The organism is Pantoea alfalfae, from assembly GCF_019880205.1.
In the GTDB taxonomy this organism is placed as follows: Bacteria; Pseudomonadota; Gammaproteobacteria; order Enterobacterales; family Enterobacteriaceae; genus Pantoea; species Pantoea alfalfae.
Window position 1 is genome coordinate 571,469 of the sequence record NZ_CP082292.1, and the last position, 114,755, is coordinate 686,223.

107 protein-coding genes, 1 tRNA gene, 1 other RNA gene and 1 riboswitch (2 of these 110 running past the window's edge) are annotated in these 114,755 nt (G+C 55.7%); of the genes, 59 read left to right on the forward strand and 50 right to left on the reverse strand.

Going from position 1 to position 114,755, the window contains the following annotated elements; translation table 11 throughout:
- Positions 1 to 395 carry the 3' portion of a methyl-accepting chemotaxis protein gene (locus tag K6R05_RS02770; RefSeq protein ID WP_161734838.1) on the forward strand. 1,165 nt of this gene lie to the left of the window's left edge, so the window shows 395 of its 1,560 coding nt (coding positions 1,166–1,560); its start codon lies off the left edge, out of view; the stop codon is at positions 393 to 395.
- Between the two features lie 58 nt (positions 396 to 453).
- Here K6R05_RS02770 and fbp read toward each other — a convergent pair whose 3' ends face one another.
- Complete coding sequence (gene fbp / locus K6R05_RS02775) at positions 454 to 1,461, reverse strand: class 1 fructose-bisphosphatase (protein ID WP_010256459.1); 1,008 nt, start codon at positions 1,459 to 1,461, stop codon at positions 454 to 456.
- Between the two features lie 168 nt (positions 1,462 to 1,629).
- On the opposite strand from fbp, the gene mpl reads away from it, so the two are divergent.
- Positions 1,630 to 2,982 (forward strand): UDP-N-acetylmuramate:L-alanyl-gamma-D-glutamyl-meso-diaminopimelate ligase, encoded by a 1,353-nt coding sequence (mpl, locus tag K6R05_RS02780; RefSeq protein WP_222924947.1) that lies wholly within the window; start codon positions 1,630 to 1,632, stop codon positions 2,980 to 2,982.
- 582 nt (positions 2,983 to 3,564) lie between these two features.
- On the forward strand, positions 3,565 to 4,305 hold the full coding sequence (locus K6R05_RS02785; RefSeq protein WP_135907641.1) for an oligogalacturonate-specific porin KdgM family protein: 741 nt from the start codon (positions 3,565 to 3,567) through the stop codon (positions 4,303 to 4,305).
- A gap of 38 nt (positions 4,306 to 4,343) precedes the next feature.
- Here the strand turns inward: K6R05_RS02785 and yjgA are convergent, their stop codons facing one another.
- A complete protein-coding gene (gene yjgA, locus K6R05_RS02790) occupies positions 4,344 to 4,889 on the reverse strand; it encodes a ribosome biogenesis factor YjgA (RefSeq protein ID WP_222924948.1) in 546 nt (181 codons plus the stop codon).
- Positions 4,890 to 5,004: 115 nt separating this feature from the next.
- On the opposite strand from yjgA, the gene pmbA reads away from it, so the two are divergent.
- The 11 genes from pmbA to K6R05_RS02845 all read left to right on the forward strand — a co-directional run bounded on the left by pmbA (position 5,005) and on the right by K6R05_RS02845 (position 14,689).
- Positions 5,005 to 6,345, forward strand: a complete 1,341-nt coding sequence (gene pmbA, locus K6R05_RS02795) for a metalloprotease PmbA (protein ID WP_161735387.1) — start codon at positions 5,005 to 5,007, stop codon at positions 6,343 to 6,345.
- Positions 6,346 to 6,408: 63 nt separating this feature from the next.
- Complete coding sequence (cybC, locus tag K6R05_RS02800; RefSeq protein WP_161735395.1) at positions 6,409 to 6,795, forward strand: cytochrome b562; 387 nt, start codon at positions 6,409 to 6,411, stop codon at positions 6,793 to 6,795.
- Between the two features lie 294 nt (positions 6,796 to 7,089).
- Complete coding sequence (locus tag K6R05_RS02805) at positions 7,090 to 7,425, forward strand: glycine dehydrogenase (protein WP_161735385.1); 336 nt, start codon at positions 7,090 to 7,092, stop codon at positions 7,423 to 7,425.
- A 13-nt stretch (positions 7,426 to 7,438) separates the two neighbouring features.
- Complete coding sequence (locus K6R05_RS02810; RefSeq protein ID WP_010256477.1) at positions 7,439 to 7,795, forward strand: SFCGS family glycine-rich protein; 357 nt, start codon at positions 7,439 to 7,441, stop codon at positions 7,793 to 7,795.
- 2 nt (positions 7,796 to 7,797) lie between these two features.
- On the forward strand, positions 7,798 to 8,097 hold the full coding sequence (locus K6R05_RS02815) for a DUF4312 family protein (RefSeq protein WP_013359149.1): 300 nt from the start codon (positions 7,798 to 7,800) through the stop codon (positions 8,095 to 8,097).
- 127 nt (positions 8,098 to 8,224) lie between these two features.
- Complete coding sequence (locus tag K6R05_RS02820) at positions 8,225 to 9,001, forward strand: DUF4311 domain-containing protein (RefSeq protein ID WP_161735383.1); 777 nt, start codon at positions 8,225 to 8,227, stop codon at positions 8,999 to 9,001.
- A gap of 11 nt (positions 9,002 to 9,012) precedes the next feature.
- Positions 9,013 to 9,654: a DUF4310 family protein gene (locus K6R05_RS02825; RefSeq protein ID WP_010256482.1), complete on the forward strand. Its 642-nt coding sequence runs from the start codon at positions 9,013 to 9,015 to the stop codon at positions 9,652 to 9,654.
- A gap of 44 nt (positions 9,655 to 9,698) precedes the next feature.
- Positions 9,699 to 10,829: an amidohydrolase/deacetylase family metallohydrolase gene (locus tag K6R05_RS02830; protein WP_222924949.1), complete on the forward strand. Its 1,131-nt coding sequence runs from the start codon at positions 9,699 to 9,701 to the stop codon at positions 10,827 to 10,829.
- On the forward strand, positions 10,813 to 11,934 hold the full coding sequence (locus K6R05_RS02835; protein WP_222924950.1) for a DgaE family pyridoxal phosphate-dependent ammonia lyase: 1,122 nt from the start codon (positions 10,813 to 10,815) through the stop codon (positions 11,932 to 11,934). The genes K6R05_RS02830 and K6R05_RS02835 overlap by 17 nt, the downstream gene beginning before the upstream one ends.
- Entirely contained in the window at positions 11,931 to 12,671 is a 741-nt protein-coding gene (gene dagF / locus K6R05_RS02840) for a 2-dehydro-3-deoxy-phosphogluconate aldolase (protein WP_161735378.1), read from the forward strand. The genes K6R05_RS02835 and dagF overlap by 4 nt, the downstream gene beginning before the upstream one ends.
- Positions 12,672 to 12,778: 107 nt before the next feature.
- A complete protein-coding gene (locus K6R05_RS02845) occupies positions 12,779 to 14,689 on the forward strand; it encodes a BglG family transcription antiterminator (RefSeq protein WP_161735376.1) in 1,911 nt (636 codons plus the stop codon).
- A gap of 22 nt (positions 14,690 to 14,711) precedes the next feature.
- Here K6R05_RS02845 and K6R05_RS02850 read toward each other — a convergent pair whose 3' ends face one another.
- Positions 14,712 to 15,611, reverse strand: coding sequence for a LysR family transcriptional regulator (locus K6R05_RS02850; protein WP_013359142.1), 900 nt, complete (start codon positions 15,609 to 15,611; stop codon positions 14,712 to 14,714).
- Between the two features lie 129 nt (positions 15,612 to 15,740).
- On the opposite strand from K6R05_RS02850, the gene K6R05_RS02855 reads away from it, so the two are divergent.
- Positions 15,741 to 16,445: a pirin family protein gene (locus K6R05_RS02855; RefSeq protein ID WP_161735374.1), complete on the forward strand. Its 705-nt coding sequence runs from the start codon at positions 15,741 to 15,743 to the stop codon at positions 16,443 to 16,445.
- 52 nt (positions 16,446 to 16,497) lie between these two features.
- Here the strand turns inward: K6R05_RS02855 and dolP are convergent, their stop codons facing one another.
- Genes dolP through K6R05_RS02875 form a run of 4 tightly spaced genes read right to left on the reverse strand, consistent with a single transcriptional unit; the run spans position 16,498 to position 20,067 of the window.
- Positions 16,498 to 17,070: a division/outer membrane stress-associated lipid-binding lipoprotein gene (gene dolP, locus K6R05_RS02860; RefSeq protein ID WP_161735372.1), complete on the reverse strand. Its 573-nt coding sequence runs from the start codon at positions 17,068 to 17,070 to the stop codon at positions 16,498 to 16,500.
- A gap of 14 nt (positions 17,071 to 17,084) precedes the next feature.
- A complete protein-coding gene (gene diaA / locus K6R05_RS02865) occupies positions 17,085 to 17,672 on the reverse strand; it encodes a DnaA initiator-associating protein DiaA (RefSeq protein ID WP_003855538.1) in 588 nt (195 codons plus the stop codon).
- 14 nt (positions 17,673 to 17,686) lie between these two features.
- On the reverse strand, positions 17,687 to 18,082 hold the full coding sequence (locus K6R05_RS02870) for a YraN family protein (protein ID WP_161735370.1): 396 nt from the start codon (positions 18,080 to 18,082) through the stop codon (positions 17,687 to 17,689).
- Positions 18,040 to 20,067 (reverse strand): penicillin-binding protein activator, encoded by a 2,028-nt coding sequence (locus K6R05_RS02875; protein WP_222924951.1) that lies wholly within the window; start codon positions 20,065 to 20,067, stop codon positions 18,040 to 18,042. The genes K6R05_RS02870 and K6R05_RS02875 overlap by 43 nt, the downstream gene beginning before the upstream one ends.
- Before the next feature lie 62 nt (positions 20,068 to 20,129).
- Between K6R05_RS02875 and rsmI the strand changes: the two genes are divergently transcribed.
- Both rsmI and rnpB read left to right on the forward strand, forming a co-directional pair.
- Complete coding sequence (gene rsmI, locus K6R05_RS02880) at positions 20,130 to 20,996, forward strand: 16S rRNA (cytidine(1402)-2'-O)-methyltransferase (protein ID WP_045139595.1); 867 nt, start codon at positions 20,130 to 20,132, stop codon at positions 20,994 to 20,996.
- Between the two features lie 33 nt (positions 20,997 to 21,029).
- Positions 21,030 to 21,408, forward strand: an RNA gene (gene rnpB / locus K6R05_RS02885) — RNase P RNA component class A.
- 58 nt (positions 21,409 to 21,466) lie between these two features.
- Here the strand turns inward: rnpB and K6R05_RS02890 are convergent.
- The 10 genes from K6R05_RS02890 to K6R05_RS02935 all read right to left on the reverse strand — a co-directional run bounded on the left by K6R05_RS02890 (position 21,467) and on the right by K6R05_RS02935 (position 28,233).
- Complete coding sequence (locus K6R05_RS02890; RefSeq protein ID WP_222924952.1) at positions 21,467 to 22,441, reverse strand: glutathione S-transferase family protein; 975 nt, start codon at positions 22,439 to 22,441, stop codon at positions 21,467 to 21,469.
- A 76-nt stretch (positions 22,442 to 22,517) separates the two neighbouring features.
- A complete protein-coding gene (locus K6R05_RS02895; RefSeq protein WP_222925449.1) occupies positions 22,518 to 22,931 on the reverse strand; it encodes a DoxX family protein in 414 nt (137 codons plus the stop codon).
- A gap of 201 nt (positions 22,932 to 23,132) precedes the next feature.
- A complete protein-coding gene (locus K6R05_RS02900; RefSeq protein WP_033733988.1) occupies positions 23,133 to 23,417 on the reverse strand; it encodes a YqjK-like family protein in 285 nt (94 codons plus the stop codon).
- A complete protein-coding gene (locus K6R05_RS02905) occupies positions 23,417 to 23,812 on the reverse strand; it encodes a phage holin family protein (protein WP_161735364.1) in 396 nt (131 codons plus the stop codon). Before K6R05_RS02905 ends, K6R05_RS02900 begins: the two co-directional genes overlap by 1 nt.
- A 2-nt stretch (positions 23,813 to 23,814) precedes the next feature.
- A complete protein-coding gene (locus K6R05_RS02910) occupies positions 23,815 to 24,120 on the reverse strand; it encodes an ElaB/YgaM/YqjD family protein (protein WP_089414886.1) in 306 nt (101 codons plus the stop codon).
- 35 nt (positions 24,121 to 24,155) lie between these two features.
- Positions 24,156 to 24,530, reverse strand: coding sequence for a DUF1090 domain-containing protein (locus K6R05_RS02915; RefSeq protein ID WP_161735362.1), 375 nt, complete (start codon positions 24,528 to 24,530; stop codon positions 24,156 to 24,158).
- A 190-nt stretch (positions 24,531 to 24,720) separates the two neighbouring features.
- On the reverse strand, positions 24,721 to 25,068 hold the full coding sequence (gene mzrA, locus K6R05_RS02920) for an EnvZ/OmpR regulon moderator MzrA (RefSeq protein WP_161735360.1): 348 nt from the start codon (positions 25,066 to 25,068) through the stop codon (positions 24,721 to 24,723).
- Complete coding sequence (locus K6R05_RS02925) at positions 25,068 to 25,742, reverse strand: DedA family protein (protein WP_098052313.1); 675 nt, start codon at positions 25,740 to 25,742, stop codon at positions 25,068 to 25,070. Before K6R05_RS02925 ends, mzrA begins: the two co-directional genes overlap by 1 nt.
- 323 nt (positions 25,743 to 26,065) lie before the next feature.
- Positions 26,066 to 26,842: a transcriptional regulator ExuR gene (exuR, locus tag K6R05_RS02930; protein ID WP_150013533.1), complete on the reverse strand. Its 777-nt coding sequence runs from the start codon at positions 26,840 to 26,842 to the stop codon at positions 26,066 to 26,068.
- Between the two features lie 86 nt (positions 26,843 to 26,928).
- Positions 26,929 to 28,233, reverse strand: a complete 1,305-nt coding sequence (locus tag K6R05_RS02935; protein WP_161735356.1) for an MFS transporter — start codon at positions 28,231 to 28,233, stop codon at positions 26,929 to 26,931.
- A gap of 399 nt (positions 28,234 to 28,632) precedes the next feature.
- Between K6R05_RS02935 and uxaC the strand changes: the two genes are divergently transcribed.
- From uxaC to K6R05_RS02950, 3 genes are read left to right on the forward strand one after another with little or no spacing between them, the layout of a single operon-like run.
- Positions 28,633 to 30,048 carry a glucuronate isomerase gene (gene uxaC, locus K6R05_RS02940; RefSeq protein ID WP_222924953.1) on the forward strand — a complete coding sequence of 472 codons (1,416 nt, stop codon included), beginning with the start codon at positions 28,633 to 28,635 and terminating at the stop codon, positions 30,046 to 30,048.
- 2 nt (positions 30,049 to 30,050) lie between these two features.
- Positions 30,051 to 31,499 carry a tagaturonate reductase gene (locus tag K6R05_RS02945; protein WP_161735352.1) on the forward strand — a complete coding sequence of 483 codons (1,449 nt, stop codon included), beginning with the start codon at positions 30,051 to 30,053 and terminating at the stop codon, positions 31,497 to 31,499.
- A 4-nt stretch (positions 31,500 to 31,503) separates the two neighbouring features.
- The gene (locus K6R05_RS02950; protein WP_222924954.1) at positions 31,504 to 32,994 is read left to right on the forward strand and encodes a UxaA family hydrolase; all 1,491 of its coding nucleotides are present in this window, start codon (positions 31,504 to 31,506) and stop codon (positions 32,992 to 32,994) included.
- A gap of 294 nt (positions 32,995 to 33,288) precedes the next feature.
- Here the strand turns inward: K6R05_RS02950 and sstT are convergent, their stop codons facing one another.
- From sstT to K6R05_RS02965, 3 genes are all read right to left on the reverse strand, one after another.
- Positions 33,289 to 34,521, reverse strand: coding sequence for a serine/threonine transporter SstT (sstT, locus tag K6R05_RS02955; RefSeq protein ID WP_061063447.1), 1,233 nt, complete (start codon positions 34,519 to 34,521; stop codon positions 33,289 to 33,291).
- A gap of 235 nt (positions 34,522 to 34,756) precedes the next feature.
- Positions 34,757 to 35,725, reverse strand: coding sequence for a TerC family protein (locus K6R05_RS02960; RefSeq protein WP_161735347.1), 969 nt, complete (start codon positions 35,723 to 35,725; stop codon positions 34,757 to 34,759).
- A gap of 255 nt (positions 35,726 to 35,980) precedes the next feature.
- A complete protein-coding gene (locus tag K6R05_RS02965; protein ID WP_161735345.1) occupies positions 35,981 to 36,967 on the reverse strand; it encodes a Gfo/Idh/MocA family protein in 987 nt (328 codons plus the stop codon).
- A gap of 146 nt (positions 36,968 to 37,113) precedes the next feature.
- Between K6R05_RS02965 and K6R05_RS02970 the strand changes: the two genes are divergently transcribed.
- Positions 37,114 to 38,802: a chloride channel protein gene (locus K6R05_RS02970; RefSeq protein ID WP_222924955.1), complete on the forward strand. Its 1,689-nt coding sequence runs from the start codon at positions 37,114 to 37,116 to the stop codon at positions 38,800 to 38,802.
- Here the strand turns inward: K6R05_RS02970 and K6R05_RS02975 are convergent.
- A complete protein-coding gene (locus K6R05_RS02975) occupies positions 38,799 to 39,302 on the reverse strand; it encodes a M48 metallopeptidase family protein (protein WP_222924956.1) in 504 nt (167 codons plus the stop codon). The genes K6R05_RS02970 and K6R05_RS02975 overlap by 4 nt on opposite strands.
- An 83-nt stretch (positions 39,303 to 39,385) precedes the next feature.
- Between K6R05_RS02975 and rlmG the strand changes: the two genes are divergently transcribed.
- Positions 39,386 to 40,504 carry a 23S rRNA (guanine(1835)-N(2))-methyltransferase RlmG gene (gene rlmG, locus K6R05_RS02980; RefSeq protein WP_222924957.1) on the forward strand — a complete coding sequence of 373 codons (1,119 nt, stop codon included), beginning with the start codon at positions 39,386 to 39,388 and terminating at the stop codon, positions 40,502 to 40,504.
- On the opposite strand, the gene K6R05_RS02985 is transcribed toward rlmG, so the two are convergent.
- The gene (locus K6R05_RS02985; protein WP_222924958.1) at positions 40,505 to 42,523 is read right to left on the reverse strand and encodes an NADPH-dependent 2,4-dienoyl-CoA reductase; all 2,019 of its coding nucleotides are present in this window, start codon (positions 42,521 to 42,523) and stop codon (positions 40,505 to 40,507) included.
- A 193-nt stretch (positions 42,524 to 42,716) separates the two neighbouring features.
- Entirely contained in the window at positions 42,717 to 43,424 is a 708-nt protein-coding gene (locus tag K6R05_RS02990) for a purine nucleoside phosphorylase YfiH/LACC1 family protein (RefSeq protein WP_222924959.1), read from the reverse strand.
- 106 nt (positions 43,425 to 43,530) lie between these two features.
- Between K6R05_RS02990 and K6R05_RS02995 the strand changes: the two genes are divergently transcribed.
- The 4 genes from K6R05_RS02995 to K6R05_RS03010 all read left to right on the forward strand — a co-directional run bounded on the left by K6R05_RS02995 (position 43,531) and on the right by K6R05_RS03010 (position 48,718).
- Complete coding sequence (locus K6R05_RS02995) at positions 43,531 to 44,340, forward strand: 5'-nucleotidase, lipoprotein e(P4) family (protein ID WP_222925450.1); 810 nt, start codon at positions 43,531 to 43,533, stop codon at positions 44,338 to 44,340.
- Between the two features lie 579 nt (positions 44,341 to 44,919).
- Entirely contained in the window at positions 44,920 to 45,555 is a 636-nt protein-coding gene (locus tag K6R05_RS03000) for a carbonic anhydrase (RefSeq protein ID WP_161735333.1), read from the forward strand.
- Positions 45,552 to 47,027 (forward strand): SulP family inorganic anion transporter, encoded by a 1,476-nt coding sequence (locus K6R05_RS03005; protein ID WP_161735332.1) that lies wholly within the window; start codon positions 45,552 to 45,554, stop codon positions 47,025 to 47,027. The genes K6R05_RS03000 and K6R05_RS03005 overlap by 4 nt, the downstream gene beginning before the upstream one ends.
- 269 nt (positions 47,028 to 47,296) lie before the next feature.
- On the forward strand, positions 47,297 to 48,718 hold the full coding sequence (locus K6R05_RS03010) for a GGDEF domain-containing protein (RefSeq protein WP_161735330.1): 1,422 nt from the start codon (positions 47,297 to 47,299) through the stop codon (positions 48,716 to 48,718).
- A gap of 20 nt (positions 48,719 to 48,738) precedes the next feature.
- Here the strand turns inward: K6R05_RS03010 and ddlA are convergent, their stop codons facing one another.
- Together ddlA and K6R05_RS03020 are read right to left on the reverse strand one after the other, a co-directional pair.
- Positions 48,739 to 49,836 (reverse strand): D-alanine--D-alanine ligase, encoded by a 1,098-nt coding sequence (gene ddlA / locus K6R05_RS03015; RefSeq protein WP_222924960.1) that lies wholly within the window; start codon positions 49,834 to 49,836, stop codon positions 48,739 to 48,741.
- Between the two features lie 398 nt (positions 49,837 to 50,234).
- A complete protein-coding gene (locus K6R05_RS03020) occupies positions 50,235 to 51,113 on the reverse strand; it encodes a LysR family transcriptional regulator (RefSeq protein ID WP_222924961.1) in 879 nt (292 codons plus the stop codon).
- A 238-nt stretch (positions 51,114 to 51,351) separates the two neighbouring features.
- Here K6R05_RS03020 and K6R05_RS03025 point away from each other — a divergent pair, with 238 nt between their 5' ends.
- The 7 genes from K6R05_RS03025 to K6R05_RS03055 all read left to right on the forward strand — a co-directional run bounded on the left by K6R05_RS03025 (position 51,352) and on the right by K6R05_RS03055 (position 58,804).
- Positions 51,352 to 52,578, forward strand: coding sequence for a sedoheptulose 7-phosphate cyclase (locus K6R05_RS03025; RefSeq protein ID WP_222924962.1), 1,227 nt, complete (start codon positions 51,352 to 51,354; stop codon positions 52,576 to 52,578).
- The gene (locus tag K6R05_RS03030; RefSeq protein ID WP_222924963.1) at positions 52,575 to 53,597 is read left to right on the forward strand and encodes an ROK family protein; all 1,023 of its coding nucleotides are present in this window, start codon (positions 52,575 to 52,577) and stop codon (positions 53,595 to 53,597) included. The genes K6R05_RS03025 and K6R05_RS03030 overlap by 4 nt, the downstream gene beginning before the upstream one ends.
- A complete protein-coding gene (locus tag K6R05_RS03035) occupies positions 53,594 to 54,718 on the forward strand; it encodes an alcohol dehydrogenase catalytic domain-containing protein (protein ID WP_222924964.1) in 1,125 nt (374 codons plus the stop codon). Before K6R05_RS03030 ends, K6R05_RS03035 begins: the two co-directional genes overlap by 4 nt.
- A 17-nt stretch (positions 54,719 to 54,735) precedes the next feature.
- A complete protein-coding gene (locus K6R05_RS03040; RefSeq protein WP_222924965.1) occupies positions 54,736 to 55,479 on the forward strand; it encodes an SDR family NAD(P)-dependent oxidoreductase in 744 nt (247 codons plus the stop codon).
- Positions 55,476 to 56,312 carry a sugar phosphate isomerase/epimerase family protein gene (locus K6R05_RS03045; RefSeq protein ID WP_222924966.1) on the forward strand — a complete coding sequence of 279 codons (837 nt, stop codon included), beginning with the start codon at positions 55,476 to 55,478 and terminating at the stop codon, positions 56,310 to 56,312. Before K6R05_RS03040 ends, K6R05_RS03045 begins: the two co-directional genes overlap by 4 nt.
- A gap of 159 nt (positions 56,313 to 56,471) precedes the next feature.
- Positions 56,472 to 57,650 (forward strand): MFS transporter, encoded by a 1,179-nt coding sequence (locus K6R05_RS03050; protein WP_222924967.1) that lies wholly within the window; start codon positions 56,472 to 56,474, stop codon positions 57,648 to 57,650.
- Between the two features lie 86 nt (positions 57,651 to 57,736).
- Positions 57,737 to 58,804 carry an MDR/zinc-dependent alcohol dehydrogenase-like family protein gene (locus K6R05_RS03055; protein WP_222924968.1) on the forward strand — a complete coding sequence of 356 codons (1,068 nt, stop codon included), beginning with the start codon at positions 57,737 to 57,739 and terminating at the stop codon, positions 58,802 to 58,804.
- A 549-nt stretch (positions 58,805 to 59,353) separates the two neighbouring features.
- On the opposite strand, the gene K6R05_RS03060 is transcribed toward K6R05_RS03055, so the two are convergent.
- Positions 59,354 to 59,429: transfer RNA gene (locus tag K6R05_RS03060), tRNA-Ile, on the reverse strand.
- 202 nt (positions 59,430 to 59,631) lie between these two features.
- A complete protein-coding gene (locus tag K6R05_RS03065) occupies positions 59,632 to 60,423 on the reverse strand; it encodes an SDR family NAD(P)-dependent oxidoreductase (protein WP_222924969.1) in 792 nt (263 codons plus the stop codon).
- Between the two features lie 137 nt (positions 60,424 to 60,560).
- On the opposite strand from K6R05_RS03065, the gene K6R05_RS03070 reads away from it, so the two are divergent.
- Both K6R05_RS03070 and mug read left to right on the forward strand, forming a co-directional pair.
- Positions 60,561 to 61,145, forward strand: coding sequence for a TetR/AcrR family transcriptional regulator (locus K6R05_RS03070; RefSeq protein WP_222924970.1), 585 nt, complete (start codon positions 60,561 to 60,563; stop codon positions 61,143 to 61,145).
- Positions 61,142 to 61,660 (forward strand): G/U mismatch-specific DNA glycosylase, encoded by a 519-nt coding sequence (mug, locus tag K6R05_RS03075; protein WP_161734955.1) that lies wholly within the window; start codon positions 61,142 to 61,144, stop codon positions 61,658 to 61,660. Before K6R05_RS03070 ends, mug begins: the two co-directional genes overlap by 4 nt.
- A 75-nt stretch (positions 61,661 to 61,735) precedes the next feature.
- On the opposite strand, the gene rpoD is transcribed toward mug, so the two are convergent.
- The 3 genes from rpoD to rpsU form a co-directional block, all read right to left on the reverse strand.
- Positions 61,736 to 63,577 carry an RNA polymerase sigma factor RpoD gene (rpoD, locus tag K6R05_RS03080; protein WP_013359071.1) on the reverse strand — a complete coding sequence of 614 codons (1,842 nt, stop codon included), beginning with the start codon at positions 63,575 to 63,577 and terminating at the stop codon, positions 61,736 to 61,738.
- 231 nt (positions 63,578 to 63,808) lie between these two features.
- A complete protein-coding gene (dnaG, locus tag K6R05_RS03085; RefSeq protein WP_222924971.1) occupies positions 63,809 to 65,554 on the reverse strand; it encodes a DNA primase in 1,746 nt (581 codons plus the stop codon).
- 118 nt (positions 65,555 to 65,672) lie between these two features.
- Positions 65,673 to 65,888, reverse strand: a complete 216-nt coding sequence (gene rpsU, locus K6R05_RS03090; protein WP_001144069.1) for a 30S ribosomal protein S21 — start codon at positions 65,886 to 65,888, stop codon at positions 65,673 to 65,675.
- Positions 65,889 to 66,165: 277 nt separating this feature from the next.
- Between rpsU and tsaD the strand changes: the two genes are divergently transcribed.
- Complete coding sequence (tsaD, locus tag K6R05_RS03095) at positions 66,166 to 67,179, forward strand: tRNA (adenosine(37)-N6)-threonylcarbamoyltransferase complex transferase subunit TsaD (RefSeq protein ID WP_150014796.1); 1,014 nt, start codon at positions 66,166 to 66,168, stop codon at positions 67,177 to 67,179.
- Between the two features lie 29 nt (positions 67,180 to 67,208).
- Here tsaD and plsY read toward each other — a convergent pair whose 3' ends face one another.
- Positions 67,209 to 67,814 carry a glycerol-3-phosphate 1-O-acyltransferase PlsY gene (plsY, locus tag K6R05_RS03100; protein WP_098052336.1) on the reverse strand — a complete coding sequence of 202 codons (606 nt, stop codon included), beginning with the start codon at positions 67,812 to 67,814 and terminating at the stop codon, positions 67,209 to 67,211.
- A gap of 108 nt (positions 67,815 to 67,922) precedes the next feature.
- On the opposite strand from plsY, the gene folB reads away from it, so the two are divergent.
- Positions 67,923 to 68,282 (forward strand): bifunctional dihydroneopterin aldolase/7,8-dihydroneopterin epimerase, encoded by a 360-nt coding sequence (gene folB, locus K6R05_RS03105; protein WP_013359068.1) that lies wholly within the window; start codon positions 67,923 to 67,925, stop codon positions 68,280 to 68,282.
- 191 nt (positions 68,283 to 68,473) lie between these two features.
- Entirely contained in the window at positions 68,474 to 69,292 is an 819-nt protein-coding gene (bacA, locus tag K6R05_RS03110; protein WP_003848438.1) for an undecaprenyl-diphosphate phosphatase, read from the forward strand.
- A gap of 15 nt (positions 69,293 to 69,307) precedes the next feature.
- Here the strand turns inward: bacA and K6R05_RS03115 are convergent, their stop codons facing one another.
- Positions 69,308 to 70,540: a multifunctional CCA addition/repair protein gene (locus K6R05_RS03115; protein ID WP_222924972.1), complete on the reverse strand. Its 1,233-nt coding sequence runs from the start codon at positions 70,538 to 70,540 to the stop codon at positions 69,308 to 69,310.
- A gap of 158 nt (positions 70,541 to 70,698) precedes the next feature.
- Positions 70,699 to 71,319 carry a TIGR04211 family SH3 domain-containing protein gene (locus K6R05_RS03120; protein ID WP_008925741.1) on the reverse strand — a complete coding sequence of 207 codons (621 nt, stop codon included), beginning with the start codon at positions 71,317 to 71,319 and terminating at the stop codon, positions 70,699 to 70,701.
- Positions 71,320 to 71,590: 271 nt separating this feature from the next.
- Between K6R05_RS03120 and K6R05_RS03125 the strand changes: the two genes are divergently transcribed.
- The 3 genes from K6R05_RS03125 to hldE all read left to right on the forward strand — a co-directional run bounded on the left by K6R05_RS03125 (position 71,591) and on the right by hldE (position 77,282).
- Positions 71,591 to 72,901: a CYTH domain-containing protein gene (locus tag K6R05_RS03125; RefSeq protein WP_222924973.1), complete on the forward strand. Its 1,311-nt coding sequence runs from the start codon at positions 71,591 to 71,593 to the stop codon at positions 72,899 to 72,901.
- Between the two features lie 33 nt (positions 72,902 to 72,934).
- Positions 72,935 to 75,787 carry a bifunctional [glutamate--ammonia ligase]-adenylyl-L-tyrosine phosphorylase/[glutamate--ammonia-ligase] adenylyltransferase gene (glnE, locus tag K6R05_RS03130; RefSeq protein ID WP_161734967.1) on the forward strand — a complete coding sequence of 951 codons (2,853 nt, stop codon included), beginning with the start codon at positions 72,935 to 72,937 and terminating at the stop codon, positions 75,785 to 75,787.
- A gap of 70 nt (positions 75,788 to 75,857) precedes the next feature.
- The gene (gene hldE / locus K6R05_RS03135; protein WP_161734970.1) at positions 75,858 to 77,282 is read left to right on the forward strand and encodes a bifunctional D-glycero-beta-D-manno-heptose-7-phosphate kinase/D-glycero-beta-D-manno-heptose 1-phosphate adenylyltransferase HldE; all 1,425 of its coding nucleotides are present in this window, start codon (positions 75,858 to 75,860) and stop codon (positions 77,280 to 77,282) included.
- Between the two features lie 38 nt (positions 77,283 to 77,320).
- Here hldE and ubiK read toward each other — a convergent pair whose 3' ends face one another.
- Entirely contained in the window at positions 77,321 to 77,716 is a 396-nt protein-coding gene (gene ubiK, locus K6R05_RS03140; RefSeq protein ID WP_161734973.1) for a ubiquinone biosynthesis accessory factor UbiK, read from the reverse strand.
- 171 nt (positions 77,717 to 77,887) lie between these two features.
- Positions 77,888 to 78,045, forward strand: a riboswitch (FMN riboswitch).
- Between the two features lie 110 nt (positions 78,046 to 78,155).
- On the opposite strand from ubiK, the gene ribB reads away from it, so the two are divergent.
- Complete coding sequence (gene ribB / locus K6R05_RS03145; RefSeq protein WP_222924974.1) at positions 78,156 to 78,812, forward strand: 3,4-dihydroxy-2-butanone-4-phosphate synthase; 657 nt, start codon at positions 78,156 to 78,158, stop codon at positions 78,810 to 78,812.
- 235 nt (positions 78,813 to 79,047) lie between these two features.
- Complete coding sequence (gene ygiD / locus K6R05_RS03150) at positions 79,048 to 79,833, forward strand: 4,5-DOPA-extradiol-dioxygenase (RefSeq protein ID WP_161734978.1); 786 nt, start codon at positions 79,048 to 79,050, stop codon at positions 79,831 to 79,833.
- 53 nt (positions 79,834 to 79,886) lie between these two features.
- Here ygiD and K6R05_RS03155 read toward each other — a convergent pair whose 3' ends face one another.
- The 3 genes from K6R05_RS03155 to tolC form a co-directional block, all read right to left on the reverse strand.
- A complete protein-coding gene (locus tag K6R05_RS03155; protein WP_222924975.1) occupies positions 79,887 to 81,047 on the reverse strand; it encodes a glutathionylspermidine synthase family protein in 1,161 nt (386 codons plus the stop codon).
- 7 nt (positions 81,048 to 81,054) lie between these two features.
- On the reverse strand, positions 81,055 to 81,726 hold the full coding sequence (locus K6R05_RS03160) for a DUF1190 family protein (RefSeq protein ID WP_033733914.1): 672 nt from the start codon (positions 81,724 to 81,726) through the stop codon (positions 81,055 to 81,057).
- A gap of 142 nt (positions 81,727 to 81,868) precedes the next feature.
- Positions 81,869 to 83,335 carry an outer membrane channel protein TolC gene (gene tolC / locus K6R05_RS03165; RefSeq protein WP_222924976.1) on the reverse strand — a complete coding sequence of 489 codons (1,467 nt, stop codon included), beginning with the start codon at positions 83,333 to 83,335 and terminating at the stop codon, positions 81,869 to 81,871.
- A gap of 212 nt (positions 83,336 to 83,547) precedes the next feature.
- Here tolC and nudF point away from each other — a divergent pair, with 212 nt between their 5' ends.
- The 6 genes from nudF to K6R05_RS03195 all read left to right on the forward strand — a co-directional run bounded on the left by nudF (position 83,548) and on the right by K6R05_RS03195 (position 88,998).
- Complete coding sequence (nudF, locus tag K6R05_RS03170; protein WP_161735044.1) at positions 83,548 to 84,183, forward strand: ADP-ribose diphosphatase; 636 nt, start codon at positions 83,548 to 83,550, stop codon at positions 84,181 to 84,183.
- Positions 84,180 to 84,605, forward strand: coding sequence for a DUF1249 family protein (locus K6R05_RS03175; RefSeq protein WP_061063379.1), 426 nt, complete (start codon positions 84,180 to 84,182; stop codon positions 84,603 to 84,605). Before nudF ends, K6R05_RS03175 begins: the two co-directional genes overlap by 4 nt.
- 42 nt (positions 84,606 to 84,647) lie before the next feature.
- Positions 84,648 to 85,475 (forward strand): 3',5'-cyclic-AMP phosphodiesterase, encoded by an 828-nt coding sequence (gene cpdA, locus K6R05_RS03180; protein WP_013359054.1) that lies wholly within the window; start codon positions 84,648 to 84,650, stop codon positions 85,473 to 85,475.
- Positions 85,476 to 85,478: 3 nt separating this feature from the next.
- Positions 85,479 to 86,060 carry an esterase YqiA gene (yqiA, locus tag K6R05_RS03185; protein WP_033733910.1) on the forward strand — a complete coding sequence of 194 codons (582 nt, stop codon included), beginning with the start codon at positions 85,479 to 85,481 and terminating at the stop codon, positions 86,058 to 86,060.
- Between the two features lie 49 nt (positions 86,061 to 86,109).
- Complete coding sequence (parE, locus tag K6R05_RS03190; RefSeq protein WP_033733909.1) at positions 86,110 to 88,005, forward strand: DNA topoisomerase IV subunit B; 1,896 nt, start codon at positions 86,110 to 86,112, stop codon at positions 88,003 to 88,005.
- A gap of 93 nt (positions 88,006 to 88,098) precedes the next feature.
- Positions 88,099 to 88,998 carry a LysR substrate-binding domain-containing protein gene (locus K6R05_RS03195; RefSeq protein ID WP_161734990.1) on the forward strand — a complete coding sequence of 300 codons (900 nt, stop codon included), beginning with the start codon at positions 88,099 to 88,101 and terminating at the stop codon, positions 88,996 to 88,998.
- A 378-nt stretch (positions 88,999 to 89,376) separates the two neighbouring features.
- On the opposite strand, the gene K6R05_RS03200 is transcribed toward K6R05_RS03195, so the two are convergent.
- Together K6R05_RS03200 and K6R05_RS03205 are read right to left on the reverse strand one after the other, a co-directional pair.
- Entirely contained in the window at positions 89,377 to 89,685 is a 309-nt protein-coding gene (locus tag K6R05_RS03200) for a putative quinol monooxygenase (RefSeq protein ID WP_013359050.1), read from the reverse strand.
- Between the two features lie 48 nt (positions 89,686 to 89,733).
- Positions 89,734 to 90,315 carry an NAD(P)H-dependent oxidoreductase gene (locus K6R05_RS03205; protein ID WP_222924977.1) on the reverse strand — a complete coding sequence of 194 codons (582 nt, stop codon included), beginning with the start codon at positions 90,313 to 90,315 and terminating at the stop codon, positions 89,734 to 89,736.
- Between the two features lie 114 nt (positions 90,316 to 90,429).
- Here K6R05_RS03205 and K6R05_RS03210 point away from each other — a divergent pair, with 114 nt between their 5' ends.
- From K6R05_RS03210 to ftsP, 4 genes are all read left to right on the forward strand, one after another.
- Positions 90,430 to 91,245, forward strand: coding sequence for a transporter substrate-binding domain-containing protein (locus K6R05_RS03210; protein ID WP_222925451.1), 816 nt, complete (start codon positions 90,430 to 90,432; stop codon positions 91,243 to 91,245).
- A gap of 192 nt (positions 91,246 to 91,437) precedes the next feature.
- Entirely contained in the window at positions 91,438 to 93,711 is a 2,274-nt protein-coding gene (parC, locus tag K6R05_RS03215) for a DNA topoisomerase IV subunit A (protein ID WP_161734993.1), read from the forward strand.
- Positions 93,712 to 93,756: 45 nt separating this feature from the next.
- Positions 93,757 to 94,494, forward strand: a complete 738-nt coding sequence (locus tag K6R05_RS03220) for a 1-acylglycerol-3-phosphate O-acyltransferase (protein ID WP_161734996.1) — start codon at positions 93,757 to 93,759, stop codon at positions 94,492 to 94,494.
- Positions 94,495 to 94,636: 142 nt separating this feature from the next.
- Positions 94,637 to 96,067 carry a cell division protein FtsP gene (gene ftsP / locus K6R05_RS03225; protein ID WP_222924978.1) on the forward strand — a complete coding sequence of 477 codons (1,431 nt, stop codon included), beginning with the start codon at positions 94,637 to 94,639 and terminating at the stop codon, positions 96,065 to 96,067.
- A gap of 91 nt (positions 96,068 to 96,158) precedes the next feature.
- On the opposite strand, the gene dkgA is transcribed toward ftsP, so the two are convergent.
- A complete protein-coding gene (gene dkgA / locus K6R05_RS03230; RefSeq protein WP_161735003.1) occupies positions 96,159 to 96,983 on the reverse strand; it encodes a 2,5-didehydrogluconate reductase DkgA in 825 nt (274 codons plus the stop codon).
- Positions 96,984 to 97,186: 203 nt separating this feature from the next.
- Here dkgA and K6R05_RS03235 point away from each other — a divergent pair, with 203 nt between their 5' ends.
- Positions 97,187 to 98,095, forward strand: coding sequence for an AraC family transcriptional regulator (locus K6R05_RS03235; protein ID WP_013359043.1), 909 nt, complete (start codon positions 97,187 to 97,189; stop codon positions 98,093 to 98,095).
- 30 nt (positions 98,096 to 98,125) lie between these two features.
- Here K6R05_RS03235 and K6R05_RS03240 read toward each other — a convergent pair whose 3' ends face one another.
- From K6R05_RS03240 to K6R05_RS03260, 5 genes are all read right to left on the reverse strand, one after another.
- On the reverse strand, positions 98,126 to 98,788 hold the full coding sequence (locus K6R05_RS03240) for a DedA family protein (protein ID WP_033733897.1): 663 nt from the start codon (positions 98,786 to 98,788) through the stop codon (positions 98,126 to 98,128).
- Positions 98,789 to 98,963: 175 nt separating this feature from the next.
- Entirely contained in the window at positions 98,964 to 100,154 is a 1,191-nt protein-coding gene (metC, locus tag K6R05_RS03245) for a cystathionine beta-lyase (RefSeq protein ID WP_161735006.1), read from the reverse strand.
- Between the two features lie 408 nt (positions 100,155 to 100,562).
- On the reverse strand, positions 100,563 to 101,849 hold the full coding sequence (locus K6R05_RS03250) for a TRAP transporter large permease (protein ID WP_161735008.1): 1,287 nt from the start codon (positions 101,847 to 101,849) through the stop codon (positions 100,563 to 100,565).
- 14 nt (positions 101,850 to 101,863) lie between these two features.
- On the reverse strand, positions 101,864 to 102,370 hold the full coding sequence (locus K6R05_RS03255; protein ID WP_161735011.1) for a TRAP transporter small permease: 507 nt from the start codon (positions 102,368 to 102,370) through the stop codon (positions 101,864 to 101,866).
- Positions 102,371 to 102,419: 49 nt separating this feature from the next.
- The gene (locus K6R05_RS03260; RefSeq protein ID WP_161735014.1) at positions 102,420 to 103,391 is read right to left on the reverse strand and encodes a TRAP transporter substrate-binding protein; all 972 of its coding nucleotides are present in this window, start codon (positions 103,389 to 103,391) and stop codon (positions 102,420 to 102,422) included.
- 349 nt (positions 103,392 to 103,740) lie between these two features.
- Between K6R05_RS03260 and exbB the strand changes: the two genes are divergently transcribed.
- The 3 genes from exbB to K6R05_RS03275 all read left to right on the forward strand — a co-directional run bounded on the left by exbB (position 103,741) and on the right by K6R05_RS03275 (position 106,451).
- The gene (gene exbB, locus K6R05_RS03265; RefSeq protein ID WP_222924979.1) at positions 103,741 to 104,463 is read left to right on the forward strand and encodes a tol-pal system-associated acyl-CoA thioesterase; all 723 of its coding nucleotides are present in this window, start codon (positions 103,741 to 103,743) and stop codon (positions 104,461 to 104,463) included.
- 6 nt (positions 104,464 to 104,469) lie between these two features.
- Positions 104,470 to 104,892 (forward strand): TonB system transport protein ExbD, encoded by a 423-nt coding sequence (gene exbD / locus K6R05_RS03270; RefSeq protein WP_222924980.1) that lies wholly within the window; start codon positions 104,470 to 104,472, stop codon positions 104,890 to 104,892.
- 236 nt (positions 104,893 to 105,128) lie between these two features.
- The gene (locus K6R05_RS03275; protein ID WP_161735020.1) at positions 105,129 to 106,451 is read left to right on the forward strand and encodes an MFS transporter; all 1,323 of its coding nucleotides are present in this window, start codon (positions 105,129 to 105,131) and stop codon (positions 106,449 to 106,451) included.
- Here K6R05_RS03275 and K6R05_RS03280 read toward each other — a convergent pair.
- Genes K6R05_RS03280 through K6R05_RS03300 form a run of 5 tightly spaced genes read right to left on the reverse strand, consistent with a single transcriptional unit; the run spans position 106,448 to position 111,708 of the window.
- Positions 106,448 to 107,425, reverse strand: a complete 978-nt coding sequence (locus K6R05_RS03280) for a Csu type fimbrial protein (protein ID WP_161735024.1) — start codon at positions 107,423 to 107,425, stop codon at positions 106,448 to 106,450. The genes K6R05_RS03275 and K6R05_RS03280 overlap by 4 nt on opposite strands.
- Positions 107,422 to 109,869, reverse strand: coding sequence for a fimbria/pilus outer membrane usher protein (locus K6R05_RS03285; RefSeq protein WP_222924981.1), 2,448 nt, complete (start codon positions 109,867 to 109,869; stop codon positions 107,422 to 107,424). Before K6R05_RS03285 ends, K6R05_RS03280 begins: the two co-directional genes overlap by 4 nt.
- Positions 109,870 to 109,876: 7 nt before the next feature.
- Positions 109,877 to 110,575: a fimbrial biogenesis chaperone gene (locus K6R05_RS03290; RefSeq protein WP_222924982.1), complete on the reverse strand. Its 699-nt coding sequence runs from the start codon at positions 110,573 to 110,575 to the stop codon at positions 109,877 to 109,879.
- A gap of 25 nt (positions 110,576 to 110,600) precedes the next feature.
- Positions 110,601 to 111,116, reverse strand: coding sequence for a Csu type fimbrial protein (locus K6R05_RS03295; RefSeq protein ID WP_161735038.1), 516 nt, complete (start codon positions 111,114 to 111,116; stop codon positions 110,601 to 110,603).
- Between the two features lie 22 nt (positions 111,117 to 111,138).
- Positions 111,139 to 111,708 carry a spore coat protein U domain-containing protein gene (locus K6R05_RS03300; protein WP_161735041.1) on the reverse strand — a complete coding sequence of 190 codons (570 nt, stop codon included), beginning with the start codon at positions 111,706 to 111,708 and terminating at the stop codon, positions 111,139 to 111,141.
- A 544-nt stretch (positions 111,709 to 112,252) separates the two neighbouring features.
- Here K6R05_RS03300 and K6R05_RS03305 point away from each other — a divergent pair.
- The gene (locus tag K6R05_RS03305) at positions 112,253 to 114,334 is read left to right on the forward strand and encodes a putative bifunctional diguanylate cyclase/phosphodiesterase (RefSeq protein WP_222924983.1); all 2,082 of its coding nucleotides are present in this window, start codon (positions 112,253 to 112,255) and stop codon (positions 114,332 to 114,334) included.
- Between the two features lie 144 nt (positions 114,335 to 114,478).
- On the forward strand, positions 114,479 to 114,755 hold the 5' end (the start) of the coding sequence (locus K6R05_RS03310; RefSeq protein WP_222924984.1) for a putative bifunctional diguanylate cyclase/phosphodiesterase. It continues 1,868 nt past the right edge of the window; only the first 277 of its 2,145 coding nucleotides appear in the window; its start codon is at positions 114,479 to 114,481; the stop codon falls past the right edge of the window.

Consider the following 114,755-nt stretch of genomic DNA (forward strand, 5'->3'; position numbering starts at 1 on the left):
GCGAACAGGGGCGTGGCTTTGCGGTGGTGGCGAATGAGGTGCGTACGCTGGCGCAGCGCAGTGCTAACGCGGCCAAAGAGATCCGCACGCTAATCAGTGATTCACAGTCGCGGGTCAAAGAGGGGACGGAGATGGCGACGCGCGCCGGGGAAACCATGGATGAAATTTCTGGTGAAGTGATGCGCGTAACGGCACTGATGAAAGAGATCTCGATGGCCTCCGACGAGCAGAGCCGTGGCATTGAGCAGGTCAATCTGGCGGTCACGCAGATGGATGCAACGGCGCAGCAGAATGCGGCACTGGTAGAGCAGGCCACCGCCGCGACCCAGTCGCTGGAAGCGCAGTCCGGCCAGCTTCAGGCGACGATGGCGCAGTTCAGATTGCAGACGGCGTAAAAGCAAAAAGGGCGCGAAATCGCGCCCTTTTTATATCTCTTATTAAACCACTACCTGATTAACCCTGACGGCAATCCGGGAACTCGGCCAGGAAACGCTCAACGTCGTTCACCATCGCCTCGTTACCGCAGTAGAACGGGCAGCGCTGGTGCAGCGTGACCGGTGGAATATCCAGAATACGCTTCTGACCGTCGCTGGCTTTACCGCCCGCCTGCTCGGCCAGGAAGGCCATCGGATTGCACTCATACAGCAGACGCAGCTTGCCCTGTGGGTGGCTGGCGGTGCTTGGATAGAGGTAGATACCGCCTTTCAGCAGGTTACGATGGAAATCCGCGACCAGCGATCCGATGTAACGTGAGGTATAAGGACGGTGCGTTGGCAGATCCTCTTCCTGACAGAACTTCAGATATTTCTTCACACCCTGCGGGAAACGAATGTAGTTACCTTCGTTAATGGAGTAGGTGTAACCCGTTGGTGGATAGGTCATACGTTCGTGGCTGAGGCAGAATACACCCAGAGACGGATCGTAAGTAAACGCATGCACACCTGCACCGGTGGTATAAACCATCATGGTGGAGGAGCCGTAAACCACGTAACCCGCAGCGACCTGCTTGTTGCCTGGCTGCATGAAGTCCGCTTCAACAACCGGCGTACCCGGTTCGCTGACGCGGCGGTAGATAGAGAAAATGGTGCCGACAGAAACGTTAACGTCGATGTTAGAAGAACCATCCAGTGGATCCATTAACACCACGTACTTACCGTTTTCTTCACCTTCAAAGATCACAAACTCGTCTTCTTCCTCAGAAGCGATACCGGCGACGATGCCGCGTGCTTTCAGTGCTGCCTTCAGTTTCTCGTTGGCAAACAGATCCAGTTTCATCTGCTGCTCACCCTGAATATTCTCGACGCCGCTGGCACCCAGAATATCCACTAAACCGGCTTTGTTGATGTCGCGGTGGATGATTTTGGCACCCAGCTTAATAGCGGAAATCAGCGCTGTCAGTTCACCTGTAGCGTGCGGAAAGTCATGCTGCTTCTCGACGATAAATTCGCCCAACGTTTTCATAACACATTCCCTGAATCTTCGATGGAGTGGCAGCACGCGTAACAGTCTGCCAACGGATGCGTACGCAGTTTAGCCGATTGAACTTCAAAAACCATAGTCCTAATCCGTTTCTTCCGTCTGCGAGCGGCGTTACACTGTGCGCCGAACTTTTGAGTAATGGATCACGTAATGCGCATTCACATCCTCGGGATTTGTGGCACTTTTATGGGTGGTCTGGCGGTGCTGGCTCGTTCACTGGGTCATCAGGTGACCGGGTCAGACGCCAACGTTTACCCACCTATGAGTACTCTGCTTGAACAGCAAGGTATTGAATTAACAGAAGGTTACGACGCCAGTCAGCTTGACCCGGTGCCTGATCTGGTGATTATCGGCAACGCGATGACGCGGGGTAATCCTTGCGTGGAAGCGGTGCTGGAACGCAACATTCCTTACCTCTCTGGCCCGCAGTGGCTGCACGATTTCGTGCTGCGCGATCGCTGGGTGCTGGCGGTCGCGGGAACCCACGGCAAAACCACCACAGCCGGCATGGCAGCGTGGATTCTTGAGGCCTGCGGCCTTGAGCCAGGCTTTATTATTGGTGGTGTGCCCGGAAACTTCGATGTCTCGGCAAAATTAGGAAAAAGCCCATTCTTCGTGATTGAAGCGGATGAGTATGACTGCGCGTTTTTTGATAAGCGTTCCAAGTTTGTCCATTACTCTCCCCGAACCCTGATCCTCAACAACCTTGAATTTGATCACGCCGATATCTTTGACGATCTGCGGGCGATCCAGAAGCAGTTCCACCATCTGGTGCGGATCGTGCCGGGGCAGGGCAAGATCCTGCTGCCGGAACATGATCCTAACCTCAAACAGGTGATGGCGATGGGTTGCTGGAGCGAGCAGGAGAGCATTGGCGAGCACGGGCGCTGGCAGGCGAAGAAGCTGACCAACGATGCGTCTCACTGGGAAATCTGGCTCGACGGCGAGAAAGTCGGGGAAGTGAACTGGGCGCTGGTAGGCGAACACAACATGCATAACGGTCTGATGGCGATTGCTGCCGCGCGGCATGTCGGTGTGAAGCCGGAAGATGCAGGCCAGGCGCTGAACACCTTTATCAATGCACGTCGCCGGCTGGAGCTGCGTGGCGAAGTAAATAACATCAAAGTCTATGATGACTTCGCTCACCATCCGACGGCAATTCTGGCGACGCTGGCTGCCCTGCGCAGCAAAGTGGGCGGCAGAGCACGCATCCTGGCCGTGCTGGAGCCTCGCTCCAATACCATGAAGATGGGCGTCAGCAAAAACGACCTGGCACCGTCGCTGGCGCGTGCTGATGAGGTCTTCCTGTTCCAGCCGCACCATATTCCGTGGCAGGTTTCAGATGTCGCAGAAGCGTGCATTCCGCCTGCACACTGGAGCGCGGATATCGATACCCTGGTAGAAATGGTGGCAAAAGCCGCTCAGCCAGGTGACACGATTCTGGTGATGAGCAACGGTGGGTTTGGCGGCATTCATCAGAAGCTGTTGGACAGGCTGGCCTAAAAACAGGCACCCGTTTCGGGCGTTTCAGACTGATGACAAACCCTAATCAGGTTGAATCTGGCAGCAACGCAGTTGCCCAAGGCGAAGGGAATTCGGTCAGAAGAGGAAAGCGTCCCGCGCTACGGATGACGCGGGCCGGGCGTGTCATCGATGACAGCTTTTGCGTCTTTCCGATCTGACCGCGTTCTCTTTGCAGGCTCGGTCTTACCGCTACAGGGCCGAACTTTATCAACAATCTCCGACGCCCATATCGGGCGTTTTTTTAAACGTAGTATTCCCCATAATATTATCTTCTCAACAAATACCACATATTTTTGAATTTGATCTCCTCACTCTTCCTTCAGTTGCCATATTTTCTCTATTAGTGTCTGAAACAGAAAGGCCACACCTGTCGGTTATTTTTAGCATCGTCTCTGTTGTAGCCGGGAAATAAATAATAACCAGAAGGATTCAGGTTAAAAAATAACAGGTTTTATTTATGTGGCATCTTATATTAATACGGTTTTTAAATATAAGTTAACTTTGGGTTAAATGAGTTCGGATAATTCATTGCCCTGATGACTGAGAATAAGGATGTTTTTTATGGGAAAAAGTACAACACGATCATTGGCTCTGGGCGTTACGCTGTTATGCACTTCCGCAGCAGCACTGGCAACGGCCACGGTGGATTACCGGCACGAATACCGTCTTCGCGACCGCACGCACTATGACAAGCTGGGGCTGAGTACCACGCTGCCGGATAATATGTTTCTTGGCGTCGAAACCAAATTTAAAACCGGTGGCGCCGATCCAAAAGATAAATATTATAACGACACCGTGTTAAATGTGGTGGAAGTCACCTTTCTGAAGTCCTATTACTGGGGTAACTGGACGCTGTCACCTTTTATCCAGCCGGAATTTAACTCCTCGCGCACCGAATGGAAGTTTGGTGTGGCGCCCTGGTATAAAATTAATGACCGCTGGTCTGTTGGCGGATTATATCGCCTTGAACTGACCGATTATGCCCATGACGATCAATGCCGCACCGGGGGGATTGATTATTGCGATACTGACCGGCATCGCACGGCTAACCGTTTTGATCTCTATCTGCGCAATAAAACCGATCGTCTCACCACCACCTATAAGCTGGTATATAAGCACGCGGATGCGAAACTGTTTGCTAATAAGCATGATGACTATGAACAGGAATTACAGTTCGATTATGCGCTTGGCAACGATCGCGTCTGGGTGCCTTACGTCACCTTTGGCGATATCGGACGTTCTGCGACATCGAGCGAACGCCAGTTGCGGCTGCGCACCGGTATTCTCTATATCTATCGGTAAGGGCTGCCGGGAGGCGGGCGAAACTGCCCGCCATGGCATTACTGCGCTTCGGCCAGCTCGCGCAGATACTGGAAAATCTGACGGGCAGACTTCGGCGGCTTGTTGCCCGCTTTCTCTTTCTGCGCGTTACGGATCATGCTGCGTAACTGCTGACGATCGGCATCGGGATAAAGCGCAATGACGTCGCTCATCGCCTCATCGCCTTGCTCAATCAGACGATCGCGCAGCATTTCCAGTTTGTGGAACAGCGCAACCTGCTGGTTGTGGCGATTCTTTAGTTTATCCAGCGCAATGCGGATCGGCTCCACATCAATACTGCGCAGCAGTTTACCGATCAGCTGCAGCTGACGGCGGCGACCCTCTTTCTTGATGCGCTGTGCCAGTTCGATCTCGGTGCGCAGGCGTTCATCCAGCGGGATTTTATCCAGCGAGTTTTTACCCAGATCAACCAGTTCGGCTCCCAGGCGCTTTAGCTCTTCTGCATCGCGTTTAATTTCACTCTTACTGACCCAGATAATCTCTTCATGTTCTTCTTCGTCATTATCTGGCACATCGTCGAGCCACTCATCGGGCTGTCTGGTCATTTCCGGGCTCCCAAAAAAAAGAGGCTAATCCTACCAGTTTATCGGGTGACTGCGAAATTGTTCTCTGACTCTGATAGACTCAAATCATTCACACATAAGATTAGACGGCAGGTCGATGAACGTATCTACTCAGGTTGCAGAACAGCGAAAAGTACTGGAGCAGGCCATTGCGCAGGCACTTGAACTGGCTAAAGCAAGCACTGACAGCGCGGAAGTGGCTGTCAGTAAGACCACCGGCATCGGGGTCAGCACCCGCTATGGCGAAGTGGAAAACGTTGAATTTAACAGCGACGGTGCGCTGGGCATCACCGTTTATCATCAGAATCGTAAAGGCAGTGCCTCATCGACCGACCTCAGCCCGGATGCGATCAAGCGTACCGTGCAGGCGGCGATTGATATTGCCCGCTACACCTCACCCGATCCCTTTGCCGGTCTGGCCGACGCAGAACTGCTGGCCTATGATGCGCCGGATCTGGATCTCTACCATCCGTGGGAAATTGACGCTGATCGTGCCATTGAACTGGCCGCGCAGGCGGAACAGGCGTCACTGCGGGCCGACAAGCGTATTACCAACACCGAAGGCGGTAGTTTCAACAGCCACGTCGGCATCAAAGTCTTTGGCAACAGCCACGGAATGTTGCAGAGCTACTGCTCAAGCCGCCATTCGCTCTCCAGCTGCGTTATCGCTGAGCAGGATGGCAACATGGAGCGCGACTACGCCTATACCATTGGCCGTGCATTTGAAGATTTGAAAAGCCCGGATTGGGTAGGTGCAGAGTGCGCGCGCCGTACGCTCTCCCGTCTGGCCCCGCGTAAACTTCCGACCATGAAAGCCCCGGTGATTTTTGCCGCTGAAGTGGCGACTGGCTTGTTTGGTCATCTGGTTGGTGCGATCAGCGGCAGCAGCGTTTACCGTAAATCGACTTTCCTGCTGGATTCAATGGGTCAGGAGATTCTGCCGGAGTGGCTCACTATCAGTGAACAGCCACACCTGCTGAAAGGGCTCGCCTCTACGCCGTTTGACAGTGAAGGGGTGCGGACTCAGGCGCGCGACATCATCAAAGATGGCGTATTGCAGACCTGGCTGTTGACCAGCTATTCCGCCCGTAAACTGGGTCTGACCAGCACCGGCCATGCTGGTGGTATTCATAACTGGCGCATTGCGGGTCAGGGTCACAGCTTTGACGACCTGCTGAAGCAGATGGGTACCGGGTTAGTGGTGACCGAACTGATGGGCCAGGGCGTCAGCGCCATTACCGGTGACTACTCACGCGGTGCAGCCGGTTTCTGGGTTGAGAATGGCGTAATTCAGTACCCGGTCAGCGAAGTCACTATTGCCGGCAATCTTAAAGAGATGTGGCACAACATGGTGACCATCGGTGACGATATTGAAACCCGCAGTAATATCCAGTGCGGTTCGGTGTTACTGCCTGAGATGAAGATAGCGGGACAATAAAGATGAATTCCTGAAGCAGCCTGTTGGCTGCTTTTTTTTCATCACAATAAAAAGGAAGTAATGATGCGTAAGCATGTGATTGCAATGTTGTCGGCTTCTCTGTTGTTCTCCAGCGTCAGTCTCTATGCGGCAGATCTGGAGCAGGATATGGACACGCTGAATGCGAACCTGAAAATCGTTAAGAAAACGGACAGTGCGCAGGAGATGCAGCAGGCGTTAACCAAAATGCGTGCCGCGGCGCAGGATGCCAAAAAGTCGACGCCCGATAAGCTGGAAGGTCAGCCTGCTGACAGTGCGCAGATCAAAGACTATCACGCTGGCCTGGACTCACTCATCGCACAGATTGATGTGGTCAGCACGCTGGCGAAAGCTAACAACGTGGACGGCGCAAAGCGCGAAGCCGCTAAATTTGATGACATCCGTAATACTAACCATAAGAAATTCCGCTAATCCGACCGCCGGTCAGCCCGACCGGCAGTTTTTACCATCACTTCTGCTTATTACCGCGCCGTAAACTACCGTCTGGCAGTCTGGTCGCCGCACAACATTACCGCCTGGCGAAGCTAACGCCATCATTTTGCGCATTTTGAGACGCAGATCGCACTAAGCATGCAGCCTGCGATCTGACGCACAACCTTCACTTCAATTTCCACTTGCTGCTGGAAATGTTGCCTCTCCACAGCCGGGGTGATGACCGCTAATTTATTTCTAACGCGAATTATCCGGTTTAACAGGAGTAGCAAGGTGAGCAATAACGGCGTCCCGGTGTATGAAGCGCCACCGGAGAAAGTGCAGCAGCTGGCTGACAGCGTAATGACGCAGATTGCGGCGATCTATCAGCAGCATGGCATTCAGCCCAATGCGGTCCAGCAGCAGATGCTGCAATCGCATGTCGGAGCCATGGCGTCACGCTCGCTGAGCGGCGAGCCGTTACCGGAAGTGGAAGCGGAGTTGTTTGAGGATATTCCGCCGGAAACGGTCGCGCTGGCGCAGCAGGTTGTCGACCTGTTTGGCAATCTCCCCCGCGAAGAGGCCTGGCTGCTGTCAGTGCATATTGAAGTCGCGCGATCAAACAAATAGAGAGGAACACACCATGGTAACAGTAGTGATTGGCGATCGTTTAGGTAAGGGCCAGAAAGTGGCCGCGGGCATCGAGAAAGCGGGTGGTCGCGCCGTCGTGGTGCCAGGCGTGGCCGCTGACATGAAGCTGGGTGACGTGATGAAGGCAGAGAACGCTGATTTCGGCATCTCGTTCTGCGGCAGCGGTGGCGCGGGTGCTATTACCGCGCAGAACAAATATGGCTACAAAGCAAAACATGGCATGCGTTCTGTCGACGAAGGCGTCACTGCCATCAATGAAGGTGCCACGGTGCTGGGCTTCGGCTTTATGGATAAAGAAGAGTTAGGCGAGCGGCTGGTGCAGGCCTGGAACAAGAAGCACGGCAGCTGATTATGAAAGAACACTACGTTACCCAGGTGACGGTCGAGGGCAAAGGCGACACCAAAGCGAAAGCCTTTGCCGATGCCCTGAGTCGGGTGCAGAACCAGGTCCTGCGCGCGACGCAAAAAATTCTGCTGCGCATTGAACCTCAGGATGTCCGGGTGCTGCGCGCGCAGGAGAGCGTCAGAACCGAGAAGTTTCTCTTCTTCTTTCTGGCGCGCCAGCGGAGGAGCTTCAGCGTCACGCTGGAGATCACCGTCAGCGTCACCGTTTTCGACACCGAACAGGTGACGTTCACGGCGGCATCATAAAACAGAACCTGTTCACATCAGCCCGCCGTTTGTCCGTTCCACTGCTGTTGCGATAGCGCGGCGGTCAGGCCAGGTCAATGCGGCGTCGCGGATAGGGCGGGTAAAAACGACAACAAGGTACAACAACATGTTTTTAATCATTTTGTTTAAGTCGTTGATCATTGGCGGGCTGGTCGGGGTCGGCGTCGGTGCGGGTGCTGCGCGCATGTTCCATGCGCCCACCACCCAGGGCATGGGCGCCTTTCGTACGCTGGGCGAGCTGAATTCGTGCGAGGGCGATCCGGCATCCCACTTCTCCTTTGGTCTTGGCTTCTTTTTCAATGCCTGGGCATCGTCTGTCGCAGCCGGTTCATTCACGCAGGATGTGGATCACCGCATCATTCCAAACTGGGGCGCGGCCGCTTTGATGGTGAAGAACCGTAATGTGGCGGAGACGCTGCACGATCCGAAAAAAATGGCCATCGCCTGCGGCATCATCGGCATGATCGTGGTCGCCTTCCTCAACTCCACTGCCTCTGCTGTGCCGGCTGCACTGCAGGTGACCGCGGTCAAAGTACTGGTGCCCGCCGCTAACCTGCTGGTGAATACCGTCATGCCGGTGATCTTCTGGCTGGCGGCGATTGATGCAGGCAAAAAATCAGGCTTCTGGGCCACCATTTTTGGCGGTCTGGCGCAGCTGATTATGGGCAACGCCGTGCCAGGTCTGGTGCTGGGTATCCTGATCGGTAAAGGCGTGGAAGAGAGCGGCTGGAACCGGGTCACTAAAGTGATGATGACCGCCATCGTGCTGCTGTTTGTGCTCAGCGGTTTCTTCCGTGGTTTCGACATGAAGCTGCTGCAGTCCTTCCAGCTCGGCATTCCCGGCTGGCTCGACATGATCCATAACGCAGTCAGCGGCAAATAAGAGGCGATGCGATGAACGAAAATAAAGGCTTCTGGTACGCCGACTGGTCTTTCCCAATCTTTGTTGGCCTGCTCTCCTCGGGCGTTTTTGCCGGGACCCACATGTATTACCTCTATGGCATCGGCGCGTTTAACGAAGTGGCGTTTGTTTCGATGCTGCGCGCGGGCATGGAGACCGGCGTCTACGGTGCAGTCGCCGCCTTCGGTGCCAGTTTCCTGTTTGCCCGCATCATTGAAGGTTCGCTGGTGGGCATTCTGGATATCGGCGGCGCGATCCAGACCGGCGTCGGGCTGGGTGTTCCGGCACTGCTGCTGGGGGCGGGCATCGTCTTTCCGGTGGCAAACTTCGCGGCTTCGCTGGCGACCGGCCTGGTGATCGGCGTGGCGATTGGCTACCTGATTATTCTGGCGCGTAAATTCACCATCAATCAGAGCGACTCCACCTACGGCGCAGACGTGATGATGGGTGCGGGTAATGCTTCGGGCCGCTTCCTGGGTCCGCTGATCATCCTGTCCGCTATGGCAGCCTCCATTCCGATTGGCCTGGGCTCACTGCTGGGTGCGCTGCTGTTCTACCTCTGGAACAAACCGATTACCGGCGGTGCCATCCTCGGCGCGATGATTCTGGGTGCGCTGTTCCCGATTGCTCTCTGAATCTCACCGGCAGCCCGGCAGCGGGCTGTCGTTAAGGAGAAACCATGTACGACTTGATTATCCGCGCAGCAAGACTCTGCGATGAGCAGGTGGTCGACATTGCGCTGCAGGATGGCCGCATTGCCGCTATCGGCAACGTGCAGGGCAAGGCCCGGCACGAGCGCGATCTGGCGGGCCGCTACTACGTCAGCGCTGGCTGGATAGACTCACACGTTCACTGCTATCCCAAATCACCGATTTACCATGATGAAGCGGACGCGATTGGCGTGGCGCATGGCGTCACAACGGTAGTCGATGCGGGCAGCACCGGCGCAGAACATATTGAGGATTTCTACCAGCTGACGCGTGCGGCGCAGACTCAGGTCTATGCGCTGATCAATATCGCCCGCACCGGCATCGTCACACAGAATGAGCTGGCCGATATGACGCAGATCGACGGCGAAGCGGTGCAGCAGGCCGTAGCACGACTGCCCGATTTTATTGTCGGCCTTAAGGCGCGCATCAGCAGCAGCGTGGTGGGTCAGAACGGCGTCCAGCCGCTGATAAAAGCTAAGGCAATTCAGCAGGAAAGTGGCGGTCTGCCGCTGATGGTTCACATCGGCAATAATCCACCCAATCTCGACCAGATTGCGGATCTGCTCACCACGGGCGACATCATCACGCACTGTTTTAATGGCAAACCCAACCGCATTCTGACGCCGCAGGGTGAACTCAAAGCGGCGGTAAAACATGCCATTGCACGTGGCGTAAAACTCGATGTCGGCCACGGTAGCGCCAGTTTCAGCTTTGAGGTTGCCCGCGTGGCGATTGCGCAGGGCATTCTGCCCGACACCATCAGCTCTGACATCTACTGCCGCAATCGTCTGGCCGGACCGGTTCACAACCTGGCGCATGTGATGTCGAAATTTTTCAGTGTCGGTATGACGCTGCCGCAGGTGATTGACTGCGTAACGGTCAATGCGGCGGCAGGACTTCACCTGCTGCGCAAGGGCCAGCTGAAAATTGGTTACGACGCCGACCTGACGGTTTTTAGCGTCAAAGAGGAAACCCGGCCCTTTATCGATTCAGAAGGTGAACAGATCGCCGGTGAGAAGCATCTTGTTCCGCTGGCGGCCGTCGTCGCTGGTACGTGGTTCGCGACAAAAGAAGGAATAGCGCATGAACTCGGTATATGAAAAGTATGGCCTGAAGCCGGTAATAAACGCCTCTGGCCGTATGACGATCCTCGGCGTTTCAACGCCGTCCAGTGACGTGATCGATACGGTGAAGTACGGCCTCGACCACTACTTTGAAATGAAAGATCTGGTGGATAAGACGGGTACTTATATCGCCGGTCTGCTGAAGGTGGAGGACGCGCTGGTGGTCTCCTGCGCCTCGGCCGGTATTGCCCAGAGCGTGGCGGCGGTGATTGTGAAAGACAACGACTGGCTGGTGGACAACCTGCACGCCGCACCGCTGACCATCCCGCACCAGATTGTCGTGCCGAAAGGGCACAACGTGAACTATGGCGCACCGGTCGGCAGCATGGTGGCGCTGGGTGGCGGGCAACTGGTGGAAGCAGGATATAGCAACGAGTGCTCACCCGCCCAGCTGGCGGCGGCGATCACGCCACAGACCGCAGCGATCCTCTATGTGAAATCTCACCACTGCGTGCAGAAAAGCCATCTCGATGTGGCACAGGCCGCGGCGGTTGCGCGTGAGCATGGTGTGCCGCTAATCGTCGATGCGGCAGCGGAAGAGGATCTGCAATGCTACTACCAGGCGGGTGCCGATCTGGTGATCTACAGCGGCGCAAAAGCGATTGAAGGGCCGACCAGCGGACTGGTCATTGGCAGACACCACTACGTTGAGTGGGTCAAACGCCAGACTAACGGTATAGGCCGCGCGATGAAAGTGGGCAAAGAGGGGATTCTCGGGCTGACCCAGGCGATTGAAAACTATCTGTCTCAGCCAAAAATCAGCGGCGCGCAGATGGTGGAAAAAATGACGCCGTTTATTGAGCGGCTCAACAGCCTGAATGGCGTGACGGCCCGCATCGTGTGGGATGCAGCCGGACGCGATATCGCCCGCGCTGAGATCGCATTTGACGAAGCCGCGATCCAGCAGCGCACCGGCGATCTGGTGCAGGCGCTGAAAAAGGGCGACGTCGCGATCTACTTCCGTGGCTACAAAGCCAACGAGGGGATCATTGAGGCGGACGTGCGCAGCGTCAGCGCCGATCAACTGCACACGATTTTCACCCGCATTCAGGCACTGTTAAACGGAGAGAAACACGCATGACGCTGACCCCCAACTTTTATCAGGATCGCATCTGCCTTAACGTCCTGGCGGGATCAAAGGAGAACGCCCGCGCCATCTGGCAGGCAGCAGAAGGGCACGTGCTGGTCGGCGTGCTGTCAAAAAACTACGCCAGCAATGACGCTGCTATCGCGGATATGCGTGAGTATGCCGCGCTGATCGATAATGCACTCTCGGTGGGGCTGGGCGCGGGCGATCCTAATCAGTCACTGATGGTGAGTGAGATTTCGGCGGTGCTGCAACCACAGCATGTGAACCAGGTCTTTACCGGCGTTGCCACCAGTCGTGCGCTGCTGGGCCAGTCACAGACCATCGTGAACGGTCTGATCTCGCCCACCGGCACGCCGGGCCGGGTCAAAATCTCTACCGGACCGCGCAGCGCAAAAGAGCAGGACGGGATCGTGCCCATCGAAACGGCGATTGCGATGCTGCAGGATATGGGCGGCAGCTCGGTGAAATATTTCCCGATGGGCGGCCTGCAGGCGGTGGATGAGTACCGCGCTGTGGCGGAAGCCTGTGCAAAACAGGATTTCTGGCTGGAGCCCACCGGCGGCATCGATCTGGACAATTTCGGCGAGATCGTGCGCATTGCGCTGGAGTCGGGCGTCAGCAAAGTGATCCCGCACGTCTACAGTTCGATCATTGACAAAGCCAGCGGAGAGACCCGCATTGAAGATGTGCAGCAGCTACTGGCCATCTGTAAAACGCTGCTGGCCTGAAGATCGACACGATCAGCCTGCGGCAGGCCGATCGCGCGACATGGACGTTGCGTGACGATCGCCGTAGGCTGATCTTCCCACTTTCTGTCTGCAAACAGGTAACGCTTGTGAGATTTCCCAATCAGCGCCTTGCGCAACTGTTCGATGCCCTGCAAAACGAAACGCTGCCTCAGGATGAGCTGGCGCGGCGTTTTGCCGTCTCGACCCGCACCGTGCGCACCGATATCACGGCGCTGAATGCGCTGCTGGCAGAGCATGGCGCGCAGTTTATCCTGAGCCGTGGCGCGGGCTATCAGCTGAAGATTGAGGATGTTCAGCGCTTTCAGCATCTGCAGCAGCACACTGCGTCGCCGCTACGAGTGCCACGCACCTCGCCAGACCGGGTTCGTTACCTGCTGACCCGCTTTCTCACTGCGGCTTATTCGCTGAAACTTGAAGAGCTGGCCGAAGAGTGGTTTGTCAGCCGCGCCACCCTGCAGAATGATATGGCGGAGGTGCGCGAATGGCTGGGTCGCTATCACCTCACCATTGAGAGCAAGCCACACTACGGCATGAAGCTGTTTGGCAGCGAAGTGGCAATTCGTACCTGCCTGACCGACCTGTTATGGCAAATCGATCAGGCGCAGCCAGAGAGTCCGCTGCTGACGATTGAAGCGCTGAACAGCGGCATGCTGGAGACGCTGCGCCCGCTGCTGCAAAGCTGTTTTGCTCAACACAACATTCGCCTCAGCGATGAAGGTGAACGCTATCTGCGGCTTTACTGCGCCGTGGCGGTGCGTCGCATCAGCGAGGGCTATCCGCTTAACGATCCGGGTGCCGAGGAGATTGGCGATGAAGTGCGGGAAGCGGCGCATCAGTTGATTAATCTGATGCGCCCGCTGGTCAGCAAACCGATTTCACCGGCGGAAGAGAACTGGCTGCGGGTCAATATTGCGGCGCGACGCATTCAGGCGATCGCGCCCAGCGCCATCAATGCGGATGATGCCGACGCGCTGGTGGATTATCTGCTCAGCTTTATCAACACGCACTACAACTTCAATCTGCAAAACGATCAGCAGCTGCGTGCTGACCTGCTCACCCACATCAAAACTATGATTACCCGGGTGCGTTATCAGATCCACATTCCCAACCCGCTGCTCAGCAACATCAAGCAGCACTATCCGATGGCCTACGATGTCACCTTAGCGGCGGTGACCAGCTGGGGGAAATATACTCCGTATGTTATCTCCGAGAATGAGATCGGCTTTCTGGTGCTGCATATTGGCGTCGGGCTGGAGCGCCACTATGACGTGGGCTATCAGCGTCATCCGCAGGTGTTGCTGGTGTGCGACAGTGGTAACTCTACGCTGCGCATGATAGAGGCGATGCTGCTGCGCAAATACCCGCAGTTACAGATCACGGCGCGCCTGTCACAGCGCGAATATGAAGCGCGAAGTCGTATTGACGAGGATTTTGTTATCTCGACCATCCGGCTCAGTGAAAAAGAGAAACCGGTGGTAGTGATGTCACCGTTTCCCACCGGTTTTCAGCTGGAGCAGATTGGCAAGCTGGTGCTGGTTGACCGGACCCGGCCCTACATGTTGGCGAAATTTTTTGATGCCCAGCACTTTCATATCGTTGACAGGCCGATGACCCAGTCTGAACTGTTTCGTCAGCTGTGCGATCAGTTGGAACTGGAGGGCTTTGTGGATGCGGCGTTCTGTCCGTCGGTTGAAGAGCGTGAAGCGATTGTCAGCACCATGCTTGGCGAAGGGATTGCGCTGCCGCATTCGCTGGGACTGCTGGCAAAGAAAACCGTGGTCTATACCGTGCTGGCACCGCACGGCATCGCGTGGGGCGACGATACCGCCTATGTCATCTTCCTGTTGGCGATCAGCAAAAGTGAATATGAAGAAGCAATGGCAATTTACGATCTGTTTGTGACGTTCCTGCGTGAACGGGCGATGACCCGCCTGCGGGACAGCAGCGATTTTAACAGCTTCAGGGCGGTGGCGATGGATTGCCTGAGCCGGTCTTAGCTTCGCCCTGAAACCACGATACTTAGTTTTTCTTCGCCAGCAGGCGCGGGATCTCGCGCAGGCACCAGGATTTGGCTTCGCCCATGCTGTCACGTCGCCACGCCATAATAATATCGACCTCGCGGGTATACTCCGGGCTCACTACCCGCAGACGACCTTCAGCAATATCCTGCTCGACTAATGAATAGGGCATGGTTGCCACGCCCAGACCCGCCAGCAGCGCACGGCGCTTATCGTCCATGCTGCTCACGGTCAGGCGCTGCTGCTTATCCAGCAACTGCACGGTCAGCACCGGACGTTCGCGCGCAGTATCCGCGACTGCAATGCCACGGTATTTCACCCGCGTCACTTCAGACTGCGGTTCCGGCTCGTTATGAATCGGGTGATCCGCACTGGCGACGTAGACGCTCATCATGGTGTAGAGCTTGCGGGTATTGATCTCGGTGGAGGCGCGGAAATGCATATCGGGGGCAATCACGATATCGGCGCGGCCCTGTTCCAGTCGTTCCCATGCGCCCGCCAGTACTTCTGTGACCAGCGAAAACTGCGTGTTAGCTTTGTCGGCCAGACGGGTCACCAGCGGAAAGAGTGCATCAATGGGCACCAGCGCTTCGGTAACGATAGTCAGATGGGTTTCCCAGCCACGCGCCAGCGCTTCCGCATCGGTGGTGAGCTTGTCGGCCGCTTCCAGCAGTACCCGGCCACGCTCCAGCAGCATGCGCCCCACGTTGGTAAATTTGGTGCGGTGACCGGAGCGGTCAAACAGCACCACATCCAGTTCTTCTTCCAGCTTTTGCATAGTGTAGCTGAGGGCAGAAGGTACACGCCCCAGTTCATCCGCTGCTGCTGCAAAACTGCCACGGCGATCGATCGCATCCATAACGCGTAACGATTCAAGGGTTAACGCACGCTCTTTAGCCATCCCGGTTCTCTGTCAGGAAATTTGAACATGCCGGGCAGATTAACTGGCTAACAATCCGGCGTCCAGACTTTTACCATGGGTGCATAAAGTCCGTGGCCGATCCTCGTCACCGGATGCCGGAGGTAAATAATGATAACGACACGCAGTGCGTCCGCCTGTGGTCAGGCCGATTTCGGCTGGTTGCAGGGCCGCTACAGTTTCTCTTTTGGCCACTACTTTGATCCCAAACTGATGGGGTACGCATCGCTGCGCGTACTGAACCAGGAAGTGCTGGCGCCGGGTGCCGCTTTTCAGCCGCGCACCTATCCGCAGGTCGATGTGCTGAACATCGTGCTGCAGGGTGAAGCCGAATATCGCGACAGCGAAGGCAATACGATCAGCGTGCGGGAAGGGGAAGCGCTGCTGCTCTCTGCTCAACCCGGTGTGAGTTACACCGAAATTAATCTGAGCAAAGATCGCCCGCTGACACGCATGCAGCTCTGGCTGGCTGCCTGTCCGGAGCGCGAAAATCTGCGGATGCAGAAAATAGCCCTCACGGAAGGTCGCTTGTCTCAGCTTATCGCCTCGCCGGATGGCGTGGACGATAGTCTGCAACTGCGTCAGCAGGTGTGGATCCACCAGGTCGAGCTGGCACCGGGCGAACATTACTCGCTGCCGATACAGGGCCCGCGCGCCTATCTGCAGTCGATTCATGGCTCGCTGGAGGCGATGTCCGGCACGGATCATCAGGAGAAGCTGGGCTGTGGCGATGGTGCGTTTTTACAGGAAGAGAAACAGTTGCAGCTGACAGCAAAAACCGCGACCCGCGCGCTGGTCATCGACATTCCGGTCTGAAAATCGGACCATAAAAAAGGCGGCCATGGCCGCCTTTTTTGCGTTTCAGGAATTACTTCAGCATGGTGAAGGCCGTAGTGACGTGCTTCACGCCACTGACGCGGCTGGCAACATCGGCCGCAGCCTGCGCTTCCTGTTGTGTCACGAGACCCAGCAGGAATACTTCGCCATTCTCGGTCGTCACTTTCACGTTGGAGGATTTCACCTGATCGCTGCCCAACAGCTGCGATCGGATTTTGGTGGTAATCCAGGTGTCGGACGACGTAGTGCCTAACGTCACTTTCTGGCCGATGCGGATCTCGTTATAGACTTCGGTTGCGCCATCGACGCCCATGGTGATCTGTTTGGCACGATTGGCGATATCCTGCGAAGGTGCCTGACCGGTCAGCAGCACTTTGCCCTGATAAGCCGTGGCGATGACGCGTGCATCGGTTTTAATCTGCTGATCTTTCGCCAGCGCGTTAGTGACGCGCAGCTCCAGAGTGCCGTCATCAACCTGCGTACCTACCGAGCGTGGATCGGTCGCCGTTTTGGTGGCAACCGCTGCGCCGCCAGCCACAACCGCAACGCAGCCCTGAAGCAGCATGGCGGTTAACAGAATAGCTATAGCATTCAATGCTTTCATTCGTGCTCCTTCGGTCATTCCTGATGGGGAAAGAGAGTGTTATCGATCAGATCGCATAAGCAATTCACGGTCAGCATATGCATCTCCTGGATACGGGCGCTACGGTGCGATGGAATGCGGATTTCCACATCCTGCGGCCCCAGCAGTCCGGCGAGCTCTCCGCCATCATACCCGGTAAGCGCAACGATAGTCATATCGCGTGTTACCGCTGCTTCGACGGCCTTAACGATATCGCGGGTGTTGCCCCGGGTTGAGATAGCCAGTAGTACATCGCCTGCGTGTCCCAGCGCGCGTACCTGCTTGGCATAGATCTCATCGTGCAGACGATCATTACCAATCGCGGTCAGCATCACGTTGTCTGCACTTAATGCCAGCGCCGGTAAGCTGGGACGCTCAGTCTCAAAACGGTTGATCATGCTGGCGGCGAAGTGCTGTGCATTGGCGGATGAGGCACCGTTGCCACAGCTGAGGATTTTATTGCCATTCAGAAGCGACTGCACCAGCGTCATGGCTGCGCGGGAAATAGCGTCGGGCAACGCCTCGGCTGCGGCAATCTGAGTCTGAATACTTTCGGTAAAACACGCTTTAATTCTTTCCTGCACACGACCACCTGGTTCTAAACGTCTGCATTAAAGGCATTCGGCAGCCACTCGAGCGCCGTGCCGGTAATGGCGATGATGTCGAAACGGCAATTCACTGTTTCAAAACTGCCGCCGCGTTGCGCCAGCCAGAGAGCAGCGGCGCGCAGCAGCTTTTGTTGTTTATTCCGGGTAATACTGGCGAGTGCGCCACCATAACGCGCATCGCGCCGGTAGCGGACTTCAACAAACACCCAACAGTGCCCGTCACGCATAATCAGGTCAAGTTCACCGTTGCGAAAGTGAACATTGCTGGCGACCCATATCAGGCCTGCCTGCTCCAGATAGTGTCGGGCATTTTCTTCATGCCCGGCACCAATCTGACGGCGATTTAGTTGGCCGGTGCGATTTCGCCCCGACGATACTGGTTCCATGTCAACTTCCTGTTGATCACACAATCCGTGTCGGCGCTCAGCTTGCCGGTATTACCATCCAGCGTAAAGCCAGGAGACTGACGCATCTGGTTAAAGTGGTTCGCCAGCGTCCAGGCATCCATTCCCATGGCATAGAGACGCACCAGCGAGTAGTCATTATTGAATGACTTCGAGGTCTGCTGCATCAGGCCAGGGTTGCTGCCGGAGAGCAGCGGAATATCGCTGAACTGCAGGCCATCCATTTCCAGACGGAAGTCCGGTCCTGCACCTGCCTGCGCGCTGCGCGAGCTGGCATAGAGCGAAATGTTGCTGCGACTGCCAGTGCGCATGGCAATCATAGGTTTGATCAGCTGCAGTTCATCCTGCGTGGAGACGATGTAGACCGCATCGACGCCGCCACCGCTGCTGGTGCTGACCACATCTGGCGTGCTCTGTTGCGGTGCCGGAATGGTCAGGCCTGCAATCGAAACGCCCTGCGGCTCGGCAGGTGCAGCGTTCACAGGCGTACCCGATAAGCTGATGCCCGCACCGCTGTTGATGCCCTGTTTCAGCTCAGATGTCGAGCCAAAGCGTTGCTGCATGACGGTGCTGCCCCCCAGCGTCTGCCACTCCTGAGCAAAAGCGTTGGTGACGCGATCGCCCAGTCCGCTGCGCGGCACCAGCAACAGCGGCTGGCGTTTGCCCTGATCCCAGATATGGTGCGCGGCATCGCGCGCTTCGTCTTCAGGAGAAAGCGCAAAGTAACAAATATTCGGATGGTTCTGGATCTTTTCCGGCTCATTAAGCGCCAGCACATTCAGTGGCGTCTGGCTGTTGGCGACCTTCTCAACGTTGCTCTTCAGCAGCGGGCCGACCACGATAGTCGCACCATCCTGCTGGGCCTGCTGCATGACCTGCTCAATAGGCTGGCTGCTGGTGTCATAAACCTTGATCTGGGCGTTGCTGGCCGGTGCGGCTGCAGCAGGCTGAGACTGGGGCTGTGACTGAGGTTGTGGTGTGGTGTCAGCAGACTGCTGCGGCGCGCTGATGGGATCGGCAGCCGATCCCGCGGCGGCAGGTTGCGTGCTGGCCGTCGCATCTGCAGAAGCAGGCTGGGCAGCCGCTGGCTGGGCGACCGGCGCGGTTACGCCATTCTTCGCGTCGTTAAAGCCTTTCTGAATCGCATTCGCAAACACCTGCGCCTGGCCATTCAGCGGCAGCAGCAGGGCGATGATGCTGGTAGAGGCTTTGGTGTAGTTCTGCATCTGGCTCAGCTGCGTCGGCAGCGTTTTAGCCGCCGGGTTCTGCGGATAGCGGGTCTGCCAGTCTTTGATGCCGGACTTGAGCATCTCCGCATCCTGGGCGTTGGCACGCCAGACCGCGAGCAGATCGAGCCAGCCCTGCAGCACATTTTCGTCGGCATTAATCACCAGGTTGCTGGCCTCCTGTGGTGACATCTGCGTCAGGGTCTGCCAGGTGGCGTCAATGTTGGCCTGATGATCGGTGCCTTTCAGCAGCGGCTCCTGCGCAATATAGGTGCGCAGCAGTGAGAGTGAAGGGCGACCCTGGGCGCTGGCGATCTGCAGGCTGTAATAACGTGCCAGCTGATCCTGCGACAGCGAACCGGTTTTCACCTGTGCTAACAGGGGTTCAGCCTCTTTGGTTTTCTGCTGTGAAATCAGCAATTGCGCTCTCAGCAGCAGGGATTCCTGTTGCTGCGTCTCTGAGAGCTGCTGCGGCAACTGGCTCAGTTGCTGGGTCGCTTCAGGATACTTTCCTTCCTTCAACAGGGCGCGGATTGCGAGTAATTGCCAGTCGGTCTTGCTATCATCGCTGCTTTGCTGCGCTTGCTGCAGATAGTAAGCGGAGCTGGCGGTGACTGGCCCCTGAATATTGACGGTTGAGGTTTGCGGCCCCTGACCGCTACACGCGGCTAAAATCAGCCCAGCAAGAATGACAGGCAGAAAGCGTCCTGCTTTATGACGAACGACTTTTGAAGGAAGCATACTGTATCCAGTGATGTTTTTTTCAAGATGCTCAATATTAAATCGGCAATTCGGATGAAACAATGAAACAACTCGATCGGGCAGAGATTTCTGCCAGCACGCTCTACATCGTTCCAACCCCGATTGGTAATTTGGGTGATATCACCCAGCGGGCGCTGACGGTGCTTTCGAGCGTCGATCTGGTCGCTGCGGAAGATACACGTCATACCGGGCTGTTGCTACAACATTTCGCCATCAATGCGCGACTCTTCTCACTTCATGACCACAACGAGCAGCATAAGGCTGAACTGCTGTTAACGAAGCTGCAGGAGGGTCAAAGCATAGCCTTAGTTTCCGATGCTGGCACGCCGCTAATCAACGATCCGGGCTACCATCTGGTGCGTCGCTGCCGTGAAGCGGGTATTCGTGTGGTGCCGCTGCCCGGTGCCTGTGCTGCCATTGCCGCGTTAAGTGCTGCAGGACTGCCATCCGATCGTTTCTGTTACGAAGGGTTTCTGCCCGCTAAAACCAAAGGCCGCTGCGATGCGCTGCGGGCGCTGGTGCAGGAGCCACGCACGCTGATTTTCTATGAGTCGACTCATCGTCTGATCGACAGCCTGCAGGATATGGTGAGTGAGCTGGGTGCCGAACGCTACGTGGTGCTGGCGCGCGAGCTGACTAAAACCTGGGAGTCGATCTACGGTGCACCGGTTGGCGAGCTGCTGGCCTGGGTGAAAGAAGATGAGAATCGTCGCAAAGGCGAAATGGTGCTGATTGTTGAAGGGTATAAAGTCGATGATGAAGATGCGCTACCGGCTGATGCGCTACGTACGCTGGCGCTGCTGCAGAAAGAGCTGCCACTGAAACGCGCGGCTGCGCTGACCGCTGAGATCCACAGCGTGAAGAAAAATGCCCTTTATAAGTATGCGCTGGAGCAGCAAGAGGCGTGACAAACGCTGGCGAATGTCCTATTATCCCGCGCCGAAGCTGACCAGACAGTCGCCGCTTTGTCGTCGTCCTCACTTGTGGGGAGACGGGCAGAGGGGAGGAAAGTCCGGGCTCCATAGGGCAGGGTGCCAGGTAACGCCTGGGAGGCGCAAGCCTACGACCAGTGCAACAGAGAGCAAACCGCCGATGGCCCAGAAATGGGATCAGGTAAGGGTGAAAGGGTGCGGTAAGAGCGCACCGCGCGACTGGCAACAGTTCGTGGCACGGTAAACTCCACCCGGAGCAAGGCCAAATAGGGGTTCACAAGGTACGGCCCGTACTGAACCCGGGTAGGCTGCTTGAGCCAGTGAGCGATTGCTGGCCTAGATGAATGACTGTCCACGACAGAACCCGGCTTAACGGTCAGCTTCGACTTTTTATCAAAAACCCCGCTTCGGCGGGGTTTTTGCTTTGTGGGATATGTGCTGGCAGCTTAACCGCGGCCGTGCGGCTCATCCCAGTCAAACGCCGGGCCCAGCGAAATGACGCCGTTCGGGTTGATGGTCTTATGGCTGCAGTAATAATGATGGCGGATATGTGGCAGATTAACCGTCTCTGCGATACCCGGCATCTGATAGATATCACGCAGGAAACCGCTGAGGTTTCTGTAGTCACTGATGCGATGGCGATCGCATTTAAAGTGGGTCACATAGACCGGATCAAAGCGCACCAGCGTGGTCCACAACCGAAGATCCGCTTCGGTCAGCTGATCGCCAGTGAGGTAGCGATGCTGGCCCAGGATCTGCTCCAGCCGCGACAACGAATGGAACAGCGCCGTGACGGCCTCATCGTACGCGGATTGCGACGTGGCGAAGCCTGACTTATAGACGCCGTTGTTCACCGTGTCGTAGATCCAGCCATTCAGCTCATCAATCTTCTCGCGCAGCGCAACGGGATAGTAGTCACCGGCACGGGCGCCCACCGCATCAAACGCACTGTTGAACATGCGGATGATATCCGACGACTCATTGCTGACGATGGTATTCTGGTGTTTGTCCCACAATACCGGCACGGTTACGCGGCCACTGTATTGTGGGTCGGCATGCAGATAGAGTTGATAGAGGAACTCATTCTGGTAAAGCTTATCGCCGGTCGCATCCTGAAAACTATCATTGAAGGTCCAGCCATTCTCCAGCATCAGCGGATGCACCACGGAGACATCGATCATGCTATCCAGGCCCTTCAGCTGGCGCATCAGCAGCGTGCGGTGCGCCCAGGGGCAGGCCAGCGAGACATAAAGATGATAGCGGTCGCGTTCGGCGACAAATCCCGCTTTACCTGCCGGGCCAGCACTGCCATCCGCGGTAACCCAGTTGCGGAAAGCCGACTCTGAACGCTTGAAGCGTCCGCCGGTAGATTTAGTGTCGTACCAGGTGTCATGCCAGACACCGTCAATTAACTGTCCCATAATGGCTCCAATGCAAACAGGGCGGGGAAATGTCCCCGCCCTGCTAAGTATATGTGGCATTACGCTTTATGTGAGATTAGCGCGCAATCGCTGGCTGTGTTTTTCTTTTGCTGATCAGGCGATCAAGGCTATATGCACCCGGACCCACCAGACCTAACACCAGGAAACCCCCGGCGATAGAGAGGTTCTTCATGAACATCAGCTGGTTCACGCCTTCGGCAAAGTTACTGTGAAACAGAAACGCGGTCAGGATGGTGAAGCCTGCAGTGAACAGGGCAGTGAAACGGGTCAGGAAACCAAACAGGATGGCCAGACCGCCGCCAAACTCCAGCAGGATAACCAGCGGCAGCATAAAGCCCGGGACGCCCATTGCTTCCATATATTGCTGAGTGCCAGCATAACCGGTGATTTTGCCCCAGCCAGCCGTAATGAACAGGATTGGCATCAGGATGCGAGCCAGTAACAAACCAACGTCTTCGAATTTTTTCATCATTTACTCCAGCGCTATCAGGAATGCAGGGCAAGCTGCCCGCAGGGTTTATGCCCGCTGAAAGCAGTTCTGCATTCATTGGGTTGATAGCTGGAGATGATAATCGCGGCGTGGAAAGGTTGTAAGCGAGATATACTGTCAGTGTTCTTCAGAAATTCTGATGAAGAAAGCCGGCCTTTTCAGGACCGGCTTTAAGCAGAATTAACGCGGGGGCAGAGCAGACTTGATCATGCGCCAGGTGCTCCATGCACCGAATCCCCGCTTTGCCCAGCGCAACAGCTTGCTGGGACTGCGAATGGAGTAAACGGCCAGCGCGCTGCTGCCAATGGCCAGATAGCGACGTAAGCTGAGGAAAGTAAACCAGCCGCGATCGTAGTGGGCGGTGCCTTCCAGCCAGTCACGCCGCGCAGCGCTTAAATCCAGCCGCTGCTGCTGCACATGCTTAAGCAGTTCATGGATGCGTTCTTCACGCTCGCGGCGACTCATCAGCGCTGGTCCTCAAGCAAATCACGATCTGTTTCCAGCTCTTTGCGCGTGTGGCGCAACAGCGTGGACTGACGTGATTTGTGAAGCGTCCAGAGTCCGAAAATAACCGCCAGCAAAAACAGCGTACCGGTCGTGATGCCAATCGCCATCAGACGATATTGTGCATCCACTGCCCAGATGATCAGGACCATCAGGCTCATCAGACCAAATGCAGTGAACAACATTGTCAGGCCAGTCATCAACAGCATCTGTATCAGATTCGCTTTCTCATGCTCAAGTTCCACCACTGCCAGACGAACGCGTGTCTCAACTATGCCAACCAGCGTGGTAACGATACGCTGGCCGATGTTAATGACCCCTTTAGCCGGGCCGTGGTTCTGCTGTGAGTCTGCCATGGTTAGCGACGCGAAATGAGCATGCCGAGTGCGACGCCAATCGCTGCACCGATACCCACACCATGCCATGGATTTTCACGCACGTAGCCTTCAGCTTTCTGCGCCGCTTCGCGCGTAGTCGCAGCGATGCGCTCGCCTGATTCGCCCAGTCGCTCACGAGAGCTATCCAGCGCCACACGCGCTTTATTGCGAAGTTTATCCAGCTCACCTTTGGATTTTTCGGTGCTGCTGCTCAGCACTTCTTCCAGCGTATCAGCAAGGTTTTTCAGTTCAGCACGTAAATGTTCCGATGATGTGTCTTTAGACATAAAATACTCCTTTAACATCAGTTGGTTAATTCCGATTAATAGGGCTCCGCCTGTAACTTTTTCAGCTCCCGGCGCGCTTCATCCAGTTTTTGTTGTCGCCTGGCAATCTTCTCCCTGTCATGGCCCTCTTCACGCTCTTCCCTGAGTGCGTGCTCACGCTCAGCCACTTTCTGCTTCTGAGCATTAATTCTTTCCAGATGGGCCGCTTCCAGCTTTTTATCACTGCAATCAGCCCGGACTTCGGTCAGCGCACGCTCCAGGCCGTTAACCCGGCGCTGGTTGTTATGCTTCTGTGCCATCCCGATTTCACGCTGAATATCCTGTTCTTTCTGTTCACAAAGCGATTCTGCTGCCAGCAGCGAACCCGACAACGAAAGCAGCGCGACGCCCAGTAATACTTGATATTTCATCGGTCCTGAACCTTCCATTGCGATCTGATTCCTTATCACACGCGTAATGTTATGCCTGCGCGTGCTGAGAATCGACTCTCGGTTAAGCATAGACATCGATAGTAAAAAGTTCAAAGAAGACCGGGAGATAGGGCGCCTTTCAGACCGCCACACCCTGCCGCGGCGGCCTGAAAGCAAAGAGAGGAGCTTATTACGCCAGAGAGAGGTGCTGAGCGTGATCGTGCTGGGCCACGATAAAACCCTGTGGCAACAGTCGGCGCAATACCTTCTGTGCGGCCAGACTCTGCTCTTCGCTGTCAAAATGGATAATCAGTGCGTCACCCGCAGGCGTGATGCTTTTGATACGAATACCCTGCGCACTTAATTGCTGATAGAGATAAAAGCCATCAGGCAGCGTTGCACCAGCATGAGAAACCCGAATTTTCACTACCGTCTCGTGCTGCATCAGAGGAGGAACCACACAAAGCGCGGTCAGCGCAAGTGCGCCAGCGATCAACCACGGTATCCACCGTTTAGGAATAGCCTGCAGCAGTTTCATTACTCGGCTTTCCCGTTCTGATTCGCCTGACGCTTACGCCATAACACGACCAGCGATCCCACCAGGCCAAAGACCAGCAGCGCCAGTGGCAGCATCATCAGGAAGAACATCATCTCATCTTCATAACGACGGAAAATCGGGGTTTTACCCAGCGCAAAGCCGATAACGGTCAGAATGACTACCCAGAGGAAGGCGCTCACCCAGTTGAAGAACTGAAAGCGGGCATTGCTGAGGCCTGACAATCCGGCGATGGTCGGCAGCAGCGTTCGCACAAATGCGATAAAGCGGCCAATCAACAGGGCAGACAGACCATGGCGATGGAACAGACTGTGCGCGCGTAGATGATACTGGGCGGGAAGGTGAGAGAGCCATTTCTGTACCGTAGGCGTATTGCCCAGCCAGCGGCCCTGAATGTAGCTCACCCAGCAGCCAAGGCTGGCCCCAGTAGTGAGAACCAGAATCGTTAACGGGAAACTCATGGTGCCTTTGGCAATCAGAACACCAACCAGAATCAGCAGACTGTCACCCGGCAGAAATGCGGCAGGAAGAAGACCATTTTCTAAAAACAAAATCATAAACAGCACGCCGTAAATGGCCCATACCAGCGTGGGGTCGGAGAGAGTTTCGTAGTCCTGTTGCCACAGGGCATGCAGCAACGCTTGCAAAATATCCATCAATCATTCCTGAACATCATTGTTAAACATGTCCCACAGGGACTTAAACGCAGACCGGCATTTCGTTATAAATTTTAGGAGCGCAGCCTGGGCGGGGTTTTCCGGATCCTTCCAGAATTGATTGTTAAATCAGCGACTTTATAAAACCCTGTCGCAAAGGGTAATAAAAGGGCGATAACTGTAACAAAAATCGCCTGTCTGAGACAGGAAAACTCTCTGGCAAACAGGAGTTTTACCTTGTGAAACGGCGTGTAAAAAGGAGCTTTACATGACCTGACACTATTGCAGATTAACTGACCATCTCAGGGTGTTTTCAGGCACTTTTAGCGGGCGTTGTTGGATCCATCAGGCAGGATGACCGGATTTTCACCAAACATGTAACGATCCACGTTAAATTCAAAATCATCCGCCGTCGCGTTGAACAGCATCTGTTTAGTATTTTCCAGATGTTGCCACATCGCCAGTTTGCTGGCGGCGGGATCTTTACGCATCAGGGCTTTGAGAATCTGATCGTGGTCGTCGCACCAGCTGAGAATGCTGCGCTGGTCGATATGTTCGTGAAGTTTAAGCCAGTAGGGATTGTGCAGACGATGCAGCCACATTTTTTCAACGATGGCGGCCAGGGCACTGTTTTGGGTGGATTGTGCAATTCGCACATGAAACTGCATGTCCCACTCGGAGTCACGGAAGTGATCCTCCTGGCGGGCTTTTTCCTGGATCGCCATCAGATCGATAATGTCCTGACGCGTTACCTGGGTGGCAGCGAATTCCGCCACGTTACTCTCAATCAGCTGGCGCGCCTGCAGTAATTCAAACGGACCAAAAGTGGCAAACTCAAGCTGGCTGCTGGTAGCGGCGATGCGGTTCTGCTGCTGGCTGGCGATAACATGAATACCCGATCCTTTGCGAACCTCAACATAGCCTTCAACTTCCAGCATGATGATCGCTTCGCGGACGACGGTGCGGCTCACTTCCATCTCTTCAGCAATCAGGCGCTCGGCAGGCAGTTTTTCACCCACCGGGTAGATCCCGGTTTCAATGCGGCTTTTCAGCTCGCTGGCCAGCTGTTGATAGAGTCGACGGGATTCAGTGATGTCCATTGCACAATCCTGGTAGCAGACAGATAAGTTGTTATACCACTTCAGGGCGTGCGAGGAAATGGGCTGGCGCAAGCCAGCCCGGCGGGTTAACTGCGAACGGCGCTGGCTGACGGAATAACCGCTTCAGTATTCAGCTCTGAAACAGGTTTATTTTTCAGGACCGTCCAGATAACGACAGCACCCAGCAGATCGAACACTGCCAGCGCGGCAAAGAGCGGGCTGAAGCCCAGCGTATCGGCCAGGGCGCCGACAACCAGCGCAAACAGGGTACTGGCGGTCCAGGCGGCCATGCCGGTTAAGCCGTTCGCTGTCGCAACTTCGTTGCGGCCGAAAACGTCTGACGACAGGGTGATCAGTGCGCCAGAGAGGGCCTGATGCGCAAAGCCGCCGACGCACAGCAGGCCAATGGCGACGTAAGGGTTGGTAAATAGCCCGATGGTGCCTGGCGCAATCATTAATACCGCACCCATTGTCACCACCATCTTGCGGGAGACGATCAGGTTAACGCCAAACCAGCGCTGAAACAGCGGCGGCAGATAGCCACCCAGGATGCAGCCAAAATCCGCAAACAGCATCGGCATCCAGGCGAACATTGCAATCTCTTTCAGATTGAAGCCGTACACCTTGAACATAAACAGCGGTATCCAGGCGTTGAACGTTCCCCACGCCGGTTCTGCCAGAAAACGCGGCAGCGCGATGCCCCAGAACTGACGATTACGGATAATCTGCAGGGCCGACATTTTGTGGGTGTTGTTGGTCTGATGCTGCGCTTCCTGACCAGAGATAATATAGTCACGCTCTTCATCGCTCAGCTTCTTTTGCTGTTTGGGGTGCTTATAGAACACCAGCCAGCAGAGTGCCCACGCCATGCTCAGCACACCGGTCATGACAAAGGCCATCTGCCAGCTATGCGCCACGATTGCCCAGACGACCAGCGGCGGAGCCAGCATCGCACCGATAGACGAACCGACGTTAAAGTAGCCTACCGCAACCGAACGCTCTTTGGCCGGAAACCACTCACTGCTCGCCTTCAGTCCGGCCGGGATCATCGCCGCTTCAGCCGCACCGACGGCACCACGCGCCAGAGCAAGGCCGCCCCAGCTGCCCGCCATCGCCGTAGCGGCACAGAAAATCGCCCACATAATAGCAAACACCGCGTAGCCAACTTTGGTGCCAAGCAGATCCAGTACATAACCTGCCACCGGTTGCATCAGCGTGTAGCAGGCTGAATAGGCCGCAATGATGTAGGAGTACTGCTGCGTGGTGATATGCAGCTCTGACATTAGTGTCGGGGCCGCCACGGCAATGGTGTTACGGGTCAGATACCCTAATACCGTACCGAGCGTTACCAGCCCAATCATGTACCAGCGTAACCCTTTGATCTTACGCATCCTCTACCTCTTCCAGTTCTGTATGCGGTCTTGCCGCTGTTGTTATCTGGAGCGGGACAGCACGTGATGCAGCTCTGCTCACGCCCGCAGGTTCTGTATGAGCAACCCTGTTATGACCTTGCCCTTTGTGAGTCGCTAACGACCTCACGATGGGGCCAGAGCCTAACTTGTTATACAACTTTAAAAGTTGAGAGCCATCACAAAAACCCTTTCTGCACTGTGGGATACTGGAAACCTGCGAAATGACAGCCATTTAGCGCGCTGCGGACGACAGAAACGTCCATAACGGCAGTCAGGCACCGCCGTTTATGTGAGCAGGATCTCAAATAAATCCGTAACGAACTAAAATTGGTATGATAACTTTGGGCCATCAGTGGTTCAGTCGATGAGGAAGGATGTATGTCACGTTTCATGACCGAAGATTTTTTGCTGGATACCGAATTCGCCCGTCGTCTCTATCACGACTATGCAAAGGATCAGCCGATTTTCGACTATCACTGCCACTTGCCGCCGCAGCAGATTGCCGAAAATTATCGCTTCGCCAACCTTTATGACATCTGGCTGAAGGGCGATCACTACAAATGGCGGGCAATGCGCGCTAACGGTGTGGCTGAGGCGTTCTGTACCGGCAACGCCAGTGATCGTGAAAAATTTGACGCCTGGGCGCGCACCGTGCCTCACACCATCGGCAACCCGCTCTATCACTGGACCCACCTGGAGTTACGCCGGCCTTTCGGCATCACCGATACGCTGCTTTCTGAGAAAACCGCCGACACCATCTGGCATCGCTGCAATGAACTGCTGGCGCAGGATAGCTTTACCACGCGCGGCATCATGCAGCAGATGAAGGTGAAGATGGTCGGCACCACCGACGATCCGCTGGATGATCTGCGCCATCACCGCGCGCTGGCAGACGATGCCAGCTTCAGCGTCAAAGTGCTGCCGAGCTGGCGTCCGGATAAAGCCTTTAATATCGAAGCCGAAACCTTTCTGCCGTGGATCGCGACGCTGGAGCAGCTGACTGATATCAGCGTGCAGCGTTTTGACGATCTGCGCCGCGCACTGCATCAGCGGCTGGATCACTTTGCGGCTCACGGCTGTAAAGTCTCGGATCACGCGCTGGATGTCGTCTGTTATGCCGAGGCGGATGACGCCACGCTGGATGCAATCCTGGCGCGTCGTCGCAGCGGTGCCGCGCCCAACCCGCAGGAAACGGCCCAGTTTAAAACGGCGGTACTGGTCTGGCTGGGCAGCGAATATGCCCGCCGTGGCTGGGTGCAGCAGTATCATATTGGCGCACTGCGCAACACCAATCCGCGCCAGTATCAGCTGCTGGGGCCGGATGTGGGCTTTGATTCCATCAACGATCAGCCGCTGGCGGAACCGCTGGCGCGACTGCTGGGCGCACAGAATCTCAATAACGCGTTGCCAAAAACCATTCTTTACTGCCTGAACCCGCGCGACAACGAAGTACTGGCGACGATGGTGGGTAACTTCCAGGGCGAAGGCCAGGCGGGCAAGATGCAGTTTGGTTCAGCCTGGTGGTTCAACGATCAGCTGGATGGCATGCAGCGTCAGATGACGCAGCTGGCGCAGATTGGCCTGCTGAGCCGCTTCGTCGGGATGCTGACCGACAGCCGCAGCTTCCTCTCCTACACCCGCCACGAATATTTCCGCCGTCTGCTGTGCCAGATGATTGGCCGCTGGGTAGAGCAGGGTGAAGCGCCAGCCGATGAAGCACTGTTAGGTCAGATGGTACAGAACATCTGCTTCAACAATGCCCGCGACTACTTTGGCATCGAGCTGGGAGCCTGATAATGAAAAGGCTAAACCGCCACGACTTTCCGGGCGCGGTCTATCGCGAACGGGTGATCCAGTTTGGCGAAGGCAACTTCCTGCGCGCCTTTATTGACTGGCAGATTGACTGGCTGAACGAACATCAGGGCACCGATGCGGGGGTTGTGGTGGTGCGGCCGCGCAACCGTGAAGTCAGCGACAGCCTGAATCAGCAGGATGGCCTCTACACCACGCTGATCCGCGGGTTAAACGATCAGGGCGAACAGGTCAGCGAAACCCGGCTGATCCGCAGCCTGAATCGTGAAATTCAGCCTTATCAGCAGATTGGCGAGTTTATGGCGCTGGCCCGTAATCCCGATCTGCGTATGGTCTTTTCCAACACCACTGAAGCGGGCATCGCCTTTGTCGGCACGGACCAGCTCACCGATCAGCCCGCCAGCAGTTTCCCTGGCAAACTGACGCAGCTGCTGTGGGCGCGCTATTCGCACTTCAGTGGTGCCAGCGATCGGGGCTGGCTGGTGGTGCCGTGCGAGCTGATTGACCATAACGGCGACACGCTGCGCGAGCTGGTGCTGCGCTATGCCGACCACTGGCATCTGCCATCCGAATTTAAAACCTGGATTCATCAGCACTGTGCATTTTACAACACGTTAGTGGACCGCATCGTCACTGGCTTCCCGGCGGAAAGCGAGCAGCTGCAACGTGAGCTGGGTTATGAAGATCGCTATCTGGTGGCGGGCGAAGTCTACTACCAGTTTGTGATTCAGGGGCCGTCGGCGCTGTTCAGTGAGCTGAAGCTGGCGACGCTGTCGCCGCAGGTCCGGCATGTGGATGATATTGCGCCCTATAAAGCGCAAAAAGTGGCGATCCTCAATGGTGCGCATACCGCGATGGTACCGGTGGCGTATCTTGCCGGGATTGAAAGCGTCGGCGAGGCAATGGCCGATCCGGCCATTGCCGGATTTGTCGATAACCTGCTGCGTCACGAAGTGATCCCGACGCTCGATCTGCCCGCCGATGAACTTCACGCCTTTGCCGATGCGGTTCAGCGCCGTTTCCGCAATCCGTTCATTCGCCACGCGCTGCTGTCGATTGCTCTCAACGGCATGACCAAGTTCCGTACCCGTCTGCTGACGCCACTGCTTGCCGCGCATCAGCAAACTGGCGAATGGCCGACACACATCACCTTTGCGCTGGCGGCGCTGATCGCCTTTTATCGCGGTGAGTCAGCCGGCAAAAGCTGGCCGTTACAGGATGAGCCGCAGTGGTTACAGCGCTACGCCGATGCCTGGAAAGCGGTTAATGCGGACCAGATGTCGCCACAACAGCTGGTGCATGCTGTGCTCAGCGACGCGCAACACTGGGGCAAAGATTTAACCCGTCAGCCCGGACTGGCTGCGGTGGTCACCCAACACCTGCAAAATATCATCGCCCACGGAATGCGTGAGGCGCTGAGCCAACTGAGATAACGCTATGCAAGACGCAATTAAAATTGATCCCCGCGACAACGTCGCCGTGGCGTTACGTGACTTAGAGGGGGGCGCCACGATTGAACTGCCGCCACTGAGCGTGGCGCTGCAACAGGCCGTGGGACGCGGGCATAAATTCGCCCTGCAGCCCATCGCGCAGGATGAGCTGGTGATCAAATATGGGCTGCCGATTGCCCATGCCACACAGCCTGTGGCCGCCGGTGAGGTCATCCATTCGCAGAATGCCCGCACCAATCTCAGCGATCTGGATGAGTATGCGTATCAGCCCGAGTTTGTAACGCTTTCACCGCAGCCGGGTGACCGGGAGGTACAGATCTACCGTCGTGCCGGTGGCGAAGTCGGCATCCGCAATGAGCTGTGGATCCTGCCGACCGTTGGCTGCGTCAACGGGATTGCACGTCAGATCCTGCAGCGTTTCCTGAAAGAGACCCGGGACGCAGAAGGCATTGACGGCGCATTCCTGTTCAGCCACACCTTCGGCTGCTCGCAGCTGGGGCAGGACCATGAAAACACCCGCACCATGCTGCAGAATATGGTGCGCCATCCCAACGCGGGCGCGGTGCTGGTGATTGGTCTTGGCTGTGAAAACAATCAGGTCGATGCCTTCAGAGACACCCTCGGCGCGTTTGAAAGCGACCGGGTCGAATTTATGGTCTGCCAGCAGCATGACGACGAAGTGGAAGCCGGGCTGGAGCGTCTTCATGCGTTGTATGAAAAAATGCGCCATGACCGGCGTGAACCGGGCAAGCTTAGCGAGCTGAAGTTTGGTCTGGAGTGCGGCGGTTCGGATGGTTTGTCTGGTATCACCGCCAACCCGTTGCTGGGGCGTTTCTCAGACCAGATGATCGCCAATGGCGGCACCACCGTACTGACCGAAGTGCCGGAAATGTTTGGCGCAGAACGCATCCTGATGAGCCGCTGTCGCGACGAAGAGACCTTCGGCAAAACGGTGGCGATGATCAACGACTTTAAACAGTACTTTATCGATCACCAACAGCCGATCTATGAGAACCCGTCACCGGGCAACAAAGCGGGCGGTATCACCACGCTGGAGGAGAAGTCGCTGGGCTGTACGCAGAAAGCGGGGCAGAGTCAGGTGGTCGATGTGCTGAAGTATGGCGAGCGGTTAAAAACGCCGGGGCTGAATCTGCTGAGTGCGCCGGGCAATGATGCGGTCGCTACCAGTGCGCTGGCCGGCGCCGGTTGCCACATGGTGCTGTTCAGTACCGGACGCGGCACACCTTATGGCGGTTTTGTGCCGACGGTGAAGCTGGCGACCAACACGCCGCTGGCGGAGAAAAAACCGCACTGGATCGACTTTAATGCCGGACGGTTGATCGAAGGGATGAGCATGGATGCGATGCTGGAAGATTTTGTCGACAGCATTGTGGCGATTGCCAGTGGTCAGCAGACCAACAATGAGAAAAACGATTTCCGCGAGCTGGCGATTTTTAAAAGCGGTGTGACGCTTTAAACAAAACGACCCGCTAAAGTGCGGGTCGCTTGAGATCGTTGATAAAGTCCGGCTCTGTGGCGGTGAGACCGAGCCTGCGAAGGGAACACAGTCAGATCGGAAAGTCGCAAAGGCCGTCATCCATGACACGCTCGGCCCGCGCCATCCTTGGCGCGGGACGCTTTCCTCTTCTGCCCGTGTTCCCTGCGCGTTGAGTTTATCCGTTGCGGCTGGATTAACCCTGATGTGGGCATGGCAGCAGCCTTAAGCGATCCGTAATTATTCATACGGGTCGCCTTTTTTATGTTAACTGAATCAGGCCCGGCTTGTTTCGCGCTCCGCTTCTGCCTGACAGACAGCGGCAGTAAACAGAATATCGGTTGAGGAGTTCAGTGCGGTTTCCGCCGAATCCTGCAGGACGCCGATAATAAAGCCGACCGCCACCACCTGCATTGCCAGATCATTCGGAATGCCGAACATATTGCAGGCCACCGGGATCAGCAGCAGCGAACCGCCCGCCACGCCCGATGCACCACAGGCACAGAGTGACGCCACCAGACTCAGCAGAATCGCGGTCGGCACATCAATGCTGATCCCCAGCGTATGCACCGCCGCCAGCGTCAGCACGGTAATGGTGATCGACGCACCCGCCATACTGATAGTCGCGCCCAGCGGAATCGACACCGAATAGGTATCCTCATCGAGATCCAGACGTTTCGCCAGTGCCATATTCACCGGAATATTGGCGGCAGAACTGCGGGTAAAGAAGGCGGTCACGCCGCTTTCACGCAGGCAGGTGAAGACCAGCGGATAAGGGTTGCGACGGATTTTCCAGAAGACCAGCAGCGGGTTCACCACCAGCGCCATCAGCACCATGCAGCCCAGCAGCAGCGCCAGCAGATGGGCATATTGCCACAGCGCGCCAAAGCCGGTTGAGGCCAGAATCGACGCCACCAGACCGAAAATACCGATCGGGGCGCAGCGGATGACGCAGCGCACCAGCCAGGTTACCGCCTCAGAGGCATCGTTGAGAAAGGCACGGGTGCTGTCACTGCTGTGACGGAACGCCAGCCCCAGGCCAATGGCCCATACCAGAATGCCGATATAGTTAGCCTGCATCAATGCAGTGATCGGATTCGAAACCATGCTCATCAGCAGTCCACGTAACACTTCGGTGATGCCGGAAGGGGGAACGATTTCCGTGCTGCCCACCGCCAGCGTCAGCGTCTGCGGGATCAGATGGCTGAAGACCACCGCGACGACTGCCGCGAAGAAGGTGCTCAGCAGATAGAGCATAATAATTGGCCGGATATTGGTTTTCTGGCCTTGCTGGTGGTTGGCGATTGAGGCGATGACCAGCATCAGAACCAGCAAGGGCGCGACCGCTTTCAGCGCACTGACAAACAGTTCACCCAGCAGACCGACCGCCAGCGCGGCATCGTGTGAAATCCAGGCGAGCGCCACACCGGCGATCAGCCCAATCATGATTTGCTTCACCAGGCTTCCGGCGAGCAGCGTGCCCAGACGTGCGGAGAGAGTTTTCTGCATAATATTTTCTATATTTTGTCGCGGATGTAGTTTCAGACGCGATGTTTTGCATCGGCTAAAACGGTTTGCCCGGCGGAGTATAAGGAAAAGATCGGACGAGAAAAGAGAAAGTTCTGTTGCTGTGGGGTATGTCGGATTTTTATTATGCTGAATAGTGGAAGTGTGACAGAGAGATGAAATGGCGTGGCAGGCTGCCGCAAAATAAAACAGGGGCATCCGCTGCCCCTGCAGGTAATTATGGTGTGAGCTTTTTCTGGTCTCTTTTGCGGTTAACCCAGGCGTTGATCAGCAGGGTAGACGCCAGAATGGCACCGACTACGCCCAGTGAGATCCCGACCGGAATATGGTAGAGGTCGACAATCAGCATTTTGAAGCCGATGAACACCAGCACAATCGCCAGGCCATACTTCAGCATTGAGAAGCGCTCTGCCACGTTCGCCAGCAGGAAGTACATGGCACGTAATCCCAGAATCGCGAACAGGTTTGAGGTCAGCACGATAAACGGGTCGGTCGTGACGGCGAAGATCGCCGGGATACTGTCGACGGCAAAGATCACGTCGCTGAGCTCCACCATAATCAGCACCAGCAGCAGCGGCGTCGCAAACAGCACGCCGTTTTTGCGGGTGAAGAACTTCTCGCCGTCGAGATCATCGGTCATGCGTAAATGCTTACGCAGCCAGCGCACCACTGGCTTGTCGCCCACCGCACCGTCATCCTCTTTCGCCAGCGCCATTTTCACGCCGGTAAACAGCAGGAACGCACCAAACACATAGAGGATCCAGCTGAACTGCGTGACCAGCCAGCTACCTGCGAAGATCATGATGGTACGCAGCACGATAGCGCCTAATACGCCATAGATCAGCACCCGTCGCTGCAGGTTGGCCGGAATAGAGAAGTAGCTGAACAGCATCAGCCAGACGAAGACGTTATCCACCGCCAGCGCTTTTTCCAGCACGTAACCGGTCAGGAAGGCGAGCGTCTGCGTATTAGCCACTTCACGTCCCGCGCTGCCCTCCAGATACCACCAGAAAGCGGCGCTGAACAGCAGTGAGACGGAAACCCAGATCAGCGACCAGACAGCCGCCTGTTTGAAAGACATGGTCTGCGCGCCGCGACGTCCCTGCAACAGCAGGTCGATAGCCAGCATGATCAGCACCACAACCGCAAAGCTGCCCCACAGTAAAGGCGTACCCACAGTTTGCATATTCGTATCCTGTCTTAAAAATAAAAAAACGGCTGAAGTCAGAAGACGTCAGCCGCTTATTTTTGTGTAAGCAAACCTCGCCTTCCGGCAAGGTCTCACTTACAACACAGAAATGGATTCCGGGTTGCCTGATGACCGGATGCCTGCGCATCGTAGTGACGATCAATCAGCTTACAAGTTACTCCCCTTTGCAGGAGGGTAAGTTACGGTTTAGCCGCACAGGAAGCAACTCCTCACAGACATATTTAGAAATATTTACACAGCAGCATGATCGGCAGGGAAGATCACGCCGGTCTGACGCCGGATTTCGGTCAGCAACGCGGCGGTAATGCGCGAAACCTCAAGCCCCGGATGGTCCACCTGGCGCTGCTCAACCAGCCGGGCAAAAACGGCCGCTTCGTACAGCATGGTGTTGATATGTTGCGGCTGGCTCAGCGCCTGCTTTTCCGCGCCCCGCGGCACAAAGGTCAGCTGCTGGCACTCCGATAGCTTTTCAATCACCAGCGCGCCCGCTTCACCCTGAATCTCGCTGGGCAGGCTGGAATCACTCACCTTCGAATGCAGAATCGTCACGTCGAAATCACCGTAGCTCAGCACCACCACGCCATGTGCATCCACGCCGCTCGTCAGCAATGTCGCAGTGGCCTGCACACTATCTGGCTCGCCCCACAGCGTCACCGCCGAGGCCAGACAGTAATACCCGATATCCATCACCGAGCCATTCGACCAGCGCGGATCAAAAGTATTGGGGTTCTCGCCGTTGAGATAGCGCGGGTAGCGTGAAGAGTACTGACAGTAATTCAGCAGCGCTTTTCGCAGTTTACCCACGTCAGGCAGCGCCTGCTGTAGACGCAGGAAATTCGGCAGGCTGGCGGTTTTAAATGCCTCAAACAGCACCACCTGATGCTCACGAGCGCAGGCGATCATCTTCTCTGCTTCGGCCAGATTTGAGGCCAGCGGTTTTTCGCAAATAACATGCTTGCCGTGCGACATAAACAGCAGCGCCTGCTGGCAGTGCAGGGCGTTGGGGCTGGCCAGATAGACCGCATCGATCGCCGGGCTGGCGGCCAGGGCGTCCAGTGAGGTAAAGGTCTGTTTGCAGGGATAATCGGCGATAAAGGCGTCGGCCTGCTGCTGACTGCGTGAATAGACCGCGCAGAGCTTCATCGCTCCGGTTTCATGAGCGGCATCAATAAACTGGCGTGTAATCCAGTTTGTTCCCACAATGGCAAAACGAATCACGTCATCTCTCCGGCAGCGGTAAAGCGGCAGAGTAACATCTCACCGACGCGGTGCAAGCGCGCCGGGCAGGCAGGGATTGATCCTGCGATCCGCATTCCAATACTATGCGGAAGCAATAATAAACAGGCATCAACCAGGGAGCACAGGTGAAAGCAAGTAAGCACGCATTAAACTGGACCACATTGCTGATTGCCATTCCGGTCGGGTGTGCGGCGTCGCTGGTGACGCTGGCTTTTCGCGGCGTCATTGAACTGATCAACCATCTGCTGTTTGCGCGCAGTGGCGACATTACCGAATCCCTGCATCTCTGGCCGTGGATCTTCTGGCCGCTGCTGGTGGGCGCGGGCGGCGTGCTGGCGGGCTTTTTCCTGCGTTATGCGGTTGCCATTGAGCAGCAGCAGACGGTGAAAACGGATTACCTTGAAGTGATCAACGCCCGGCTCGATGCGGTGCCGACCAAAACCTCGCTGTTCCGCGCCCTGTCGTCGATTGCCAGTATCGGCAGCGGCGCGTCGATCGGTAAAGAGGGGCCGATGGTGCAGCTCTCAGCACTGTGCGGCAGCGCGATTGGCCGCCTGTTACCGTCCTCGCTTAACCTGAAAAACAGTGACGTCGTGGCGATGGCGGCCGCGGCGGGCCTCTCGTCGGTCTACCATGCGCCGCTGGCGTCGGCGATTTTCGTCGCGGAGATTGCCTTCGGTATTTCCGCGTTGCAGCGGCTGATCCCGCTTATTATCGCCTCGGCGACGGCGGTGATGACTATGTGGACGCTGGGCTTCCGCAGCGCGCTCTATCCGCTGGCGGACGCGAATTTCGCTATGGATCTGAGCAGCCTGCTGATGACGGTGGTGATCGGTCTGAGCGCCGGTCTGGCGGGCTGGATACTGATTAAGTGTATCGCTCGCAGCAAAATGCTGTTCAGCCGGGTCGCCTCGCTGCCCGTGCGTCTGGGCGCGGGCGGATTCGCCGTAGGCTTACTGGCGCTGATCTCCACCGATATCCTCGGCAACGGCTACGAGGTCATCGTCAAAGTGATGGCGGGTGACTATCTGCTGCCGGGCCTGTTGCTGCTACTGGTGCTGAAAACCCTCGCCACCAGCCTGTCGGTAGGATCGAACGCGGTCGGCGGACTCTTCACGCCTTCGCTGCTGATTGGCGCACTGCTTGGCGTCATCATCGCGACGGTGGGTGCGGCGCTGCATCTGCCGCTCGGCAATGTGCTGCTCTATGCCGCCATTGGCATGGCGGCAGTGCTGGCGGCGGTCAGTCAGGCGCCGTTGATGGCGATGCTGATGGTGCTGGAGATGACGCTCAACAGCAGCCTGTTGTTCCCGCTGATGATCGCTACCGTGCTGGCGTCGATGGTGGTTTATCGCCTGCAATCAGTCAGTACCTATCCGGTGGTGAGTCATCACTTCAGCCGTTCAGAGGCGAAATATGATTTCGATAATATGCGCATTGCCGAGTTGATTATTCCCGGCGCGGCGCTGCAGCCGGAAGAGTCGGTAGGGCAGGCGCTGGCGGTCAGCTCGCTTAAGCGTGAACGCTACGTCTATGTCATTAATGCCGCAGGCGCTTTCCTCGGCGTGGTCTCAATTCATGAGATTTCGCGCCGGGTGCTGGCGCAGGAGATCACCCTTGATTCACCGGTGCAGTGCGTGATGGATCAGGATTTTCCGGTGGTGTTTGAGAATCAGAGTATGCGTGAAGGGTGGGAGGCGTTTGCGGCGGTCACGCTGGAGCGACTGCCGGTGCTTAACAATCCCCAGGAACGACGCTTTCTGGGCGCGCTGACCAAAACCAGCCTGATTCAGAAAGCACAGGAGTTTCTTTAAGCCGCGTTACCGCGCATCGCCTGATCAGTCATCCAGAGCCGCGCATCAAATTCGAGCTGGTGGTAATCCGGCTCCATATGGCAGCAGAGCTGGTAGAACGGCTTATCGTGGTCTTTCTCTTTCAGGTGTGCCAGTTCATGCACCACGATCATTCGCAGAAACGGCTCTGGCGCAAGGCGGAAAAAGGTCGAGATGCGGATCTCCGCTTTCGCCTTGAGTTTGCCGCCCTGAATCCGTGAGATGGCCGTATGCAGGCCAAGTGCGTGCTTCATCACCTTAATCCTGTTATCCCACATCACTTTGCTGATGGGTGGCGCGTTGCGCATATAGCGATTTTTCAGCGCCTGGGTGTAGTCATATAGCGCTTTATCACTCATCACGTCGTGAGTGTCCGGATAACGTTCCTGCAGAAACGCACCTAAGCGCTGGTGGGTAATCAGCGTCTGAACCTGCTCAAGAAGGGGGGCAGGGTAACCCTGAAGGTAGATCAGTGAGGACATTAGGGATTCCAGGCGAAAGACAGTATACTGCGCCCCCGTTTTTGGGGCGAAAATCAACCAAAGTGTACCACGCCGGAGAATTCATGAGCCAACTTGAACTGAACGATCGCACACTGATCCTGCATCGCTTCCCGCAGATGCGTGACGAAAGTCCATTACAAGCCTGGGATGCGGCTGATGAATATCTCTTACAGCAGGCGCTGCCGGCAGGACCGGTGCTGGTCTTCAACGACAGTTTCGGGGCATTAACCTGCGCCCTGAATCCACGCACCGTCTGGCATGTCAGCGACTCCTGGCTCAGCCAGCAGGCCGCCCGTCAGAACCTTTCCTTTAATGGGCTGGATGACAGCGACGTACACTTTGTTGATAGCCTCGCGGAATTGCCGGCGGCTCCGGCGGCAGTGCTGATTAAGGTGCCGAAAACGCTGGCGCTGCTGGAGCATCAGCTGCGTGCCATTCGCGAAGTGGTCACACCCGATACGGTGATTCTGGCGGCGGCGCGCGCCAAAGAGATCCATAACTCTACCCTTCAGCTGTTCGAACAGATCATCGGTGAAACCAAAACCTCACTGGCGTGGAAAAAAGCGCGTCTGATTTTCAGCCAGTTCAGCAAGCCTGCACTGCGTGAGGCGACGCCGACGCTGGTCTGGCCGCTGGATGGCACCTCTTATCAGATCCACAACTATGCCAACGTTTTCTCGCGCTCGTCGCTGGATATCGGCGCACGGCTGTTCGTGCAGCATCTGCCGGAAAACATTGAAGGTGAGATTGTCGATCTGGGCTGTGGCAACGGCGTGGTAGGGCTGGTGGCGCTGGAGCAGAATCCGCAGGCCGAAGTGCATTTCCTTGATGAGTCTTATATGGCGGTCGCCTCCAGCCAGCTTAATGTGGAAGTGAACCGTCCTGACGATCTGTCGCGCTGTCAGTTCCTGGTGAACAACGTGCTGAGCGGCTATCCGTCAGATCGGCTGCACGCGGTGCTGTGTAACCCGCCGTTCCATCAGCAGCACGCGGTCACCGATCATCTGGCGTGGCAGATGTTCCGCGATGCGAAACGCTGCCTTCAGTATGGCGGTGAGTTGCGTATTGTCGGCAACCGCCACCTTGATTATCACCACAAACTGAAGAAGCTGTTCGGCAACTGCACGCTGATCGCCTCTAACCAGAAGTTTGTGGTGCTGCGCGCGGTGAAAATGCGCTAGTCAGACCGTTAAAGCCAGCTGCGTTGCCTGCGCAATCGCGCGGCGCGCATCCAGTTCCTGCGCTACGCCTGCACCGCCTATTACCGTCACTACCTGTCCTTTTGCACGCAGCGCGGCTTCCAGTTCGCGTTGCGGCTCCTGTCCGGCACAGATAATCACGTTATCGATCGCCAGCAGCAGCGTTTCGCCGTTACGCCGCAAGTGCAGGCCGCTGTCATCAATCGCCAGATACTCCGCGCCGCCCCACATCTCCACGCCGCGCGCCTGCAGGCTGGCGCGATGGATCCAGCCGGTGGTTTTTGCCAGCCCGGCGCCGGGTTTCCCTGTCCGGCGCTGCAGCAGCCAGATTTGCCGTAACGCGGCAGGCGGCTCAGGTTTCACGATGCCGCCGCGCTGCGTCAGGCTGTGGTCGATGCCCCATTCGGCGTAAAACGCCGCCCGATCCTCATCATGTGAAGGCTGTGACAGATACTCCGCCACATCAAAGCCAATCCCGCCCGCGCCGATAATCGCCACCCGTTTACCCACCGGGCGCTTATCACGCAGCACCTCAAGGTAGCTCAGCACGCTGGGGTGATCGATGCCTGGAATATCAGGCGTACGGGGCTGAATGCCGGTCGCCAGCACCACTTCATCGGCGTCACTCAGCTGATCCGCCGTGACCCGACAGCCGGTTTTGACCATCACGCCCGCTGCCGCCAGCTGATTGCGGAAATAGCGCAGCGTTTCGCTGAACTCCGATTTGCCGGGGATCAGCCGGGCAATATTGAACTGGCCGCCTATCTCCGGCGCGGCCTCATAGAGTGTCACCTGATGGCCGCGCTGTGCCGCCTGCAGCGCAAACGCCATCCCGGCGGGACCGGCACCCACTACTGCCAGCCTGCGCGGTGCGGTGCTGACGATAACCGGCATCAGCGACTCATGGCAGGCGCGCGGATTGACCAGACAGGAGGTGATCTTCCCGGCAAACACCTGGTCGAGACAGGCCTGGTTACAGGCAATGCAGGTGTTGATGCTGTCCGGTTCGCCGCGCTGCGCTTTGCTGACAAAGGCGGGGTCGGCAAGGAAAGGGCGCGCCATCGAGACCATATCGGCGCAGCCCGACTGCAACAGCTCTTCGGCAACGGCGGGGTGGTTGATGCGATTGGTGGCGATCACCGGCACTGACACATGGGCGCGCAGGCGCTGCGTCACCCAGGCAAAGGCCGCGCGCGGCACGCAGGTGGCGATGGTCGGGATGCGCGCTTCGTGCCAGCCAATGCCGGTATTGAACAGCGTGACGCCGCACTGCTCCAGCTCGCCCGCCAGCAGCAGCGTCTCCTCCAGCGTGCTGCCTTCTTCGATCAGGTCGAGCATCGACAGCCGGAAGATGATGATAAAGGCATCGCCGGTTGCGGCGCGAACCGCGCGGGTAATCGCCAGCGCGAACTGCATCCGCTGGCGGAAGTCGCCGCCCCAGCGGTCGGTTCGCTGATTGGTGTGCTTCACCAGAAACTGATTAATCAGGTAGCCTTCGGAACCCATGATCTCCACGCCATCGTAGCCCGCCCGCTGCGCCAGACGGGCGCAGCGGGCAAAGTCATCAATGGTCTGTTCAATCGCCGCCTCGCTCATCGCCTGCGGCGTGAACGGGTTAATCGGGGCCTGACGTGCCGAAGGCGCAACCACATCGGGCTGATAGCTGTAACGGCCAGTATGCAGGATCTGCAGGGCGATTTTGCCCTGATGCTGATGTACCGCCTCCGTGATCTGCCGATGCCAGCTGCACTGCGCTTCGTCGATAAGCATCGCGCCATGCGCGGTGGTGACACCCTGAGCATTAGGCGCAATGCCGCCGGTGACAATCAGTGCAACGCCTTCACGCGCCCGCTCGCCGTAGAACGCCGCCAGCCGCGCTGCGCCATCCGGATGCTCCTCCAGACCGGTGTGCATTGACCCCATCAGAAAGCGGTTTTTCAATTGGGTAAAGCCAAGATTCAGCGGCGTAAACAGCGCAGGATAATCAGGATTGACGGGCATGATAGTCACTCACAGTTAAGTGGTCGGATGAGTTCACTCTAGCCACTTCTGCGTTAAAAAAAAGTGAAAGAATGTCAGGGTGTGAGTGAAATCATAAACATCGGTGGGGAAGTGCTGATGAGCGGGAGCAGGGAGGTTGTGCCTTACGCAGCACAACTATCCGTGGCCTTTAATGTTTCTGACTCTGAAACGCTTAGCGCCGTCGGATCCACGAATAGCGTGAGCGATAGCCGCTGCCATGATGAGTATTAAAGCGGTAGCTTGATCCGCTCTCCGCCATGCAGTAGGTGCAGACGTTCACGTTATCGATCTGCGCGACCGGCACACCCGCCTGCACCAGCAAATGCGTTGCCAGCGCAGGCAGATCGAACCAGACGCCCTGCTGGCGGGCAGCAGCCTGTGGACGTTGCGCCAGCGGATTGACCGGCGGGTTCCGGTGCCAGCGCAGCCCGCTGGCAAACGCCGGGTTCTGCGCAATCTCTGCAAGCTGCGGTTCAGCCAGCTCATAGCAGCAGGGCCCCATTGCCGGGCCAATCGCCACCACCAGGTCCTGCGGGTTGCAGCCCTGCTCGCCCAGTTTTTCCACGGCGCGGGTCAGCACGCCCGCCAGTGTTCCCTTAAGTCCGGCATGAACTGCCGCCACGATTCGTTTATTGCGGTCGGCGAACAGCACCGGCAGGCAGTCGGCGGTATAAACCGCCACCGGGCGTGTTCCGCTACCGATCACGCCATCCGACTCGCAGCTTTTCGGCGGGGTGTTCTCAATGTCGGTGACCACAGTCGCGCTGTGGCGCTGATGTCCCCAGGCGGCATCGGCGGGAGGCGGCTCACCGGCGGGCTGAAACGCATAATCGAGCCACTCCAGTGAATCGAGCAACGGCGAGCGCGGGATCACGGCCATAAGAATCTCCTGTTATAACAGCGTGCGTTAGGCTGCCCACAGCTTACGTTAACTGCTACATTTTTGAAGCTTCTCCTCAGACCTTTCTCACCTTAAGGATGAAATGATGAAAACCTCCGCAAAACTCGCTGCATCCGGACTGGTCGCGCTGCTGCTGACCGGCTGCGCCTCGTCAACACATCAGACCGCGCAACAGCAGCTCGGGCAGCAATCGGTGCTGGCGGTAAACTGGTTCCAGCAGTCAGGCGAATATCAGGCACTGACCTGGCAGGCGTTCAATACCGCGCGCATGGCGTTTGATCAGGCACCGTCGCTGACCGGCAAACCCAAAGCGGTGATTGTCGATCTGGATGAAACCATGCTGGATAACAGCGCCTACAGTGCATGGCAGGCGAAGAACGGCCAGCCGTTCAGCAGCAAAACCTGGTCAGCCTGGACGCAGGCGCGTCAGGCGAAAGCAGTGCCGGGTGCGGTCGAGTTCGCGCGTCATGTGACAGAGAAGGGCGGCACGCTGTTCTATGTGTCGAACCGCGATCAGAAAGATTACGCCGCCACGGTCGCCAATATGCAGCAGCTCGGCTTCCCGAACGTCAGTGATAAAACGGTACGTCTGAATACCGACAGCTCCAACAAGCAGGCGCGTTTCGATGCCATCAAAAACGCGGGTTACAACGTGGTGCTCTATGTCGGCGACAACCTCAACGATTTTGGTGGGTCGACCTGGCATAAGGGTAATCAGACGCGTCGCGATTTTGTGAGTCTAAATCACCAGCAGTTTGGTACGCAGTTCATCGTTCTGCCGAATCCACTTTATGGCGACTGGGAGAGCGGAATGGCGGAAAACTACAATAAACTGACACCGGAGCAGCAGTTGTCGGTGCGGGAATCACGGCTGCAAAGCTGGAACGGTAAATAATTCGTCAAGAAAAAGAGCCTGCTCGTTCAGGCTCTGTTCAGAACTGGTCCTGATTTACTTACTGCCGTCACTATTCTGCTGCAAATTAAATTAATCATCTCTTGCTTCATTCTTCTCTTATTACAGGCATATTTAACTGGCTGTCAGCAATTAAGCCGGTGGATTGTGCTAATGGTTAGTTTTTTAATTAAGAGTATTCCTGGAAAAAAGCCCACCGGTTGGTATGGCAGTGAATATCCCCTCATTTATTAATTGTATTTATTTGTCATCAGTAACTTTAGTTTATTTTTATTACTATTTTATCTGTTTGATTTTATTGCCTTAATAAGGCGGTTGATTTATTTGCCCACATTTCTGCTGCTGAATTAAATTTACTTAACCCTGACCTTTACTGACTGTTAGTTGACAATAGCGGTATTGTTAAATCGCTGTGAAATATTACGCGTGCATTGAAATTAGTTAGCGTCTATAACCTTTTTCTGTGACTCAGTTCTTATTAACCTGGCGGCTCACGCTTTATTTGTGAGCCGATACACTTTGTGGTTAGCCAGGATGCGACATCCCGGTAGTAGAGAGAAGATGATTGTGACGACACTTAAACCCTTATTAGCGAAAAATCGCAGTTGGGCCTTACAGCGCCGCCAGCGTAATCCGGATTATTTTAACAAATTCCTTCATCAGCAAAAGCCACACTCACTCTGGATTGGCTGCTCTGATAGTCGCGTTCCGGCAGAAGTCTTAACCGGCTCCCATCCCGGCGAACTCTTTGTGCATCGCAATATCGCCAACATGGTGATTGAGGACGATGACAATTTACTGAGCGTGCTGCAATACGCACTCTTCTTTCTCGGCGTTAAACGCATTGTATTAAGTGGTCACTATGGCTGCGGCGGCGTAGAAGCCGCGCAAAATCTGCCGGGCAGTGTGCTGGACGGTCAGGAGAGCGCACTGGCGAGACGCATTCAGACCCTGCGTGATGATATTCAGGCGGGTCTGACAGACATTCCCCTCTCAGACGCGCCGCCGGGTGAACAGCTCGATCGGCTGGTTGAGGCCAACGTTAAGGCGCAATTCGCCCGGCTGGTGAAATCTGAACCGGTCCGGCAAATCTGGCAATCGGGCCAGGAACTGGAGGTGTTTGGTTGTGTTTATGACCTGCGCTCCGGCCATCTCAAAGAGCTGATTCATCAATCTGCAGAGGAGCCTTCATTATGAACCTCGATACCCTGCGTCGCGATATTCCTGCGGGTCTGGTGGTTTTCCTGGTCGCCTTGCCGCTCTGCCTTGGCATCGCACAGGCCAGCGGATTACCTCCGTTTGCCGGTCTGCTGACCGGTGTGATTGGCGGTCTGGTGGTGACGTCACTAAGCCCATCCCGGTTTGCCGTGAGTGGCCCGGCGGCGGGGCTTGTCACTATTGTCGTCGCCTCGATGGCTTCACTGGGCAGCTTCTCTGCTTTTCTCACTGCGCTGATTATCGCCGGGGCACTGCAATGCCTGTTTGGCCTGCTGCGCGCCGGACGGTTTATTTCGCTGGTGCCGGGTAGTGTCATCAAAGGAATGCTGGCGGCGATTGGCCTGCTGCTGATTATGCAGCAGATTCCGGTGGCGCTGGGCGCCGCTGGTGATGCAGAGCTGGTGTCACTGGTGACCGGCCAGATGACTTTCTCGCTGCCAGCGATAGCGGTGGCGGGTGTCGGCCTGGCCATTCTCTGTCTCTGGACGACCGCGCCGGTGAAACGGATCAAAGCGCTCGCCTGGATCCCTGGCCCGCTGATTGCGGTACTGATCGGCTGTCTGGCGACGGTAGCAGGAGGGCGGCTCTTCCCTGAAATGACGCAGGGGCTGGCGCGCATTTCGTTGCCTGCGTTTGACAGCGTTTCCGCACTGATGGCTGAACTGGAAACGCCCGACTGGATGGCCTGGCAGAATCCGCAGGTCTGGGTAGTGGCGGTGACTCTGGCACTGGTTGCCAGTCTGGAAACGCTGCTGAGTCAGGAGGCGCTGAAAAAACTGCGCCCTCAGACGCCCGCGCCGTCGCCCAATAAAGAGATGTTCGCGCAGGGTATCGGTAACCTGGCGGCGGGTTTTCTTGGGGCGATGCCGATAACGGCAGTGATTGTACGTAGCTCGGTCAACGTCAGTGCGGGCGCGCAGACGAAGCTCTCGATCTTCATTCACGGCGTGCTGCTGCTGATTTGTGGCATGTGGTTCAGTGAGATGCTGAATGCCATTCCGCTGGCCAGCCTGGCTGCCGTACTGCTCTATACCGGTTATAAGCTGGCGACACCTAAACTGTTTGTTGAGCAGTTCCGGATGGGCGCACAGCAGTACGTGCCGTTTCTGGCCACCATCGTCGGCATTATCACGCTGGGTATGCTGGTTGGTATTGGCATCGGTATCGCCACACAAATCCTCTACAGCATCTATAAGAGCCATCGCAACGCGTTGCAGCTTACCCGTTATGATGACCATTACGTGCTGCGCTTCCAGCAGAACCTGACCTTTATGCACAATCCAAAGTTGCAGGGATTGCTGGATGAGATCCCGGAGAACAGCGTGGTTATCGTCGATAACGACAATGCGGAATATATCGATCCGGACGTTAAAGCGGTGCTGAAAGATTTTGGTGATAACGCCGATAAACGCGGCATTCGCCTGAGTCAGTGGCCGGTTGCGGTAAAATAGCGCTTAGCGCAACGGTAAAGGGGTTTAAAAGGAAAAAATCGGATATCTCGGATATCCGATTTTTTTATTTGCGAGGCATAATAAGTTCCCAATTTCTGCTGTCATCGGATGGGGTTAGCCACTGCAGGATAACTTTCCTGAATCATCCCACGAAATGAGGCTTTATCGCCGGATGAGATTGAGGGTATTCAGGATTTAATCATTCTGACACCACGCGCCTGTTCAGGCTGGCGTGGACAGCCAGCCTCTCTGCGACAAGGTCCGGATGTATGCGCATACAGCTGTTTGAAGAGCACAACGCTAAGAAGAACGCATTTTTGCTGTTTTTAATCACGCTGCTGTTTTGCTTTATCGGCGGACACCTGCGTTTCCCCCAGGAGCTGTCTCTTTTCTGGCCGGTCAACGCGATCGTCACTGGCGTTATCGTCCGTAATCCTTTTCTGCATCAGACCCGCTCTTACCTGGCCATCTTTGCCGCGATGGTGTTTAACGACACCGTATTTTCCGGCTGGGCGCTTTCTGCATTTACCCTCAACCTGGCGAATATTCTGTTTGTGCTGGTGGCCGCCACGCTGCTGGTAAAGCATCTTCAGCATGACTCCGGCAGCGAGCGTATTACCAGTGTGCTGCGTATTTTTCCTGCCTGTCTGCTGGCCGCGCTGGCCTGTGCCAGCTGGGGAGCGCTGGCACAGCAGGCTGATTTTGATGCCGGACTGGCGGTGGCATGGGGTGACTGGTTCAGTGAGCAGTTATCAACCGGGCTGATGCTGCTGCCCTTTTTGCTGACGCGCGACTGGTCGTCGCTGTCGCCCCGCCAGTTTCTGCAGTTCCGCAAGCTGGCACCGGTCATCGCCGTGATGGTTTCGCTGATGATCGGCGCAATGATGGGGGGCGCGGGCAGCCTGACGCTGCCGGTTCCGGCGCTGGTCTGGTGCGCTATTGTGTTGCCGATGCCGCTGACCAGCCTGGTGATCCTGCTGACCGGTATTACTGAAATCATTCTGGTCTCTCATGGTGTGATGAACATTCAGGGCGACGATAATCTGTTGCCGCTCAGCCATCTGACCTCTGCGCGACTGGGTGTGGCAACCATCGCAATTAGTCCGCTGATCGTGGCTGCAAGCATGGATGCAATCCGCCAGCTTAATCAGCGTCTGGCGCTGCGCGCGAATTACGATTTCCTGACCCGCCTGCTGTCACGTTCCGGTTTATATGAAAGCCTGCGTGCGGAGCCGATTTTTCCGGATCGCAAAGTGGGCGTGATCCTGCTTGATGTTGATTACTTCAAAGCCATCAATGACAATTTTGGTCACGATGCGGGTGACAGCGTGCTGGAAGAGATCGCCCGCCGGATGCAGTGCGTGGTGGGTAAAGCGGGGCGCATCTGTCGCTTTGGCGGAGAGGAGTTTGTGGTAGTGCTGTTCGACCAGAATGCGGAAAAGCTCTATTTTCTGGCGGAGGCAATCCGGCAGAAGATGGCGAAAGAGAAGTTCTGGTTGCAGGGTAGCACGGCTACGGTGACCGTCAGCCTGGGGCTGGCCCATGGCAGTGCCGATGAGGCGACGGAATGGCACCGCGTGATCAACCGGCTAATCTCTGCGGCGGATAAAAATCTCTATCTGTCGAAGCGCAATGGCCGTAATCAGACTTCGCCGGTTAACTACCGCACGATTACCAGCGACGTGGCATAACGCCACGTCACCGGGTTCGATCAACTGACGCTGCTTTTCAGGGTGCTGGCCTGCTGATGGCGTTCAATCGCCAGGTCGATCAGACGGCTGATCAAATCCTGATAACTGAGTCCGGCCGCCTGCCACAGTTTCGGATACATGCTGATATTGGTGAAGCCGGGCAGGGTATTCACTTCATTGACGATAATCTCGCCGTCATCGGTCAGGAACACATCGACGCGCGCCATGCCAAAGCACTCCAGCGCGGAGAAGGCTTTGATGGCGACGTCACGGATTGCATCGCTGGTTTCCGCTGCAATGGCTGCCGGAACCACCGTCTGCGCACCACTTTCAGAGATATATTTAGTGTCATAAGAGTAGAAAGCGTCATGCACCACCACTTCGCCACACGGGCTGGCTTCCGGCGCATCGTTACCGAGCACCGCGCACTCGATCTCCCGGCCTTTGATACCCTGTTCAATCAGCACCTTGCGGTCAAAAGAGAAGGCCAGCGCCAGCGCCGCATCAAATTCTTCCATGCTATCCACTTTGCTGACGCCGACTGATGACCCCTGGTTGGCGGGTTTGATAAACAGCGGCAGGCCAAAGCGGGCAATGACTGCCTCTGCATCCAGGAGGGCGCGTTGTGCCTGAGTAATGCTCAGCCATGGCGCGACGTTGAGGCCGGCATCACGCAGCAGGCGTTTGGTAAAATCCTTGTCCATGCTGACCGCAGAACCCAGCACGTCGGAACCGACGAAGGGTAACGAGGCCATGCGCAGCAGGCCCTGCAGAGAGCCATCTTCACCCAGCGTACCGTGCACGATAGGGAAGATAACGTCGATCTGCGACAGCGGATGGGCGTTGTGGCGGGTGATGATCTGCTGCTGAGTCGTGCCGGGCACCAGCGCCACATCTTCAGCGGCGTGATTCAGCGCGATTAGCGCCGGATTTTCTGCGTTAAGTAAGAAGTTTGACGCATCGTTAAGACGCCAGTGTCCCTGCTTATCGATGCCCAGCAACACCACGTCAAACCTGGTTTTGTCGATCGCCTCAAGGATATTTTTGGCCGACTGCAACGACACCTCATGCTCAGCCGATTTGCCGCCAAACACGATCCCTACCCGCAACTTTGTCATCAATTTTGCCCACTGAAAAAATCAAAACCACAAGATAGCATGGGGTTTGCGCGGGGGAATAGGGTGGGGCTTTCTCTTTTCCTTATGGGCCGCAGCCAGCATGGTGAGAGTCACTGAACATTGTCACGGGCAGCGGGCAGTGAATAAGGAGGCTGAGAGGGTTTCTCGCTATAACAGCATCGTCTGGCACGCTCTGAGCAGGGACGCCAGAAGCCGTCTCTATTGTGGCAAGCGAGAATCTGTGAGCCAGGTTTTAAATAACATTTGTTCATTCACAAGCAGGCGATGAAAAAGCGCTGCATGGCGGTTATATTTTATCCGTTAAGGGGGTGAGACATATGCCACGGTTCTGGACTACACGGATAACAGCCCGGTTGAACGCCTTGCAATTAGCGCGATCAGATTTTGAGGCGTTTAAGATAGTCAACCAGTAACCTTTGCCGCAACGAATACCGGTGGGCATAGGGCCAGACTACATAAATGGGTGTGCTGGCATCAACGATTTTATCCTCCAGCAGCGCACAGAGAGAACCTGACTCAAGATGTTCTTTTATTGAGACCTCAGGCAGGTATGCGATTCCATTACCATTCAGGGCCAATTTAATTCGGGTCTCAATATCATTACAAATAATGGACTGAGGAAGATGTAAGGATTTTATTTTAGGTAAGGGCCAGGTCTGGACCATGCCAGTATTTCTTGACCGGTAGTGAATTAAAGTGTGATCGATGAGATCTTCAGCCGTTTCGGGTTGACCATGCAGGGAAAGATAATCCGGAGAAGCGACAAGTAGACTATGGATATCGCCAATGTAATAAGAGCGTAAATTTCCATCAGGATCATTACCGACACGAATGGCCGCGTCGAAATTTTCACCGACCAGATCGACAAATCTGTCGGAGAAATCAAACTCAACTTCTATTTCTCTGTGCTCTTTAAGAAAAGCATTAAATCGTTCACTAAACAGATTCGGGATGGGAGCAACGCTGATTTTTAATCGTCCTACGGCACTTTCAGTGGAAACCAGCATTGCATTTTGTATCTGGTCGACTTCTTCAAGAATTCTCAATGCATGGTTTAAAAAACACTCACCTTCATATGTTAGGGAAATTCTGCGGGTATTACGCTGAAGCAATTGTGCTCCCACGCTGTTTTCAAGGCTGGTAACCCTTTTACCCACGGCTGAAGCGCTCAATCCCAGCGCACGACCCGCTGATACAAAGCTTCCAACTTGCGCCACCTTCACGAACACCGATATTGCGGAAAGTGAATCGATCATTTTTTGATACCTCAGGTTGGATTGCGGCCTGATCTGGCAGCATAGTCCGGAACTGCAGGTAGGTTATTCCAGAACGTAAGTTAATGTAAAGTCATTGTCGTGTTAAATGACATCGCATTCCGAATTGAAACATATCCTATACATGGAAATTTAAAGTGTAGGACAGCAATCTGATAGTGCGAAGGGGTATTACTTCTCGTTGTGTAAATAATGATTGGCTAAAATAGAAAGGAATAACATGAACGCAGATCAACAGGTCACTCATACTTTAAACTTTCGGCGCGCACCGCTGGCTAAGCGCACGGATTTAACATGGAATATGTATGCGACACAAGAAGTCGAGTATCAGGTTTCAATTGTCAGAGATATACTAGATATTAAAAATCCCTCCCTGGCGCGGGCCTGTTCAAAATATGCAGATAAAAATGCAAAGTCAGGTATCAAGCGACTCGTTGTTATAGATAAAAAAGTTGACGAAATTTACGGCGAAAAATTCAAAGCTTATTTTGCACACTGGAATTTCGACATCCGCTGGAAAGTGATTTCAGGGGATGAGATTAACAAAAATGTCGAATCAACCATTCAGGTCGCGGAGGCAATGGCAGAGGCCGGGTTACTACGTCGAGGCGAAGTCGTCATTGGTATTGGCGGGGGCGTCTTACTTGATGTTGTCGGATTTGCCGCCAGCCTTTATCGTCGCGGTATACCTTATCTCCGTATTCCAACCACTTTAATGGGACAGATTGATGCAGGCATCGGTATTAAAACCGGCATTAATCACGGCGAGCATAAAAATCGCCTGGGCACCTATTTTGCCCCGGCCTCCGCTTTAATCGACCCGTCGTTTCTTAAAAGCCTCAGCCAGCGCCATATTTCTAATGGTGTCGCAGAAATTATTAAAATGGCGCTTATTAAAGATAAGCACCTTTTTGAATTACTTGAAATGATGTCATCGCATCTGACTCCTGAAGCGTTTTCCTCAGAAGATTGCGCAATCAAAGAGATTATCACCCGCTCAATTGCTGGCATGCTGGCAGAACTTGAACCCAATCTCTGGGAAGCAGAATTAGCCCGCTGTGTGGATTACGGCCATACCTTTAGCCCGTCGCTGGAACTTCTCGCTAATCCGGTGCTCCTGCACGGTGAAGCGGTTGCCATTGATATGGCCCTGTGCGTTGTACTTGCCCATGGCCGCGGACTGTTGTCGGCAGAAGAGACAGAGCGTGCCATCTCCCTAATACAAAAGAGTGGGCTGCCGGTTTCACATCCTGTTTTTAATCTCGCCCTTCTGGAAGAAGCACTCATTGACACCATCAAACACCGTGACGGATTACAACGTATTCCGCTTTCTGACGGTATTGGCAATGTCGTTTTTGCCAATGACATTGCGCAGGATGAACTTGCTGCTGCGCTGGCGTTCCTTGGAAACTTCGAAAAATCCGTAAGGGGAGAAGTGGCAGCATGATTCAGACAGCCACTGTGATAGATATTGGCGGGACTCACATGCGATGGGCGACATGGTCAGCGAATAAAGGGGTGGGTAATCGCACCTCTATACCCACGCCGGGCTTTCATCAGCACCCTGATATGTCAGTTCAGCAATTGCAACAGCGGCTGGTAAAGACAATCTGTGACATTCCTGCCTGCAGTCAGGATATGACAGTGGGTATTTCTTTTGGTGCGGCGATGAATCATCACACTGCAACGGTTTATGCCTCAGCGCCACTTTGGGGCGCGCACAATACTCCCTTTGATCTCTATAGTGAGTTGATTCGCCTGCGGCCTGATGTCAAATGGCATGTCGTTAATGATGTTACCGCAGCCTTGCTGCACGTTATTTCGACACCTCTGTGTGCCCAGGACCGGAAAGTCATGGTGGTAACGATTAGCACAGGGATTGCTGCGCGTACCATTGATAGGGCAACGCGACATATTCCTTTCGACTCCTGTGGCCTGCAGGGAGAGATCGGCCATCTGCCGGCAACCACGCACCTGAGTCGCGAGGCCGTGCACCTGCTTTGCGACTGCGGCGAGTCAAATCACCTCTCTTCGTTTTCATCAGGGCGCGGTATAGCAAGAATGGCGGACCTCTTTAAGGCCCGGGAACCACAGGCGTGGGCGGATTCAGTGCTTGGGGGCTCAATCAATGAAGGTAGCGATTTTGAACCCGCCTTTATCACTGCCCTGGATGCAAATGACACTGTCGCGAACATGCTGCTTAAGGCTGTAACGTCACCGGTTGCTGATGTTCTGCGCACTGCCCTTTGTCTCGATCCGGATTTGGACAGAATCGTCCTCACCGGTGGCGTGGCAGTTTCGCTGGGTGAACACTACAGATCTGCGATTCTTAAACATCTGCGTACAGCAGGTTTATACCTGACCAGCCATCTGGATTTCGACTGGATAGCATCACGCATTGTGATAGCGGAAGCAGACTGTCTTGCTGGTGCCGGGGTTGCCGCTACCTTTGGAGCCTGGCAATGAATCAGTGGCACAAAGCGTTGGTTCGCCATGACGGAAAAGTTGCGGTGATGGACAGGCCAACCCGCAAACCAGAAGGTTATGAACTCACGGTCAGGCCGGTATATGCAGGGCTATGTGGAACGGATATTCAGATGTTACGCGGACTTCGTGATGATCCCACTTCCATTCTCGGGCACGAGGGTATCGCTCTTGTTGCTGAGGCTGGCAACGATGTTCCGGCTACGCTTGCGCCAGGGACGCTGGTTTGTATCAATCCCACTCATCGCAGCGATCCTGCCTTTCTGTTAGGCCACAATGTCGAAGGTCTGCTTCAGGAAAATGTACTGATTCCTGCAACCGCTGTGCGTGATGGCCTGATTATACCGCTGAGCACCGCTCACCATTCTGCGACGGCAACTCTGCTGGAGCCACTTGCGGCCGTTCATTATGCCTTTGAGTTATTGTCAGACTTCAACCCGGACACGTTAGTGGTGTTTGGTGATGGCGTAATCGGTCATCTGGCCGTGCGTGCAGCGGCTGACAGAATGGGGGCAGGAATCCGCATCCAGCATCTTCACCATACTGAGCAGGGCCTTGCATGGAGCAGGTATTATGAAGCGGGTGCCGCTCAATGCGCCCTGAATAATTCCGCAGGTGCGGCATTACTCTCCTCACTTTCGGCAGATACGCGCGTTGCGGTGCTAATCGCTACGCCACGCAATGCGACCCTGGCGTGTCTAGAAACTGCACTCCGCTACATTCGCGGAGAAGTCAGGATAAGTTTACTGGGAGGGTTACCTGAAGATGCCAGTACGCCTTTGTTACCTGATCTCCTCCTGAATCCAATCAGAGCGGCGAATTGTGGCGGTAAGCCCATGCCTGGCGTGGTTCACACACATAAAACCAAGAGTGCCAAAACCGTTCAGTTAGTCGGCCAACGTGGCGTAGCTAATCGTCATCTGAGAAGCGCTGCAGATGAACTCATGAAGCATCCTGAACGCTATCACTCTCTCATTACACATACTCTTTCTCTGGAAAGAGCCGCTGAGGTGATGACACACCTTGCATCATCTACGGAACGACAATTCGATGGTCGCAGGTTAATAAAACTTGCGGTGCAATTCAGCACTGAAACCCCATAAGAAGGAGCAATTAGATTATGTCTATAACATGCCGTCAGGCTTTAGTTATTGGTGGTTCAACAGGGATCGGCAGAGCGATAGCCGAATCCTGGTTGCAGGCCGGACTTGAGGTAACCGTCCTCAGTCGAAACCCGCCTTCGAATCCGGGCAAAATTCGCTGGATGTCAGTCGATCTTTTGGACCATAAGGCGGTGCAGGCCGCGCTGGCTGAAGTTGCTACCGGTCCTTTGCAGGCCGTCTGTTATTCGGCTGTCTACTATGGTGATCGTCGCTCTCTGTTCTCAGAGACCAACTTTACCGAATGGCGTCAGCAACTTGAGGTCAATTTAAACGGGTTATGGCTGACGCTGCAGGCAACGTTACCTTCGCTACGCCAATCGTCGCCAGGCCTGTTTCTGAATGTCTCATCTGAGGTGGTTTATAACGGCGGGCCAGGGCGTTCAGGTTACGCCGCAACGAAAGCGGCGTGTGCGTCATTGATTGACTCTATGAGCCAGGAAGAAGACCCAGCAAAAGTCCGATTTATTTCTGTGCTTCCGGAAGGAATGGTTGATTCTGCGGGTATCCGTCGCCGCCGGCCATCTGATTTTGATTACTCAAATTACATGAGATCAGATAGTTTCAACCAAATCGCAGTGGAACTCCTCACAAATCCGGATGATTTCATTAATGGTGAGAGCTTAATCGTTCAGGCCAATGGTCAGTGGCAACCTGTCCGGGAAACGGAGCCAGCATCTCAGAGCGATCGGAGCAGACTGTGACGCTGAAGAACATAGGTCTGGCAGACTGGCGACTGTCTGTGAGTGGACGGGATGCTATTTGCCTGGCTGCTGATCTTGGCGTTAAAGGGGTTCAGCTGGATCTGGGTGGGCCGGGCAGGGCGCCATGGCTGGACAATCCGCAAAGATTGAAAGCCATAAGTCATGCGCTTGATGAAACCCAGGTACATCTGCTGGCTGTGTCAGCAAATGTACTCAATGATATTGGTTTGTGTGCTGAATCAGGCAGTGCAGCTTCGCGGGATGTCAGAAATATTATCTCAAGAGCTATTGATACGGCAGAAAAATTAGGGGCAGGCCTGGTCTTTTTTCCCAGCTTTCGGCGCAGTGAAATCACTAATCAGACTGAATTAGTCAGAACGGCAGAGGTATTAACGTGGGCGTGTTATCAGGCACAACAACGGGGTCTTTTAGTGGCAACAGAAAATGTGCTTAACCCTGACAATCTGCTGAAACTTATTCGAATGGTAAATTCAGCTAATTTTCGCGTGGTACTTGATACAGGCAACCCGTTGAAAGCAGGCCAGTCCCCTCTGGGTGTAATCAAAGTGGCTGCAAATGTAATTGCACCGCAAATACATATTAAGTCTGTGGATGAGAGTGCGCCACTGACGTGCAGCGATCAGATTATCCTTGATGTTATTAACGCGCTTGATAATGAAGGAAGTGATGTCAGTACGTTAGTTCTGGAAAATGATTATCGCGATGGGGATATTTCACGACTTAAGAATGATCTCACCTGGTTGAGAAAGTATACGGTAAGACTACCAGTCACCGAAAACAATTGCGGGCGTTCTGGCATGATGCAGCGGTAGGATAAGGCATTTCATCAATAAATGGTTAGTAGCGAGTTCTGTAAAAGTAAATTTATCATCTGATTAGCATTTAATTGAGATTGTTTACTGCATTTTAATCATGTCGTTACTGCCGGATTAAATAATCGGGTTTCAACGTAAAATTTCTGAGGAGTTTTTATGCCTATCACGCTATTTGCGCTGATGTTAGGAGTCTTTTGTCTGGGTACGGCTGAAATTATTATTTCAGGGCTGTTACCTGTGGTGTCATCCGATCTGGCGGTTACGCTGCCGGAAGCCGGACTGCTGGTTACGGGTTATGCATTAGGCGTAACGATAATTGGCCCGTTTGTTACACTCCTTACTTCCCGTGTCCCTCGTAAGACACTGGTTGTAGGCTTAATGGTTCCATTTATCATTGGCAATGTATGGGCGGTACTGGCATCTGATTATCAGATGCTTATGGCGGCTCGTATTCTCACGTCAGTAAGTCACGGGACATTTGTGGCTGTGGCCTTCAGCCTCGCCGTTACGCTGTCCCCCCCGGGTAAACAGGGCTCTGCCATGGCTAAAATTGCGCTTGGCTTTAATCTTGCCAATGCACTGGGCGGTCCTTTAGGCACGTTCATTGGCCAGAACCTGGGCTGGCGTGCGACATTTGTCGCTATCGCAATTGTTGCGGTGATTTCAATGGCATTGATTGCAGTATTTATGCCAGCAAAATTACCTCAGGTTGAACAGTCTGAACCCGGTGCAATGCGTCGTGAATTAAGCGCACTGGGCAATCCGACGCTTATCTTTGCGGTGATTACAACGGTATTGGCACAGGGAGCCGTGTTTACCGCATCGACATACATCGTGCCACTGTTAATGGACGTCAGCCATTTCTCACCTTCTGCCATCTCTGCGCTTCTCGTCGTGTTCGGAATCGGTGCCATCATGGGTAACTTCGCGGGCGGCAAACTGGCGGATAAAAACGTAATGCGCGGGGTGACAACAGTATTAAGCAGCCTGGTTATTGTGCTGGTTATTTTCTGGATGACTAGCGTGGTGCCGGTGCTTTCAGCCATCACTCTTTTCCTGTTTGGTGCAATTGGATTTTCAATTATTCCTTCCCTTCAGGCGCGCATTCAGTCACTGGCGGTTGCTGCGCCGACACTCGCGCTGTCAGTCAATGTCTCAGCCTTTAATCTCGGTAACGGCTTAGGTGCATGGATGGGAGGGACTGTACTTGATTTCGGCTTCGGTATTCGCGCCGTGCCTCTGGCTGCGGCCATGCTTGCGGCAGCCAGTCTGGTTATTACTTTATTTGCATGGCGTCTCAGTCGTAAGTCCCTTTCGCCGGCGCTGGAATCGTAACCGGTAGATAAAATTAATATATGCCCCTCTGAGTGTGGTTACGCAGAGGGCAGTAATCTTATTAAAATTAGCCTTCAGGAATGAATATGTCTTATTTGCCTGCGTCGTATAAAACAGCTGAGCTTGCCAATGGCATCGTCAGAGGCGTCACTAAAAAATTTCCACGACATACCCTAAGTGAAAGTAGTGTAGTAATACGGCCGGACTATATAGGGATTTGTCGTGCAGACATTAAAGAGATCATCGGTTCGCGAGATATTCCCTCAGATAGGGGGCCTCTATTTGGTCATGAGCTGGTGGGCACGGTGGTATTTGGCGGGACGAGTAGCGGCTTTCAGGAAGGGGAGTTAGTAACGTTCAACCCCAATATCACGCCAGATCGAACCACCGGTTTTGCAGAGTACGTTTTTGTTAATGGCTCGGCAGAGCAACTGGATCAGGCGGTTATCAGGGTTCCTCAGCAGGATATTATCAATAACATCTGGATGCCGGAGCCTATGGCATGTATTGTCCATGCAACTCAGAAATTGTTAGCGCTCACTGAGGCAGCCGATTTACAGGGTAAAAAGGTCGGTATAATCGCGGCAGGTTGTTCCGGAACCATGTTTGCAATGTATGCGAAATATCTGGGTGCGTCAGTTGTTGTTTTTAACCGGGGAAAAATGAGACGTGATTTCGCCCGTGAAAGAAAATTGCTGCATTCGGATGAAGTTTTAGCACTTGATGATGTGCCGAGGCATGCAGGTGAATTTGATATTGTCATGGTTGTCTCTACTATTGTTTCACAAGATATATTAGCAATGGCGGCTGAGCTTACCGCCATTAATGGTTCCATGCTGATCTATGGAGGAACGCGTGAGGGTGATAAATTCCTGACTACCGGAGTTGAAATAGATATTGTCCGAAGAAAAGAGCGCATCCAGGAAACAGAGTATCAGGGGAAAAAATTACGGATTTGTGGCGCATACGGTTGTTATAAAGAAGATTATGAAGAAAGTTTTCGCCTTCATGCAGATTATCCACAGCAATTCCCATTAGAAAACCTGGTTTCCACTGTTATTGAGTTTGATGAGTTCGCTGATTTCGTGATGGGCATAGCGACGGGAGAACATGATTATCCGGGCAAAGTCGTGATAAGGACGAACGCTGAATAAAAATGTTTATTATCAGGGGGTGTTTATTGCGCTGATTTTTCCCATCGCTTAATCTCCCCTGATGTAAGTATACATTTAAGAAATTGACCCGCGGCTAATTTCGGCTCAAGCCTGAAAAGCATGTCTTATATATTATATTTTTCCAGCAGTCATGAAAGGTAATCAGCTAAGAGTCTGGATATTATGAGCAGACAACATCCAGAACAGAGGAGCAAGAAAAAATCGGGTTAAGGCACTAATTGAAAAGTCAGCTATGTCAATGTCTCCCGTGACAAACCAGATAAATCGGTAAATCCACTTCTGGCTGAAACTCATTGATCAATTCGGTGTTCTCTGCTGGATTTTAACCCGTGGTCAGGCGAACATGATTCCAGTGTCTAAGTTTTATAAATCAGTGGCTTGCTGGATTTTATATTTTCTTTAGCCTGGGTAAAGATTAAAGGTGTCATATAAAGTTATCTGCCGCCACTTTACCGCCAATCCAGAAATCAGAAAACAAAAAACCACCGTGAAAGGTGGCTTTAATCTGCTGATTTTACAGCTAAAATTTGGTGGCCCCTGCTGGGTTTGAACCAGCGACCAAGCGATTATGAGTCGCCTGCTCTAACCACTGAGCTAAGGGGCCAGCGGAGCGGGGATTATAAAGTATCTCTTCAGGGCGATCCAGCACTCCGCCATCGGTTGCTGAAATAAGCAGCAGCGATTTAGCTGCTGATTTCTATAACAAATCTGGCAACGCCTGAAGCTGTAGTCGCAAAACGGCACGGATAATGCTTTACCGTGCCTTTAACAGAACTGTACTTCAGGCGGAAAGAATTAAGACTGACTCACTTCTGACGATAGCGGGATGCCGATTTGTCCCGTGAAAGGTGAGGAACCATTGCACCACGCGCCCGATCGTAATCGTGCCACATCTGCAGATCTTCCAGCGCCGGAATAGTTACCGTCTCCTTGCTGTCGAGTCCGGCAAGCGCGGCGTCCACCATCTCATCAACGTCCATCAGCATTTCAGCCGGGATTTCATTGATAGATTGGCCTGCGCGGTCGAAAATCTCCGTACGGGTCGCACCGGGTAACACCGCCTGTACCTGCACGCCGCTCTCTGCGAGTTCGCGCTGCATCGCACGCGTCAGTGTCAGCACGTAAGACTTGGTGGCGTTGTAGGCACCATTGAACATCTCGTGCACCAGCGACAGCACCGACGCGATATTGATAATGATGCCGTGACCGCGTGCTTTGAATGCCCGGCCAGCCGCCTGTGCCAGACGGGTTGGGGCCAGAATATTTAACGCCAGCATGCTGTTAATGCGTGTGATGTCCGCCTCCAGAAACTCACCCTCAACGTTCATGCCCGCGTTGTTCAGCAGCAGCGTAATCTGTGCGTTGTTCGCGAGCTCCGACTCCACACGCTGCAGGTCCTGCTCCTGCGTTAAGTCAGCCTTCATCACGGTTACCTGAACAGCGTGCAGCTTTGCCAGTGTGTCCGCCAGGGTGGTGAGTCGCGCCTGATCCCGGGCGACCAGGATCAGATCATAACCGCGTGCTGCCAGTCGTTTTGCATAAGTCGCGCCGATACCGCTGGATGCGCCGGTGATTAATGCTGTGCCTGATTTTGACATCTTTTTTCCTCGTATGATGATCGTCATAATCGCTATAAATATGACGATCATCATATCTGCCGTCAAGCTGGAATATGATGACCGTAATAATTACTATAATAGCCAGAAGCTACCGGGCAGAAACCGAAGGAAATAAGATGGAGAAGCAGAGCAGCAAAGCACAGACGCGGCAGCGTATCCTTGATGAGGCGGCGCGTGTGATGCGTGAAACCGGCACCGAAGGAATCGGTGTAGCGGCGCTGATGAAGCGGGTAGGGCTGACACACGGCGGTTTTTATGCACATTTTGCGTCACGTGAGGAGCTGGTTGAGGAGGTGCTAAAGCATATGTTCGCTGAAGCCGATACCTTTAAGCCCGCTGAGTCCGTGACCCAGCCAGCGCAGCAGGTAGCAGACTTTATTGATAGCTATCTATCCGAGGCGCATCGTAATGCACCGGCGCAGGGCTGTCCGATGGCAGCGCTGGTGAGCGAAGTGGCGCATCTTCCCCAACCGACGCGACAGATCTTCGCTCAGGGCTTCATTACGATGCATGTCAGCCTGACGCAGTTGCTGAGTGAGCTGGGGTGGACGGAAGCGGATACGCTTGCTTCAAGCATGATGGCAGAGATGATTGGCGCGCTTGCGCTGGCGCGAGCCTGTCCGGATGCGGAGCAGGCCAGCCTGCTGCTGCAACGCAGTCGCACAGCGCTGAAGCAGCGCACGCTGGAGGTCACCGCATGAGTGAACACGCTATCCGCGACATCATCAGTTCCGGTCTGGATGTACTGTTCTGCGGCATTAACCCAGGCCAGTCAACGGCCCATCAGGGGTTCCACTTTGCACATCCCGGTAATCGCTTCTGGAAGGTGATCCATCTGGCGGGATTCACCCGGGAACAGCTGAAACCCGAAGAGGAGCAGCGCCTGGAGGAAACCGGCTGCGGCATCACGATGCTGGTCGAGCGGCCCACGGTGCAGGCGAATGAGTTAGCGCCTGATGAGCTGCGGGACGGCGGCAAGCGGCTGATGGAAAAGGTGCTGAATTATCAGCCCGCCGCGCTGGCGATTCTGGGTAAAGATGCGTTTCGTCGTGCCTTTAAGCAGAGCAAAGTCGAATGGGGGAAACAGCCGATCTGTATGGGGAAAACGCAGGTGTGGGTGTTGCCGAATCCCAGTGGTCTGAATCGCGCATCACTGGACGAAATGGTTGAGGCGTATCGTCAGCTCTGGCTGGAACTGCATCCGGAGAGCAGCTGAACCTGCGCAGGGCAGGGTAGAGGCGGGTAGCAGGCAGGCATAAAAAACCCCGGCGAACCGGGGTTTTTGTCGGACTTAATCGTCGAGGAAGCTACGCAGCACTTCCGAACGGCTCGGATGGCGCAGTTTACGCAGGGCTTTCGCTTCAATCTGACGAATACGCTCACGCGTAACGTCAAACTGTTTGCCCACTTCTTCCAGCGTATGGTCCGTATTCATATCGATACCGAAACGCATGCGCAGTACTTTCGCTTCACGCGCGGTCAGGCCAGCCAGCACATCGTGGGTGGCAGAACGCAGGCTCTCTGAGGTAGCAGAATCCAGCGGCAGCTCCAGCGTGGTGTCTTCGATAAAATCGCCCAGATGTGAATCTTCATCATCACCAATCGGCGTCTCCATCGAGATCGGCTCTTTAGCGATTTTCAGCACTTTGCGGATTTTATCTTCCGGCATCAGCATACGCTCAGCCAGCTCTTCCGGCGTTGGTTCGCGGCCCATCTCCTGCAGCATCTGGCGCGAAATACGGTTGAGCTTGTTGATGGTCTCAATCATATGCACCGGAATACGGATGGTACGTGCCTGGTCAGCGATAGAGCGGGTGATAGCCTGACGGATCCACCAGGTCGCATAGGTCGAGAACTTGTAACCACGGCGATATTCAAACTTATCTACCGCTTTCATCAGGCCGATATTACCTTCCTGAATCAGGTCGAGGAACTGCAGACCGCGGTTGGTGTATTTCTTGGCAATCGAAATAACCAGACGCAGGTTCGCTTCCACCATCTCTTTCTTGGCGCGACGGGCTTTAGCTTCACCGATCGACATGCGACGGTTAATATCTTTAACCTGTTCAATAGTCAGGCCGGTCTCTTCTTCAACCTGTGCCAGTTTCTGCAGGGAACGCATTACGTCATCCTGCACTTCCAGCAGCTTCTCAGACCATGGCTTGTTCATTGCCAGTGCGGCTTTGAACCAGCTTTCATTGGTTTCGTTGCCGGTAAACAGCGTGATGAAGTTTTTCTTCGGCATTTTGCACAGCTCAATACAGAGCTTCATGATCAGACGTTCCTGGGTACGGACACGTTCCATCATGGTGCGCATGCTGCCTACCAGGTAATCGAACTGCTTCGGTACCAGGCGGAACTGCTTGAAGACGTCGGAAAGGTTCTGGATTTCGGCAACGGCAGCAGCATGACTGCGACCTTTGCTTTTAATCACGTCGCGGGTGGTTTCATACTGCTTACGCAGGTCAGAAAACTTCTCGCGTGCCAGTTCCGGGTCGATAGAATTATCGTCGTCGGAGCTGTCATCATCCTCTTCATCTTCTTCATCGTCGTCGTTACGATCGGCTTCAGAAAGTTCGGAGCCCACGTGCGTTGCCGTCGGGGCCAGATCTTCTTCTGCGTTAGGATCGACGAAACCCGTGATCAGATCGGAGAGGCGTGATTCACCTGCTTCAACTTTGTCGTACTGGTCCAGAAGATAAGTAATCGCTTCAGGGTATTCGGCTACGGAACACTGAACCTGGTTGATACCGTCTTCAATACGCTTGGCGATGTCGATTTCGCCTTCGCGCGTCAGCAGTTCAACGGTACCCATTTCACGCATATACATGCGAACCGGGTCAGTGGTGCGCCCGATTTCAGATTCAACGCTGGATAACACCTGAGCGGCAGCTTCCGCGGCATCTTCGTCAGTATCGGAGCTGTTTTCATTCAGCATCAGATCGTCAGCATCCGGGGCTTCTTCAACCACCTGAATACCCATGTCGTTAATCATCTGGATGATGTCTTCGATCTGATCTGAGTCGACGATATCTTCCGGCAGATGGTCATTGACCTCAGCATAGGTCAGATAGCCTTGCTCCTTACCACGGGTGACAAGAAGCTTGAGCTGTGACTGCGGGTTTTGCTCCATAAGACGGTATCCACACTTCTGTTAAATTAGATTGGTGTCGGTCGGCAGCGAGCCAACAATAGCAGTAAAGGCGTTTAATTCTTGCCGCTGCCTTCGTCGCGGCGTGGGCTTTGCCCAACAGTAATCGGCACTTAAGCCGCTTGTATAAATTTTGGTGGTACAGGCCTGGCTTAACGCTCCCGGCCTTAAAACAGCCACGCTGCCCTTCGTCAGAACGGGCAGCGTGCTAAATTATTTCCTGGCAAAAGCCTGACTGAGTGTCCAGAGTTCACGGCGCTCATCGGCGCTCAGTCCCTGGGTGCGCTCACGCGCAATCAAAAATTCCAAACGCTCTTCAAGAGCAGAATCGTAGATGCTGGCCAGCGAGTCCTGAAATACCGCTTCGGCTTCTTCATCTACTATCATGTGGTTCCAGATCGCCAGCGTTTCAAGCGTCTGACTAAAATTTGTTCCGCGATATAACTCTAGTAGCTGTCCGGTGGTCAATCCAGGATTCTCAGTGCAACGACCCACTAACTCAATAAATAGCGGTAAACCCGGCATTTTTGACTCAGACAGCCCATCAAGCGAAGGTACCAGGGTAGCCAGCTGCGGGTTCTGAATCAGCAAGGCGATCAGCACACGCATGGTGGTCCGTTTCAGCGGTGGCGCAACTGGCGCCGTTCCACTTGCAGCCAGCTTCGGCATCAGCTTTTCAAGTTGATTGTCGTCAAGAATACCCAGTTTGTTCCCCAACTCCTGACGCATATAAATACGCAAGGTCTCACCGGGGATCTGGGTAATCAGCGGTAAAGCCAGCGTGCTCAGACGCGCTTTTCCGTCGCGTGAGCTCAGATCTACCTGCGGCAGCAGGCTATCAAACAAAAACGAAGAGAGCGGCATGGCCTGCTCCATCCTCGCTTCGAAGGCGGCTTTACCCTCTTTGCGTACCAGCGTATCCGGGTCTTCACCCTCAGGTAAAAACATAAAGCGTAGCTGACGACCATCATTCATGTAAGGCAATGCGGTCTCAAGCGCACGCCATGCCGCTTCACGACCCGCCCTGTCGCCGTCGTAACAGCAGATCACGGTGTCGGTACTGCGAAACAGCAACTGAATGTGTTCAGCCGTGGTTGAGGTGCCTAAGGACGCGACGGCATAATCGATCCCGTACTGCGCCAGCGCAACCACGTCCATGTATCCCTCGACCACTAACAGGCGGGCGGGTTCAGGATGGTTCTTAACTGCTTCATACAGGCCATAGAGCTGGCGGCCTTTATGGAAAATAGGGGTTTCCGGTGAGTTCAGATACTTCGGCGTATCGTTACCCAGTACGCGGCCACCAAAACCGATGACGCGTCCACGTTTATCGCGGATCGGAAACATGACGCGGTCGCGAAACCGGTCATAGGTACGGCCTTTGTCATTGCTGACCAGCATGCCCGCCTCCATCAACGATTCGCGGTCTTCCGATTGCTTACCAAAACGCTTGAGAACATTATCCCAGCCGGCTGGCGCGTAACCTATGGCGAAATTATTGATGATGTCGGCGCTCAGACCACGACGATCAAGATAGTCGCGTGCTGGCTGCGCACTGGATTGCTGCAGACCCTGCTGATAAAAACCGTTCAGGTTCTCCATCAGCTGATACAGGCTCTGGCGCTGATGGCGTTCCATCTGGCTGGGCCCGCTGCCTGCTTCGTAAGGCACGTCTAAACCGTGGGAAGTGGCTAACTCTTCAATACTTTCAACAAACTCCAGACGATCAAAGTTCATTAAAAAGTCGATAGCGTTGCCGTGTGCACCACAGCCGAAACAGTGATAGAACTGCTTTTCGCCGTTTACGGTGAAAGAGGGCGTTTTTTCATTATGGAAAGGACAGCACGCATGGAAATTCTTACCCTGCTTTTTCAGCTTAACGCGGGCATCGATAAGATCCACGATATCCGTGCGGGCAAGTAAATCGTTGATAAATACGCGTGGAATTCGTCCAGCCATACGCCCCAGATTTTCAGCTCATAAACGGCAACAAGCCGCGCTTCCTTTCGGAAAGCACGGCCTTTTACTTGACTCTGTCTGCGTGAATCACGCGGTGGAGGCGAACCTCCGGAACGACTTAGTACAGACGAGTGCGGCGTGCGTTTTCGCGAGCCAGTTTCTTGGCATGACGCTTAACTGCTGACGCTTTAGCGCGCTTACGTTCGGTAGTCGGTTTTTCATAGAACTCACGACGACGAACTTCAGCCAGAACGCCTGCTTTCTCGCATGAACGCTTGAAGCGACGCAGTGCTACGTCAAATGGCTCGTTTTCACGTACTTTAATTACCGGCATGTAACTCTCACCTCGATAAAATTCGGTTTTGCTGCTGACTGCGGCGCCAGCACATTTCAAAATGGTGCAGCATTTTACTCCAACTCATGTTGGTTTGTAAAGCACCATGGATAATTTGAAACCAACAGGAGCGTTTGCCTGTGCGGCTGCCGGTTTTTCCAGGGGCGGGAGTATAGCGCACTCTTTAGCCGACAGAAAATGACTTTTTACGCGGGATGCCCGCGCTGCACATCACATTGCTGTGATAAACTGCGCGCCGCAAGAATGAGGTGATGCAATGCGAATTCTGGGTATTGAAACGTCGTGCGATGAAACCGGCATCGCAATCTATGATGACGAGGCTGGATTACTGGCTAACCAGCTCTACAGCCAGGTAAAACTGCACGCCGACTATGGTGGTGTGGTGCCGGAACTGGCCTCACGCGATCACGTGCGTAAAACCGTGCCGCTGATTCAGGCGGCGCTGAAAGAAGCGGGTCTGGAGCCGCAGCAGATTGATGCAGTCGCTTACACTGCCGGTCCCGGACTGGTCGGTGCGCTACTGGTCGGCGCCACCATTGGCCGCGCGCTGGCGTTTGCATGGAAAGTGCCTGCCGTGCCGGTTCATCATATGGAAGGGCACCTGCTGGCACCAATGCTGGAAGAGAATCCACCGGAGTTTCCGTTTGTCGCACTGCTGGTGTCCGGCGGGCATACCCAGCTGATTAGCGTCACCGGCGTCGGTGAATATGAATTGCTGGGTGAATCGATCGATGATGCCGCGGGCGAAGCCTTTGATAAGACGGCGAAGCTGCTCGGCCTGGATTATCCGGGCGGGCCGATGCTGTCGAAGATGGCGCAGCAGGGCACGGCGGGGCGTTTCACCTTCCCGCGTCCGATGACCGATCGTCCGGGCCTGGATTTCAGCTTCTCCGGCCTGAAAACCTTTGCTGCTAATACGATTCGCGCCAATCCTGATGATGCGCAGACCCGTGCTGACATCGCCCGCGCCTTTGAAGATGCGGTGGTGGATACGCTGTCGATCAAATGTAAACGCGCGCTGGATCAGACCGGCTTTAAGCGTCTGGTGATTGCCGGGGGCGTCAGCGCTAACCGCACATTGCGCGAGCAGATGGCAATTATGATGCAAAAGCGCGGCGGCGAAGTGTTTTACGCCCGCCCGGAGTTCTGTACCGACAACGGTGCAATGATCGCGTATGCGGGCATGGTGCGGTTAAAAGGCGGAACACGGGGCGAGTTAAGCGTCAGCGTGCGGCCGCGATGGCCGCTGGCGGAGTTGCCCGCGATCTGATGTGAAAAAAGCCGGCTTGCCGGCTTTTTTTATGGCTGAGATTTCTTTTTGCGCTTCCAGATTTTACCTTCCTGACCGCGCCACAGCCGCTGAATATTATCGTGATGACGCAGCAGGATCAGACAGGAGAGCATGGAAACCGGAAAGGTAAACTGCGGTTTGAACCACCAGACATAGAATGGCGCGATCAGTGCACTGACAATCGCCCCCAGCGAAGAATAGCCACTGAGTAGCACCGTGAGCAGCCATGTGCCGGTAACCAGCCCGGTTAAGTCCCAGCCAATCGGCGCAATCGCGCCAAATGCCGTTGCTACGCCTTTGCCACCGCGAAAGTGAAAGAACACCGGATAAATATGACCGAGACAGGCGGCAATGGCGGTCAGGCCAAGATAGAGCGGCGTCACGTGCATCAGATAAGCCAGCCAGACCGGTACCATCCCTTTCAGCACATCAAACACTAATACGCTGGCTGCAGCGGCTTTACCGCCCAGACGCAGTACGTTGGTGGCACCCGGATTACCGGAACCGTGTGTGCGGGGATCGGGCAGGCCAGCGAGTTTGCAAACCAGAATCGCACTGGAAATCGAACCGCAAAGATACGCGAAAATAATCATACCAAGCGCGAAAGCACTCATAACACCGTACCGTTCCCTTTAGGGTCGTTTTGATCTCATCAACCGTGGATAATACGCATAATCCGCCGGAAGTGGTATCCGGCTTAGCCAAAAACAGAGACCCTCATCATGGATATCGTATTTATAGAACAACTCACGGTGTTCACCACCATTGGCGTTTACGACTGGGAACAGGGTATACAGCAGAAGCTGGTGCTCGATGTCGAAATGGCCTGGGATAACCGTCTGGCGGCCAGCAGCGACGATGTGAAAGATTGTCTCAGCTATGCCGATGTCTCCTCTGCGATTCTGACCCATCTGAATGGGGGGCGTTTTGCCCTGGTTGAGCGGGTAGCTGAAGAAATCGCGGATCTGTTGATGAACCGTTTCAATTCGCCTGGCGTACGCATAAAGGTAAGCAAACCGGGCGCTGTAGCCCAGGCGGCGCAGGTTGGCGTGCGAATTGAGCGCGGGACTATTCCTAAATAAATACGATGTGATTGCCATCACAATGAAACCAAACCAAATTACTGTCTGTCATAGCGTGGACCGTTTCGTTACAGCAGGCGAAACGGAGCGGAGCTTAAGGTTTAATTCAGGCTAATTGCGGCATGATTTCAGGCGATAGCAACGCGCTACCGCCTTTTTAATGGTTTTGAAACGGATAGAGGGAACATTTGATGGCAGATATTCATCAGCTTTGGGTAGCTGCAATCCTGGGCGTTGTGGAAGGGCTGACCGAATTTTTACCGGTCTCTTCCACAGGGCACATGATTATAGTGGGTCACCTGCTGGGCTTTGAAGGTGAAAAAGCCGAGACCTTTGAAGTTGTGATCCAGTTAGGATCGATTCTGGCTGTAGTAGTGATGTTCTGGCGCCGTCTGTTTGGCCTGATCGGCATTCACTTTGGCGAAGTCAAACATGAAGGTGTCGGCACCGGTCGTCTGTCGCTGATCCATATCCTGCTGGGTATGGTTCCGGCTGTGGTGGTGGGTCTGGTGCTGCACGATCAGATCAAAACGCTGTTCAATCCGATCAACGTGATGTACGCGCTGGTCGTGGGGGGTGTGCTGCTGCTGGCCGCAGAGTATCTCAAGCCAAAACAGCCGAAAGCCGTAGGTGTCGATGATATTACCTATCGTCAGGCGTTTATGATTGGCTGTTTCCAGTGCTTAGCGCTGTGGCCGGGCTTCTCACGTTCTGGAGCAACCATCTCCGGCGGGATGCTGATGGGTGTGAGCCGCTATGCCGCGTCAGAATTCTCCTTCATCCTGGCCGTGCCAATGATGATGGGTGCGACTGTACTGGACATGTACAAGAGCATCGGCTTCCTGACGATGGCGGACTTCCCGATGTTCGCCGTGGGCTTTGTCACGGCGTTTATCGTGGCGCTGATTGCGATTAAAGCCTTCCTTGAGCTGATCAAACGCATCTCTTTTGTCTCGTTCGCCATTTACCGCTTCATCGTGGCGGCAGCGGTTTACATGGTCTTCATGTAAACCTGTGGCAGCCTGCTAGTCAGGCTGCCCAATCGCCAGACCTTGCGCGACAGCGGCAATGCGTCGTCGCGTCATCTCTTTTCGTACTTCCATCCCTTTGAATCCCGCTTCGACGACCGCTTTAGTCGGCACCGTCTGCGCCAGCGCAAAAGCACGACGCAGATAGTCGCCCTGCGGATAAGGCATACTCTCCAGCCCGGCACGTCCGCGCGCATCTGCTTCGCTGGTCAGCGCCATCTGCTCAACGCGCTGCGGCTTACGCCAGGCATCGATGCGATCAAACAGCGCTACCAGTGACGCCGCAGATTGCCGCTCAATGGTGTGCACAATGTCGTGAAATTCGGTCACGATCAGCGCCAGATCGCGAATTGCGTTGGGCACCCGCAGCCGCTGGCACAGCGCCTCGACCAGCGGAACGCCTGCCAGTCCATGACCGTGGTGGCTTGGCCACAATTCAGGCGGTGTCAGCGCCTTGCCGACGTCATGGAACAGCGTAGCAAAGCGCACATCGATCTCGCCGGAGAGCGCGGCGGCCATCGCCAGCGTCATCAGCGTATGCACACCGGTGTCGATCTCCGGGTGCCACTTAATCGGTGCAGGAATACCAAACAGATTATCCAGCTCAGGAAACAGCACCTGCAACGCACCGCAGTCGCGCAGCACCTGAAAGTAGACCTGCGGATTACGGGTGCCCAGTGCTTTTTCTGTCTCTTTCCACACCCGTTCGGCAGTGAGATTCGACAGCTCACCGCTTTCAGCCATCTGCTGCATCAGCTGCTGGGTTTCGGGGGCAATACGAAAGTTGAGATGAGCAAAACGCGCAGCAAAGCGCGCGACACGCAATACCCGCAGCGGGTCTTCACTGAAGGCTTCCGAGACGTGACGCAGCAGGCGCAGGGCAATATCACGCTGGCCGTTGTAGGGATCAACCAGCTCGCCGTTTTCATCCTGTGCGATGGCATTGATGGTCAGATCGCGGCGCTGTAAGTCCTGCTCCAGCGTCACGTCGGGCGCAGACCAGGTGACAAAGCCGGTGTAGCCTTTCCCGTTTTTCCGCTCGGTCCGGGCCAGCGCATACTCTTCGCGACTGACGGGATGCAGGAAAACGGGAAAATCGCGACCGACCTGTTGATAACCCTGCTCAAGCATGGCTTCGGGCGTGGAACCTGTTACCACCCAATCTTTATCTGTAACCGGCAGATTCAGCAGCGCATCACGCACCGCACCGCCAACAAGAAACGTCTTCACGCAACACTCCAGAGAAAAAGAAATGACCTGCACGCCGGGCGTATCCCGCGCCAGAAATCGGCGGTGCATCTCATTTTATTGTTGCACAGATTCCCCGGATTGCAGACATGCCAAAAGGGGGATCCTGTGATCCCCTGATCAGACCGACAGAAGGGGGGTCAGTTCATCCAGCGGTCGCTTTTCTTACGACGCGGCAGCATGTGCGGCAGTAAGAGTCCCAGCAGCAGGCCAACACCCAGCACGCCACCGCCATACATAAACCACTGCATGATAATGGTGCGCTGCTTGTCATCCAGCTGAACGTTAGCGGCGCTGACTTTCTTCTGAGCGACGATCAGCTCATTTTTCAGCTTCTGATTCTCGCCTTTCAGCCCGTTGATCACGCCGTCGCTACTGGCGACTTTGTTCTGCATCTCAGCGGTACGCTGGTTCCAGCTGTTATCGATGTTATCCAGCTTGGCTGTCAAATCTTTCACCTGCTGCTCAAGCTGCGGCACACGGGTACGCAGGCTCGGATTCGCGCTAAGCTGCGACAGGGGGATCCAGGTAGTGCGGCCTTCCGAATCACGGATCTGGCCGTAATGGGTGTCATTGTTGGTCTGTAACAGCTGCACCTCTTCTCCGGCGTTCAGCTTACCGAGCAGGCGAAACTGATCGCCCGGCCCGCTGCGTACCCAGGTTGAGAGTTCATCAGAAACATAGCGTTTTTCGTCGGCATGGGCAGGTGCAAGGGTGCTGAGGGCCAGCAAAGTGAGTCCAGCGAGTGTGATTTTTTTCATTCGATTTCGTTTGGCTTAGTCTGACTAAAATTTACCGGCACAGTCTGGAGAGGCCTCGCATAAATCTGAATGAGAACTATCCTGGTCTCATGGGAGTGCGAAAAGGTCTGCGAAAGAGCAAAGAAAGCAGAGACAGCGCGGCTTCTGTGCATTAATCTTCGCCTGATACCCCCTTGCCCTCCAGGCGACAGCGTGAGTAACCTGCTGATAATCGCCTGAAATATGCAGGAAAAACTCTCTTAAGTGCCAGCGGCGTAGTGAATAAAAAATTATGACCATCGAAATCGAACTAAAGTTCATTGCAACTCCACAAGCGGCCGGGAAACTGGCTGAACTGCTCTCCACTCTGCCGCATCAGCATCAGGCTGCTCGCGAGCTGACCAACATCTACTTCGAAACCGACGACAACCAGCTTCGACGCTGGGATATGGGATTGCGTATCCGTGGCATCGACCAGCGGTACGAAATGACGCTGAAAGCGGCGGGCCAGACGCTCGGCGGGCTGCATCAGCGCCCGGAATACAACGTTGAACTCAGCGAGCCGGTGCTGGATATTGCCCGCCTGCCTGCAGAAATCTGGCCGCAGGGCACCGATGTCGCAGCGCTGCAGCCGCGCTTGCAGCCCCTGTTTACCACCCATTTTCAGCGCGAGATCTGGCTGATCACCACAGGCAACAGTGAAATTGAAGTGGCGTTTGATCAGGGCGAGGTCACGGCAGGTGATCTCAGCGAACCGCTGTGCGAGATCGAGCTGGAGCTGAAACGTGGCGAACGCCAGGATCTGCTGGCCTTCGCACAGCAGCTGGTGGCGCTGGGTGGTCTGCGTATGGGCAGCCTGAGCAAAGCCGCCCGCGGTTATCAACTGGCGCAGGGTAATTCGTCACGCCAGATTGAGGCTTTCCCGCTGCTGAAAGCCGGCGTTAAAGCGACAGTTGAGCAGGGCATGGTCGCTGCGATGTCGGCTGGCTTGCGTCACTGGCAATATCATGAAGAAGTCTGGCTGCGCGGCAACGCGGCGGCGCAGGATGCGGTGCGCGAAGCGCTGGATCTGCTGCGTCAGGCATTCAGCCTGTTCGGTGCGCTGGTGCCACGCAAAGCCAGCAGCGCCCTGCGTCAGCAACTGACCACGCTGGAAGAGATGCTGGTGAACGAAGAGCAGGAGGCGGCGACGTTCTGCTTATCTTCTCTCTCGGTTGAAACGCAGCGGGCGCTGACCCACTGGCTGGCTGAGTCTCAGTGGCGTCAGTGGATTGATGCCAAAGGGGAGGCCAAGCTGCAGGGTTCATTTAAGCGCTTCAGCGACATCATGCTGAGTCGCGTCAATGCTGACCTGAGAGAGACGTTCGTCACGGTCAAACAACCTAACGAGTATCAGGACAAAGCCACGCGTCTGGCGCGTCAGCTGCTTACGGTGCATTTGCTGGCCGGATCTTATCCTGCAGAAACGGTAATGGCCTGGCTGGAACCTTGGCAGCAACTGCTGTCGGCGATTCATGAAAAGCAGTCATCCGGCTTAGCCTGGCTGACGTCGCAGGCTCTGAAACAGCAGCCATTCTGGCTCACCAGCGGCGCTGGCCGCTAACGGGTAATTCGTACCGCCATCAAGGAGGGAGTTATGTTGGCAGCACTTCCCGCGTTGCTACGCGATCAGGCCGAAGAGGCCGCCCGACAGCTTGGGGTTCCGCTGGCTTCGCTCAGCCCGGAGCAGGCCGCCGGGCTGGCTTTCAGCGACTTTGTGCTGGAAAATCTGCAACAACATCCCGACTGGTGGCAGATGATGCTCGACCAGCCGCCGCAGCCTGAAGAGTGGCAGCACTACGCTGTATGGCTAAACGAGGTGCTCAGCAGCATCGACAGTGAAGCGAGCCTGATGCGCGAACTGCGGCTGTTTCGCCGCCGTATGCTGGTGCGTATTGCCTGGATGCAGGCGCTGCAACACGCCACGACCGAACAGAGCCTGCACCAGCTCAGCGTTTTAGCCGAAGTGCTGATCAGCAGGGCGCGTGACTGGGTATATCAGGATTGCTGCCGTGATTTTGGTACGCCCTGTAATGCCGACGGCGACGCACAGCCGCTGCTGATTCTGGGCATGGGCAAGCTGGGCGGCGGCGAACTCAATTTCTCCTCTGACATCGACCTTATTTTCGCCTGGCCGGAAAACGGCACCACGCGTGGCGGACGGCGTGAGCTCGACAATGCTCAGTTCTTTACCCGTATGGGCCAGCGGCTGATCAAAGTACTGGATCAACCCACCATGGATGGCTTTGTCTACCGTGTGGATATGCGGCTGCGGCCATTTGGCGACAGCGGTCCGCTGGTGATGAGTTTTGCCGCGCTGGAGGATTACTACCAGGAGCAGGGACGCGACTGGGAGCGTTACGCCATGGTCAAGGCGCGCCTGATGGGTGATGACCACGACCGCTGGAGCCTGGAGCTGCAGCAGATGTTGCGGCCGTTCGTGTATCGCCGCTACATCGACTTCAGCGTGATCCAGTCGCTGCGTAACATGAAAGGGATGATCAGCCGCGAGGTACGGCGTCGCGGACTGAAAAACAATATCAAACTGGGGGCGGGCGGCATCCGTGAAACCGAGTTTATCGTACAGGTGTTCCAGCTGATTCGGGGCGGGCGTGAGCGCTCGCTTCAGTTACGTGCCCTGTTGCCGACGCTGGAGGCGATCAAAACCCTGGCTCTGCTGCCTGCTGAACAGGTGGATACGCTGCGTGATGCCTATCTGTTCCTGCGGCGGCTGGAGAATCTGCTGCAAAGCCTGGGCGACGAGCAGACCCAGACGCTGCCGGAAGATGAGCTGCATCGCGCCCGGCTGGCGTGGGCGATGGATTGTGCCGACTGGCCTGCGCTGATGACCCAGCTTGAGGCTCAGATGGCAGCGGTACGGACAATCTTTGACGAGCTGATTGGGGAAGATACGCCTGAGATTGGCGATCAGCGTGAGCTGGCGGAGTTTCAGGTGCTGTGGCAGGACCAGCTGGAGAATAATGAGCTGGCGCCGCTGGTACCGCAGCTCAGTGACGATCAGCGGCTTACACTGCATCAGACGCTGGAGGCGTTTCGTCAGGACATCAGCCGGCGCACTATCGGTCCGCGTGGCCGTCAGGCGCTGGATCAACTGATGCCGCGTCTGCTGAGCGAGGTCTGCCCGCGTGAAGATGCGGCGGTCACGCTGAGTCGTCTGACGCCGCTGCTGCTCGGCGTGCTGACCCGTAGCACCTATCTGGAGCTGCTGACCGAATATCACGGTGCCCTGCGTCACCTGATTCGCCTGTGCGCGGCCTCACCGATGGTGGCCAGCCAGCTGGCGCGTCACCCTTTATTGCTGGATGAACTGCTCGATCCGGCCACGCTCTATCAGCCGACCGCCACTGACGCCTATCGCGATGAGCTGCGACAATATCTGCTGCGCATACCCACTGAGGATGAGGAGCAGCAGCTGGAAGCGGTGCGGCAGTTTAAGCAGGCGCAACATCTGCGTATTGCCGCCGCTGACATCGCAGGCACTCTGCCGGTGATGAAAGTCAGCGATCATCTCACCTGGCTGGCTGAAGCAATCATCGACTCTGTGGTACGTCAGGCGTGGAACATGATGGTGCAGCGCTATGGTCGTCCCTCTCACCTAAACAATGAATATGAACGCGGTTTTGCCGTACTGGGCTATGGCAAGCTTGGCGGCTGGGAGCTGGGTTACAGTTCTGACCTCGATTTAGTCTTCCTGCATGACTGTCCGGCAGACGCAGTGACAGAAGGGGAGCGCAGCATTGATGGCCGTCAGTTCTATCTGCGCCTTGCTCAACGCATTATGCATCTCTTCAGTACCCGTACCGCCTCCGGCATTCTCTATGAAGTGGACGCGCGTCTGCGTCCTTCCGGCGCGGCAGGCATGCTGGTCAGTACTTTTGAAGCGTTTGAAGAGTATCAGCGTAGTGAAGCCTGGACCTGGGAGCATCAGGCGCTGGTCCGGGCGCGCGTGGTGTTTGGCGAAGCCGCGCTGGGTGATCGTTTCAACGCGATTCGTCAGACGATTCTGTCGCTGCCACGTCCTGCAGACGCGCTGCAAACCGAAGTGCGTGAGATGCGTGAAAAGATGCGTGCTCACCTCAGTAACAAACATAAAGGTCGGTGGGATATCAAGGCCGATGCGGGTGGCATCACCGATATTGAATTCATCGCCCAATATCTTGTCTTACGCTACGCCGCTGAGCAGCCCGAGCTGACGCGCTGGTCTGACAATGTGCGCATTTTTGAGCTGATGGCGAAGTACCATAAAATGCCCGCCGATGAAGCGCAGGCGCTGACGCAGGCTTATGTCACGCTGCGCGACGCCCTGCATCATCGCGCCCTGCAGGCGCTGCCGGGCCACGTTGAGCCAGAGGCTTACGCAGCGGAGCGGCAGACGGTTCTGAACAGCTGGCAACGCTGGCTGATAACGCCTGCGTCTATCCTGGCGTGATGCTGATAGCACAAATCGCAACTGTGCTATCATCCGCGCACTATTTTTAATGCAGTCTGGAGTGTCTGGAATGAAAGTGACTCTGCCCGCGTTCGGCCAAGCCTCAGTGCTGGTTGTTGGCGATGTAATGTTGGATCGTTACTGGTATGGCCCAACCAGCCGTATCTCCCCTGAAGCCCCGGTTCCGGTGGTGAAAGTGGACACGGTTGAAGAGCGCCCTGGCGGCGCGGCAAACGTGGCGATGAACATTGCAGCACTCGGTGCCGCGTCCCGGCTAATTGGCCTGACCGGTGAAGATGATGCGGCGCGCGTGTTAAGTAATACGCTCAAAGACGTCAACGTTCATTGTGACTTCGTGGCGGTCAAAAGCCATCCGACCATTACCAAACTGCGCGTACTTTCCCGCAATCAGCAGCTGATCCGCCTCGATTTTGAAGAGGGCTTTGAACAGGTCGATCCGGAGCCGATTCACCAGAAGATGCGTGAGTCACTGGCTGCTGCGGGTGCGCTGGTGCTGTCCGATTATGCCAAAGGCGCGCTTTCCAGCGTGCAGACCATGATTACCCTGGCCCGCGAAGCGGGCGTGCCGGTATTGATCGACCCAAAAGGCACTGATTTTGCGCGCTATCGTGGCGCAACGCTGCTGACGCCGAACCTCTCCGAATTTGAAGCCGTGGTTGGCAAATGCAAAAACGAAGAGGAGATCGTGGCGCGCGGCACGCAGCTGATCGCGGATTTTGACCTCTCCGCGCTGCTGGTGACCCGTTCCGAAAACGGTATGACGCTGCTGCAGCCGGGCAAAGCGCCTCTGCATCTGCCGACCCAGGCGCAGGAAGTCTATGATGTGACTGGTGCCGGTGACACGGTGATTGGCGTGCTGGCGGCAGCACTGGCTGCGGGCGACTCGCTGGAAGAGGCCTGTTTCCTGGCGAACGCGGCGGCGGGTGTCGTGGTGGGTAAACTCGGTACCTCGACCGTCAGCACTGTTGAGCTGGAAAATGCGATTCACGCCCGCCCGGAACAGGGGTTCGGCATCATGACGGAAGCGCAGTTAAAAGCCGCCGTTGAGATGGCCCGTCGTCGTGGCGAAAAAGTGGTGATGACTAACGGCGTGTTCGACATTCTGCACGCGGGACATGTCTCTTATTTGGCCAATGCACGCAAGCTTGGCGATAGACTGATTGTCGCGGTGAACAGCGATGCATCCACTAAACGTCTGAAAGGTGAAAGCCGTCCGGTCAATCCGCAGGAAAACCGGATGATCGTGCTCGGCGCGCTTGAAGCAGTCGACTGGGTAGTCGTCTTTGAAGAGGATACGCCGCAGCGGCTGATCGCAGGGATTCTGCCCGACCTGCTGGTCAAAGGCGGTGATTATAAGCCGGAAGAAATCGCGGGCAGCAAAGAAGTGTGGGCAAATGGCGGCGACGTGCAGGTGCTGAACTTCGAAGATGGTATCTCCACCACCAACATCATCAAAACTATTCGCGGCAGCTAAAGCAGAAAGTAAGCGGGAGCCTGGCTCCCGCTTAACACTTATTCTGACTTGTTGTCCGGAACAGGTTTCACGACATCGGCAACCGGTGGCGGAGAAACGGCAGGTGAAGTGGCTACTGAAGCGGATGGTGTCGCCGCTGCAACAGGTGTTGCCGGTGCGGTTACCGTTGCAGTCGGAGGCGTACCCGCTGATGACCCCTGACTTTCCAGCTGGGCCAGACGTTGCTCCAGGGCCGCCAGTTTCTCCCGCGTACGCAGTAATACCTGCGTCTGCACATCAAACTCTTCACGGTTGACCAGATCCATCCGGGTCAGCTGCGCCTGAAGAACCTGACGAATTTTCTTTTCGACATCATCACCAAACTCACGAACACCTTTAGGCATCGCTTCGTGAACCTGACGGGCAAGTTGTTCAATTTTTTTCGTGTCGATCATGATGATTTCCTGGTTACGGAGAGCTGTGTCAGCGTGTTTACCAACGTAATAAGTGTTAAGTGTAATGCCAGAAATGAAAAGGATAAACCTCAAATCGGTAACGCAGGAAATGCAAAAGCAATTGCGCTATTGATGATTGCCGCCTCAAACGATCGGCGTTATAGTTGAAAGGCTTATTCTCAGGGCGGGGCGCAATTCCCCACCGGCGGTAAATCAGCTTCGGCTGAAAGCCCGCGAGCGCTTTATCTCGATGAAAAGAGAGGTAAAGGTCAGCAGATCCGGTGTAATTCCGGAGCCGACGGTTACAGTCCGGATGGGAGAGGGTAACGACATCTGTCGGACAGTTGTGTCTGCATCACGTTATTGCCACGTCTTTTTGACGTCACTCCTAAGCACGCCCTGATTCTGGTAACCCATACATTTTAAGGTTTTTATTACCATGAATCAGACGCTACTTTCTGAATTTGGCACGCCTGAACAGCGTGTAGAACGTGCTATCGCCGCCCTGCGTGAGGGACGCGGTGTGATGGTACTCGACGATGAAAATCGTGAAAACGAAGGCGATATGATCTTCGCCGCAGAAACCATGACTGTTGAACAGATGGCGCTGACTATTCGTCACGGCAGCGGCATCGTCTGCCTCTGCCTGACCGAAGCGCGTCGGCAGCAGCTTGACCTGCCCATGATGGTGGAAAACAACACCAGCTCCTTTGGCACCGGCTTCACCGTGACCATTGAAGCGGCTGAAGGCGTCACCACTGGCGTCTCCGCGCAGGATCGCATCACCACCATCCGCGCCGCCATTGCCGACAATGCCAAACCTACCGATCTGCATCGCCCTGGTCATGTCTTTCCGTTGCGTGCCAGCGAAGGCGGCGTATTGACCCGTGGCGGACATACTGAAGCAACTATCGATTTAGTGACGCTGGCCGGCTTTAAGCCCGCTGGTGTGCTGTGTGAACTGACCAACGACGACGGCACTATGGCTCATGCGCCTGAAGCGATTGCGTTTGCCCGTCAGCACAACATGCCGGTAGTCACCATCGAAGATCTGATCGCCTGGCGTCGCGGACACGAAACGCGCTACGCCAGCTAATCTCTTTGATGCGATAAACAGGCCCCGAGCGGGGCCTGTTTCATTCCTGTCGCACCGTCATGGCGCGGGCTGAACTCTCGCTTTTCCTCACTTCTCCCTGCTGAATTCGTTTTAATCTGATACGTCAAATTGCATTCAAATTTCCTGGTGATCATCATCACGGTTATCCGCGTGATAACCTGGCGAATGCGCGTATCGTAGTGGCTATTAAACAACCGGATCCCGGAGATGACGAATGAGCCAGTTACGCATGCCAGCCCTGTTTTTAGGCCATGGCAGCCCGATGAATGCCCTTGAAGAGAACCGCTATACCGCCGCGTGGCGTCACGCTGGCGATACGCTGCCACGTCCACGCGCAATTATTGCGGTTTCGGCGCACTGGTATACGCGTGGCACCGCCGTGACGGCAATGGCACAGCCGAAGACCATTCATGATTTTGGTGGCTTCCCACAGGCGCTGTTTGATACGCGCTATCCGGCACCGGGATCGCCTGAACTGGCTCGGCAGCTGGCAGAGCAGTTAGCGCCCGTCGAGGTGAAGCTGGATCAGGATTGGGGACTGGACCATGGCTCCTGGGGTGTCCTGATTAAGATGTACCCGGATGCCGATATTCCGGTGGTACAGCTCAGTATTGACGGCACCAGACCTGCGGCATGGCACTTTGAGATGGGCCAGAAACTGGCAGCACTGCGCGATCAGGGCGTAATGATTGTCGCCAGCGGCAACGTGGTGCATAACCTGCGTAAAGTGCGCTGGGATGGCAACAGCGAAGTCTATCCGTGGGCCAGCAGTTTTGAGCAGTTTGTCCGCGATAACCTGGCGGTGCAGAGCGATGCCGCTTCTCATCCGCTGGTTAATTTTATGGACCATCCTGGCGCGGCGCTTTCTAACCCAACACCTGAGCACTATCTGCCGCTGCTCTATGTACTGGGCGCACGTCAGCCGGATGAGACAATCAGCATTCCGGTTGATGGCATGGAGATGGGTGCCATCAGCATGTTGTCGGTTCAGGTAGGTTAGGGCGAAGCGGAGAGAAAACAGGCCAGAAGCTGGCCTGTTATTATCGCGGTGCGTTAACCGATAAAGGCGTGCGGATAGAAACGGGAAAGATCCTGAGTGATCAGGTCACGATCTTCACGCAGGCCGATTCCGGCCGGTTGATCGTCGATCAGCCAGCTTCCAATCAGCGTATAACTGTCGCCAAATTTTGGCAGCGGATGGAACTGCTGGACGATCATTCCTTCTTCGCCGTACGGCCCATCAACGCGGGCAATCTCCTGACCATTTTCCACGATCCGGATGTTAGCGCCTTCACGTGAAAACAGTGGCTTCACCACATATTTTTCCATGTGTGGCACGTCATCTTCTGCGAACCAGGCGGGCAGCAGGTTAGGATGATTTGGGAACATCTCCCACAGCAGCGGCAGCAGAGCTTTGTTCGAAATGATGCTTTTCCATGCCGGTTCCAGCCAGCGCACGCCAGCATCGCCCAGCTTGGTAGAGAACATTTCACGCAGCATGAACTCCCACGGATAGAGCTTGAACAGGTTACTAATCACCTGATCATGAGCGTCGGTGAATTCACCTTTTTCGCCCAGGCCAATCTCATCAATATAGAGAAATTCACTCGGCAGACCCGCTTCGGTGGCGCAATCCTGAAGATACTGCACGGTGCCACGATCTTCGTCGGTGTCGCGGCAGCAGGCGAAGTGCAGCCAGTTAAAGCCGTGCTGCTGGTGTAACGCGGCAAAGCGTTCAATCAGCTTTTCCTGCAGGCTATTAAACTGATCGCTGCCGGCGGGGAGTTGACCGGCGTTAAGCTGGTCTTCCAGCCAGAGCCACTGGAAAAATGCCGCTTCATACAGCGAGGTCGGCGTATCGGCATTGTTCTCCAGCAGTTTAACATCACCCTTGCCATCCCAGGCGAGATCCAGACGAGAGTACAGCGATGGCTGACGCTGATGCCATGAATCGCGCACGAAATCCCAGGTATGCTTAGGAATGCGGAATTTAGTCAGCAGCGCTTCGCTGTTGACCACTTTTTCCACCACCTGCAGGCACATCTGATGCAACTCAGCGGTAACATCTTCCAGATGCTCAATTTGCGCCAGCGTGAACTGATAATAAGCATCTTCACACCAGTAGGGCTCGCCATGCATGGTGTGAAAACGAAAACCGAATTCGGTGGCTTTTTCGCGCCAGCCCGGGCGCTCTGAAATGGCAATGCGTTCCATTGGGGCGTTAGCCTCCCATTGAGCGGCTGGAGGTGCCGGTGGCGCTGCTGCGCTGCATGCTGTTCTGCTTCGCGACGGTTTCACCAAAGCCACCACGGGTAATGGTCGACGTGGTCGCCGGTTTTGGTGCCAGCGCCGTTTTCGGCACAGTCATGGTTTTGCCAGAGGTAGCTGCGCCATAGTTACGGCCCGATGCATCAACAAACTGACCATTGGCCGGGCTGCGGGCATTTTTCGGAGAGAACAGCGGTTGCTGCGCAAAGCCCGAACCACCGCCCATCATGCGGCCCATCATGTAACCCGCCATCAGTGGCATCCAGAAGCTGCCGCCGCTCTGCTGTGATTCCGCATTGGTGGTGCCCACGCCTGCCTGAGCCGGTGTCTGCTGACACTGGTTTTCGCCAAATTCAGCGACACAATCTTCACGGGTGGCATATTTTGGCGCGGTGCGTTCCGCCTCTTTTTTGGCCTCATTGAATGCGGTGGTACATTGCGCACTCTGGCCCGGATTGGCTTTCGAACAGTCATCGGCGTTCTGGTACATCGAAACCGTTTCATCGTTCTGTTCACAGCCAGCCAGCATAAATACCGCCGAAACGGCGATAGCAACAGGCGTTAAATGGCGTGCCTGCCAGCTCTTACGAAAAGCGGCATAGCGAATAGATTTTGTGCGTTTCATTATGATTATCCTGTGCCCAAAGGTAGCGCATAGAATAGGGGATGGGGGGGTAAAATTGAAGCTGGAGGCCTGATGCAACAGGGATCTTTACTTAGTTATACGTTCAACAGAGAGGCGGGCCGCAAAGCAGCCCACCTGCTGATTAATTACCGAAAGGATTACCGCTACTGTGGCGAGCCGCAGGACGTGCGGCCTCAGAAGAGCCGGTTGCCACCGGACCGCTATCCACACGTGCGGTCTGCTGGGCATTTTCCGGTGCCACGGTTTCCGGTGACGTCGGGATCTCTTTACCAAGCTGGCTGTTCAGTTTCTGCAGGCTCTGCTCATTGAGCGTACCCAGCGCATAACTGATATTCAGCTGGTTAATCAGGTAGCTATAGCGCGCATCAGAGAGCTGCTGCTTCGCGTTGTAGAGCACGGTAGTTGCATCGAGCACATCGACGATAGTACGTGTACCCACCTGATAGCCTGCTTCTGACGCATCGAGAGAGCTTTGCGCAGAGACCACGGCCTGTTTGTAGGCGTTGATGCTGCTGATAGACGCATTCACGTTGTTAAACGATGAACGTACGGTCTGAACCGCAGAGCGGTGCGCGCTTTCCAGTGATTCACTGGCGCTGACGAAGCTGTACTGCGCCTGTTTCACCTGAGAGGTGACGCTGCCGCCGCTATAGAGTGGCAGTGAGAAGCTCAGGCCAACCTGGTTAGAACCGGTAATGGAGTCAGTTGAACCCTGGCTCTGGTTCGCACGGCTGCCGCCATACTTGCTGTTTGACAGGCCGGTAGAGGCAGTCAGACCAATAGTAGGCATATGACCCGCTTCCATCTGGCGGATCTGCTCACGGGCTAAATCCTGGTTCAGACGCGCAGAGAGCAGCGACAGGTTACGGGCTTCCGCCTGCTTAAGCAGTGCGCTCACGGGTTCCGGCTTATCGGTTCTGAAGCGATCGATGCTCAGCGAAGCAAGCGACATGTAATCCATGCCGGTGATCTGACGCAGCGTTTCTACGTTATTATCAAGGTTGTTACGCGCGGTGACTTCGTTGGCCAGCACGCTGTCATACTGGGCGCGGGCGTTCTGTACGTCAGTGATGGCAACCAGGCCAACGTTAAAGCGCTGAGTGGTCTGATCCAGCTCGCGATAGATCGACTGTTTCTGCGCTTCAGTGTAAGAAAGCGTATCAATCGCTTTCAGCACGTTGAAGTAGGCGGTCGCGGTGTTCAGAATCAGATCCTGCTGTGCGACCTGATAGGTGACATCCTGAATACCGGCAGCTTTTTCCTGCAGGGTCAGCGCGCGCCATTTCGACATGTCGAAAATAGTCTGGGTCAATTGCAGCGTGCCGCTGGTCGTGTTGGAATGGAGACCGCTGCTGTCGCGATAGCCGTTGTTATAGGTGTAGTCTGCACCCAGGCCGAGCTGGGGTAATAATGGGCTGCGCGCTTCGTTGATTTTCTCAAAAGCAGAATCGCGATCGGCAGCGGCGCTGCGCAGATCCGGGTTGCTCAGACGCGCTTGCTGGTAAACCTGAAGCAGGTCTTCGGCCTGGCTGGCGAAGCTGAAACCGCCCAGGCTCAGCCCAATAAAAAATGGGAGCAGTTTTTTCATTTGCATTCCTTTTGTTGCAGCAAATTGCAGTGGGTGCGCTGCCGGGTAAGCCAAAAATTATCGCCGATTCTAGCAGAGGGCAACTGTGAGATAAGTTGGCTGAACGTGCCTTCTCCCTCTAATTTACGTAAATAATTCAGAAAGAACTACTTACATGGAGCACAGTTACAGGCTTTTTTCGCTCCACCCCAATCTGCACAAGGAACCTGATGATGCCGGAAGAAAAAAAATCCCCTGTGACTTTCACAAAAAACGATGTAGAAATTATTGCACGCGAAACCGTCTATGATGGTTTTTTTTCCATCGAACGTTACCGCTTCCGCCATCGCCAGTTTAATGGCGAAATGAGTGGGGAAGTGCAGCGTGAAGTTTTTGAGCGCGGACATGCCGCCGTGCTGCTACCTTATGATCCCTTACGCGATGAAGTGGTGCTGATTGAGCAGATCCGCATCCCGGCTTATGACAGCAGTGCTTCACCCTGGCTGCTGGAGATGGTCGCCGGCATTATTGAACCCGGCGAATCTGTTGAGCAGGTTGCGCGCCGTGAAGCCGTTGAAGAAGCAGGTCTGGACGTTGGCCGGGTTAAGCCTGTGCTTAGCTATCTGGCCAGCCCTGGTGGCACCAGCGAACGTCTGTCGGTGCTGATTGGGGAAGTGGATGCCAGCCAGGCAGAGGGATGCCATGGTCTGGAGGAAGAGAATGAGGATATTCTTGTGCATGTGGTAAGCCGCGAACAGGCTTATCGCTGGGTGGAAGAGGGGATAATCGACAATGCGGCGTCTGTCATCGCCCTGCAATGGCTGGCGTTGCACCATGAAAAACTACGCGAAGAGTGGATACAAAAATGAAACAGCGCTATACCCCTGACTTTCCCGAAATGATGCGGCTCTGCGAAACCAACTTCGCCCAGTTACGCCGCCTGCTGCCGCGCAACGATGAGGCGGGAGAATCGGTGATTTATCAGGTAAATGGCGCCCGTTATCAGCTGACGATTCAGGAGTCGACGCGCTACACCACGCTGGTGGAGATCCGCCAGGTCGCGCCTGCTGTGAGTTACTGGAGCCTGCCCTCAATGTCGGTTCGGCTCTATCACGATGCGATGGTCGCCGAAGTGTGTTCAACTCAACAGATCTATCGCTTCAAAGCGCGCTATGATTATCCTAATAAAAAATTGCATCAGCGCGATGAAAAGCATCAGATAAACCAGTTTCTTGCAGACTGGCTGCGCTACTGCCTGGCGCATGGCGCGATGGCAGTTCCGGTCTGCTGATGCGTATAATGCAGTAAATGGCGTGGAGACGAAGGAAACGCTTTGGATAGCCTGCTAACTCTTCCTGCAGCGAACGGTTCCGAAATCAGGATTTTGCAAATCACGGATACCCACCTCTTCGCGGGAAAACATGAATCGCTGCTTGGCGTGAACACCTGGTCGAGTTATGACGCGGTGCTGGATGCGATTATTGCGCAACAGCGCGACTATGACCTGATCATCGCTACCGGCGATCTCGCCCAGGATCACTCTGTCGAAGCCTATCAGCATTTTGCTGAGGGCATCTCACGTTTACCGCGACCCTGTGTCTGGCTGCCCGGTAATCACGACTTTCAGCCCGCGATGGTTGACACGCTGGCGGCAGCGCACATTAATGCCCATAAACAGGTGCTGGTGGGTGAGCAGTGGCAGATTGTGTTGCTCGATAGCCAGGTCTACGGTGTCCCGCATGGGATGCTGAGCGACTATCAGCTGGAGTGGCTCGACAACGCGCTGTCCCGCTTTCCGCAACGCCATACGCTGGTCCTGCTGCATCACCATCCGCTGGCCTCGGGCTGTACCTGGCTCGATCAGCACAGCCTGCGCAATTCCCATCAGCTCGATGCGGTATTACAGCGCTACCCGTTAGCCCGGACGCTGGTCTGTGGTCATATTCATCAGGAGCTGGATCTGGAGTGGCATGGCCGCCGCGTGCTGGCGACGCCGTCAACCTGCGTCCAGTTCAAACCGCACTGTACCAGCTTTACGATTGACACCGTGGCGCCTGGCTGGCGCTGGTTTACCCTGCATCCGGATGGCGGCCTTGAGACCGAGGTCAACCGGCTTGACACCGACGCTTTTCGTCCCGATTTAGACTCAGAAGGATATTAACGCGTGGCGGCATTGCTTTATCTGCACGGTTTTAACAGCTCGCCGCAGTCGGCGAAGGCAACGCAGTTCCGGCAATGGTTAGAGGCGCAGCACCCCGGCATCGAGATGATCGTGCCTCAGTTGCCGACTTTTCCGGCCGATGCCGCGGCCATGCTGGAAGATCTGGTGCTGAGCCGCAGTGGCGAAACGCTGGGGCTGGTGGGCTCTTCGCTGGGCGGTTATTACGCCACCTGGCTGTCGCAATGCTTTATGCTGCCCGCCGTAGTCGTCAATCCTGCGGTGCGACCTTTTGAGCTGCTGGCGGATTTCCTGGGCGAAAATCAGAATCCCTACACCGGCCAGCAATATGTGTTAGAGTCACGCCACATTTACGATCTCAAAGTAATGCAGATTGAACCGCTGGAAGCGCCCGATTTACTCTGGCTGCTGCAACAGACCGGCGATGAAGTTCTCGATTACCGCCAGGCGCTCGATTATTACAGCGCGTGCCGTCATACGGTAGAAGAGGGCGGAAATCATGCATTTACTGGATTCGAGCGCCATTTCCCGCAGATTCTGGACTTTCTCGGTCTGAATCATCCCTGAGTAATGCGGAAATCGCACCCCATTTCACCCTTCTAATCAGACATTTACGATGAGTCAATCTAACTATAACGCGGATGCCATTGAGGTCCTGACTGGCCTTGAGCCTGTTCGCCGTCGTCCGGGCATGTATACCGATACGACGCGGCCCAACCATTTGGGTCAGGAAGTGATTGATAACAGCGTCGATGAGGCGCTGGGCGGCCATGCGAAGCGGGTTGAAGTGATTCTGCACGCTGACCAGTCGCTGGAAGTGATTGATGATGGCCGCGGCATGCCGGTGGATATCCATCCGGAAGAGGGCGTGCCAGCCGTCGAGCTGATTCTGTGTCGTCTGCATGCGGGCGGCAAGTTCTCCAACAAAAACTATCAGTTTTCGGGCGGCCTGCACGGCGTCGGTATCTCGGTAGTTAACGCCCTGTCAAAACGGGTCGAAGTCACGGTGCGCCGTAATGGCGAAATCTATGACATGGCGTTTGAAAATGGCGACAAAGTGCAGGATCTCACCGTCACTGGCACGGTGGCTAAACGTAACACCGGCACGCGCGTCCATTTCTGGCCCGATGAAAGCTTCTTCGACAGCCCGCGTTTCTCGGTATCGCGTCTTTCCCATCTGCTGAAAGCCAAAGCGGTGCTCTGCCCTGGCGTTGAGATTGTCTTCAAAGACAAGCTGAACAATACCGAACAGCGCTGGTGCTACGAAGATGGCCTGACCGACTACCTGTGTGAAGCGGTGAATGGCTTACCGACGCTGCCGGAAAAACCTTTTGTCGGCAGCTTTGCCGGTGATGTGGAAGCGGTGGACTGGGCGCTGTTGTGGCTGCCGGAAGGCGGTGAGCTGTTAACGGAAAGCTACGTTAACCTGATCCCGACCATGCAGGGCGGAACGCACGTCAACGGCCTGCGTCAGGGGCTGCTGGATGCCATGCGCGAGTTCTGCGAATACCGCAACATCCTGCCGCGTGGCGTGAAGCTCTCAGCGGAAGATATCTGGGATCGCTGTGCCTATGTGCTGTCGGTCAAGATGCAGGATCCGCAGTTCGCCGGGCAGACCAAAGAGCGTCTCTCCTCACGTCAGTGTGCTGCCTTTGTCTCTGGCGTTGTAAAAGATGCCTTCAGCCTGTGGCTGAACCAGAATATTCAGACGGCGGAAATGCTGGCTGAGCTGGCGATCTCCAGCGCCCAGCGTCGTATGCGGGCAGCCAAAAAAGTGGTGCGTAAAAAGCTCACCAGCGGACCGGCTCTGCCGGGCAAACTGGCGGACTGCACCGCGCAGGACCTGAATAAAACAGAACTGTTCCTGGTCGAGGGGGACTCGGCAGGTGGATCGGCCAAGCAGGCGCGCGATCGTGAATATCAGGCGATCATGCCGCTGAAAGGCAAGATCCTGAACACCTGGGAAGTCTCTTCCGATGAGGTGCTGGCGTCGCAGGAAGTGCATGATATTTCCGTGGCGATCGGCATTGATCCTGACAGCGAAGATCTTTCGCAGCTGCGTTACGGCAAGATCTGTATTCTGGCGGATGCGGACTCCGATGGTCTGCACATTGCTACACTGCTCTGTGCGCTGTTCGTGAAGCATTTCCGCTCACTGGTCAGAAATGGTCACGTCTACGTCGCCATGCCGCCGCTCTACCGTATCGATCTCGGTAAAGAGGTTTACTACGCGCTGGACGAAGATGAGAAAGAGGGCGTGCTGGAGCAGCTGAAACGCAAGAAGGGCAAACCGAACGTTCAGCGCTTTAAAGGGCTGGGTGAGATGAACCCGTTACAGCTGCGCGAAACGACGCTGGATCCGAATACCCGTCGGCTGGTTCAGCTGACGATCAGTGAAGAGGATGTTGACCAGACGCTGCGCATGATGGATATGCTGCTCGCGAAAAAACGTTCCGAAGACCGGCGTAACTGGTTGCAGGAAAAAGGCGATATGGCCGATATTGAAGTGTAGAAAACAGGACGCGAAAGCGTCCTGTTTGCTTTGTACTTCAGCCTGTACATCCTCAGAGAATCCGGCAGATTCAGAGCAGAGACAGTAACCCTTGTGAAAATTACCCTGGAAGAGCTACGCGCCTGGGTGGCGGTGGTGGACAGCGGTTCCATTACTGCGGCGGCATCCCAGCTGGCGCAGACCAGTTCCGGCATCAGCCGGGCGCTATCGCGGCTGGAGAGTAAGCTGCAGACCACGCTGTTGCATCGGACTACCCGACGGCTGGCGCTGACCGAAGAGGGGCAGGTTTTTCTGGAGCATGCGCGCCAGATCCTGGCCTCGGTTGAGCAGGCGGAAGAGCAGATTGCACTGCGGCGTGAGATACCGTCAGGCCGGCTGCGGGTGAATGCCGCCACGCCCTTTATGCTGCATGTGATTGTGCCGCTGGTTGAAGATTTTCGCGCCCGTTATCCGCTGATCCAACTCGAACTGAATACCGACGACATCATGATCGATCTGCTGGAGCAGCAGACCGACATTGCCATTCGCATTGGCGAACTGCGTGACTCCACGCTGCGCGCCCGGCTGCTTGGCAGTAGTGCAATCCGGCTGATGGCCAGTCCGGCCTATCTGGCAAAAGCGGGCACGCCGCAGAGCGTTGCCGATCTCGCGCACCATCAGACCATCGGCTTCAGCTATCCTGACACCCTCAACGTCTGGCCGATCTGGCAGCCCGATGGTGATTTTATGCGTGTCAAGCCGACGCTCTCGGCTTCGAGCGGTGAAACCATCCGGCAGCTGGCGCTGGCAGGACAGGGTATCGCACGGCTCTCCGACTTTGTCAGCCGGGAAGATTGCGCCGCTGGCCGGCTGGTGCCGGTTCTTCCCGCGGAAACCCGCGATCTGCGGTTGCCGGTGCATGCGGTTTATTACCGTAACACCACGCTCTCTTCGCGTATCGGCTGCTTTCTCGATTTTCTCCGCACCGAGATTGATCGGCGTCAGATGCTCTGATCCGGCCTGTCAGAAACAAAAAACCTCTGTCACAGGACAGAGGTTTGAGGAAGGTGACAAAGTCTGGCCGGATTTGCTTTCAGAACGTGCCTGCACAAGGAACACGGTCAGATCGGAAAGACGCAACTACCGCCATCCATGGCACGCTCGGCCCGCGCGATTACGCACCTCATCCCTGAGGTGCGCCCTGACCGGGCCAACGCTTTGCGTTGTTCAAAAACGCTCCCGGCGTTTTTATCCGGGCGGCGGGACGCTTTCCTCTTCTGACCGTGTTCCCTGCGCTTTGAGCTAATTTATTGCTGCCAGAGGCACCCTGCTGAGACTTCATCACCAGCCTTAACCCCCGCTACACAACCGGCGTTAAGGTTTCAGCAATCATCAGGCACTCGGTTCCAGCACCAGAATCTTCACATCCACCACATCATCTTTAATGATGGCGCGATGCGCATCCATATGCGGCATCTGCTGATGCTGCTCCAGATGGCGCAGCGTTTCCCACTGCTCCAGCATGAAAATAGAGTCTGGCGAGTTTTGCTTCCATGGCACCTGCGCCTGATGATCCAGCAGCGCGTCATACTGATGGCAGCCATCTTCTTCTAAGACCTGCGGGATCAGCTTTTTCACTGCATCCAGCACAGCCTGACGGCGACCGGGTTTAACACAAATTTCAGCAACGACTGTTAACATTCGCGAATTCCTCTTTCGTGGGAAAATAGGGGATAGCCCCCAACCATCTTACGCAAAAACGCGGCTAAGATGGGTCCGATAAGCGGCAATATCGCGTGGCACGTCCGGCGCTTTAATCACGTCGTTGCAGATAAAGGTCGGCAGCGCTTCCATTCCCAGGAACTGGTTGGCCTTGTGGAAGTGTAGATAGAGACCATCGACGCCGACGCCTTCAAAGAACTGTTCAGGGTCGGTAAAAGCCTGCAGCGGCGCATTCCAGGTCAGCGACAGCATATATTTTTTGCCCAGCAGCAGACCGCCGGAACCATATTTTTTTGCTGCATCGGAACGGGTACGACCATCGCTGGCGTAGAGCGAACCGTGGCCTTCAGTAAAGACTTCATCGATGTAACGCTTCACTGTCCAGGGTTCGCCCATCCACCAGCCCGGCATCTGATAAATCACCACATCGCTGTCGACATATTTCTGCACCTCATCGGCGATCACGTAATCGCTGTCAGCCACGGTGACTGACACTTCATGTCCCATGTCACGCAGCTGGCTGGCCGCAACATCGGTCAGGGTGTGGTTCAGTTCGCCTTTAGAGTGGGCAAAAGTTTTGCCGCCATCGATAATTAAAATCTTGCTCATGAATAGGTTGCCTCGTTTCCTGAATATGGTGCTCAGCTTACGTGCGCCGCAGCCGCAGAAAAATGCGTGGTTGATCACAACACTTTTGCTGCAGCAGCAACAATACGCCGGTTTATGGCACCATCGGTGGGCAAACTCACCATAAAAATCATAGAAAAAATCAGAATGAAAAAATTAATCCTCGCTTTGTTGCTGGCCAGCGGTGCTGTCCATGCGCAATCTCATCTCGACACCGTTCTCCGTTCTAAGACGCTCAAAGTCTGCACCACCGGCGATTACAAACCCTATAGCTATCTGCGACCCGATGGTCAGTATGAAGGGCTGGATATCAGCATGGCGAACGCGCTGGCTACCTCGCTCGGCGCAAAAGTAGAGTGGGTACAGACCAGCTGGAAAAACCTGATGCCAGACTTCCTGGCAAAGCAGTGTGACATCGCCGTCGGCGGCGTCTCCGTCACGCTGAAACGCCAGCAGACGGCCTGGCTCGCGCAGCCGCTGGACGTGGATGGCAAAATCCCGCTGGTGCGCTGCAGCGATAAAGAGCGCTTCCAGACCCTCGAACAGCTCAACCGGCCTGACGTACGGCTGATTGAACCGGCAGGTGGTACTAACGAAGCCTTTGTACACAGCCATCTGCCAGAGGCCTCGCTGACGCTGTTTCACGATAACGTCACCATCTTCCAGCAGCTGGTCGATAACAAAGCGGATGTGATGATCACCGATGCCTCAGAAGCGCGTTTTCAGCAGCAGCATTACCCGACGCTCTGCGCGATCAATCCCGACAAACCGCTGCAGTATGGCGAGAAGGCTTACATGATCCCGCGTGACGACATCAGCTGGAAACTCTATGTCGATCAGTGGGTGCATCTCAGCATCGCCACGGGTGAATATCGTGATATTGCCCGTCAGTGGATAGGGTCAAAGCCCTGATTCACTTCAGCAGAGAGGTCAGGCACTTGCCGGTCTGAATCCGGCGTGCTTCCGGCACATGAAATTGCGCGGCGGGACGCCTATTGTCCCGCGCTTCCCCTGTGACTAACACCAGGGAATAAGGTACTATCCTCGCCAAACCACCGCCGGGTGTCCCGCCGTTGTGGGCCACGATGTGAGGATGAGAAATTAATGAGTGAACTGACTCAGGATGGTGCAGAGCGTCTCGCCCTGCACACATTCACCGAGAATGCGTACTTAAACTATTCGATGTACGTCATCATGGACCGCGCACTGCCTTACATTGGCGACGGATTAAAGCCGGTTCAGCGACGTATCATCTACGCCATGTCCGAGCTGGGGCTTAGCGCCAGCGCAAAATTCAAAAAATCGGCACGTACCGTGGGTGACGTGCTGGGTAAATACCATCCGCACGGCGACAGCGCCTGCTATGAAGCGATGGTGTTGATGGCGCAGCCGTTCTCCTACCGTTATCCGCTGGTTGACGGTCAGGGCAACTGGGGGGCGCCGGATGATCCCAAGTCGTTCGCGGCGATGCGTTACACCGAATCCCGTCTGTCAAAATATGCCGAGCTGCTGCTGGGCGAGCTGGGTCAGGGCACGGTCGACTATCAGCCGAACTTTGATGGCACGCTGCAGGAGCCGAAGATGTTACCGGCGCGCCTGCCCAATATTCTGCTGAACGGCACCACCGGTATCGCCGTAGGCATGGCGACCGATATTCCGCCACACAACCTGCGCGAAGTGGCTCAGGCGGCGATCGCACTGATCGACGCGCCGAAAACCACGCTGGAACAGCTGCTGGATATTGTCCAGGGACCTGATTATCCGACCGAGGCGGAGATCATTACGCCGCGTGACGAAATCCGCAAAATTTATCAGACCGGGCGTGGTTCCATCCGCCAGCGTGCGGTATGGAAGAAAGAAGAGGGCGAGGTGGTCATCACCGCGTTGCCGCATCAGGTGTCAGGCGCGCGCGTGCTGGAGCAAATTGCTAACCAGATGCGCAATAAAAAGCTGCCGATGGTGGAGGATCTGCGTGATGAATCGGATCACGAGAACCCGACCCGCCTGGTGATCGTTCCGCGCTCCAACCGCGTCGATCTCGATCAGGTGATGAACCATCTGTTCGCCACCACCGATCTGGAGAAGAGTTACCGCGTTAACCTCAATATGATCGGCCTGGATAACCGCCCGGCGGTGAAAAATCTGCATGAAATCCTGACCGAATGGCTGGTGTTCCGCCGCGATACGGTCAAACGCCGTCTGAACTACCGGCTGGATCGCGTGCTGCGCCGCCTGCATATTCTGGAAGGTTTGCTGGTCGCATTCCTGAACATTGATGAAGTGATCGAGATCATCCGTACTGAGGATGAGCCGAAGCCGGTCCTGATGTCGCGTTTTGGCATCAGTGAAACGCAGGCCGAATCCATCCTCGAACTGAAGTTGCGCCACCTGGCAAAACTGGAAGAGATGAAGATCCGTGGCGAGCAGGCGGATCTGGAAAAAGAGCGCGATCAGCTGCAGGCGACGCTGGCGTCTGAACGCAAGATGAATACCCTGCTGAAAAAAGAGTTACAGGCTGACAGCGCCAGCTACGGCGACGATCGTCGTTCGCCGCTGTGTGAGCGTGAAGAAGCCAAAGCTCTGAGCGAAACCGAGCTGGTGCCGTCTGAACCGGTCACCATTGTGCTGTCGCAAATGGGCTGGGTGCGCAGCGCCAAAGGCCACGATATCGATCCAGCCGGACTGAGCTATAAAGCGGGCGACAGCTATCTGGCTGCCGCACGCGGCAAGAGCAATCAGCCGGTGGCCTTTATCGACTCCACGGGCCGCAGCTATACGCTGGATCCGACATCGCTGCCTTCCGCGCGCGGACAGGGCGAGCCGCTGACCGGCAAGCTGACGCCACCGCCGGGTGCGGTGGTTGAACAGGTGCTGATGGAGCCGGATGACCAGCGTCTGCTGATGGCCTCTGATGCGGGCTACGGTTTCATCTGTACCTTCAGCGACCTGGTGTCGCGCAACCGTGCCGGTAAAGCGCTGCTGACGCTGCCGGACAATGCCCGCGTAATGACGCCAATGGCGGTCCATCATGAAGATGACATGCTGCTGGCGATTACCCAGGCGGGACGGATGCTGATGTTCCCGGTTGGCGAACTGCCGCAGATGTCGAAAGGCAAGGGCAACAAAATCATCTCTATTCCGTCAGCAGAAGCCGCCGCGGGTCAGGACAAACTGGCCTGGCTGATGATCCTGCCGCCGGGCAGTGCGATCACACTGCACGTGGGCAAACGTAAAATGCTGCTGCGCAGTGAAGAGCTACAGAAATTCCGTGCCGATCGCGGACGTCGCGGCACGCTGTTACCGCGCGGCCTGCAAAAAATTGATCGTGTTGAACTGGATGCACCTGCGCGTCCGGCGAGCCCGGATAGCGAAGCGTAAACTACCCGGCTGACCCTGCGTCAGCCGTGGCTCAATGAGGGAACTATGTTACTGATTCTGCGTGCCATTATCGTCGTCATTTATTCGATCCTAATCTGTATCTTTGGCTGTATCTGGTGTCTTTTTTCACCACGCGATCCGCGCCACGTCGCCACTTTTGGCCGTCTGTTCGGCAAATTATCGACGGTGTTTGGTCTTAAAGTCGATCTGCGCAAACCGGAAGGCGCAGAGAATTATGGTAATGCGATTTATATCGCCAACCATCAGAACAACTACGACATGGTCACCGCGGCTAAAATGGTGCAGCCCTATACGGTAACCGTGGGCAAGAAGAGCCTGCTGTGGGTGCCGTTTTTTGGCCTGCTCTACTGGCTGACCGGCAACCTGCTGATTGACCGCGATGACCGGGCGAAAGCGCGCGGCACCATCGGTGAGCTGGTGGATCAGTTTAACCGCAAGCGCATCTCCATCTGGATGTTTCCTGAGGGAACGCGCAGCCGTGGCCGTGGCCTGCTGCCGTTTAAAACTGGTGCCTTCCACGCTGCCGTGGCGGCGGGCGTGCCGATCATTCCGATTGTGGTCTCCAATACCCATGGCAAGATCGATCTCAACCGCTGGAACAACGGGCTGGTTATTGTTGAGATGCTGCCGCCGGTTGATGTAAAAGCATTCGAGTCTTCGTCGGTGCGTAAGCTGGCTACCCACTGTCGCGAACTGATGGCGGCGAAGCTGGAAGAACTCAACGCCGAAGTCGCAGAACGCGAAAAAAACGGAAAAATCTGACCGGCGAGCCATTCGCCGAACTATCCTGCATGGATGCCGCGCGGCGGGCCTTATCCGGCTCGCCGTGAACGCAGCACAGCAAAAACAGATCAATAAAAACAGGGTCGGCGCTTAGCGCCACGCGTAAAGGGTCAGAAGTTTTATGTCTTTCAGCAGACGTCAGTTCATCCAGCTTTCTGCCGGAGCGGTGCTTAGCGCCAGTTTACTCCCTCATGCGGCACATGCCGCCTCTTCAGCCAATGGCGATACACCGCTTCCGGTTCCGCCGTTGCTGGAATCCCGTCGCGGCCAGCCGCTGTTCCTGACGATGCAGCGCAGCCACTGGTCATTTAATGGCGACAATAACAAAGTGCCGGTGTGGGGTATCAATGGCCTCTATCTTGGCCCGACCGTCCGGGTTTACAGCGGTGACGACGTAAAGCTGATCTACAGCAACCGGCTGAATGAGTCCGTCTCCATGACCGTCAGCGGTTTACAGCTGCCGGGTGCATTAATGGGTGGCGCGCCACGTATGATGTCGGCCGGTGTCGACTGGTCGCCGGTACTGCCGATTCGTCAGGCGGCCTCAACCTGCTGGTATCACGCCAATACCCCAAACCGCATGGCGCCGCATATCTATAACGGTCTGGCGGGTATGTGGCTGGTGGAAGATGACATCGGTAAACAGCTGCCGCTGCCGAAGCATTACGGCGTCGATGACTTCCCCATCATCATTCAGGACAAGCGGCTCGATAACTTTGCCACGCCGGTCTATGACCCGCCGCAGGATGGTGGTTTCCTGGGTGATACGCTGCTGGTGAATGGGGTACGCAATCCGTATGTTGAGGTGTCACGCGGCTGGGTACGCCTGCGTCTGCTGAACGCCTCGAATGCGCGACGCTATGAGATGGTGCTCAGCGATAATCGTCCGTTTATGGTGATTGCCAGCGATCAGGGCTATCTGCCTGCGCCGGTTGCGGTGCAGCGTCTGTCACTGGCGCCGGGCGAACGTCGCGAAGTGCTGGTGGATATGTCGCAGGGCGATGAAGTGTCGATTACGGCGGGAACGGCGGCAGGCATTATGGATCGGCTGCGCGGTTTCTTTGAGCCATCTTCTATTCTGACCTCCACCCTGATCCTGACGCTGCGCCCAACCGGCTTACTGCCGCTGGTGACGGATAATCTCCCGATGCGGCTGCTGGCCGACCAGATTCTGGATGGGGTGGCGGTGCGCACCCGCGAATTCCGCATCGGTGACAGCATGCCGGGCATCAACGGCGCGCTCTGGGATATGAACCGCATTGACACCACTGCGCAGCAGGGCACCTTTGAGCGCTGGATCCTGCACGCCGATCGGCCGCAGTCGCTGCATATTCAGGGCGTTATGTTCCTGATTAAAAGTGTGAATGGCGCACAGCCGATGGGCGAAGATCGTGGCTGGAAAGATACGGTGTGGGTCGATGGCAGCGTGGAACTGATGGTCAGCTTCCCGCAAAGTTCGTCAGATCACTTCCCGTTTGTCTACCACAGTCAGACCCTGGAACTGGCCGACCGCGGTACGGCGGGTCAGCTGGTGGTGCAGCCCACTGCATAACAGCGCGGTCAGGCAGGGAGAACCCGCCTGACCGCATTAAGCCCCCTCTGCCCGTCAACGGCAGGGCAGAGCGGTTAAGGTCACCTTCACGTCAGTTAAAAGTGTCCGGATCCGGCCCCAGACGATTACCGCTGTCCAGTTTCGCAATATCACTCACTTCATGCTTATCCAGACGGAAGTCGAACACCTTAAAGTTCTCTTCGATACGTGCTGGCGTCACCGACTTCGGAATCACCACCAGACCGCTATCCAGATGCCAGCGGATCACGATCTGCGCCGGGGTCTTACCATATTTCTTCGCCAGCGACTTAATGATCTCCTGATCAAAAACGCCTTTGCCGCCCTGTGCCAGCGGACTCCAGGATTCGGTCTGGATCTGGTGCAGCGCGTTCCACGCATGCAGCGTACGCTGCTGTAGCATCGGGTGCAGCTCAATCTGGTTCACGACCGGCGTCACACCGGTTTCATCCAGCAGACGCTTCAGGTGCGCTTCATGGAAGTTACAGACGCCGATGCTTTTGGTCAGCCCCTGCTGCTGCAATTCGATCATCTTCTTCCAGGCATCAACGTAGTGGTCTTTTTCCGGGCACGGCCAGTGCATCAGATAGAGATCGACCTGCTCCAGTTTGAGTTTCTCCAGGCTGGTTTCCATCGCCTGCTGAACATTCTGCTGATCGTCGTTCCACAGTTTGGTGGTCACGAAAATCTCTTCGCGCGGCACATCGGTTTCCTGCAGAGCCTGGCCAATCGCCTCTTCATTCTTATAGGCGGCGGCGGTATCGATTGAGCGATAGCCGACCTCAAGCGCTTTCAGCACCGCATGACGCGCATCTTCGATGCTGGCCTGCCAGACACCGAGTCCGAGTTGCGGCATCATATTGCCATCGCGCAGTTTGATAATGGGTTGGTCTGCCATAGTTGCTCCTTTCCGTTGCGGTTAACCCGTGAGAATTCACTGTGCTTAAGTCTAGCCAACAATTTTCAGCCTGCTCAGCGTCAGCAACAACAGCAGGTCTGTTCTTCTGCCCGATCCGGTAAATTTCTTGCCTGATTCTCCAGGCTGCTGGCGGTTCAGGCATTCGCGCGGCACACTGGCTTTTTGTCCGAAAAGGAGTCGCTATGGCGCACGATGCACTCTGTCACCGGCTGGCACAGCAGGTAGTCACCTTAATGACTCATGGTCGCGACCGTCTTTGCCCGGTCGAAAATGTGTCACTGATTTATGCTAATCAATATCGTCCCCGTACGCCGATGATGTATCAGCCCGGCATTGTTATCCTGTTTCAGGGCAGCAAAACCGGCTATCTCGGCAGCACCGTGTTTCAGTATGACGCCAGCAAATACCTGATGCTGACCGTGCCGCTGCCGGTGGAGTGCGAAACCTGGGCCTCGCCGGAAATACCGATTGCCGGGCTGTGTCTCAGGGTTGATACCGCCAGCCTGCAGGATCTGCTGATTGAAATCGGCGACGACGATCAGTTTCAGCCTCAGCCGCAGACTTCGGGTATCCACTCGGCGTGGCTGACGGAACCGATGCTGTGCGCCGCGGAGCGGCTGCTGGATGTGATGACCCAGCCGCGCGATGCGCGCGTTCTGGGGCCGCACATCGTGCGTGAAATTATTTACTATGTGCTGACCGGTCCGATCGGCGGCGCGCTGCTTTCGCTGGTGAGCCGACAGACGCAGTTCAGCCTGATCGCGCGTGCCCTGCGACGGATTGAGAATCACTATGCGGAAAACCTCAGCGTTGATGCGCTGGCAGCAGAAGTGAACATGAGCGTCTCAGCCTTTCACCATAACTTCAAAGCGGTGACGCAGACCTCGCCGTTGCAGTATCTCAAGCGCTATCGCCTGCATCAGGCGCGACTGCTGATGCTGCACGATGGACTAAAGGCGAGTGCGGCGGCGGTGCGGGTGGGCTATGAAAGCCCTTCACAATTTTCGCGGGAGTTTAAACGCTATTTCGGCGTGACGCCGGGGGAAGAGGTGAGTCGTGTCAGGCAGACGGTAGCGGATCCGTCCGCCTGAGTGGCGGCGGATCCGAAAGCCAGATGCGCGTCAGGCGCGTTTCTGGCGACGCTTTTTCCAGATCACCACAATGCTGCCGGACAGGCCGAGCACCAGCAACACCATCGGCAGTATCATCAGGATCGCCATCACCTGATCTTCATGACGCTTGATAAACGGCACCTGACTGATGCCATAGCCAAAGGCAACGACAATGCCGACCCACAGCACGCCGCTGAGCCAGTTAAACAGCTGAAAGCGGCCATTCTGTAAGCCTGCAATGCCCGCCATAGTCGGCAGGATCGTGCGGATAAAGGCGAGAAAACGGCCGACCAGCAGCGCCATCAGCCCGTGACGGTTAAACATATTCCAGGCGCGCTGGTGATACTGTGCCGGCAGATGCATCAGCCAGCTCTTCACCAGCCGGGTATTCCCCAGCCAGCGGCCCTGCAGGTAGCTCAGCCAGCAGCCCAGGCTGGCAGCGGTCGTGAGGATCACCATTGTCGGCACAAAATCCATCACCCCTTTGGCCACCATCGCCCCGGCCAGCAGCAGCAGGCTGTCGCCTGGCAGGAAAGAGGCGGGCAACAGACCATTTTCCAGAAACAGCGTCAGGAACATTACGCCGTATACCACCCACACTACATCCGGATTTGCCAGTGCGGCAAAATCCTGATGCCAGAGCGCCTGGACAATCTCGTGTAAAACACCCATTAGCGATTCCATCACGTCACAAGGAACAATCCGTCTGCGTTCAGACAGCGCAGTGATTTCACTGATAACCTGAACGATGCGGGATAAATTTTAACAACAAATGAGCCGGTGCCCGGCAAACTCTGCGGGCCACCGCTACGTGGTTTATCTTCTGTTTACTTTCTGTTTATCTGACTTAGCGCGTCAGGCGTGAAAAACCGGCCTCCAGGTCAGCCAGCAGATCATCAACGTGCTCCAGACCAATATGCAGCCGCACCAGCGTGCCGGTGAAATCCACACCGCCCGCCGGACGAATCTCTGCCAGCTCTTCCGGCTGATTCGCCAGGATCAGCGATTCATAACCGCCCCAGGAGTAAGCCATGCTGAAATGATGGAAGTGATCGAGATATTCCGCCAGTTGGGGCGCGCTTAATTTTTCCTGCAGGATGAACGAGAAGAGGCCGCTGCTACCGTTAAAATCGCGCTGCCAGAACGCATGACCTTTGCTTTGCGCCAGTGCCGGGTGATTCACTCGTGCCACTTCCGGGCGCGCCGCCAGCCACTCTGCCACCTGAATCGCACTCTCTTCATGCTGACGCAGACGGGTACCCAGCGTACGCAGACCGCGACTCGCCATGTAGGCGGTATCGGCATCCACCATCTGGCCCATCAGGTAAGAGTTCTCACGCAACTGGTCGATACAGCGCGCATTGGCGACCGCCGTGCCGATCATCGCATCGCTGTGACCAATCAGATATTTGGTGCCAGCCTGAATCGAAATGTCGATACCGTGCGCCAGCGCGTTAAACAGAATACCGGCCGCCCAGGTGTTGTCGATCATGATGATCGCCTCGGGCGCTTTAGCGCGTACCGCTGCCACAATCGCCGGAATATCCTGCACTTCCATCGTTATCGAAGCAGGCGATTCCAGGAAGACAACACGGGTGTTGGGCTGCACCCGCTCACCGATTTCACTGCCGATGCAGTGATCGAACCAGCCGGTGGAAACCTGCAGCTTAGCGAGAATTTTTGTACAGAAGTCCTGTGTCGGTTCATAGACCGCGCCGCTCATCAGTACGTGGTCGCCCGCCTCGACAAATGCCAGAATCGCGTTCGCGACGGCCGCTGCGCCGCAGGGATAGAGCACACAGCCTGCGCCGCCTTCCAGCTCGGTCATCGCATCCTGCAGTGCAAAGTGCGTCAGGGTGCCGCGACGGCCATAAAAAAGTTCGCCTTTTGCCCGACCTGCGGTGGCGCGTTTTTTCTCCGCAACCGTATCAAAAACCAGCGAAGAGGCGCGCTGAATGACGCTGTTCACCGAGCCCTGGGTATAACGCTTGCTGCGTCCCGCACTGACGAGCGTGGTATCAATTTTTCTGGTGGTCATGAGTCGCCTTTACCGCTTCAGACTAAGCCCTCACGTTATCACGAAACGGCCAGCAGGGTTGAGACTCAATGGTGATTATCAGAGTGCGTCGCAGGAAAAAAACCGGCCCGTGAGCGGGCCGGAGATTGATGACTAAGTGTGGCCCGGTTAGCTGTGAGACCGAGCCAGTGCAGGAAACCCGGTCAGACCGGAAAGGCGCTTACGCCAATCCCTGGCTCGCTCGGCCCGTTGCCGGGCCAACGCGTTGCGTTGTTCAAAAACGCTCCCGGCGTTTTTTTCCGGGCGGCGGGCCGCTTTCCTCCTCTGACCGTGTTCCCTGCCTGTTGATCTAATCCATCGCTGCCAGTTGTACCCTGATTCGAGTTTGTCAGCAGTCTGAGACCCGCAAGCGAGCCGGTTTCCATTGCCTTACATGACGCCCATCAGGCGCGGCAACCAGAGTGAAATAGCGGGAATATAAGTAATCAGCATCAGCACCAGGAACAGCATGCCGTAGAACGGCAGCATCGCCCCGACGACCTGCTCAATCTTCTGCTTACTCACCGCGCTGGCCACAAACAGCACGGTGCCGACCGGCGGCGTAATCAGTCCGATGCCCAGATTAGTCAGCATGATCATGCCAAAGTGAACCGGATCGACCCCCAGCGCGGTGGCTACCGGCAGCAGCACCGGCGTCAGGATCAGAATCAGCGGCGCCATATCCATCAGCGTGCCTACGACCAGCAGCAGGATGTTGATGCACATCAGGATCACATATTTGTTATCGGAGAGGCTGGTGAACGCCTCAGTAATAATGGTCGGCAGCTGCATAAAGGTCATCACTGCGCCGAACCCGGCTGCGAAAGCGATCAGTACCATCACGATGGTGACGGTTTTAATGGTGCGGAACAGCAGGATATGCAGCTGGCTCCATTTAAAGTCGCGATAGATGAACATGGTGACAAAGAAGGCCCAGATACAGGCAATCGCAGCGGATTCCGAGGCGGTAAAGATGCCGGAGAGGATCCCCCCCATGATGATCACGACCGTAAACAGACCCCAGAACGCGTCGAAGAAAATCTTCAGCGCCTGACGAAACGGAATACGCTCGCCTTTGGGATAGCCGCGTTTATGGGCAAAGCCCAGACACATCACCATCAGGCATCCGCCGAGCAGCAGGCCAGGGAAGATCCCGGCAACAAACAGCGAGGAGATGGTGACCATGCCGCCGGTCGCCAGCGAGTAGATGACTGAGTTGTGGCTGGGGGGCGTCAGCACCGCCTGTACCGAACCGCTGGCGGTCACCGCCGCGGCGAAGTCACGCGGATAGCCTTTCTCCTCCATCTGCGGGATCATTACCGAACCAATGGAGGCGGTATCCGCCACCGACGAACCGGAGATAGCGCCAAAGAACGTTGAAGCGACGATATTAACCAGCGACAGCCCGCCGCGAATAAAGCCGACAAAGATATAGGCGAAGTTGACCAGCCGGCGGGCGATGCCGCCCTCGGCCATAATCGCGCCCGCGAGGATAAAGAACGGAATGGTCAGCAGGGAAAATTTGTTAATCCCGTTGGTCACCTGAATCACCACCGCCTCCAGCGGCAGGTCGATCCACCAGGCCCCGATAAAGGCGCTCAGTCCCACCGCAAAGGCGACCGGAAAGCCCACCATCAGCAACACCAGCAAACTGCCTATCAAGATCAATGCATCCATTTTTCTGCTCCGCGTTAGTGGGTGCCGCCCAGCGTGACAATCGGTCGCTGGCTCTGATCGCCGCTCAGCAGGCGCTCAACAACAAACAGCAGGGTGAAGATCGCGCCAATCGGGATTGGCAGATACATCTCGCCATAGGTCACCGCTGGAAGTGACGCGAGGGTCTGAACCCACATCGCTTCGCACAGGCTATAACTGGCCTGGAAGATCACCAGGCAGGTGATAATCATCAGCAGATCGCTGACGCGCAGCATGAGGCGCTGCCGGGCAGGCGACAGGCGGTCAGTGACCATCGATACACAGATATGGGTTCCGGCGCGCAGACCCACCGGCGCGCCGATAAAGGTAAAAATAATCATGCAGATAATGGCAACCGGCTCCGGCCAGGAGAGCGCGCCGTTCATCACGTAACGGGCGAAGATCCCAATCGGGATGACCGTTACCATGATCAACAGCGCCACGGCGGCCACCAGCATGCAGAGCAGATAAAGCCCATCCATCAGACGCGTATAAGCAGACATAATTGATACCTGATTAAGCACGCCACACGGCAGTGTGGCGCGGGAAGGGTTATTTCACCTCAGCGATCCGGGTCATCAGATCCTGATATTTGCCGCCAAACTGATCGCGTACTGGCTGAGTCGCTTTGACGAAATAGTCACGGTCAGTCTGCTGGAAGGTGACGCCGCCCGCCTTCATTTTGGCGATCGACTCTTCGGTATAGGTCGCCCAGAGCTGACGCTCCTCATCCTGTGCTTCTTTGCCGAGCTTTTTCAGCAGTGCCTGATCTTCGGGTTTCAGGCGATCCCAGGCGCGTTTTGAAAACAGGATCATCTCTGGCTGGATAAAGTGGCCGCTGAGGGTGTAATACTTCGCAACCGGCATGTAGTTATGAGCGACAAAGGTCGGTGGGTTGTTCTCGGTGCCATCGACCACGCCAGTCTGCATCGCACTGAACACTTCACTGACGCCCATCGCCACCGGATTCGCGCCCATCGCTTTCAGCGTCGCCAGCGAGATGGCGCTATTCTGCACCCGGATCTTCATGCCCTTAAGATCCTCCGGTTTCGCCAGCGGCTTCTTAGTGATCATGTTGCGCTCACCGGCATCGGTCCAGCCCAGGAACACCATGCGGGCATTGGGATCGTTGTCGAACTTGTCGGCGATCTCGCGGCCTATCTCGCCATCCAGCACTTTGTGCATGTGATCAACGTCGCGGAAAACGTAGGGCAGGGTCAGCACGCTGGTTTCCGGGGCAATCGAGGTGACCGGCGCCAGCGAGACGCGGATCATATCGATGGCACCCAGCTGCACCTGTTGCAGCGTCTGATCTTCATCGCCCAGTACGCCACCGGCGTAGAGCTTCATCTCCAGCCGTCCATCGGTGGCCTGTTTCAGTTTGTCGCCCATGTGTTGCAGGGCGACCACGGTGGGATAACCGGCAGGCTGTACTTCAGCCACTTTAATCACCTGTGCCGTGGCGGTGGCGCTCGCTATCATCGCCGCCAGGGCACTGGCTACGCATGTTTTCATCATTCTCATTATATTGTCTCCCGCAGAGGTAAGACGGCCTGCAGTCTGGGCTAACTGCAGAGGGCCGTGAGGAGCCAGCATAGTGAAAACGCGTCTGAGTAAAATGTAGCAATGCTGATTGAATGAATTCCGTCACATTTTGAAACGTTGTTTTAATAAATTTTCATGCAGCTTCACATTTTCGAAACATCCTCACAAGCCGTGCCTGAACCCGCTCAACAACAGGTCAAGAGCGCAGATCAGCTTTGTAAATACTAATGAGAACTACTATCAATTCGCCACCGTTTTGCTATTATTTGCGCTTGTTTCGCATCCCTGAATCAGAAGTTGGAGAAGCAGCGTGGTAGCCAGTGATTTGATGCAAACGGACCTCTCCGTTTGGGGCATGTATCAACATGCCGATATCGTGGTAAAGGTGGTCATGATTGGCCTGTTATTGGCCTCAGTGGTGACCTGGGCGATCTTCTTCGGCAAATATGCCGAACTTAGCGCGGCTAAGCGTCGCCTTAAGCGTGAGCAACTGGCACTGGGCGAAGCCCGCAATCTGAATGACGCCGCCCGCATTGCCCAGTCGTTTACCGGGCACAGCCACAGTGTGGTGCTGCTGAACGATGCGCAAAATGAACTTGAACTGTCGGCGGGTGTGGAAGATACCAACGGCATTAAAGATCGCACCAGTTTCCGTCTTGAGCGCCGTGTCGCCGCCTTCAGCCGCCATGCAGGACGGGGCAATGGCTTCCTGGCGACTATCGGGTCTGTCGCACCCTTTATCGGCCTGTTTGGCACCGTCTGGGGCATCATGAACAGCTTTATCGGCATCGCGAAAACCCAGACCACTAACCTTGCGGTGGTGGCACCGGGTATTGCCGAAGCGCTGCTGGCGACTGCGATTGGCCTGGTCGCTGCGATCCCGGCCGTCGTCATCTATAACGTTTTTGCCCGCATGATCGCCAACTACAAAGCCTCGCTGGGGGATGTCGCTGCTCAGGTGATGCTGCTGCAGAGTCGTGATATCGACCTGGGCACCGTTGCCAAAGAAGTTCCGCGTCCTGCGACCGCCCAGAAACTGCGCTTAGGGTAAGTTGTTATGGCCATGCGATTAAACGACGATCTGGAAACCGATGGTGAAATGCATGAGATCAACGTGACGCCGTTTATCGACGTCATGCTGGTGCTGTTGATCATCTTTATGGTGGCCGCGCCACTGGCCACGGTTGATGTGCGCGTTAATCTGCCCGCGTCCACCAGCGCGCCGCAACCGCGGCCGGAAAAGCCGGTCTATCTGTCGATTAAAGCGGATAAGCAGCTTTACGTGGCTAACGATCAGGTCACGCCGGATTCGCTGGTTAACGTGCTGACCAGCCAGACGCAGGGCAACAAAGAGACCACCATTTTCTTCCAGGCAGACAAGTCGGTAGATTATGAAACGCTGATGAGCGTGATGGATAAGCTGCGCACGGCGGGCTACCTGAAAATTGGTCTGATGGGCATGGAAACTGTGAAGAAATAGCGGGTTATCCGGCATAATGAAAAGGCGACTGTTAAGGTCGCCTTTTTTTATGGCGGCGCTTCAGCCAGATAAAATCAGGCAGATCGGCGGCCAGGCGGATCATTTATGCTGCCTGATTTGAATTGTTAATTGGTTGTTACTCATGTACACAGAATTGTAAAGTGCAATGGTGAGCCAGGTCACATTAATCTCGCCTTAGTCAGGCTAAAACGGCTAAAAAACAACAGGAAGCCGTCATGAGTCACACCCCGTCTTTACAAAAGCCGCCGAAAAGTGCGGCCCGAACCATCTTTAACGTCACCAGTGGTAACTTTCTGGAGATGTACGATTTTATGGTGTTTGGCTATTACGCCACCGCCATTGCCAAAACTTTCTTTCCCGGTGATGACCCGTTTGCTTCCCTGATGCTCACCCTGATGACCTTTGGTGCTGGTTTCCTGATGCGCCCGCTGGGGGCGATCATTCTGGGTGCCTACATCGACCATCACGGTCGTCGTAAAGGCTTGTTGCTGACGCTGGGCCTGATGGCGATGGGTACCCTGACCATTGCGCTGGTGCCAGGCTACGCCACGCTGGGCGCGGCGGCACCGATTCTGATCCTGCTGGGACGCCTGTTGCAGGGCTTCTCGGCAGGCGTCGAGCTGGGTGGCGTGTCGGTCTATCTGGCGGAAGTCGCGCCGAAAGGTCGTAAAGGCTTTTTCGTCAGCTGGCAGTCGGGCAGTCAGCAGATTGCGGTTATTTTTGCCGCGCTGCTGGGCCTGATGCTGAATCATCTGCTGGCGAAAGAGGCGGTGACGGAGTGGGGCTGGCGTATCCCGTTTGTGGTCGGCTGTCTGATTGTGCCATTCCTGTTCTACATCCGCCGGATGCTGGAGGAGACCGAAGCGTTCAGCAAACGTAAACATCACCCGAGCATGACGGAAATCATGCGCTCAGTTGCCAGTAACTGGGCGCTGGTGCTGGCGGGTATGCTGATGGTGGTCACCACCACGGTAATGTTCTACATGATCACTGCCTTTACCCCGACCTTTGGTAAAACCGTGCTGATGATGAGCGACAAACAGGCGTTTCTGGTCACCCTCTGCGTCGGTGTCTCAAACCTCTTCTGGCTACCGCTGATGGGCGCGCTGTCGGATCGCGTCGGTCGTCGTCCGCTGCTGATCATCTTTACCCTGCTGATGATTGTGACTACCTGGCCGGTACTGCATTGGCTGGTGGGATCGGCCAGCTTCGCTCATCTGCTGGAAGCGGAACTGTGGCTGTCGTTTCTTTATGCCAGCTACAACGGTGCGATGGTGGTCTATCTGGCGGAGATTATGCCTGCTGAGGTGCGCGCCGCCGGTTTCTCCATGGCCTATAGCCTGGCGACGGCGCTGTTTGGCGGTTTCACGCCTGCCATCTCCAGCTATCTGATCCATGCAACCGGTGACAAAGCGATGCCGGGCGTCTGGCTGACCTTTGCCGCAGTCTGTGGGTTGATCGGCACGTTGCTGATTGGCCGGATGGTGAAGCAGTATCAGACCCGTCACAGCGCTACGCCGGTCAGTGCTTCACTCTAAAACGACAAATCGACCACCACGCTGTCGCTGTAGTTACCGGCAGGCGGCGTGTTCTGCGTGGTCAGGATGCGCGCGGTGTAGTTAAAGCCGCGCGTCAGTCCATCCGTGGATACCGCCGTCGAGGTGGTACTGCTCCAGCGTTCCGTGCCTGCCGATCCCCAGCGATTGCTGGTGGTACTTTTATAAATTTCATAGCTCAGCCGATTCGCGCCGCTTGCCATATTCCTGACGCTACCCGCCGCATAGCTGCCATTGCTCAGCCCGACGGTATAGGTGCTGCCTTTGCTGCACAATACGTTGATGGTCTGCGAGACGGCGGAGAAGCTGCCGACCAGCGGCGCGCTGCCAAAGCTGATATTGGGCGAGGTGATCGTCGTACAGTCATTGGTCAGGATAGCGGTGATGTTAATCGGAATTACGCCGCTACCGGTCTGCTCACTTAAGCAGAGATTGCCCACCCCGACGCTGGTGCAGATGCGATAGGTCACCGCCATGTTCAGCGTCACCTGATAGGTTCCGGCGGCGACCACCTGTCCGGGAACGGTGCGCAGATAGACCGGGATGGCGAAGTTAAGGCTGCCCAGCAAGCCCGCCAGGTTGATCAGGGTCTGCGAACCATAGACAAACGGCGTGCCGCCAATCGTCAGTTCAGTAGCGCAGGCCGTGTCGGTGCAGAGCCGCACCGGCACATTATCACTGCCGGTATCACCGCTGCGTTTCAGCGTACCGCGCGTGCCGTTGCTATTGGTTGCGCCGGTCAGCTGAAAGGTTATCTGGTTATTGCCTAGCAGCGACAGCGACGAGCCGGAGCCACAGTTGACGTTGGCGTTGGTGGTGACCGAACTGACGGTGGTATTCGCTACAAAGGTGGTGACCGAACCAAAGCTCGCTGTGGAGGCGGGCAGGGTACAGGCTGCGTAACCCAGCGATGGCAGTAACAGCAGCAGACCAGCCAGTAACAGAGATCTCATCATAGTGGGTTTCCGGACGTAAAAGGTTCAGCAGGCGCGGCGGCGCTACCTGCAACTGGAGCCGGCAGCGCGCAGGTCAGGGGGCCATAGGTTTTCAGCGCCTGCGGCTGACCGCTGGCGATATGCAGTTCGGTTTCGCAGCGGCGACCATCGGGCGTCACCACTTCGATCGGGTTGCTGGCGGTAAGATCTTCCATCCAGACGATACCATCCCAGCCGACATATCCGGTGGGATGGTCAGGCCGCTGTACAAGGCTTGAGACCGGCAGCGGCTGGCCCTGCGCATCAACCAGGATTACGCTGGCGGCGCGCAGTTTCTCCACCGGGAAGTTGAGGAGGTAGCCGCTCTGGCGTTTCACCGCAAAGCGCTGCTCAACCCGCGGCGTGGTCATATCTGCCGGCAGGTCGAGGGTGTCGATATCATATTTGGCCGGGTAATAGCTGCTGATGGCGGGCACCAGCAGATAGCCCTGTTGATTGGTGCGTCCCATCGACTGATTTTCATAGCGCACGTTCACGTCGGGATAGCTTGTTTTCACCAGCACAAAGGCGTCGTTGATGGCGTTAGCGGCAAAGACGCTGTTATCCATTAACACCAGCGCACCCGAGAGATCGGCCCATTGCGTGAGGTTGTCATCATCGCCATAGAAGCCCGCTGAGGTATCAATCTGGTTGTTGCGATAGCGCAGACTGCCCTGACGATAATCGCCGCTGTCTCCGCTCTGATTCGCCCACGAGGCATCCCAGGCGAACCCGCCGTCGCTGGGCATGGCGCTGGAGGCATAAACGCGCTGACTGTCGCGGCCACGCTGATCGCGTTCGGTGCTGAGGGCAACGCTGCCCTGTTCGCCAAACGGGATCACCAGCGAGATGGCACCGGTCCAGCTCTTCTCTTCCTGATCGCGGCTGGCCGAGACATACAGACTGCTGTTACCCCAAAGATTTTTACTCCACGAAAGGTTCCATAGCCGGGTGCGATCGCCCTGACCGTCGGTGATGTCGATGAAGGCGGCACCAACGCTGCCAAAGCGATTCAGCGAGACGCTGGCGCTGTACTGCGCACTGCGGCGTGAGAGTGCGTAGCGGCTATCCGCCTGACTACCGGCACGGCTGCCGACCAGCGCCAGATTGCCGAAGTCGCTGCTGCGCTGGGTCTGCTGCGTGCCGATGTTGAACCAGCGGTTGTTGTATTGATATCCCCAGCTATATTGCCTGCCGCTCTCCCCATCGAGCTGACTTTGCGCCACCGCGCCGTTGACCACGCCCCAACTGCCGACGCGCAGCTGACCACCCAGCCCACCCATTGCCAGCGTTTCGCTGCCTTCGGCGTGGCTCTCCAGCGTCAGCCAGTCGGTCATACCGTAACGATAAGAGCCACTGGCCGCGGCCTCACCATAATCGAAATTCTTTATGCCGTAGTTTTCGCGGATTGCCCCGGCAGAGAAGGCGTAGTCCGACAGCCCCGATTTCAGCAGGTTACTGGAGACGTAAAACGGCATGGTGGTGGTGACGCGGCGGCCAACCGCATCGGTGGTGGTGATCACGGCATCACCCGCGCCGTTAACAAACGGCACATTGGTCATCGACCAGGGGCCAGGCTGCACGTTTGCCTGGCTGGAACGATAGCCGTTGATAAAGAGATCGACGGTGGAAGGCACGGCGGCCTGACCGGAAAAGGCGGGCAGCGGATAGGTTACCAGATCGGGACGGACGCTGAAGTCGCGGCCGACGCGGATGCCGCCGAGCCGCACACTGCTGCTCCAGGCCAGCGAATCGGTGATCAGATCCCCGACCCGCCAGCTTACCGCCGTGTTCTCATCTTCATTGCTCCACCAGGTGTCGTAGCGGATATAGCCATCATCCTGATAAGTCGTACTGCCTTCCAGCTGCTGTTGCCAGACGCCGTTAGTGGAGAAATGACCGGCATCACCAAACAGCCGCAGTTCGTTCCAGGCGGACAGGCGGGAGCCAATGTTATCCGTGCGGCTGGCGTAAAGATCATAATTAATCAGCGCGCCGCTGCTGGTACGGCCCGGATAGCGGGGCCCGTTCTTCGCCTCGCCAATGACCTGACCGGGCAGCCACTCAGGCGGTACGGTCAGCAGCAGACGCTGTCGCGCAGCGTCATACTCCACTTTGATGGGTTGCAGCCTGCTGACATCGACCTGCGGCTGCTGGCCCAGCTTATCCGCTGGCAGGCCGGCACGCTGCAGATCGCCGCTGCGAATCCAGAAATGACCGTCGCGCTGCTCTACCGGCACAATATTGCCGTTCTCCTGCTGATTAATCACCAGCTCCAGCATATAACGCTGACCGCTGCCGCTGGTCTGCAGGCTGGGTGGCGGGGGCAGGGATGAGTAAGTCTCCGCCAGCACAGGATCCGGCGTAAGGGCGTAAATCACGCTGGCCACGGCCAGCCCGCAGGGATGCAGGGAAAACGGTCTCATTCAGCGCTTACTTATTGGCGGCGCTGCGCCACGGGCTCTTGTTAACCTCTGCGGTGAGCTCGCCGCTTACCGGCGAGGAGAGCGGCCAGCGGTGATAGCTGTCAGCCAGCACATACCCGTATAATCCTTCGCCCAGTTTGCGACCGCCAATCGCCACATTGCTCAACCGGGCGTGACCGCTGCCGCTGTTGGTTAACTGGAGCCAGCGCCTGCCGCCCTCGCTAATCTGTTGCCAGCGCAGAGCCGGGCGAGCGCTGTCTGTGTTCAGCCCGGCGCCATAAACAAACAGCGGCACCGAATAGCGCATCTGGAAGGTCAGCCCGGCCTGATTCTCGCCGGGATTACGCGGGGTCGGGATCTCATCCAGCACCACCCGATAGGCCAGCTCTTTACCGGCCGCAGGCGGCGTCTGTTTAATCAGCCTGACCAGCTGTTTCTGGCCCGGTTCCATCCGCACCATCGGCGGGCTGGCGACCACCTGCTGCTGAGTCTGATACTGCTCCTGGCCATTGTTCTGCTGCCAGCTGAAGACGCGGATCTGCATCATGGTGGTGCTGTTACCGCGATTCTCCAGCCAGAGTTCGCTGGCTTTCTCTTCAGGATTAATGGCGGGATCGATGGGCCAGATCATGACCGAATTCGCGGCGAAGGCCGGGGAGAGCAGGGTGGAACTTAGCAGCAGCAACAGAGCGCGCAGTGGCTTCATGATCATATCCTTGTTTTCTATCACCTCACCAGCTCAGGGTGACGGTCAGCGTGTCGGTATAAACGCCGGCGCGCGCAGTGCCGGGCAGTTGTAGCTGACCGTAGATCGGCAGCGTAATGTTATTGGCATTGCTATAACTCAACGGCACCGCCTGATTGACCGGGATCACCGTGGTGCGGCTGGCGTTGCTAAAGAGCGTGTAGGGAACGGTATTGCTGAAATTGGGCAGCTTCAGGTTACGGGTCGTGGTGAAATTGTTGCCCTGATTAATGCTCATGCTCAGCGTGGTGCCTGGCGTACAGGCGAGATTAATCGAGGTGCTCTGCAGATAGCTGGCGTTGACGGTATTCGCCGCCACGCCAGACTGCGTACCGAAATTAAGCGTGCCAAAGACGCCGGTATTGGTACCGGATATCACGCAGCCTGCCACAATCGACGCGGTAACCTGAAAGGTGCTGGTAGGCAGACTCCAGGCGCTGATACTCCCTGTCAGCAGGAGCAGACCGCATGCGATCGTCAGGCAGGATCGCCAGAGAACCACCCGTATTTACCTGCGACAGCAGTTAATAGTTCACGGCAACGTTAATCGTGTCGGTATAGGTTCCGGCAGGGATCAGGGGGTTAAAACCGCCGCCGACCACCCGGCCATAGATGGCGTAGTTGGTCCCCAGCGTCGGATCGGTGGTACCGCTGGCGGCGATAGGCGTATTGTTGGCGATCGCCGTGGTAAAGGAGGCGTCACTGTAAAGGGTATAGGCGATGCCCTGCGCATTATTCGATCCCAGTATCAGATAACGCGGCGACGTTGAGGCGGTGCCATAGATAGTGGCTGGCGCAGCATTGCTGCTGGTGACCACCACGTTGTAGTCCTGACCGGTGGTGCAGCGCACAAAAATACCGTTACCGGCTGCACCGACCAGGGTGGCGTTCAGGGTATCAAAGGTGGCAGCACTGCTACCAAAGTTCAGGGTACCGAAGTTAACGCCCGCCGTGGCTGACTGACCATTTACCAGGCAACCGGTAGTTAGCGTTAACGTGGCATTGATGGTTCCCGAGGTCGTCGCCGCCTGGGTTAATGATGGAACAGCAACTGTTAATCCTGCAGCGGCAAACAGAAAAAGCTTGAGTTTCATAATATTTCCTTACGGATTATCGAGAGTCAGTGCTTTTTCACCCGGTGTTTATTAACGATTCAACCCAAAGTAAGGAAATAAAAACAATAAGGCGGGCAGCGCCGCAGTCTTAAGAAAAATCTTAGACTTAAGGATTATGATTTATATCAGTTTTACTTACTATAGATCAGTTAAAGCGTTAGGCGAAGCGCTGCCGTTTAATTTTCGTTAATCAAATGGCCTCTCTGGCCGATAACCCAGTTACAGCAAGGCATAAAAGCGAGGCGGCAAAACAAACATCTTTGTTTTTTCGGCCTCTGGCCTGCTTTCAGCTTCGGTGATATGTTCCTGTACCAATCAGACATAATAACGATTTACCCGCAGACTCAGCAGGCGGGAAATAAGATGCAGGTCATTAATGGCCTGCGTTCGTGGGCCTTTTTTGCCCGGTCTTCAGGGTCAGGAAATACCGGAGTTTATTAACTTTCACCCGTTGGGTGTTTTTAAGATTACTTTTCTGACTTTATACAGCACCTGTTTTTCTGCGGGTGGTGAGGAGTTGCACATGTTGCTTGTCACCTGGAATGGCGTTCTGATCTGCGTTTCGCTGATCGTGGCGTTTATTGCCTCTTTTACAGCGCTGGATACCGCCGGACGGGTGGCGGTCTCCCATGGCTGGAGCGCGCGGTTCTGGCTGCTGGTGGGCGGCACGACAATGGGGATTGGCATCTGGGCAATGCATTTTATCGGGATGCTGGCGATGATGATGCCGATGACGATGCGCTATGACACGCGGCTGACGATCCTCTCGCTGCTGGTGGCGATCCTGGCGTCAATATGTGCTTTCAGCCAGACGGTGAGCGGTTTACATCTCACCCGTCAGCGGCTGCTGCGCGGTACGCTGATCCTGGGCGTGGGTGTGGTAGTGATGCACTATCTCGGTATGTATGCTCTGCTGATTAATCCCCAACCTGAGTGGAACAGGCTGCTGGTGACGCTCTCTGTGCTGATTGCGTTGGCGGCCTCAGGCGTGGCGCTGTGGCTGGCGTTTCATCTGCGGCAGGGTGACCATCATCTGCTGCTGATGCGTGGGCTGGCCTCACTGGTGATGGCGATCGCGATTGCGGGCATGCACTATGTGGGAATGGCGGCGGCGGTGTTCCGCCACGGCAGCATAATGCAGCCGTATGGCGTCAGTAATCCGGGACTGGCGGTATGGGTCACGCTGATTACGTTAATTATTCTGGGGATCACTCTGCTGAGTTCGATGCTGGACGCTCAGATGCGTGCCGCGCGGCTGGCAACCCGGCTCAATCGCGCTAACCAGGAGCTGCGTCAGCTGGCGATGCATGACAACCTGACCGCGCTGCCCAACCGGGTGATGCTGGAGCAGCAGCTTGATCTCGCCATCAAACAGGCGCTGCTGAATGAAGATCGCTTTGCCGTGATTTATATGGATCTGGATGGCTTCAAAGCGGTCAATGACACCTGGGGGCATCATGTCGGTGACCGGTTACTGGTGGCGGTGGCGGAACGGCTGCGCAGTCAGCTCAGTAACACTATGCTGCTGGTGCGGCTGGGCGGGGATGAGTTTGTGCTGATGGCGGAGTGTGACATCAACCCGGCCCGGCAGCTGGCGCAAAAACTGGTTAAAGTGATCGGTACGCCGTTTGAACTTGACCGCTATGTACTGCACGTTTCACTTAGTGCAGGTATTGCAATCTTTCCACTGCATGGTCGCAACCGGCAGGAGCTGCTGTTTAATGCCGACGCGGCGATGTACCACACCAAACACAGTGGACGAAACGGCTGGTGCCTGTTTGAACCTGCTATGAGCGCGGCAACGCAGCATCAGCTGGAGCTGGCCAACGATTTATGGGAAGCGATCGATCGCCAGCAGATGCGGCTGTTCTATCAGCCCAAATTCCGTTCCGGCGGCACACGCCTGATGGGGTTTGAGGCGCTGCTGCGCTGGCAGCATCCGCAGCGCGGTCTGCTGACGCCTGAGCTGTTTCTGCCACGCGCTGAAAAAACCGGCCAGATTGTAGCGCTGGGAAACTGGGTCATCGGGGAAGCATGCCGTCAGTTAAGGATCTGGCACAGCCAGGGCCACGGCGAGTGGACGGTCTCGGTGAACCTCTCGGCATTGCAGTTCCATCAGCGTGATCTGCTCAGCACGCTGAACGAGACGCTGGCGCGTTACCAGCTTTCAGGCAGTGCGCTGATGCTGGAGATTACCGAAGCGATTGCCATGCGCGACCCCGCTTTCAGCCAGCAGCGGATTCGTGAGTTGCAACAGGCGGGCGTCAGCGTCGCCATTGATAACTTTGGCATTGGCTATGCCAACCTGTTACATCTTAAAGACCTGGATGCCAGTGAACTCAAGATTGATCGCAGCTTTATCAACTGTCTGCGACCTGGCAGTGAAGATGCGACCGTAGTCAGCGCCATGCTGACACTGGCGCAGAGTCTCAACCTGCGCATGGTGGCTGAAGGGGTTGAGACTGAAGAGCAGCAGCATCTGCTCACCAGCCTGGGCTTTGATGCATTGCAGGGGTATCTGCTGGGTAAACCCACACCTCCGGATCGGGTTGAGGCGTTCAGTATTCCTGCACTGCGACAGCCAGTGGTGTCGGTATCTGGCTGAGGCTGACGATAGATTTCATCACTCACAATGAGTGGAAAGGATGCAGGGTGCGCGGCTCATTAACTACCGGTCTATGCCGATAACTAATACACATTTTAAAAAACCTCTGCCCTACCACCAGCACGGCTTTCGCGGGAATGCACAATGTTAGCGACCTCATACGACACTTTTATCGTCATCGTCTCCGTTCTTGTGGCGATGCTGGCTTCGTTTACCGCTTTAGATATGGCGGGACGGGTCGTACATTCTACCGGCAAAGTGGCGCTGGTCTGGCTGTTCGGCGGTGGTTTCTCCATGGGCATTGGCATCTGGGCAATGCACTTTATTGGCATGCTGTCGATGAACATGGAGATGGTCATGAGCTACAACGCCGGACTCACCGCTTTCTCCGCCGCCATCGCCGTCTGCGCGTCGATATTTG

Coding starts and splice junctions, on each gene's coding strand:
- fbp (WP_010256459.1), bottom strand. CDS start 1,461: ATGAAAACGTTGGGCGAATTTATCGTCGAGAAGCAGCATGACTTTCCG.
- mpl (WP_222924947.1), top strand. CDS start 1,630: ATGCGCATTCACATCCTCGGGATTTGTGGCACTTTTATGGGTGGTCTG.
- K6R05_RS02785 (WP_135907641.1), top strand. CDS start 3,565: ATGGGAAAAAGTACAACACGATCATTGGCTCTGGGCGTTACGCTGTTA.
- yjgA (WP_222924948.1), bottom strand. CDS start 4,889: ATGACCAGACAGCCCGATGAGTGGCTCGACGATGTGCCAGATAATGAC.
- pmbA (WP_161735387.1), top strand. CDS start 5,005: ATGAACGTATCTACTCAGGTTGCAGAACAGCGAAAAGTACTGGAGCAG.
- cybC (WP_161735395.1), top strand. CDS start 6,409: ATGCGTAAGCATGTGATTGCAATGTTGTCGGCTTCTCTGTTGTTCTCC.
- K6R05_RS02810 (WP_010256477.1), top strand. CDS start 7,439: ATGGTAACAGTAGTGATTGGCGATCGTTTAGGTAAGGGCCAGAAAGTG.
- K6R05_RS02815 (WP_013359149.1), top strand. CDS start 7,798: ATGAAAGAACACTACGTTACCCAGGTGACGGTCGAGGGCAAAGGCGAC.
- K6R05_RS02820 (WP_161735383.1), top strand. CDS start 8,225: ATGTTTTTAATCATTTTGTTTAAGTCGTTGATCATTGGCGGGCTGGTC.
- K6R05_RS02825 (WP_010256482.1), top strand. CDS start 9,013: ATGAACGAAAATAAAGGCTTCTGGTACGCCGACTGGTCTTTCCCAATC.
- K6R05_RS02830 (WP_222924949.1), top strand. CDS start 9,699: ATGTACGACTTGATTATCCGCGCAGCAAGACTCTGCGATGAGCAGGTG.
- K6R05_RS02835 (WP_222924950.1), top strand. CDS start 10,813: ATGAACTCGGTATATGAAAAGTATGGCCTGAAGCCGGTAATAAACGCC.
- dagF (WP_161735378.1), top strand. CDS start 11,931: ATGACGCTGACCCCCAACTTTTATCAGGATCGCATCTGCCTTAACGTC.
- K6R05_RS02850 (WP_013359142.1), bottom strand. CDS start 15,611: ATGGCTAAAGAGCGTGCGTTAACCCTTGAATCGTTACGCGTTATGGAT.
- K6R05_RS02855 (WP_161735374.1), top strand. CDS start 15,741: ATGATAACGACACGCAGTGCGTCCGCCTGTGGTCAGGCCGATTTCGGC.
- dolP (WP_161735372.1), bottom strand. CDS start 17,070: ATGAAAGCATTGAATGCTATAGCTATTCTGTTAACCGCCATGCTGCTT.
- K6R05_RS02870 (WP_161735370.1), bottom strand. CDS start 18,082: ATGGAACCAGTATCGTCGGGGCGAAATCGCACCGGCCAACTAAATCGC.
- K6R05_RS02875 (WP_222924951.1), bottom strand. CDS start 20,067: ATGCTTCCTTCAAAAGTCGTTCGTCATAAAGCAGGACGCTTTCTGCCT.
- rsmI (WP_045139595.1), top strand. CDS start 20,130: ATGAAACAACTCGATCGGGCAGAGATTTCTGCCAGCACGCTCTACATC.
- K6R05_RS02890 (WP_222924952.1), bottom strand. CDS start 22,441: ATGGGACAGTTAATTGACGGTGTCTGGCATGACACCTGGTACGACACT.
- K6R05_RS02895 (WP_222925449.1), bottom strand. CDS start 22,931: ATGAAAAAATTCGAAGACGTTGGTTTGTTACTGGCTCGCATCCTGATG.
- K6R05_RS02900 (WP_033733988.1), bottom strand. CDS start 23,417: ATGAGTCGCCGCGAGCGTGAAGAACGCATCCATGAACTGCTTAAGCAT.
- K6R05_RS02905 (WP_161735364.1), bottom strand. CDS start 23,812: ATGGCAGACTCACAGCAGAACCACGGCCCGGCTAAAGGGGTCATTAAC.
- K6R05_RS02910 (WP_089414886.1), bottom strand. CDS start 24,120: ATGTCTAAAGACACATCATCGGAACATTTACGTGCTGAACTGAAAAAC.
- K6R05_RS02915 (WP_161735362.1), bottom strand. CDS start 24,530: ATGAAATATCAAGTATTACTGGGCGTCGCGCTGCTTTCGTTGTCGGGT.
- mzrA (WP_161735360.1), bottom strand. CDS start 25,068: ATGAAACTGCTGCAGGCTATTCCTAAACGGTGGATACCGTGGTTGATC.
- K6R05_RS02925 (WP_098052313.1), bottom strand. CDS start 25,742: ATGGATATTTTGCAAGCGTTGCTGCATGCCCTGTGGCAACAGGACTAC.
- exuR (WP_150013533.1), bottom strand. CDS start 26,842: ATGGACATCACTGAATCCCGTCGACTCTATCAACAGCTGGCCAGCGAG.
- K6R05_RS02935 (WP_161735356.1), bottom strand. CDS start 28,233: ATGCGTAAGATCAAAGGGTTACGCTGGTACATGATTGGGCTGGTAACG.
- uxaC (WP_222924953.1), top strand. CDS start 28,633: ATGTCACGTTTCATGACCGAAGATTTTTTGCTGGATACCGAATTCGCC.
- K6R05_RS02945 (WP_161735352.1), top strand. CDS start 30,051: ATGAAAAGGCTAAACCGCCACGACTTTCCGGGCGCGGTCTATCGCGAA.
- K6R05_RS02950 (WP_222924954.1), top strand. CDS start 31,504: ATGCAAGACGCAATTAAAATTGATCCCCGCGACAACGTCGCCGTGGCG.
- sstT (WP_061063447.1), bottom strand. CDS start 34,521: ATGCAGAAAACTCTCTCCGCACGTCTGGGCACGCTGCTCGCCGGAAGC.
- K6R05_RS02960 (WP_161735347.1), bottom strand. CDS start 35,725: ATGCAAACTGTGGGTACGCCTTTACTGTGGGGCAGCTTTGCGGTTGTG.
- K6R05_RS02975 (WP_222924956.1), bottom strand. CDS start 39,302: ATGTCCTCACTGATCTACCTTCAGGGTTACCCTGCCCCCCTTCTTGAG.
- rlmG (WP_222924957.1), top strand. CDS start 39,386: ATGAGCCAACTTGAACTGAACGATCGCACACTGATCCTGCATCGCTTC.
- K6R05_RS02985 (WP_222924958.1), bottom strand. CDS start 42,523: ATGCCCGTCAATCCTGATTATCCTGCGCTGTTTACGCCGCTGAATCTT.
- K6R05_RS02990 (WP_222924959.1), bottom strand. CDS start 43,424: ATGGCCGTGATCCCGCGCTCGCCGTTGCTCGATTCACTGGAGTGGCTC.
- K6R05_RS02995 (WP_222925450.1), top strand. CDS start 43,531: ATGAAAACCTCCGCAAAACTCGCTGCATCCGGACTGGTCGCGCTGCTG.
- K6R05_RS03000 (WP_161735333.1), top strand. CDS start 44,920: ATGATTGTGACGACACTTAAACCCTTATTAGCGAAAAATCGCAGTTGG.
- K6R05_RS03005 (WP_161735332.1), top strand. CDS start 45,552: ATGAACCTCGATACCCTGCGTCGCGATATTCCTGCGGGTCTGGTGGTT.
- K6R05_RS03010 (WP_161735330.1), top strand. CDS start 47,297: ATGCGCATACAGCTGTTTGAAGAGCACAACGCTAAGAAGAACGCATTT.
- ddlA (WP_222924960.1), bottom strand. CDS start 49,836: ATGACAAAGTTGCGGGTAGGGATCGTGTTTGGCGGCAAATCGGCTGAG.
- K6R05_RS03020 (WP_222924961.1), bottom strand. CDS start 51,113: ATGATCGATTCACTTTCCGCAATATCGGTGTTCGTGAAGGTGGCGCAA.
- K6R05_RS03025 (WP_222924962.1), top strand. CDS start 51,352: ATGAACGCAGATCAACAGGTCACTCATACTTTAAACTTTCGGCGCGCA.
- K6R05_RS03030 (WP_222924963.1), top strand. CDS start 52,575: ATGATTCAGACAGCCACTGTGATAGATATTGGCGGGACTCACATGCGA.
- K6R05_RS03035 (WP_222924964.1), top strand. CDS start 53,594: ATGAATCAGTGGCACAAAGCGTTGGTTCGCCATGACGGAAAAGTTGCG.
- K6R05_RS03040 (WP_222924965.1), top strand. CDS start 54,736: ATGTCTATAACATGCCGTCAGGCTTTAGTTATTGGTGGTTCAACAGGG.
- K6R05_RS03050 (WP_222924967.1), top strand. CDS start 56,472: ATGCCTATCACGCTATTTGCGCTGATGTTAGGAGTCTTTTGTCTGGGT.
- K6R05_RS03055 (WP_222924968.1), top strand. CDS start 57,737: ATGTCTTATTTGCCTGCGTCGTATAAAACAGCTGAGCTTGCCAATGGC.
- K6R05_RS03065 (WP_222924969.1), bottom strand. CDS start 60,423: ATGTCAAAATCAGGCACAGCATTAATCACCGGCGCATCCAGCGGTATC.
- K6R05_RS03070 (WP_222924970.1), top strand. CDS start 60,561: ATGGAGAAGCAGAGCAGCAAAGCACAGACGCGGCAGCGTATCCTTGAT.
- mug (WP_161734955.1), top strand. CDS start 61,142: ATGAGTGAACACGCTATCCGCGACATCATCAGTTCCGGTCTGGATGTA.
- rpoD (WP_013359071.1), bottom strand. CDS start 63,577: ATGGAGCAAAACCCGCAGTCACAGCTCAAGCTTCTTGTCACCCGTGGT.
- dnaG (WP_222924971.1), bottom strand. CDS start 65,554: ATGGCTGGACGAATTCCACGCGTATTTATCAACGATTTACTTGCCCGC.
- rpsU (WP_001144069.1), bottom strand. CDS start 65,888: ATGCCGGTAATTAAAGTACGTGAAAACGAGCCATTTGACGTAGCACTG.
- tsaD (WP_150014796.1), top strand. CDS start 66,166: ATGCGAATTCTGGGTATTGAAACGTCGTGCGATGAAACCGGCATCGCA.
- plsY (WP_098052336.1), bottom strand. CDS start 67,814: ATGAGTGCTTTCGCGCTTGGTATGATTATTTTCGCGTATCTTTGCGGT.
- folB (WP_013359068.1), top strand. CDS start 67,923: ATGGATATCGTATTTATAGAACAACTCACGGTGTTCACCACCATTGGC.
- bacA (WP_003848438.1), top strand. CDS start 68,474: ATGGCAGATATTCATCAGCTTTGGGTAGCTGCAATCCTGGGCGTTGTG.
- K6R05_RS03120 (WP_008925741.1), bottom strand. CDS start 71,319: ATGAAAAAAATCACACTCGCTGGACTCACTTTGCTGGCCCTCAGCACC.
- K6R05_RS03125 (WP_222924973.1), top strand. CDS start 71,591: ATGACCATCGAAATCGAACTAAAGTTCATTGCAACTCCACAAGCGGCC.
- glnE (WP_161734967.1), top strand. CDS start 72,935: ATGTTGGCAGCACTTCCCGCGTTGCTACGCGATCAGGCCGAAGAGGCC.
- hldE (WP_161734970.1), top strand. CDS start 75,858: ATGAAAGTGACTCTGCCCGCGTTCGGCCAAGCCTCAGTGCTGGTTGTT.
- ubiK (WP_161734973.1), bottom strand. CDS start 77,716: ATGATCGACACGAAAAAAATTGAACAACTTGCCCGTCAGGTTCACGAA.
- ribB (WP_222924974.1), top strand. CDS start 78,156: ATGAATCAGACGCTACTTTCTGAATTTGGCACGCCTGAACAGCGTGTA.
- ygiD (WP_161734978.1), top strand. CDS start 79,048: ATGAGCCAGTTACGCATGCCAGCCCTGTTTTTAGGCCATGGCAGCCCG.
- K6R05_RS03155 (WP_222924975.1), bottom strand. CDS start 81,047: ATGGAACGCATTGCCATTTCAGAGCGCCCGGGCTGGCGCGAAAAAGCC.
- K6R05_RS03160 (WP_033733914.1), bottom strand. CDS start 81,726: ATGAAACGCACAAAATCTATTCGCTATGCCGCTTTTCGTAAGAGCTGG.
- tolC (WP_222924976.1), bottom strand. CDS start 83,335: ATGAAAAAACTGCTCCCATTTTTTATTGGGCTGAGCCTGGGCGGTTTC.
- nudF (WP_161735044.1), top strand. CDS start 83,548: ATGCCGGAAGAAAAAAAATCCCCTGTGACTTTCACAAAAAACGATGTA.
- K6R05_RS03175 (WP_061063379.1), top strand. CDS start 84,180: ATGAAACAGCGCTATACCCCTGACTTTCCCGAAATGATGCGGCTCTGC.
- parE (WP_033733909.1), top strand. CDS start 86,110: ATGAGTCAATCTAACTATAACGCGGATGCCATTGAGGTCCTGACTGGC.
- K6R05_RS03200 (WP_013359050.1), bottom strand. CDS start 89,685: ATGTTAACAGTCGTTGCTGAAATTTGTGTTAAACCCGGTCGCCGTCAG.
- K6R05_RS03205 (WP_222924977.1), bottom strand. CDS start 90,315: ATGAGCAAGATTTTAATTATCGATGGCGGCAAAACTTTTGCCCACTCT.
- K6R05_RS03210 (WP_222925451.1), top strand. CDS start 90,430: ATGGCACCATCGGTGGGCAAACTCACCATAAAAATCATAGAAAAAATC.
- parC (WP_161734993.1), top strand. CDS start 91,438: ATGAGTGAACTGACTCAGGATGGTGCAGAGCGTCTCGCCCTGCACACA.
- K6R05_RS03220 (WP_161734996.1), top strand. CDS start 93,757: ATGTTACTGATTCTGCGTGCCATTATCGTCGTCATTTATTCGATCCTA.
- ftsP (WP_222924978.1), top strand. CDS start 94,637: ATGTCTTTCAGCAGACGTCAGTTCATCCAGCTTTCTGCCGGAGCGGTG.
- dkgA (WP_161735003.1), bottom strand. CDS start 96,983: ATGGCAGACCAACCCATTATCAAACTGCGCGATGGCAATATGATGCCG.
- K6R05_RS03235 (WP_013359043.1), top strand. CDS start 97,187: ATGGCGCACGATGCACTCTGTCACCGGCTGGCACAGCAGGTAGTCACC.
- K6R05_RS03240 (WP_033733897.1), bottom strand. CDS start 98,788: ATGGGTGTTTTACACGAGATTGTCCAGGCGCTCTGGCATCAGGATTTT.
- metC (WP_161735006.1), bottom strand. CDS start 100,154: ATGACCACCAGAAAAATTGATACCACGCTCGTCAGTGCGGGACGCAGC.
- K6R05_RS03250 (WP_161735008.1), bottom strand. CDS start 101,849: ATGGATGCATTGATCTTGATAGGCAGTTTGCTGGTGTTGCTGATGGTG.
- K6R05_RS03255 (WP_161735011.1), bottom strand. CDS start 102,370: ATGTCTGCTTATACGCGTCTGATGGATGGGCTTTATCTGCTCTGCATG.
- K6R05_RS03260 (WP_161735014.1), bottom strand. CDS start 103,391: ATGAGAATGATGAAAACATGCGTAGCCAGTGCCCTGGCGGCGATGATA.
- exbB (WP_222924979.1), top strand. CDS start 103,741: ATGCAAACGGACCTCTCCGTTTGGGGCATGTATCAACATGCCGATATC.
- exbD (WP_222924980.1), top strand. CDS start 104,470: ATGGCCATGCGATTAAACGACGATCTGGAAACCGATGGTGAAATGCAT.
- K6R05_RS03275 (WP_161735020.1), top strand. CDS start 105,129: ATGAGTCACACCCCGTCTTTACAAAAGCCGCCGAAAAGTGCGGCCCGA.
- K6R05_RS03280 (WP_161735024.1), bottom strand. CDS start 107,425: ATGATGAGATCTCTGTTACTGGCTGGTCTGCTGCTGTTACTGCCATCG.
- K6R05_RS03285 (WP_222924981.1), bottom strand. CDS start 109,869: ATGAGACCGTTTTCCCTGCATCCCTGCGGGCTGGCCGTGGCCAGCGTG.
- K6R05_RS03290 (WP_222924982.1), bottom strand. CDS start 110,575: ATGAAGCCACTGCGCGCTCTGTTGCTGCTGCTAAGTTCCACCCTGCTC.
- K6R05_RS03300 (WP_161735041.1), bottom strand. CDS start 111,708: ATGAAACTCAAGCTTTTTCTGTTTGCCGCTGCAGGATTAACAGTTGCT.
- K6R05_RS03305 (WP_222924983.1), top strand. CDS start 112,253: ATGTTGCTTGTCACCTGGAATGGCGTTCTGATCTGCGTTTCGCTGATC.